The sequence below is a fragment of the Micromonospora sp. NPDC002389 genome (assembly GCF_040296095.1).
Lineage (GTDB): Bacteria > Actinomycetota > Actinomycetes > Mycobacteriales > Micromonosporaceae > Micromonospora.
Genome location: NZ_JBEOWP010000005.1, coordinates 192529 through 307871, shown reverse-complemented (window position 1 = coordinate 307871; position 115343 = coordinate 192529). Strand labels below are relative to the sequence as shown.

Annotated in this window: 91 protein-coding genes, 1 tRNA gene and 1 pseudogene (1 of these 93 running past the window's edge); 49 read left to right on the top strand and 44 right to left on the bottom strand. The window is 72.2% G+C overall.

The window, feature by feature from the left end:
- Positions 1–34029: the 3' portion of a hypothetical protein gene (locus ABT008_RS12450; protein WP_350696000.1), read on the top strand. The gene continues 1332 nt to the left of window position 1, outside the view; the window shows 34029 of its 35361 coding nt (coding positions 1333–35361); its start codon lies off the left edge, out of view; the stop codon is at positions 34027–34029.
- On the opposite strand, the gene ABT008_RS12445 is transcribed toward ABT008_RS12450, so the two are convergent.
- Together ABT008_RS12445 and ABT008_RS12440 are read right to left on the bottom strand one after the other, a co-directional pair.
- Positions 34005–34454 carry a hypothetical protein gene (locus ABT008_RS12445; protein WP_350695999.1) on the bottom strand — a complete coding sequence of 150 codons (450 nt, stop codon included), beginning with the start codon at positions 34452–34454 and terminating at the stop codon, positions 34005–34007. The two genes, ABT008_RS12450 and ABT008_RS12445, sit on opposite strands and share 25 nt — an antisense overlap.
- A 130-nt stretch (positions 34455–34584) precedes the next feature.
- Positions 34585–35433, bottom strand: a complete 849-nt coding sequence (locus ABT008_RS12440; protein WP_350695997.1) for an SDR family oxidoreductase — start codon at positions 35431–35433, stop codon at positions 34585–34587.
- Between the two features lie 105 nt (positions 35434–35538).
- On the opposite strand from ABT008_RS12440, the gene ABT008_RS12435 reads away from it, so the two are divergent.
- On the top strand, positions 35539–35916 hold the full coding sequence (locus ABT008_RS12435; protein WP_502890409.1) for a winged helix-turn-helix transcriptional regulator: 378 nt from the start codon (positions 35539–35541) through the stop codon (positions 35914–35916).
- 28 nt (positions 35917–35944) lie between these two features.
- On the opposite strand, the gene ABT008_RS12430 is transcribed toward ABT008_RS12435, so the two are convergent.
- Positions 35945–36544: a ClpP family protease gene (locus tag ABT008_RS12430; RefSeq protein WP_350695994.1), complete on the bottom strand. Its 600-nt coding sequence runs from the start codon at positions 36542–36544 to the stop codon at positions 35945–35947.
- A 263-nt stretch (positions 36545–36807) separates the two neighbouring features.
- Positions 36808–37506 (bottom strand): helix-turn-helix domain-containing protein, encoded by a 699-nt coding sequence (locus ABT008_RS12425; protein ID WP_350695992.1) that lies wholly within the window; start codon positions 37504–37506, stop codon positions 36808–36810.
- 157 nt (positions 37507–37663) lie between these two features.
- Here ABT008_RS12425 and ABT008_RS12420 point away from each other — a divergent pair, with 157 nt between their 5' ends.
- Entirely contained in the window at positions 37664–38677 is a 1014-nt protein-coding gene (locus ABT008_RS12420; RefSeq protein WP_350695990.1) for a potassium channel family protein, read from the top strand.
- A gap of 13 nt (positions 38678–38690) precedes the next feature.
- On the opposite strand, the gene ABT008_RS12415 is transcribed toward ABT008_RS12420, so the two are convergent.
- Positions 38691–39173: a MarR family winged helix-turn-helix transcriptional regulator gene (locus ABT008_RS12415; protein WP_131052011.1), complete on the bottom strand. Its 483-nt coding sequence runs from the start codon at positions 39171–39173 to the stop codon at positions 38691–38693.
- A gap of 84 nt (positions 39174–39257) precedes the next feature.
- Here ABT008_RS12415 and ABT008_RS12410 point away from each other — a divergent pair, with 84 nt between their 5' ends.
- A complete protein-coding gene (locus ABT008_RS12410; protein WP_176092465.1) occupies positions 39258–39899 on the top strand; it encodes an FMN-dependent NADH-azoreductase in 642 nt (213 codons plus the stop codon).
- 68 nt (positions 39900–39967) lie between these two features.
- Here ABT008_RS12410 and ABT008_RS12405 read toward each other — a convergent pair whose 3' ends face one another.
- Both ABT008_RS12405 and ABT008_RS12400 read right to left on the bottom strand, forming a co-directional pair.
- Complete coding sequence (locus ABT008_RS12405) at positions 39968–41002, bottom strand: 2-oxoacid:ferredoxin oxidoreductase subunit beta (RefSeq protein WP_131052013.1); 1035 nt, start codon at positions 41000–41002, stop codon at positions 39968–39970.
- Positions 40995–42842, bottom strand: a complete 1848-nt coding sequence (locus ABT008_RS12400) for a 2-oxoacid:acceptor oxidoreductase subunit alpha (RefSeq protein WP_350695988.1) — start codon at positions 42840–42842, stop codon at positions 40995–40997. Before ABT008_RS12400 ends, ABT008_RS12405 begins: the two co-directional genes overlap by 8 nt.
- 329 nt (positions 42843–43171) lie before the next feature.
- Here ABT008_RS12400 and ABT008_RS12395 point away from each other — a divergent pair, with 329 nt between their 5' ends.
- On the top strand, positions 43172–43549 hold the full coding sequence (locus ABT008_RS12395; RefSeq protein WP_131052015.1) for an NADH-quinone oxidoreductase subunit A: 378 nt from the start codon (positions 43172–43174) through the stop codon (positions 43547–43549).
- A 6-nt stretch (positions 43550–43555) separates the two neighbouring features.
- Here ABT008_RS12395 and folP read toward each other — a convergent pair whose 3' ends face one another.
- Positions 43556–44425, bottom strand: coding sequence for a dihydropteroate synthase (folP, locus tag ABT008_RS12390; RefSeq protein ID WP_350695986.1), 870 nt, complete (start codon positions 44423–44425; stop codon positions 43556–43558).
- A 144-nt stretch (positions 44426–44569) separates the two neighbouring features.
- Here folP and ABT008_RS12385 point away from each other — a divergent pair.
- From ABT008_RS12385 to ABT008_RS12370, 4 genes and pseudogenes are all read left to right on the top strand, one after another.
- A pseudogene (locus ABT008_RS12385) lies at positions 44570–44924 on the top strand (DivIVA domain-containing protein); the annotation flags it as partial.
- 463 nt (positions 44925–45387) lie between these two features.
- Complete coding sequence (locus tag ABT008_RS12380) at positions 45388–45885, top strand: SRPBCC family protein (protein WP_350695985.1); 498 nt, start codon at positions 45388–45390, stop codon at positions 45883–45885.
- Positions 45886–46098: 213 nt separating this feature from the next.
- Complete coding sequence (locus tag ABT008_RS12375; protein WP_350695983.1) at positions 46099–46689, top strand: DNA-3-methyladenine glycosylase I; 591 nt, start codon at positions 46099–46101, stop codon at positions 46687–46689.
- Between the two features lie 4 nt (positions 46690–46693).
- Positions 46694–47317, top strand: coding sequence for a hypothetical protein (locus tag ABT008_RS12370; RefSeq protein WP_350695981.1), 624 nt, complete (start codon positions 46694–46696; stop codon positions 47315–47317).
- 10 nt (positions 47318–47327) lie between these two features.
- Here the strand turns inward: ABT008_RS12370 and ABT008_RS12365 are convergent, their stop codons facing one another.
- Complete coding sequence (locus ABT008_RS12365) at positions 47328–48119, bottom strand: enoyl-CoA hydratase-related protein (protein ID WP_350695979.1); 792 nt, start codon at positions 48117–48119, stop codon at positions 47328–47330.
- A complete protein-coding gene (locus ABT008_RS12360) occupies positions 48116–48940 on the bottom strand; it encodes a PaaX family transcriptional regulator (protein ID WP_350695977.1) in 825 nt (274 codons plus the stop codon). The genes ABT008_RS12365 and ABT008_RS12360 overlap by 4 nt, the downstream gene beginning before the upstream one ends.
- 191 nt (positions 48941–49131) lie before the next feature.
- Here ABT008_RS12360 and ABT008_RS12355 point away from each other — a divergent pair, with 191 nt between their 5' ends.
- A complete protein-coding gene (locus ABT008_RS12355; RefSeq protein WP_013283866.1) occupies positions 49132–49299 on the top strand; it encodes a DUF3117 domain-containing protein in 168 nt (55 codons plus the stop codon).
- 142 nt (positions 49300–49441) lie between these two features.
- Positions 49442–50908 (top strand): leucyl aminopeptidase family protein, encoded by a 1467-nt coding sequence (locus ABT008_RS12350; protein ID WP_350695975.1) that lies wholly within the window; start codon positions 49442–49444, stop codon positions 50906–50908.
- Between the two features lie 28 nt (positions 50909–50936).
- Here the strand turns inward: ABT008_RS12350 and ABT008_RS12345 are convergent, their stop codons facing one another.
- On the bottom strand, positions 50937–51509 hold the full coding sequence (locus tag ABT008_RS12345) for an O-methyltransferase (protein ID WP_502890419.1): 573 nt from the start codon (positions 51507–51509) through the stop codon (positions 50937–50939).
- A 359-nt stretch (positions 51510–51868) separates the two neighbouring features.
- On the opposite strand from ABT008_RS12345, the gene ABT008_RS12340 reads away from it, so the two are divergent.
- Positions 51869–53125, top strand: coding sequence for a S1C family serine protease (locus tag ABT008_RS12340; RefSeq protein WP_350696178.1), 1257 nt, complete (start codon positions 51869–51871; stop codon positions 53123–53125).
- 73 nt (positions 53126–53198) lie between these two features.
- A complete protein-coding gene (locus tag ABT008_RS12335) occupies positions 53199–53633 on the top strand; it encodes a twin-arginine translocase TatA/TatE family subunit (RefSeq protein ID WP_350695972.1) in 435 nt (144 codons plus the stop codon).
- A 15-nt stretch (positions 53634–53648) separates the two neighbouring features.
- Here the strand turns inward: ABT008_RS12335 and ABT008_RS12330 are convergent, their stop codons facing one another.
- The 3 genes from ABT008_RS12330 to ABT008_RS12320 form a co-directional block, all read right to left on the bottom strand.
- A complete protein-coding gene (locus ABT008_RS12330) occupies positions 53649–54797 on the bottom strand; it encodes an Mrp/NBP35 family ATP-binding protein (protein WP_350695970.1) in 1149 nt (382 codons plus the stop codon).
- A gap of 74 nt (positions 54798–54871) precedes the next feature.
- Positions 54872–55498 carry a DUF1003 domain-containing protein gene (locus ABT008_RS12325; protein ID WP_350695969.1) on the bottom strand — a complete coding sequence of 209 codons (627 nt, stop codon included), beginning with the start codon at positions 55496–55498 and terminating at the stop codon, positions 54872–54874.
- Positions 55491–56801, bottom strand: coding sequence for a magnesium transporter MgtE N-terminal domain-containing protein (locus ABT008_RS12320; protein ID WP_350695967.1), 1311 nt, complete (start codon positions 56799–56801; stop codon positions 55491–55493). Before ABT008_RS12320 ends, ABT008_RS12325 begins: the two co-directional genes overlap by 8 nt.
- Positions 56802–56882: 81 nt before the next feature.
- Here ABT008_RS12320 and ABT008_RS12315 point away from each other — a divergent pair, with 81 nt between their 5' ends.
- Both ABT008_RS12315 and ABT008_RS12310 read left to right on the top strand, forming a co-directional pair.
- Positions 56883–57752 carry a PhzF family phenazine biosynthesis protein gene (locus ABT008_RS12315; protein ID WP_350695965.1) on the top strand — a complete coding sequence of 290 codons (870 nt, stop codon included), beginning with the start codon at positions 56883–56885 and terminating at the stop codon, positions 57750–57752.
- A 75-nt stretch (positions 57753–57827) separates the two neighbouring features.
- Positions 57828–58292, top strand: coding sequence for a hypothetical protein (locus tag ABT008_RS12310; protein WP_502890418.1), 465 nt, complete (start codon positions 57828–57830; stop codon positions 58290–58292).
- Between the two features lie 21 nt (positions 58293–58313).
- Here the strand turns inward: ABT008_RS12310 and ABT008_RS12305 are convergent, their stop codons facing one another.
- On the bottom strand, positions 58314–59057 hold the full coding sequence (locus ABT008_RS12305; RefSeq protein ID WP_350695962.1) for an HAD family hydrolase: 744 nt from the start codon (positions 59055–59057) through the stop codon (positions 58314–58316).
- Positions 59058–59164: 107 nt separating this feature from the next.
- On the opposite strand from ABT008_RS12305, the gene ABT008_RS12300 reads away from it, so the two are divergent.
- Positions 59165–60085: a DMT family transporter gene (locus ABT008_RS12300; protein ID WP_350695960.1), complete on the top strand. Its 921-nt coding sequence runs from the start codon at positions 59165–59167 to the stop codon at positions 60083–60085.
- On the opposite strand, the gene ABT008_RS12295 is transcribed toward ABT008_RS12300, so the two are convergent.
- Entirely contained in the window at positions 60082–60927 is an 846-nt protein-coding gene (locus ABT008_RS12295) for an SDR family NAD(P)-dependent oxidoreductase (protein WP_350695958.1), read from the bottom strand. The two genes, ABT008_RS12300 and ABT008_RS12295, sit on opposite strands and share 4 nt — an antisense overlap.
- Positions 60928–61039: 112 nt before the next feature.
- Positions 61040–61546 (bottom strand): DUF4190 domain-containing protein, encoded by a 507-nt coding sequence (locus ABT008_RS12290; protein ID WP_350695956.1) that lies wholly within the window; start codon positions 61544–61546, stop codon positions 61040–61042.
- Between the two features lie 187 nt (positions 61547–61733).
- Here ABT008_RS12290 and ABT008_RS12285 point away from each other — a divergent pair, with 187 nt between their 5' ends.
- The gene (locus tag ABT008_RS12285) at positions 61734–62570 is read left to right on the top strand and encodes an SDR family NAD(P)-dependent oxidoreductase (protein ID WP_502890417.1); all 837 of its coding nucleotides are present in this window, start codon (positions 61734–61736) and stop codon (positions 62568–62570) included.
- A 28-nt stretch (positions 62571–62598) separates the two neighbouring features.
- Here ABT008_RS12285 and ABT008_RS12280 read toward each other — a convergent pair whose 3' ends face one another.
- The 3 genes from ABT008_RS12280 to ABT008_RS12270 all read right to left on the bottom strand — a co-directional run bounded on the left by ABT008_RS12280 (position 62599) and on the right by ABT008_RS12270 (position 65575).
- On the bottom strand, positions 62599–63165 hold the full coding sequence (locus ABT008_RS12280; protein WP_350695953.1) for a DUF4190 domain-containing protein: 567 nt from the start codon (positions 63163–63165) through the stop codon (positions 62599–62601).
- 928 nt (positions 63166–64093) lie between these two features.
- Entirely contained in the window at positions 64094–64501 is a 408-nt protein-coding gene (locus ABT008_RS12275) for a CoA-binding protein (RefSeq protein WP_350695952.1), read from the bottom strand.
- A gap of 30 nt (positions 64502–64531) precedes the next feature.
- Positions 64532–65575: an Rv2578c family radical SAM protein gene (locus ABT008_RS12270; protein ID WP_350695950.1), complete on the bottom strand. Its 1044-nt coding sequence runs from the start codon at positions 65573–65575 to the stop codon at positions 64532–64534.
- Between the two features lie 92 nt (positions 65576–65667).
- On the opposite strand from ABT008_RS12270, the gene ABT008_RS12265 reads away from it, so the two are divergent.
- Positions 65668–66072 carry a thiol-disulfide oxidoreductase DCC family protein gene (locus tag ABT008_RS12265; protein ID WP_350695949.1) on the top strand — a complete coding sequence of 135 codons (405 nt, stop codon included), beginning with the start codon at positions 65668–65670 and terminating at the stop codon, positions 66070–66072.
- 22 nt (positions 66073–66094) lie between these two features.
- Here ABT008_RS12265 and ABT008_RS12260 read toward each other — a convergent pair whose 3' ends face one another.
- The 3 genes from ABT008_RS12260 to trxA form a co-directional block, all read right to left on the bottom strand.
- Positions 66095–67027: an HTTM domain-containing protein gene (locus ABT008_RS12260; protein ID WP_350695947.1), complete on the bottom strand. Its 933-nt coding sequence runs from the start codon at positions 67025–67027 to the stop codon at positions 66095–66097.
- Positions 67024–67464, bottom strand: coding sequence for a hypothetical protein (locus ABT008_RS12255; protein ID WP_350695945.1), 441 nt, complete (start codon positions 67462–67464; stop codon positions 67024–67026). The genes ABT008_RS12260 and ABT008_RS12255 overlap by 4 nt, the downstream gene beginning before the upstream one ends.
- Positions 67465–67612: 148 nt before the next feature.
- On the bottom strand, positions 67613–67975 hold the full coding sequence (gene trxA / locus ABT008_RS12250) for a thioredoxin (RefSeq protein WP_117228612.1): 363 nt from the start codon (positions 67973–67975) through the stop codon (positions 67613–67615).
- Positions 67976–68518: 543 nt separating this feature from the next.
- Between trxA and ABT008_RS12245 the strand changes: the two genes are divergently transcribed.
- From ABT008_RS12245 to ABT008_RS12205, 9 genes are all read left to right on the top strand, one after another.
- Entirely contained in the window at positions 68519–68998 is a 480-nt protein-coding gene (locus tag ABT008_RS12245) for a hypothetical protein (RefSeq protein WP_350695944.1), read from the top strand.
- 70 nt (positions 68999–69068) lie between these two features.
- Complete coding sequence (locus tag ABT008_RS12240) at positions 69069–69692, top strand: TrmH family RNA methyltransferase (protein WP_350695942.1); 624 nt, start codon at positions 69069–69071, stop codon at positions 69690–69692.
- 127 nt (positions 69693–69819) lie between these two features.
- On the top strand, positions 69820–70518 hold the full coding sequence (locus ABT008_RS12235; RefSeq protein ID WP_350695941.1) for a DUF6758 family protein: 699 nt from the start codon (positions 69820–69822) through the stop codon (positions 70516–70518).
- Positions 70519–70634: 116 nt separating this feature from the next.
- Entirely contained in the window at positions 70635–70793 is a 159-nt protein-coding gene (locus ABT008_RS12230) for a hypothetical protein (protein ID WP_007455302.1), read from the top strand.
- A gap of 6 nt (positions 70794–70799) precedes the next feature.
- Positions 70800–71675: a PH domain-containing protein gene (locus ABT008_RS12225; protein WP_350695939.1), complete on the top strand. Its 876-nt coding sequence runs from the start codon at positions 70800–70802 to the stop codon at positions 71673–71675.
- A gap of 102 nt (positions 71676–71777) precedes the next feature.
- A complete protein-coding gene (locus tag ABT008_RS12220; RefSeq protein WP_350695938.1) occupies positions 71778–72581 on the top strand; it encodes a SigE family RNA polymerase sigma factor in 804 nt (267 codons plus the stop codon).
- Positions 72582–72637: 56 nt separating this feature from the next.
- Entirely contained in the window at positions 72638–73843 is a 1206-nt protein-coding gene (locus ABT008_RS12215; protein ID WP_350695936.1) for a hypothetical protein, read from the top strand.
- 24 nt (positions 73844–73867) lie between these two features.
- Positions 73868–74728 (top strand): PHP domain-containing protein, encoded by an 861-nt coding sequence (locus ABT008_RS12210; protein WP_350695934.1) that lies wholly within the window; start codon positions 73868–73870, stop codon positions 74726–74728.
- 170 nt (positions 74729–74898) lie between these two features.
- On the top strand, positions 74899–75741 hold the full coding sequence (locus ABT008_RS12205; RefSeq protein WP_502890416.1) for a RecB family exonuclease: 843 nt from the start codon (positions 74899–74901) through the stop codon (positions 75739–75741).
- Positions 75742–75867: 126 nt separating this feature from the next.
- On the opposite strand, the gene ABT008_RS12200 is transcribed toward ABT008_RS12205, so the two are convergent.
- A complete protein-coding gene (locus ABT008_RS12200) occupies positions 75868–76725 on the bottom strand; it encodes an oxygenase MpaB family protein (RefSeq protein ID WP_350695931.1) in 858 nt (285 codons plus the stop codon).
- Positions 76726–76756: 31 nt separating this feature from the next.
- Complete coding sequence (locus ABT008_RS12195) at positions 76757–77185, bottom strand: Fur family transcriptional regulator (protein ID WP_350695929.1); 429 nt, start codon at positions 77183–77185, stop codon at positions 76757–76759.
- Between the two features lie 197 nt (positions 77186–77382).
- On the opposite strand from ABT008_RS12195, the gene ABT008_RS12190 reads away from it, so the two are divergent.
- Positions 77383–77868, top strand: a complete 486-nt coding sequence (locus tag ABT008_RS12190; protein WP_350695928.1) for a DUF2231 domain-containing protein — start codon at positions 77383–77385, stop codon at positions 77866–77868.
- 13 nt (positions 77869–77881) lie between these two features.
- Here the strand turns inward: ABT008_RS12190 and ABT008_RS12185 are convergent, their stop codons facing one another.
- The gene (locus ABT008_RS12185) at positions 77882–78391 is read right to left on the bottom strand and encodes a hypothetical protein (protein WP_350695927.1); all 510 of its coding nucleotides are present in this window, start codon (positions 78389–78391) and stop codon (positions 77882–77884) included.
- A 136-nt stretch (positions 78392–78527) separates the two neighbouring features.
- On the opposite strand from ABT008_RS12185, the gene ABT008_RS12180 reads away from it, so the two are divergent.
- Entirely contained in the window at positions 78528–78704 is a 177-nt protein-coding gene (locus ABT008_RS12180) for a hypothetical protein (protein ID WP_350695926.1), read from the top strand.
- A 98-nt stretch (positions 78705–78802) separates the two neighbouring features.
- Here the strand turns inward: ABT008_RS12180 and ABT008_RS12175 are convergent, their stop codons facing one another.
- On the bottom strand, positions 78803–79174 hold the full coding sequence (locus ABT008_RS12175; protein ID WP_502890407.1) for an FmdB family zinc ribbon protein: 372 nt from the start codon (positions 79172–79174) through the stop codon (positions 78803–78805).
- Positions 79175–79214: 40 nt separating this feature from the next.
- Positions 79215–79853: a 5-formyltetrahydrofolate cyclo-ligase gene (locus tag ABT008_RS12170; protein WP_502890406.1), complete on the bottom strand. Its 639-nt coding sequence runs from the start codon at positions 79851–79853 to the stop codon at positions 79215–79217.
- A gap of 118 nt (positions 79854–79971) precedes the next feature.
- Between ABT008_RS12170 and ABT008_RS12165 the strand changes: the two genes are divergently transcribed.
- The 6 genes from ABT008_RS12165 (at position 79972) to ABT008_RS12140 (ending at position 86770) form a co-directional block, all read left to right on the top strand.
- Positions 79972–82224: a GGDEF domain-containing protein gene (locus ABT008_RS12165; RefSeq protein WP_350695922.1), complete on the top strand. Its 2253-nt coding sequence runs from the start codon at positions 79972–79974 to the stop codon at positions 82222–82224.
- A gap of 9 nt (positions 82225–82233) precedes the next feature.
- Positions 82234–83187 (top strand): UTP--glucose-1-phosphate uridylyltransferase, encoded by a 954-nt coding sequence (locus ABT008_RS12160; protein ID WP_350695920.1) that lies wholly within the window; start codon positions 82234–82236, stop codon positions 83185–83187.
- Positions 83184–84497, top strand: a complete 1314-nt coding sequence (locus tag ABT008_RS12155; protein ID WP_350695919.1) for a molybdopterin molybdotransferase MoeA — start codon at positions 83184–83186, stop codon at positions 84495–84497. The genes ABT008_RS12160 and ABT008_RS12155 overlap by 4 nt, the downstream gene beginning before the upstream one ends.
- Before the next feature lie 30 nt (positions 84498–84527).
- The gene (locus ABT008_RS12150; protein ID WP_350695917.1) at positions 84528–85169 is read left to right on the top strand and encodes a GNAT family N-acetyltransferase; all 642 of its coding nucleotides are present in this window, start codon (positions 84528–84530) and stop codon (positions 85167–85169) included.
- A 179-nt stretch (positions 85170–85348) separates the two neighbouring features.
- A complete protein-coding gene (sepX, locus tag ABT008_RS12145) occupies positions 85349–86242 on the top strand; it encodes a divisome protein SepX/GlpR (RefSeq protein WP_350695915.1) in 894 nt (297 codons plus the stop codon).
- A gap of 451 nt (positions 86243–86693) precedes the next feature.
- Positions 86694–86770: transfer RNA gene (locus ABT008_RS12140), tRNA-Ala, on the top strand.
- Between the two features lie 228 nt (positions 86771–86998).
- On the opposite strand, the gene ABT008_RS12135 is transcribed toward ABT008_RS12140, so the two are convergent.
- Genes ABT008_RS12135 through ABT008_RS12125 form a run of 3 tightly spaced genes read right to left on the bottom strand, consistent with a single transcriptional unit; the run spans position 86999 to position 88505 of the window.
- On the bottom strand, positions 86999–87406 hold the full coding sequence (locus tag ABT008_RS12135) for an arsenate reductase ArsC (protein WP_350695913.1): 408 nt from the start codon (positions 87404–87406) through the stop codon (positions 86999–87001).
- Positions 87403–88140, bottom strand: a complete 738-nt coding sequence (locus ABT008_RS12130) for an aquaporin (protein WP_350695911.1) — start codon at positions 88138–88140, stop codon at positions 87403–87405. The genes ABT008_RS12135 and ABT008_RS12130 overlap by 4 nt, the downstream gene beginning before the upstream one ends.
- A complete protein-coding gene (locus ABT008_RS12125; RefSeq protein ID WP_350695910.1) occupies positions 88137–88505 on the bottom strand; it encodes an ArsR/SmtB family transcription factor in 369 nt (122 codons plus the stop codon). Before ABT008_RS12125 ends, ABT008_RS12130 begins: the two co-directional genes overlap by 4 nt.
- A gap of 106 nt (positions 88506–88611) precedes the next feature.
- Here ABT008_RS12125 and ABT008_RS12120 point away from each other — a divergent pair, with 106 nt between their 5' ends.
- Positions 88612–89070, top strand: a complete 459-nt coding sequence (locus ABT008_RS12120; RefSeq protein WP_350695908.1) for an ArsI/CadI family heavy metal resistance metalloenzyme — start codon at positions 88612–88614, stop codon at positions 89068–89070.
- A gap of 100 nt (positions 89071–89170) precedes the next feature.
- Here ABT008_RS12120 and ABT008_RS12115 read toward each other — a convergent pair whose 3' ends face one another.
- Positions 89171–89866 (bottom strand): proteasome protein, encoded by a 696-nt coding sequence (locus ABT008_RS12115; RefSeq protein WP_350695906.1) that lies wholly within the window; start codon positions 89864–89866, stop codon positions 89171–89173.
- Positions 89867–89960: 94 nt separating this feature from the next.
- Positions 89961–90542, bottom strand: coding sequence for a DM13 domain-containing protein (locus ABT008_RS12110; RefSeq protein ID WP_350695905.1), 582 nt, complete (start codon positions 90540–90542; stop codon positions 89961–89963).
- Positions 90543–90797: 255 nt separating this feature from the next.
- Between ABT008_RS12110 and ABT008_RS12105 the strand changes: the two genes are divergently transcribed.
- On the top strand, positions 90798–91541 hold the full coding sequence (locus ABT008_RS12105; RefSeq protein ID WP_350695903.1) for an SDR family NAD(P)-dependent oxidoreductase: 744 nt from the start codon (positions 90798–90800) through the stop codon (positions 91539–91541).
- A gap of 150 nt (positions 91542–91691) precedes the next feature.
- On the opposite strand, the gene ABT008_RS12100 is transcribed toward ABT008_RS12105, so the two are convergent.
- Positions 91692–92723, bottom strand: coding sequence for a MerR family transcriptional regulator (locus ABT008_RS12100; protein WP_350695902.1), 1032 nt, complete (start codon positions 92721–92723; stop codon positions 91692–91694).
- Positions 92710–93402: a HEAT repeat domain-containing protein gene (locus ABT008_RS12095; protein ID WP_350695900.1), complete on the bottom strand. Its 693-nt coding sequence runs from the start codon at positions 93400–93402 to the stop codon at positions 92710–92712. The genes ABT008_RS12100 and ABT008_RS12095 overlap by 14 nt, the downstream gene beginning before the upstream one ends.
- Before the next feature lie 69 nt (positions 93403–93471).
- Here ABT008_RS12095 and ABT008_RS12090 point away from each other — a divergent pair, with 69 nt between their 5' ends.
- Both ABT008_RS12090 and ABT008_RS12085 read left to right on the top strand, forming a co-directional pair.
- The gene (locus ABT008_RS12090; protein WP_350695899.1) at positions 93472–93951 is read left to right on the top strand and encodes a hypothetical protein; all 480 of its coding nucleotides are present in this window, start codon (positions 93472–93474) and stop codon (positions 93949–93951) included.
- 25 nt (positions 93952–93976) lie between these two features.
- On the top strand, positions 93977–94411 hold the full coding sequence (locus ABT008_RS12085; protein ID WP_350695897.1) for a VOC family protein: 435 nt from the start codon (positions 93977–93979) through the stop codon (positions 94409–94411).
- Between the two features lie 250 nt (positions 94412–94661).
- Here ABT008_RS12085 and ABT008_RS12080 read toward each other — a convergent pair whose 3' ends face one another.
- Positions 94662–94868, bottom strand: a complete 207-nt coding sequence (locus ABT008_RS12080; RefSeq protein ID WP_350695895.1) for a hypothetical protein — start codon at positions 94866–94868, stop codon at positions 94662–94664.
- A gap of 302 nt (positions 94869–95170) precedes the next feature.
- On the opposite strand from ABT008_RS12080, the gene ABT008_RS12075 reads away from it, so the two are divergent.
- The 4 genes from ABT008_RS12075 (at position 95171) to ABT008_RS12060 (ending at position 100167) form a co-directional block, all read left to right on the top strand.
- A complete protein-coding gene (locus ABT008_RS12075) occupies positions 95171–95620 on the top strand; it encodes an SgcJ/EcaC family oxidoreductase (RefSeq protein ID WP_350695893.1) in 450 nt (149 codons plus the stop codon).
- A gap of 192 nt (positions 95621–95812) precedes the next feature.
- Positions 95813–97318: a family 43 glycosylhydrolase gene (locus ABT008_RS12070; protein WP_350695891.1), complete on the top strand. Its 1506-nt coding sequence runs from the start codon at positions 95813–95815 to the stop codon at positions 97316–97318.
- Between the two features lie 36 nt (positions 97319–97354).
- Entirely contained in the window at positions 97355–97750 is a 396-nt protein-coding gene (locus tag ABT008_RS12065; RefSeq protein WP_350695890.1) for a hypothetical protein, read from the top strand.
- The gene (locus ABT008_RS12060; protein ID WP_350695888.1) at positions 97750–100167 is read left to right on the top strand and encodes a DUF4132 domain-containing protein; all 2418 of its coding nucleotides are present in this window, start codon (positions 97750–97752) and stop codon (positions 100165–100167) included. Before ABT008_RS12065 ends, ABT008_RS12060 begins: the two co-directional genes overlap by 1 nt.
- Before the next feature lie 71 nt (positions 100168–100238).
- On the opposite strand, the gene ABT008_RS12055 is transcribed toward ABT008_RS12060, so the two are convergent.
- The 4 genes from ABT008_RS12055 to ABT008_RS12040 form a co-directional block, all read right to left on the bottom strand.
- Positions 100239–101042, bottom strand: coding sequence for a peptidase (locus tag ABT008_RS12055; protein ID WP_350695886.1), 804 nt, complete (start codon positions 101040–101042; stop codon positions 100239–100241).
- Positions 101042–102349, bottom strand: a complete 1308-nt coding sequence (locus tag ABT008_RS12050) for a VWA domain-containing protein (RefSeq protein WP_350695884.1) — start codon at positions 102347–102349, stop codon at positions 101042–101044. The genes ABT008_RS12055 and ABT008_RS12050 overlap by 1 nt, the downstream gene beginning before the upstream one ends.
- Positions 102350–102446: 97 nt before the next feature.
- Positions 102447–103619, bottom strand: coding sequence for a DUF4352 domain-containing protein (locus tag ABT008_RS12045; RefSeq protein WP_350695883.1), 1173 nt, complete (start codon positions 103617–103619; stop codon positions 102447–102449).
- Between the two features lie 169 nt (positions 103620–103788).
- Positions 103789–104445: a 4'-phosphopantetheinyl transferase family protein gene (locus ABT008_RS12040; protein WP_350695882.1), complete on the bottom strand. Its 657-nt coding sequence runs from the start codon at positions 104443–104445 to the stop codon at positions 103789–103791.
- 262 nt (positions 104446–104707) lie between these two features.
- On the opposite strand from ABT008_RS12040, the gene ABT008_RS12035 reads away from it, so the two are divergent.
- Positions 104708–104998: a hypothetical protein gene (locus ABT008_RS12035; RefSeq protein WP_350695880.1), complete on the top strand. Its 291-nt coding sequence runs from the start codon at positions 104708–104710 to the stop codon at positions 104996–104998.
- A 325-nt stretch (positions 104999–105323) separates the two neighbouring features.
- Here ABT008_RS12035 and ABT008_RS12030 read toward each other — a convergent pair whose 3' ends face one another.
- Positions 105324–107003: a dolichyl-phosphate-mannose--protein mannosyltransferase gene (locus tag ABT008_RS12030; RefSeq protein ID WP_350695878.1), complete on the bottom strand. Its 1680-nt coding sequence runs from the start codon at positions 107001–107003 to the stop codon at positions 105324–105326.
- A gap of 66 nt (positions 107004–107069) precedes the next feature.
- Between ABT008_RS12030 and rsmI the strand changes: the two genes are divergently transcribed.
- Positions 107070–107939 (top strand): 16S rRNA (cytidine(1402)-2'-O)-methyltransferase, encoded by an 870-nt coding sequence (gene rsmI / locus ABT008_RS12025; protein ID WP_502890405.1) that lies wholly within the window; start codon positions 107070–107072, stop codon positions 107937–107939.
- A 52-nt stretch (positions 107940–107991) separates the two neighbouring features.
- Here rsmI and ABT008_RS12020 read toward each other — a convergent pair whose 3' ends face one another.
- The gene (locus ABT008_RS12020; RefSeq protein ID WP_350695875.1) at positions 107992–108936 is read right to left on the bottom strand and encodes a hypothetical protein; all 945 of its coding nucleotides are present in this window, start codon (positions 108934–108936) and stop codon (positions 107992–107994) included.
- A 149-nt stretch (positions 108937–109085) separates the two neighbouring features.
- Between ABT008_RS12020 and metG the strand changes: the two genes are divergently transcribed.
- Positions 109086–110900 (top strand): methionine--tRNA ligase, encoded by a 1815-nt coding sequence (gene metG, locus ABT008_RS12015; protein ID WP_350695873.1) that lies wholly within the window; start codon positions 109086–109088, stop codon positions 110898–110900.
- A gap of 115 nt (positions 110901–111015) precedes the next feature.
- Here metG and ABT008_RS12010 read toward each other — a convergent pair whose 3' ends face one another.
- A complete protein-coding gene (locus ABT008_RS12010) occupies positions 111016–111867 on the bottom strand; it encodes an alpha/beta fold hydrolase (protein WP_350695872.1) in 852 nt (283 codons plus the stop codon).
- A gap of 79 nt (positions 111868–111946) precedes the next feature.
- Positions 111947–112144: a hypothetical protein gene (locus ABT008_RS12005; RefSeq protein WP_350695870.1), complete on the bottom strand. Its 198-nt coding sequence runs from the start codon at positions 112142–112144 to the stop codon at positions 111947–111949.
- Between the two features lie 172 nt (positions 112145–112316).
- Here ABT008_RS12005 and ABT008_RS12000 point away from each other — a divergent pair, with 172 nt between their 5' ends.
- The 3 genes from ABT008_RS12000 (at position 112317) to ABT008_RS11990 (ending at position 115127) form a co-directional block, all read left to right on the top strand.
- Complete coding sequence (locus tag ABT008_RS12000; protein ID WP_350695869.1) at positions 112317–113207, top strand: TatD family hydrolase; 891 nt, start codon at positions 112317–112319, stop codon at positions 113205–113207.
- A 2-nt stretch (positions 113208–113209) separates the two neighbouring features.
- On the top strand, positions 113210–114082 hold the full coding sequence (gene rsmA / locus ABT008_RS11995; RefSeq protein WP_350696176.1) for a 16S rRNA (adenine(1518)-N(6)/adenine(1519)-N(6))-dimethyltransferase RsmA: 873 nt from the start codon (positions 113210–113212) through the stop codon (positions 114080–114082).
- A gap of 97 nt (positions 114083–114179) precedes the next feature.
- The gene (locus tag ABT008_RS11990) at positions 114180–115127 is read left to right on the top strand and encodes a 4-(cytidine 5'-diphospho)-2-C-methyl-D-erythritol kinase (protein ID WP_350695868.1); all 948 of its coding nucleotides are present in this window, start codon (positions 114180–114182) and stop codon (positions 115125–115127) included.
- Positions 115128–115343: the final 216 nt, after the last annotated feature.

Here is a 115343-nt window from a genome sequence, read left to right as displayed (position 1 = left end):
TACGTCCGAATCCCAGTGCGCGTCGACGAGGCGGGCGTGCGTAGCACCCACCCGGAGACAGGCGAGATCACCGGTGACCTTCGCCTGGTCGACGGTGAGTGGACGCCCCGCCTCCTAGGCGGCGCGCCCGGCTCGTCGCAGCGACGGGTGGGTTCGTCGTCAGCTCGGCGGAGCGGGCCCGGATCATCGTCGGCGGCTAGGACGGCCGTGCCCGGTGCGACACCGAGTGCTCCCGCCATCGTGGTGCCTGCCGGTTACACCGAGCAGAACCTGCGGCGGACCTTGCCCGACCGGTATGTCGAGAGCCGGCGGCCGGACTGGGCGACGAGACCGCTCTGGGCCTCCGTACCGATTCCGCCGGAGCTTGCCTTCACCACCGGCCTGCAGCAGCGCGTGACCCGCCACGATGATCCGGGCGGTGTCCAGCCGGTGTTCGGCGGCACCGCAGGCATGGCGAACGGGCTGGTGGGCTTCGGAGTCGGCCGGTTGCACCGGATGCCCGCCGACGGCGAGATGGTCTATGCCGTCGTGGCGTCCGGCGGGATCGACGTGTGGGGAAGCCCGGCCACGGCGGCGGCACCGCGCACCGCACCCGACGTCCTGGGCCAGTTCACCGGGACCAGCGTCGTCGCCGGATGGCCGGTGTCGGTGGACCCGCACACCGGTCAGATCATCCTGGGCCAGGCGGCGGCGAACCCCAACCTGGCGGTGCACCGGGAAGGCTCACCCGCAGCCACGTTGACGGCTCTGGACGGTGAGCTCGCCGCCATGCTTACCCGCCTCGCGGGAAAGCATGACACGACGCTCACTCGCGGGGACGCGGTGTGGACGCCGAGCAGGGTGATCGAGGACTACGGGTTGCTGGAGGCGACGAACCCGGCCTACTGGGCGGAGCTGCGGCGTCTGGCCCGGCGTGACCAGGGTGCTCTGGGCAGCGGACGCGAGCAGCACCGTGCCTGGCAGAAGGCCAGCGACCTGCTCTTCCGGTACCTCAACGCCGGTTCCAACGGCATTCCCGCGGCCAGAACCGTCGTCACCGATCTGGCGGGGACGGGCTCCTCAGCCATGTTCGACGGAACGGGCTGGACGGTGGAGGTCGGGGAGTCGGACTCCATCGACGACCGGCTCGCGTTCTTTGCGCACGAGGGACTCCACGCTGAGCAGTATGCGCTGATGGGGCGGCTCGTCGCCGGTGCCAGCAACGACCCCGAGACGCTGGACCTGGTCACTGGGGTCCCCATTGCGCGTGAGGCGCTGTGGGCACGGCCACTCGACCGCGGCGATCCACGCTATTCGTTGGCGCTGCGCCTCTGGTGGCACCACCACTCAGAACTGGATGGGCGCATCCATGACGTACGCCGGGACGCGGCGCTGCTGCGCAGACGGACCCATGCCCAACTGGTCAAGGCCCTGGAGATCGGGCAGTTCAGCGCACCCGTACGCCAGCTGCTGACAGCGCGGCTGGTCGGCCGGACGGCACACCACTTCGAACTGGGCATTCTGCTGGTCCGGCTCGGGCTGGAAGGCCCGGCGTACCGTGCGGCTCTGGACTTCTCGACCGGCGGCTCGGTGCGGGACTGGCAGAAGGTCGCTGCTGCCGAGGTGCCGTCGCTCGCCGGCTATCAGGTCGAGAGAAACGAGGCCGGGAGCCACCTGTGGCCGGCGTCGGTCGGGCGGCAGGATTCGTCCTCGCGACTGGTGCACCACTCTCGCCCCACCGTCGTGGTGGAGTTGGGTCGAGCCGGGAACGCGCTGTCGCGTCTTGCCGACGTCGTGCCGCATCTGCCGGCGGACGCTCTGGTGGCGGTGGTGACCTCCGATCCACTGACGCCGACCCAGGCGGTGGAGCTGGCCTCGACAGTCGGTGAGGGACAGACGGTGGCTGTCTCCGTCTCGTCCGGTCCTCGGATCGATCCGGCCGATCCACTGTTCGACCACTTCGTGCCGTACTCGCGGTGGCACGCACAGTCGATGAGCCTCTTCGCCGACTACTTCACCGTGCACACCGAACCGCAACGGCCCTTGCTCCGACTCAACTACGCGCTGAAGCCGCTGTACAACGTCGGAGGCGGGGTCTTCATCCGGCAGGACCTGAGCGACTGGCAGATCAGGCCGGTGGGACAGACGCTCTGGGTGCGTGCCTCCGACGAGCCGGCCGGGGCGTTGCCGGTGCCGGCGGAGCCCGACAACGGAATGCCGAGGATCGTCGTCGGCGCTCCCGGTCGGGACACCCCGTGGGCGATCGTCCAGCTCGGGCTGCTGCTGGCCGAGCAGCTCACCGGTGTTCCGGACAGTCGCGGTATGCCGGACCTGGTGCAGATTCACCGGCCTGTCCTAGAGCCACCCGAGCTGCACGACCTGACCCCTGTCGAGACCGCCGCTCCATTCACCCGGCAGCTCCTGGTCAGTGCCTTCGGTGAGCACGGCGTCGACGATCCGAGGCTCACCCACACGTCGAAGATCGAGGACTTCGACATCGACCCGTACGTGTTGACGGCTGCTCTGGTGGGTGCGGTGGACCCGGCACCGCAGGCGATGTCGGAGTCCCACCTGGTCGAGGTGTTGACCGGCCTGGCCGCCAGGCTCGGCGTGACCCGCGAGGAACTTCTTCCGGTGGGTTTTGTCACGGCGTTCGCTCACGGCATCGGTCATGTCACCGTGCCACGTCTGACCGTGGTGACGCGGGCGTTGCAGGCCCTGCCCGACCGGGGGAGGGAACAGCCGGACGAGAGCCGGATCCTGAACAGTTTCCGCAGCCTGGTGCCGGACGACAACGAGCGTAGTGCCAAGCACGAACTCTTGCGGCTGCTGGAGTGGCTCGGACATCCGGGCACGACCTGGCCCGCCGAGGGACTGTCCTCCGAGTACCTACAGCAGGTGGTCGGCAGGGACAGGAGCTGGACCGACCAGGTGCTGTCGCAGCGGACGCCGGACGGCAGTGGGGTCTGGTGGTTGGGGCCGGTGGTGCAGCGGCACCTCGTCGCTCCCGTCGAGGACACCCTCGTGCTCGCGTACGCGGCTGGTGCTGATCTTCTGCCGGTGGGGATGCCGGTCCCCGGGGGTGCCGCCCTGCTGATGCGGGTGGGCCAACTGGTGCGGCGACAGCTACCGGAGGAGGAGTGGGGCACTCCGGTGCTGCTGGTCCCGGTGATCTCTGCCCCGGCCGACAGCGATCGGCTGCGGGCCGAGTTGACAGAGACGGAGAACCGGCTCAGCCTCGGGGTGACGATGGCCGATCCGGTCGTTGTCGCCGTGGAGGACGATGCGGTCGCCGACCCGATGGACCTCGACGAGAGCGTGGTCGGGTCGGCGATGGGGCAGCAGCCCGAGGACGCCGGTCGGGTGCGCCTGGCCACGATGCGGGAGCATCTCACCAGGTGGGCGGAGCATCTGGTGCGCCTGCGTGCGGACGGTGCCGGCGCTGACACGTCGACGGAGGTGGCGCGGGCCCAGTCGGAGATCGACCGGTTGCGGGAGCGCATCACCGAGCTGACCGAGGTCGTGGCGTACGGTCCGGTCACGGCGACGGGGCGGGGCCTTGTCGGTCGCGTCTCCGTGCGGCAGTGGATGGAGGGCCGCTTCCAGCGGGTCGAGATCCCGGTGTTCATCGACGATGCCGGGGTGCACGGTCTGCACCCGGAGACCAGCGAGCTGACGGTCGACCTTCGCCTGGTCAACGGCGAGTGGATGCCCCGGGTGCTGGGCGGCGCGCCCGGCTCGTCGTCGTCACGGCGGGGCGGCTCCGGGTCGTCCTCAGCGCGGCGGGGGGGCTCCGGGTCGTCCTCGGCGGGGACGGCTGCGGCCGCCTCGGCACCGAGCGTTCCCGCCATCGTGGTGCCTCCGGGGTACACCGAGAAACAACTACGGCGGAACTTTCCCGACTGGTTTGCCAAGAGCCGGCGGCCGGGCTGGGAGGCGGAGACGCTCTGGGCCTCCGTGCCGATCCCGCCGGAGCTTGCCTTCACCACCGGTCTGCAGCAGCGCGTGCACGACGGCCCGGACGGCGTCATGCCGGTGTTCGACGGTCTTGCGGGCATGGCCAACGGGCTGGTGGGCTTCGGGGTCGACCGGTTGCACCGGATGCCCGCCGACGGCGAGATGGTGTACGCGGTCGTGGCGCGCGGTGGTATCGACGTGTGGGGGAGCCCAGCCACGAAAGCGGCGCCACCGACGGCCCCCGACGTCCTGGGGCAGTTCCCCGGGAGCACCGTCGTCGCCGGGTGGCTGGTCTCGGTGGACCCGGACACCGGTGAGGTCACCTTGCACAAGGTGGCGGAGAACCCCAACTTCTCGGTACGCCGCAAGGACGACCACTTCCAGCGGGTCACCCCACCGGACCCGGTTGACCTGGATGATGCGCTCGTCGCCATGCTCGCTGCGATGCTCGCCGACCCGGCCGGAAATCGTGGCACGACGCTCGTTCGCGGCGTCGAGGTCTGGCAACCGCGCAAGGCCGCCGATGAGTACGGTTCGCTGTGGGCGAGGGACCCGGCCCTGTGGGCGGAACTCCGAGTTCGGGCACGGAAGGAGTACCGCACCCTGGGCGGCGGGGACCGGCAGCGCCGCGCCTGGCAGGAGAAGACCGACCTGATCTTCCGGCACGTCCGGCGGGGGGCCGACGTCGACCTCACTCCGGCCAGATCCATCATCACCGACGTGTCGGATGAGCACCATGCGGCCAGGTTCGACGGCACGACCTGGGAGTTGGAGGTCGGGCAGTCGGATTCGGTCGACTACATGCTGGAGGGTCTCGCGCACGAGGGGGTCCATGCCGAGCAGTACACGTTGATGGGCCGGCTCGTCGCGGGTGCCACCAACGACCGTGAGGCCATGGACCGGGTGACCCGCGCCGGGCACGTGCAGGACGCCCTGTGGGCACAGCCACTGCGTCTCGACGACGAGCGCTATCCATTGGCACTGAACCTGTGGTGGAACCACTACACGAGAATCGATCTAGACCACAGCAACCTGCACATCAGGGCAGAGGAGCTGTCTTTCCGCAATGCGGCGCAGGTGCTCAAGGTCAGAGGGATCGAGCAGTTCAGTCCGCCCGTACGTCAACTGCTGGAAGCGCGGATGATCGGCCGGGCGGCCCGTGACTTCGACACCGGCGCCATGATGTTCCGGCTCGGTCTGGAAGGTGCGGCGTACCGCGCAGGCCTGGAGTTCTCGACCGGCGGTTCGGTGCGGGACTGGCAGAAGGTCTCTGCCGCGAAGGTGCCGTCGCTCTCCAGGTACCGGGCCGAGACGAGCGAGGCCGGGACCCACCTGTGGCGGGCGTCGGCCGAGCGGCAGGACTTCTCCCCGCGGCTGGTGCACCGCTCTCGCCCGACGGTGGTGGTGGAGCTGGGGCGGGCCGAGAACGCACTGTCACGTCTTGCCGGCATCGTGCCCAGACTGCCGGCGAACGCCCTGGTGGAGGTGGTGACCACCGATCCACCGACGCCGACTCAGGCGGTGGAGCTGGCATCGGCGGTCGGCGCGGGACAGGTGCTGGCCGTCTCCGCCTCGGCCGGCCTCCGGATCGACCCGGCCGATGAGCTGTTCGACCACTTCGTCCCGTACTCGCGGTGGCATGCCCAGTCGATGAGTCTCTTCGCCGACTACTTCACCGTGCACCCGGAACCGCAATGGCCCGATTTCCACCTCACCAACACCCTTGCCTCGCTGATCAATCTCGGGGGCGGCCTCTTCACGCGGACAAACCAGGTGGACTGGCAGATCAGGCCGGTGGGGCAGACGCTCTGGGTGCACACCACCGACGTGCCCTCGACCGCGCTGCCGGCGCCGGTGGAGCCCGGTCTCGGCATGCCGAGGATCGTGGTCGGTGCGCCCGACCAGGACACCCCATGGACGATCGTCCAGCTCGGACTGTTGCTGGCCGAGCGGCTCACCGGCATCGCGGACAGTCGGGGTGACCTGGGCCTGGTACAGGTCCATCGGCCCGTCCTCGACCCCCCCGAGTGGGACGATCTGCCCCCTGGTGAGACTGCGGCACCCTGGACCAGGCAGCTCCTGACCAGCGCCTTCGTTTCCGAGGGCGACATCGATGATCCGCAGCTCGAACACATATCGGACGTGGGCGACTTCGACATCGACCCGTTCCTGCTGACGGCCGCCCTGGTGGGAGCGGTGGAGCCGGCACCACAGTCGCTGTCGGAGTCTCAACTGGTCGACGTGCTGACCGGCCTGGCCGCCACGCTCGGCATCACTCGTGAGGAACTGCTCCCGGTGGGCTTCGCCACGGCGTACGCCTTCGGCATCGGTCACGTCACCGTGCCACGCCTGGCCCTGGTGACGCGGGCTCTGCTGGCCCTGACCGACTATCGGCCCGACCTCGATTTCGGCGACGGATACGAGTCGAACGTGCCCAGGGACACCGGTGAGCCGATCAGAAGCTGGCTCCTCACCGATTTCCGCCGGCTGGTCCCGCAGGACGACGAGCGTCACGCCAAGCAGGAACTCGCCCGACTCCTGGAGTGGCTTGCCCAGCCGGACACGACCTGGCCGTCCGACGGACTGACCTCCGAGTACGTGCAGCAGGTCCTCGGACAGGACCGGAGCTGGATCGACGGGTCGTTGGCGCGGCGCACCAGGGACGGCAGAGGTGTCTGGTGGCTGGGGCCGGTGGCGCAGCGGCACCTCGTCGCGCCGGTCGAGGGCGCGCACGTGCTCGCGTACCAGGCGGATGCCGATCTTCTTCCGGTGGGCTTGCCGATCCCCGGTGGCGCGGCGCTGCTGGCGCGGGTGGGCCAACGGTTGCGGCGGGACCTACCCAAGGGCGAGCGGGGCAAGCCGGTGCCGGTGCTGCTGGTGCCGGTGACGAGCGGGCCAGTCGAGAACCACTGGCTGCGGTCGGACCTGACGGACTTCGAGAACCGGCTGGCTCTCGGGGTGACGATGGCCGAGCCGGTCGTCCTGATGTCGAGCGACGACGTCGACGCGGCACTCGCGCAGATGAGCCTGGACGAGGTGGCGGCCACGATGGGGCAGCCTTCCGGTTGGCCGGCCTCTGACGAATCGATCGACCCCGAGAGCCCGCTCTGGTGGACCGGCAGTCCGGTGGATCCCGTTGAGGAGCCGGTGTCGATCGGCGGAGCCACGCAGGAGTCCCAGTCATCCCCGCCGCCCGTTCCCATCGGTACGAACGGGGTCGAGGACGAGCTGGTCGTGACCCGGGCGCAGGCACGGCTGGCCAGTTGGGCGGTGCCGGACCGGCTCGTCGAGCTGCGGCGGTTGGCCGACGAGGGCCGTCCGGGCGCTGGCGACGCGCTGGCCGCCGTCGAGGCGTACCGGAGCGCGTTGGCGCGGGCCGAGAAGGGATCGCTGAACGAGGCCGGAGAGGTGGCTACCGCCTACCGGAGCATGCACGACCGGTTGGCGGCGTTGAACCTGGCGCATCTCGCTCCGCCGACCTCGCCGACCGAGACGGACGTCGCGCCTGGCGTACCGGTGCCGGCGGCCACCTTCCCGGTGGAGCTGACTCCCCCTGCCGCACCGGCCCGGCCCCGACTCGCCGATCTGATGGCGGATCCGCAGGAGGTGCGGTGGGCCGAGCGCGTGGGGGTTCCGGCTGCCCAGGCCGCCCGACTGCTGACCGACGGACGCCTGCGGTTCGACCCGACCGAGGTCGACCGACTGTCCACCGCTCTGCGATTCGACGAGGACGAGGTCCGTGACCTGGTCGATCTGGTCGAGGTGCTCGGCATGGTGCCGCTCGACCTGCCCGCCAGGTCTCGGGCCATGGGGCTCGCCGGGCTGGGGCCACTCTTCGGTGTGATCCAGGAGTTGGCGGTGTCACCCGACGACGTCGCTGCGATCGGCGACGTGCTGGTGCGGGCTGCGGCGGGCTCCCGGGACGTCGAGCCCGACGAGGGGACCTGGGCCGACCGGTTGCGGTCGGAACTTGCCGACGCCGGGGTACGCACCAACAGCGATCTCGTGTGGTTCATGCGGTTGTCCCGGCGGCTGGAGTTGGCGCCCGCCGACCGGACGAGGTTGGGGGAACTGCGAGAGCTCGGGGTGTCCCTGGAACTGCTGCACGAGTTGCCCGACGAACACGTGCGGGCGGCGCTGGAGGGCCGGCGCCTGGCCGCGACGGGTGTGGCCACCTTGGCCGCTGCCGCCGGCCTGGGCGGTCCCGTCGCGTTGGAGGCGGCGGCCGAGCGGCTGGACGTATCTCCGATCGACCTGGCGGTGGCGCTCGGCGGCCAGCTCCGGGAGGCTGCGGGCGGGGTGCCGCCCACCGGCGCGAGGGACCAACTGCGGCTCCAGGGGCAGCAGGTGGCGGACCGGCTGTTGGACCGGTTCGAACCGGGCGGGCCCACGCTGAGCGACTGGGTGCGGTGGAGCGCCCGACTGGGCTTCCCGGTGGACCAGCTCCGCCCGCTGGCCTCCGCCCCGGTCATGTCCGGGCTGATCTGGGAGGCGCTCGGGGACGTGCCGAGGGGGCGGGTAGCCGACGCGCTGGTGCCGGTGTTCCCCGCGACGGCCGCGTCGGAACGACTTGCCGCAGCGCTGGCCCGGCAGCGGAGTGCGGCGGTACCTCGTCCGGGTGAGCTGGCCGCCTGGGCGGCCCGGCTCGGCGTTCCCGGCCCGTACCTGCGTCGGGTCCTGGTGCGGTCAGACGTCGACGGAAGTGACGTGGTCGCGTTGGCCGACCATCTCGGACTCTCCCCTGACCAGGCGGCGGCCCTGGTCCGGCTGACCGAGGTGACCGGCCGGGTGCCGGGCGACGCGCTGGCTCTCGCCTACAGACTGGGTCTGCCGCACTTCCCCTATCTGCTGATCTGGCTGGCCGCGTACTGGGAGACCGACCCGCGCCGGTTGATGCCACTGCGTCCGCTGTTCGCGAGGATCAAGGAGCTGCCTCCGGACAAGCGACCCGATCCACGGCAGGTGGAGGAACTGGTTCGCACGTGGGCGGCATCGCATGCTCAGGACGAGGCTCTGCCCCGTTCGGCCCCGGACGACCTGGACTTCGACCTGTCGAACATCCTCGTCACCAGCGCCGACTTCGCCGACTTTCCGGACATCTCACACTTTACGCCGGCCTTTCCGGAATTTGGGGACCTCCCTCCGCGGCAGGTTCCGAGCGCGGACGCCAGCAGCGCGAGAAGCGTGCAGGGTGACCGACCGGCCGGTGCGCCCGTGGCCGACTCCGATAGTGACTCGACATCGGGATCAGAGAGCCTCCCGAGCATCTACCGGGGCTCTCTGCCCGGCAACTCGTCGGTGCGGAGCCCTTGGGGAGAGCGGAGGGCAACGGCAGAGCAGCGCGGATTGCTCGCCGCGCTGGACCACGGCAACGGATCGATTCTGATCGACTCCGATGACACCGCCCCGGACCGCCGGGATGTCGCTGCGCTGCTCTGGTTCGCGAGCAATGGCGTGGGCCCGGATGGAGTCGGGCTGCGGGTGGTGAGTCCGCTTCGCCAGAAACGGATGGCGGCCATCACCGAGCGGTACGAGGCGCTGCAGCGGTGGCAGGGCGTCCCCGGTCAGGCAATGACTGAGTTGTGGCGAGACGCCGACTTTGTCGCCAAAGATCCTGACCTGGGGTACCTGATCGGCCGGGTGGCGGTGGTCGCTGCGGCGGCCAGAGCGGCCGTTTCCGCCGTGACACTCGAGACCACCGCCTCGAACCGAGGCGAGGCCGTCCGCGCCGCCAGCCGTGCCGTCGATGCGTTGATCGATGGTGTGCGGTGGTGGACACAGCACCGAGCTGGCCGGTCGATACCTCCGGTCGATGCCGAGACGGTGGCGTCCGGAGACATCCCCGCGCTTATGGCTGACCTGCGCCACAGAGCAGGGCGGAGCCCGGCGTCACGAGGTGACGACTTCGGCCCGATGGTGGCGAAGCTTCGTGGACTACTCGACACGTTGCACGGTGCTGACTCGCCCCGGGACACCTATCAGGTGCTGACCGGACTTCTTCACACCGTGGTGGCGCAGTTCGCCCGCTTGGTCGTGGCAGCCGCCGCCGACAAGCCGGCATCGACGACGCTGGCCGCGTACGGCCTGGTGGCCCAGACGATCGGAAGCGTTCGCAACGTCGCCTTCGCGCTGGCGGACTGGGACCGGCTGGCCGGTGGCCTGACGGCGGTGCAGGTGAGCGGGGCCGCCGCCGACGTCGTCACCAGGGCCGAGGCCATCCGGGACACCTGGGACCAGGACGGGGACGTTCTGCTCACGTCCTGGTGGTCGGAGCGGATCGGTGTGTCCAGGGAGCAGGTCGAATGGAATTATCACGACCGACCCTGGTTGGATCACTCGGCGGTTCTTGAGACGGCCGAAGAGTTGCGGCTTGAGCCGGATCTCGTCTACGAGCACGCCATCCGGCATCAACACCTCTCCCGTCGGACTCCGGAACTGATCAGGCAGTGGAATCCGCACCACGCGAGCCGGACAGCGTACAAGTTGGCGGACGAACTGCAGGTCCCGGTACGGCTGCTGGAGCCGCTGATGAACGGGCAGCCTCCGGCCCGGACGCGTGAACTCCGCCGCCCGTTGGACAAACTGTCCGGCATCCCGCAGGCGTTCAGCGGGCACTCGGCTCGACGGCTCGCCTTCCTGACCGACCTCGGGGCCGGCATTCCCCAGACCATCGATCCGGATCAACTCCGTGTTCTGGGCGAGCAGTGGCTCACCGAGGTCCTGGCAATCGACCCGGTCGATCTGGAGTTCCTCGACCGCTACTGGTTCGACCGGCTGTACTCGGTGGTGGAACTGCTGCGTGAGCACTACGAGGAGCGCGAGCCCAGCGGCGGCTGGAGCGTGCACGACATCGAACTGCTCGCTGACGACCTGGGTCTCAGTAGCCTGTTGGTGACGGGCCTCAGCGTACGGATCGGCCGGGTGCCTCGAGAGTTGGTAGGCCAGGCAGGCGGCAGGATCGCCCTGTTGGTGGCCAGCCGGCTCCAGTCCGACCCGCGCGACCTGGCATCGATCCACGATCTGGTGGCGTCCGTGGATTCCGATGGGCCGCGGCACCTCATGGTGGATGCTCTGGTGGCCGAGCTTCGCCGCGCCGGCCGGGCACCCGCTCCCCGGCCGTCCCTCGCCAGTCGGCTGTTGCGTCTCGGTGTCGAGGCCAAGCGCCTCCCGCCCTCCCTCGGCGAGGTGACACGAGACGCCGGTATGTCCGTCGACGAACTGGTCGAGACGGCTGAACTGGCCGGCAACGTCGACCTTCGGACGGTGTCGGAGTTCGTCAGATTCGCGTTCGGCGGCGACCCCGGGAAGGCCGGTCCGAGCCGTTCGCCGGGCACCGGCGGTACGGCCACCTCCCGTGCTGATCTGTCGCCTCAGGTCGTGGCCGGTCAGCTGCGCGACTGGATCGGCCGACTCCACGACGAGTTCCAGGTCGAGCGGCACGACATGCCGACGGTGTTGCGGACCGCCAACCAAGGGCGGTGGACCTCGGCGACACTGACGACGCTGCCGGCCGACTCGGCCGACCGGGTTCTCAGGGCCCTGTCGAGCTTCTCCGTCGAGAAAGTGGTCGGCGAACTCCTCGACATCTCCTACGACGAGGCCGACGTCGCGCAGATGCTCGACCGACTCGTTCCGATGGTGAACGGAGCGGTCGACGCCCGCATCGACGAGCTACTGCCGCTGTGGCTGGAGGCGGGCGAAACCCCTCCCATGCACCTGGAGCTGATGCTGCCGGCGACCGAGCCGGCGCAGTCGCCAGCGGCCTCCCCTGGGTCGTCGACAGGCTATCGGGCGCTGCGTCTGTGGGAGTACTCGCGCGTTGAGGACCTGGAGACGGCGGCGGACGAACTACGTCGACTGTGGCAGGCGGGTCACCGATCCGTGCCTGCCCTCCTGTCCGCCAGCCCCGAGGGCGGCTCCCGGGGAGAGGTCTGGATCAGCGAACTGGACCCACACCCGCTGTTGGTTGGCGCCCTGATCGCCGTGAACAGTCTGCCCGGCGGGCTGGCGGGGTATCCCGATCTCCTGGCGTACCTGGGCTACGAGGTCTCTCCGTACGACGTGAAGCGCTTGGACCGCCGAGTCAGCTGGGTCCGACCGTTGCACCCAGAGGCGTTCGAGCCGTTGACGGCCGGAGCGGCTCGGACCATGGTGATGACGGCGGCCGTCTGGCACCGACGACAGTCACCACAGCCTGATCCGGTGGCCCGACTGGAACCATCGACGACCTGGCTGCTCGGCGATTCCGAGCCCGGCCCCGGCCCGGCAGCGGCCTACCGGCTCGGCCCGCAGGATGTGGGAATCGGGGCGGGCAGCCTGCTCCGGTCGATCCTCGACGGCGCTCGTGCACAGGGCGTCGACCTTCCCGCCGGCGTACGCGACGAGGCGACGCTGATCGCGCGCGCGGTGCAGACCGTGCACGGCGATCCGCATCGGTTCGTGCTCCGCAGCATCGGCACGGTCCTCAGCGCCGACCTCGACGAACGGACGATGGTCCGACTCGCCGAAGTGCTCTGGCCCACCGAGCAGATCGGCCCGCGACGGGAGCTGCTGCGCTCCCGGATCGCGCTTGCCGCCGACCACGACGACCCGCGCCTCAACCGCCTCCTCGCCCTCTCGCCACCGCCGTCCGGCACCGGCCCGGAATGGATCGTGCGCCGCGCGACGACGAGAGAGAGCACCCGGACCCGCGAGGTGTCCCGTCTCCTGCAGGATGTGATCCGTGATCCGCGGCTCTGGGACTCGACGCTGCGCGAAGAAGTCACTGCGGTCCTCGCTGTCGCACTCGGCGTCGACCTGGTGGTCGTGGAGGACGACACTGCTCGTACCTATCCGGGTGGAGGCTCGACCCTCTATCTGCACCGGGTCGAGCGGGATCGTTTCCAGCCCTATCTTCCGGCCAGCGTTGCCGGCGGAGCGGTCGACCTGGGGGCCGCGCAGGGAATATTCGGCCACTACGACCCCGCCTCGGACGTGGTACGCCTTCCCGTCGTCCTGGCCGGTGCCGGTGGCCAGCAACAAGGTGGCCTGACCGCGCGCCTCCGCAGCGAGGAGCTGATCGGTCTCTGGGCGAGGCGACAAAACGGCCCCGTGGGTCCCGTGGTGTTGGTCATGGGCGGAGCAGCTCAGCAGGCCGGTGCAGGCGATGCGCTCGCCGCCCGATTCCGGGACCGACTCGGCCAGGGCGTCATCGCCAGTGCGGACGACATCGTGCTCGACACCGACGGGCGGGTGTCCGCGGTCGCGCTCCGCCACCTGCCCGACGGCACGGTCGACGTGGACAGTCCGAAGCGAAGCGAGTTCCGGTACTTCCCTCCCGACGGCGGCGCTCCCGTTCCGCTCGGCGACGACCTGGTCTCAGGGGCGGCGTCGGTCGGCCTACGGCTCGTGGTGGACCTTCCGCCGGCCGAGGACACACCGACCGTCCTGGCCGTCCGGCCCGCCCCGGCAGCCGAGGTCGAGGCACTGGGGCCCCGCCTGTTCACGGACGGTGAAGGCGTCTTCCACATCGGTCGGCACGCCACACCGCCGGACGGGTGGCTGCCGCTTGGTGACGCCAGCCCGTACCTTGCCCTCCGCTGGCTGCGGAACGACGGGTCGGCGCGCGTGCCCGACGCAGCCGTCGAGCAACGGGACCTCCAGACCGTCGCGTCGGACGCCGTCGGACTCCGACTGGGTCAACGGTCGGTACGTGATCTGCCGCACCAGATGGCTTCGGCGCTCACGGAGCGGCCCAGGGGCGGAGTGCGGATGCACCGGCGGCTCCCCGCAGTGTTCTCTGGGGACGAGGTCGTCTTCGTCAGCCGTGCGGGTTGGGCACATGCCGCCACCGTGCGACCCAACGGCGAGTTGCTGGTCTACCGGCCCACGCATGACGACGTCTCGGTCGAGCGGATGTCCCATGCCCGGTTCGTCGACGAGTCCGGCCCCGGGTGGTACCTGGTCCGCAGTCGGCTCCGCAGTGACTGGACTCCGGTGTATCCCGCCGACCGCCCGGCGGTTCCGACCGACTCGGGGTGGTCTGCGCGGCCGCCGGATGTGCTACCCACCCGGGTGCTGGAGATCGAGCAGGAGCCCTGGAATGAGGAGGTGCGCGGGGCTGACACCCGTGGCGCCGAGGTGCGGCTGAATCCGCTGTGGATGCCCCTGGCCGAGTTCACCCCGGAGGTGTGGGCGGGACGGCCGGGGCACAAGTGGCTGTACCTGGTGCTGGAGCGTCGGGCGTACACCGGCGGGTCGGAGCCGGAGGTCCCCACCGAACGCCCCGACGACCTGTTGGTCTTCGTCGGCTCGGAAGCGGCCTCCCAGGCGCTCTCCGATAGTCAGTTCAACGACCTGCTGGCGTCGATCCGGCAGGTGGATCCGGACATCACGCCGGGACTGGTCAGAGACATGGTCGACGGTCCCGGGCATCCTTCGCTGGGGGTGCGGTTCACTGCGGCGTCGCCGGGGCAGGGGACCGCAGTGGTGACGTCGGCAGGTGTCGCGGGCGAACTCCGCAGAGTCCCGGCAAACGGGACCTGGGAGATGAACGACTCCTCCGGTAGGTACATGCGAGGAGAACAGCGCTCGGCCGACGCGACACAACGATGGATGCGGGTCGCCGCGCAACTCGTCGCAGATCAGGTGGGCGAGCCGGTCCTACCGCGGACGGTGCGGCTGGACGGCGGGATGACGGCGAGCATGAGCCGTCAGCAGATCCACTCCGGACTGTATTTCGCGCATCCCGACGACACCCAGGACACCGTCGCAGCGGTGCGGCGGATGCCTGCGTACGCCGGCTTCAAGTCCGTGTACGCCACCCTGGATCCGCGAACGCTCGAAGTGGTGACGAGGGCGGGACGGTTCGGTCCGAGGAATTTCAACAGCCAGATCGACCACGTCGAGGTGGAGACCCACACGAAGCTGTTGCTGGTGCTGTTCCTACCCGCCGATGCGGACGGGTCGGCGTCGGAGCGCGAGGCGGTGGTGCGGTTCGCAGGGCAGCTCCACGAGGTCCGCTCCAGCGACATCGTGACCAACTACGGGGTTGCCCGAATTCTGCCTGACTTCGACGATGTGCAGTTGGGGATCCTGGCGACGGATGATCGCGGTGCACCGGTGGTGGCGCCGGATGGCTTTTTCGTATTGCTCAGCTCGGGTATGCACACCAGTGAGTTGGGACCGTCGGCGTCCATGTCCATGGAAGCGCTCGGTTCCTACCCGGATGCCCACGGTGGTGGGGAAACGGGGCAGCAGTACCCGGTTCCGTTCAGCGCACCTGGCATCGAGCCGCCGCCGGGCGCCGACTACGACCGCGGTGTGCTGGTGGTGGGCGACCTGGCCAGGTGGCGGGAGCGGCCAGAGGCCGGCGCGGTGGTGGAGGCTGCGCGAGTGTCGGCCCGACCGATCGTCGTCGCCGAGGTCGGCGCTGTCCCCGCTGCACGGGCTGCCGAGATGGCCACTTTCGCCGAGACGATGCAGCGGTTCGTGCAGTGGCGCCTTCGGCCCCTGGTGGTCACGACCGCGATTGTCGCCGAGCTGAGGGTGGAGGCGACGCTTCACCACGTACCGGTGGTGTTCGCAGAGACCTCCGGCGATGGCACGCGGTGGCACGCGGTCGACTCCGACGGCGTGGTCCGGTGGTCCACGTCAGTGTTCACGCCGGCACTCTTCGTGGCGGCCGGTGAATCCACGTCCGGGCCGGCGGTCGCGTCGCGGCCTGCCGATGTCGGTCAGGTGCGCCTGGCGGAGATGCGGGAGCATCTGGCCAGATGGGAGGGGCATCTGGGGTGGTTGCAGGCGGACGACCGGAGCGGTCGCGCGGGCGGGTCGGCGGATCGGCTCCAGGCTGAGTCGGAGATCGGCCGGTTGACGGCGCGTATCACCGAGTTGAGCGCGATCACCGCCCACTACCCGGTTGAGGAGACCGAACGAGGTCTGATGAGCTACATCAGGGTTCGTCGGCAGCCGGGTGGTGATCGGGGGTTCGACGAATATCGGGTGCTGATCGATGACTACTCGGGGGTGCGGAGCATCCACCCGGAGACGGGCGAGGTGACCGCTTCCTTCTGGTTGTCGAACGGCCAGTGGATGCCCCGCCTTCTGGGTGGCTCGCCCGATTCGACGGTGGTGCAGGACGTCCGGCGGACGCCGCCCATCCCGCCACCGGTTCCCGCCAGCAGGAACGGGGTCGAGGACGAGCTGGTCGTGACCCGGGCGCAGGCGCGGCTGGCCAGTTGGGCGGTGCCGGACCGGCTCGTCGAGCTGCGGCGGTTGGCCGACGAGGGCCGTCCGGGTGCCGTCGAGGCGTTGGCCGACCTGGAGAAGTACCGGGAGGTTCTGGCGCAGACCACCGCACCGAACCGGCAACAGCCCGGCAACGCGCGGCGGAACGTCGCTGCGGTGGCGACCGCCTATCGCGTCGTGCACGACCGGCTGACGGCGTTGGCGTCGGCGCTGGACCTGCCGCATCTGGCACCGCCCGGCCCACCGGCGGTCTCCCTCGACGACAGCGTCGTGCCGGTGCACGCGGTGCCGGTGCCGGCCTTCCCGGTGCAGCTGGTGCCACCCGGGTCCAAGGCGGCAAAGGAGGCACCCGGTTCCAAGACGGCACCCGGGTCCCCAAAGCCACCCGCGATCGCCGACCTGGTGGCCGACCCGGCGACGCGGGCGTGGCTGACCTCGAACACCATCCCACCCCACCAGGTCGCGCGACTGGTGACCGGTGGACGTCTGCGCTTCGACCCGGGACAGGTCGACCAGGTGGTGCGGATGCTGGGCGGGGAGGGAGACGCCCGGGAACTGGTCGCGCTGACCGAGGTCCTCGGCGCGGTGCCGCTGGACCTGCGGGAACGGTCCGAGGCTGCGGGGCTCGCCGGGCCCGGTCCGCTGTTCGGTGTGGTCCGTGAACTGGCGGTGTCCCCCGCAGACGTGGCAGCGCTCGGCGATGTGCTGGCCCGGGTCGCTGACGGCTCGTCAAAGTTCGAACCGGACAAGGGCCGCTGGGTCGACCGGCTCCGGACGGCACTGGCCGACGCCGGTGTCCGCACCGACAGCGACCTGGTGTGGCTGATACGGCTGACCCGCCGGATGGACCTGGCCCCCGCCGACCGCAGGTGGTTGGGCGAGCTGCGCGACCTCGGGGTACCGCTGGAACTGCTGCACGAACTGCCCGACGAGTACGTCCGGGCGGCGCTGGACGGCCGGCGTCGGGCCGACACCGGTCTGGCGGCGCTGGCCGCCGATGCCGGCTTCGCCGGCCCGGCCGCGTTGGAGGCGGCGGCCGAGCGACTCGGCGTACCCCCGGTCGACCTGGCCCTGGCCCTCGGCGACCGGCTGCGGGCGGCCGTGTCCGATGCTCCACCGCTGTCCGACGCGGGGCCGGACGGCCTCCGGGAGCAGGGGCAGCGGGTCGCCGATCGCCTCCTGGCCCAGGTCGCGTCGACCGGACCCGGACTCGACCGCTGGGTGCGCTGGAGTGCGCGGCTCGGATTCCCGGTGGACCGGCTCCGCCCGCTGGCCGAGATTCCGATGCTCGAAGGTCTCATCTGGGAGGCCCTGGGTGACGTGCACGGGGGCCGGGTCGCCGAGGTGCTCGTGCCGTTGGTGCCGGAGGCGGCGGCCCCGGCGCCGATCGCTGCTCGGCACGTCGCCGTGCCCACCCCGGAGGAGTTGGCCGCGTGGTCGCAAAGACTCGGTGTGCCCGACTACTACCTGCGGCGGGTGCTGGTCATGCCCGGCGTCGACGGGCGAGCGCTGCCGGCGATGGCCGACCGCCTCGCGTTGCCCCCAGAGCAAGCCGCCGCACTGGTCCGGCTGGTCGAGGTCACCGGTCGGGTGTCGGCTGACGACTTGCTCATGTTCGCCTACCGGCTGGGCATGCCAGCGGGTCCCTATCTGCTGGTCTGGCTCGCCAGCTACTGGGAGATCCATCCGCGCAGGCTGATGCCGCTGCGTCCGCTGTTCGCACGGATCGCGGAGCTGCCCACTCGGAGTCGACCGTCGATGCAGGAGATCGAGGAGCTGGTCGGTCGCTGGGCGGACCCGGGCCGCGCGGGCGCGGGGTATCACGCAGAGCCCGCCGCCGACCTCACGGACGGACTGCTGCTCGACCGGCACGACACCTTCGACGACGACCAGTTCCGGATGTGGCCCACTGCCGAGGAAACGGCGGCGAGCGTCCGCACCCCTCAGCCTGCCCCCCAGAGGGCCAGTGGTCGCGACGACGACTCGGACCGAAGCTCGGCGTCGGAGTCGCACCGCTCACACAGCCTCTTGTCCATCCCGGACGATGACGAGCAACAGGCACAGCACACGAGCCTGGCCGCGCTCGTCTACAGCGGTCGCTCGACCTGGACCAGGGCGGACGGTGCCGGCCGGAGCCGCCGGAACGCCTCGGCACTGTTCTGGGCAGCCGGTCTCGGATCAGGCCCGGAGGGAGCCGGGCTGGAGGTCCTGGACCGCCTCCGGACGTTCGTGCCGACGGCGGTCCGCGATCGGCGCGACAGGCTGCGTCGGTGGGCGGAGATCAGTTCCGTCGAGGCCGAGGAACTGTGGCAGGACACCGAGAAGGTCGCCGCCGACCCCGACCTGGGAACGCTGACCCGGCAGGCGGCGATCGTCGCCTCGGCGGCGACCGCAGCGGTACCCGCGCTGACCCGCGACATCACCTCACCCGACGTGACGGAGGTGGTTCGGGGAGCCGTCCAGGCTGCCGACGCCGTGGTCGACGCCGTACGCGCCTGGACCGATCGGCACGCCGACCGGCCGATACCGTCAGCCGGAGACGATCCGGCCCGGCCGGTGCGCGTTCCCGACCTGCTGCGGTCGCTGCCAGCGGGCGAGAGGCTGGCCTCGGCGCAGGCCGGTCGTGACGACCTGGCCGCGATGTTGACCGGGGTACGCACGCTGCTCCACACGTTGACCCGGACGACCGAGGCGGGCAGCGTCTATCGGACGGCTGCCATGGTGATCGAGGCGGCCGCCACGCACATCGCCCGTCTGGTGGTGGGGGCGGGCACACCCGCTCGGCCCGGGACGGCGTTGATCGCGAACGCGGTCGCCGCCCAGGCGATCGAGGCCGCTCAGCGGCTCACCGCGACCGTGGCGGCCTGGGACCGGCTGGCCGGTGGCCTGTCCGCAGCCGAACTCGCCGCAGCCGTGACCGACGGTCAGGCAGAGGCCCGGAACAGAAGGGAGACCGACGACCAGAGCGCGGACGTCATCCTGGCCCCGTCGTGGGCGAAGCTCATCGACGTACCCGAGTCCGAGATCGAGGAGGACCGCTACCTCCGCCCCTGGTTGGATCACCTGGCGATCGTGGCGACGGCCGGCAGACTCAAGGTCCCGCCCGGCGTGGTCTACGAGTACGCCCGACGCAACGGGTACCACTCCGAGCGCGCATCTGGTCTGCGGGCGACCTGGAGCCTGGGACCGCCGCACGAGGACCTCTACCGCCTGGCGAACGATCTGTCGGTGCCGGTGCGGTTGCTGTCGCCGCTGCGGGCCCTGCTGAGTGCGAGGGCGGGCACCGCACCCGACCTGGAGCAGGTGAGGGATTCCCTGCTGCGGGTACAACTGCCGGACCGGATCGCGAAGTGGCCCCGGCGTCGGCTCGCTTTCCTGGCCGACGTCGGCCTGCGGACCACCCAGGCCACGCGCCCCGGCGAACTCGAGGATTGGCCGCACCGGTGGGTGGCCGACATCCTCGGCCTGGACCCGGAGGATCTGGACGGCGCCGACGGGGTCTCCCTCCGGTCGCTTCTCGAACTCGTCGATCTGGTGCGTCGCGAGTACGCCGTCCGCGAACCCGACGGAAACTGGGCACGGCACGACCTCGAGTCGCTGGCCGACGCGCTGGGCCTCAGCAGCTACCTGGTCACCGGCCACAGCGTCCGGATGGGCCGAGTGCCGATGGAACTGGCGGACAAAATGTACGGCGCGTACCTGTTCCTGCTCGCCACCGCGCTCCGGATGGACTCTCGGGAGGTGACGAAACAGTTCGGGACGGTACTCACCGAGGTGATGGATCGGGCACTGCCCCGGCAGGTCGTGGTGGAACGGGCGCTCGCGCGAATCCGGGCGAAGGGGAAGGCCCCGGCGCCGAGGGAGAGCCTCACCGGCAAACTGCTCCGGATCGGTGTGGCCTCGAACGACCGCGTACCGCGACACCTGGGACTCCTCGCACAACAGGCCGGCGTCTCCGCGACGGAACTGGTCGAGACGGCCTACCAGGCAGGTGAGGTCGACCTCTGGCTGACCGCCGACGCCATCGGACTGGCGGTCGGCTCCCGTCCCGTACCCCAGGGCGGCCCGGAGGCCGAGGCGCCCGTCCACACCGTGGACCCCGCGGCGCTGCCACGCATGGTCAACGAGTGGGTCGACTGGCTCGGCGGAATCGCCGCAGCGGCGCCACGCCTGCATCCGGCGATGACCGCGCAGGCGCTGCGGGTCGGTTGGACGTTCGACGAGCTGTCGGCGCTGCCCGGAGACGAGCGGAAGAAGGTCCTTGCGGCCCTCGCGGCGTCCGCCTCGGAGGCGGGGCTCAACCGCGTCTACCACAACACCGTCTTCTGGTACGGCCGCAACGTCGAGAAGCTCCTCCGTGCGCTGACCACATTCGTCGCCGATGTCGCCGGTGCCCGCCTCGAACTCCCGATGCCCCGGTGGGCCGAGCCCGATTCACGGTTTCGCGTCAACGTTCACGTGCCGCACTCGGTCGACGCTGACTTCGCGACGTTCGCAGCGGTCGAGACCCGGCGGGAATGGATCCTCACGAACGACCCGGCCACCTGGGAGGAGATGGAGCGGGGCCTGCGTGAGCTCCGACAGGACGGAACACGTGTCGCTGCCGCGACCGTCTCCCTCGCTGCCTCCCCCGATCCGGCCACACGGATCGCGGAACTGGACCTGACGCCGCTGACCGTCAGCGCGTTGATCGTGGTGATCGCCCTCCCGGGCGGCCTCACGATGCACCCCGAACTGCTGGGATACCTGGGGTACGAGGTCGACCCGTATGACTCGACGCGCCTGGATCGTCGGGTCAGCCGACCCGAGCGGCTGCGCGTCGACCCGTTCCTGCCCATCGAACATCCGCCGGCCCGGGCGGCCGTCATGGCGGCGGCGATCGTACGCCAGCGGAAGCCCGCACCCCTGGTCGTAGCCGACCGCCCGAGTACGACCACCACCTGGTTCCTGGACGACGGGGATCCCGCCCGCGTCGGGGCCGACGAGCACCACCTGGTGCCGCACGACGTGGGTGACGCACCCGGCAGCCTGGTCCGGGCCGTCCTCGACGGCGCCCGCGCCCAGGGGCTGCGGCTGCCGTCGCAGGTGCGCGACGAGGACGGCCTGATCCGGCACGCGCGGCAGGCGGTCCAGGACGACCCGACCAGGTTCCCGTTGCGGACCATCGGTGACCTGGTCGCCGGAGATCTCGACGATCAGGCACTCCTCGGCCTGGCGCAGGCGCTGCCGATCAGGGTCGAGTCACTAGATGACCTGGCGACCCTGCGGTGGACGATCATGACAATGATCAGCGAGGGCAATCCGCGCCTGCGCAGACTTCTCGGCACCGCCGTCGCTTCGCCGAGCCGGGGCGCGGCATGGACACTGAGTCGCGTCGGCGCTGGCGGTGCCACCGCTGCCAGCCATGTCGCACACCTGTTGCCGGACGCGATCGGGGATCCGACGCTGTGGGACTCCGCGCTGGTCGACGAGATCCTCGGTGTGCTCGCCGTCGTGCTGGAAGTGGACCTGGTCGTGGTGGAGACCGAGGCTGCCCGCCGGTTCTCGGGCGGGGGAGGCTCGACCCTCCACCTGCTCAGGGGCGAGCGGGGCCGATTCCAGTCCTACCGCCCCGCACCGGTGCCGGCCCAACTCATCGCGATCGAACCCGCACAGGTGATCTTCGGCGAGTACGACCCGGCCACCGACGTGACACGGCTGCCTCTCGTGGTGACCGGTATGGACGGTCGGCGCCTGCGGGACCTGACCGCCGACCTCACCGGCCAGGAGCTGATCGACCAGTGGGCGGTCCACCCCGGCCGGGGACCGCAGCCGTTGGTCCTGGTGATGGGCGGGGCCGCCGACGAGTCCGGTCCGTACGGTGCGCTCGCCCGCCGTTTCCGGGACCGTTTCGCCACCCCGGTCATCGCCAGCACCGTCGACATCGTCCTGGGCGCCGACGGGAAGGTCTCGGCCGCCTCCGTGGTCCGTGCCCCGGACGGAACCGTCGACCATACCCGGACGGAGCCTGGCGAGTTCCGCTACTTCCCACCGGCCGGAGGCGGGTCGGAGTCGGTCGGGAACGACCTCGCGGCGGGTGCGGAACCCCTCGGGCTGCCGATCGTGGTGAACCTCCCGATCCCCGACACCGGGGCGACCGTCCTGGCGGCCCGACCGGCCCGGCCGGCGGTCGAGGAAGCGCCGGTGCCGCGCCTCTTCGTGGACGGCGACGGTACGGCGCGAATCGGTAGTGCCGCCGCACCACCGCCGGGCTGGCTGTCGCTCGGCGACGCCACGCCGTACCTCGCCCTGCGATGGCTGCTCGACGGCGGCCCGGATGAGGGGCTCGACCTGGGCGCACTGGGACAGGAGGAGTTGGAGTTCGCCGCTGCGCAGGCCGTCAAGCTGCGCGGGGGGCGGATGGTGCCGGTGGACCTTACGGAACTGGTGCTGGCCGCGTTCGCCGAGCAGCCCGAAGGAAATGCTCGGGCGGATGACAGGCTGACCGACGTCTGGCCCAGTGACTCCATCCTCTTCCTCAGCCCGACCGGGACGGCCCGCGCGGCCGTCGTACAGCCCAACGGGGAACTGCTCGCCTACCGGCCGGTCCACGGCGGCGTCGGTGTCACCCGGCTGTCCCAGAGGCAGTTCGTCGAGGAGACCGGACCGGGCTGGTACGTGGTGCGCGAAGGACTTCGGGGCGTTCAGCAGCCGGTGCTGCCGTCCCCGGAGAGCGTGGATCCCCGCGAGTCCCGGCGGTACGACCGGCCGGCCGGAGTGCTGCCGCACCTCGTCCAGTCGATCGAGCAGATCCCTGCCGTCGACGAGATGACCGTCGTGGACGAGATGACCGACGTGGACGGACTGGAGGTGCGACTCAATCCGCTCTGGATACCGCTGGCCGAGTTCACGCCGCAGGTGTGGGGTAGGCGGCCCGGCCACACCTGGATGTTCGTGGTGCTGGAGCGTCGGGCGCACACCGGGTCGGAGCAGGAGGATCCCGAGGCCGGGACGCATCCCGACGACCTGTTGGTCTTCGTCGGCTCGGAGGCCGCGTCCGCCGCGATGTCGAGCTGGCAGTTCGACGAGCTGTTGGCGACGCTGCGGCGGACCGACCCGGAGGCCACGCCGGGTCACGTCAGAGACCTCGTCGACGGCCCGGGCCATCCCTCCCTGGCAGTGAGGTTCTCCACCGACCCGGCGACACGTGACGCGGCCCTCGTGGCACCTGCCGGTGTCGCGGGCGAACTGCGCTGGAACCCCGGCACCGACATCTGGTATATGAACGACAAATCGGGCAGGTTCAACGACACGGAGGAACGTCACCAGCACAGCCCCCGATCGATGCATGACTGGTTGATCGTCGCGGCGCGGCTCGTGGCCGACCAGGTGCGGGCACCGGTGCTCCCGCTGAGCGTCCGGATCGGGTCCGGCACGGGAAGGCCTGGCGCCCGACACGACATCCCTGCCGGGGTCCACTTCGTCCATCCCGCCGACAACGAGGACACATTCGCCGCCGTCCGGCGAATGCCCAGGTACTCGACCTACACCTCGGTCTTCGCCACCCTGGAGCCGGCGACCGGCGAGGTGGTGACCCGAGAAGGTCGATACGGCCCACAGACCTTCGTCCACCAGCTCCACCGTGCGGGCCTCGACGAGGAGGTCTCCCTGCTGCTGGTGTTCTTCCTGCCCGGCGGCGCCGAGGGATCCGCAACGGATCGGCAGGCCCTGATGCGGTTCGCGCAGGCCGTTCACCGCCACGGGAATTTCGAGGATGTCGTCGTCAACGACGGTCCGGCCCGCATCCTGCCCGGGGACACCGACGTGCGGCTGGGGACGCTGACCGTCGACGTTCACGGCGGTCCGCTGATCCAGGAGGAAGGCCAGTTCGTCAAACTGACCTTGTTCGGCGAGCAGAGGCGACTCGGATCCTCGGCCGATGCGGCGATGACGTGGCACCTGCACCAGCGTCGGGAGGCGTCCGATGCGGAGGTAGCACCTCAGCGGTATCCGGTTCCGTTCGGCGCACCCCGCGTCGAGGCGCCTCCGGGCACGGCTTACGACGGCGGCGTGCTGGTCGTGGGGGACCTGACCCGGTGGCGGGAATGGCCGTTCGCGGAGAGGGTGGCCGAGGCGGCAGCCTCCTGGGCGCGTCCGGTGGTGGTGGTCGGCCCGGAGCCCGAGCCGAAACACGCGGCGTTGACCGCACTCGGCGCGACGCTGACGCTGTTCGGCGCTCGACGTCAGCTACCGCTGGTGCTCGCGGCCACGCACAGTGCCGAACTGACGGCCCTGGTACGCCGGCACGGCCTGCCCGTGATCGGCGCGGACGAGGCGGGTCCCGCCGCACCGTGGCGGGTGATCGGTCCGGACGGTCGGGTGCACTGGTCCACCACCGGTTTCACGCCCGCCCTGTTCGTGGCCGCGCGCGAGGTCACCCCGGCAGAAGCGGCGAGCGTCGACCGCGTCCGCCTCAGTGAGATGACGCGTGCCCTGATCGACAGGGCGAAGGCTCTCACGGATCTGACTGCCGACCGGACAGCCGTCGAGGAGGGCCGCAACCGCGACGAGCTCGAAGCGACGGCAGCCGCTGCGCGGATCGCCGATCTGTCGGACGAGATCCTGTCCGTGCAGACGGAGATCCACCGCCTACGGGAACGTAAGGCCGAGCTGACCGAGATCGCCCGGCACCAGCCGGTCGAGGCGACGCCGGAGGGCTTGACCAGCCACATCCGGGTCGAGCAGTCGGTGCCGGGCGCCGATCGGTGGCTGCTCGTGCCGGTGCTGATCGACGACACCGGCGTGCACGGCCGGCACCCGGAGACCGGTGAACGGACCGCCGACTACTTCCTGACCGCGAGCCGGCAGTGGCTGCCCCGCCTGCGCGGTGGCGCACCCGGTGCGATCCGTGATGCGTCCGTCGAGGCGCCGACCGCGAGCCGGACCGACACGGCACCGGCCGGGACGAGCGCATCCCCGGCGGCGGCCGGCGTGGTGCCACCCCGTGGGGCGGCTGGTGCCGCCTCGCCGTCGCCGTCCGATCTGCCAGGCGCACTCGCCACGACCGAGGCCCAGGTGCGATTCGTCGCCTGGGCGGTGCCGGATCGGCTGGCGGCCCTGCGGCGGCTGGCTGCCGAGGGCCATCCCGGAGCCGGTGCGGCCTCGGCAGCCGTGGACGCACACCGGCGCGTGCTGTTCGGAGCTGCCCACGGCCCGGCCCCGCAGGTCTCCGAGGCGGATCGCACCACCAGCTACCAGCGCATGCACGAGCGGTTGGTGGCACTGGACCTGCCCTACCTGGCGCCGCCGACGACCGACCCGTCGGGGGGTGACGACGCCGTCGCGTCGCTGCCCGTCGTGCCCGAGACGGACTTCCCGGTCGTACTGGTCGCCCCCGGAGCGGACGCCGGCCCCGACGGCCGCACGACGGACACCGAGGACGCGCGATGGTTGCGGGGTGTCGGGATCACCGGCCCGCAGGCGGCTCGCCTGCTGGATGACGGGGAACTGCCGTTCGACCGGACCGAGGTCGACCGGCTGGCCCAGCGCCTGGCCATGGCGGGCGACGAGGTCGCCGAACTGGTGAACCTGGTCGAGGTGCTCGGCACGGTGCCGCTCGACGTGGGCACCCACGCGCGAGAGATCGGGCTCGCCGGACCCGGACCGCTGTTCGGTGTGGTCCGCGACCTGGGGGTGCTGCCGGAACTCGTGGTGACGGTGGGGGACGTGCTGGCGCGCGTCGCGGCGGGCTCCCGCGAGATCGAGCCGGACGAGGGCCCCTGGGTCGATCTGCTGCGCACGGAGCTGGCCGGGGAGGGCGTCCGCACCGACAGCGACCTGGTGTGGTTGATGCGACTGGTCCGCCGGTCGAAGCTGTCGCCCGCCGACCGGTCCGCGCTGGGGGAGCTGCGCGAACTCGGCGTACCGCTGGAACTGCTGCACGAGCTGCCCACCGCCCACGTGCGCGCGGCGCTGAACGGCCGAAGCCGGGCGGCCGGGAGCCTGGCGACGTTGGCCACGGAGTCGGGCCTCGCCGGCCCGGCGGCTCTGGAAGCGGCGGCCGAGCGGTTCGGCGTACCCCCCGTCGACCTGGCGCTGGCCCTGGGGGACCAGCTCCGGGCGGCCGCCGCATCGGTGCCCGTCACCAGCCCGGACGACCCGGAGGAGCTGCGCCGCCAGGGGCAGCGGGTCGCCGAAGCGGTGTCGGCGCTGCTGCCGGCGGACGCCGACGTCGTCAGATGGGTGCGGTGGACCGCGCGCCTCGGGTTCCCCGTCGAGCACCTCCGTCCGCTGGTGGACTCCCCGACGATCGCGGAGTCGGTCTGGGCCGTCCTGGGCGATGTGCCGAGCGAGCGGGTGGCCGATGCCCTCGTGCCGGTGGCACCCGAGCCGGCGACCACGGCCGAGCTGACCCGGGCGCTCGCCCGGAAGCGGGACGTTCCCGCGTCCGCCCCGACCGACCTGGCGCAGTGGGCGGAACAACTCGGTGTGCGGGTCGCCTATCTCCGTCGGGTGACGGCACTGCCGGGAGTCGACGGCGCGCGCCTGTCGGAGTTGGCCGACCGTCTCGGGCTGTCGGCCACGCAGGCACCGGCGTTGGTACGACTGGTGGAGGTGACCGGTCGGGTACCGGTCGAGCTGCCCTGGATCGCCTACCGGCTCGGCCTGATGCGGCTCCCGTACGTGCTGGTCTGGCTGGCGGCCACCTGGGAGACGGACCCGCGCACGCTGCTGTCGTTGCGCCCGCTGTTCGACCGGATCCGGGAGATGCCCCCCGAGGTGCGGCCCGCTCCGGGACAGATCGAGGAACTCGTCACCCGGTGGGCCGCGCTCGGCCGGCCGGCACCGCGTGGCGACGGCGAAGGTGACGCGCAGGAGTGGCCGGTCCGGAGCGACGCGTCCATCATCAGCGAGTCCGCCTCCGATGATCAGCGGCCACGGTACGTCCGGGAACTCCTGCGGTTCGCCGAGGTCGGCACCGGTCCGCAGGGCGGGGGACTGCACCTCGCCGATCGCCTCCGGGCCGTACACGTCGCGGAACTGACCCGCAATGTCGAGCAGTTGCGCCGGTCGCGGGATGTCGCCGTGGCCGACCCGAGCGCGGTGTGGCAGGAGGTCGACGCGGTCGCGGACGATCCGTTCGTCGGAGCGTTGACCCGGCAGGCGGCGATCATCGTCGGTACGGCCCGCTCCGTGACCCTGACGCTCCACCACCCCGTCGCCGATCCGGGCGACGTGATCCAGGCAGCCACCCGTGCGGCCGGTGCCCTGACCGCCGCCGTCCGGTGGTGGACGGAGCACCACGCCGACCGATCGGTACCCGGCGTGGACGAGACGACCACGCCGGCTGGTCTCGCCGAGCTGGCGGCTGCGCTACCCGGGCCGAAGCCGGGCGGGCGACGGGACGCGGCCGGGCAGATGCTGGCCGAGATGCACACCCGACTCGAACCGCTGAGCCGACCCGGCTCCACCTGGCACATCCACCGCAACGCCGACCTGGTGATCCGTACGGCGGCGGTGCACGTCACCCAACTGCTGGTGGCGGCCGGTGCCGCCGCGTCGCCGTCGGCGTCGCTGATCACGGCCGCGGTGGCAGACCAGGTGGTCGAGGCGACTGAGCAACTCGCCACGGCGATGGGCACCTGGGATCGACTGACCGGTGGCATGTCGGCGGCGGAGGTGTCGGCGACGGCGAAAGCTCCGCTCGGTGCCGACGATCTCCCACCCGCGCAGTTCGTGGACAACCTGCTGGCCGCGTTCTGGGCTCGGCGACTCGGTGTGTACCAGCGCGAGATCGAGGAGGACCGACGCGAGCGTCCGTGGCTGGACCCGAAAGTGGTGCACTCGGTGGCAGCCCAGGCACAGGTGTCGCCGGGGCTCGTCTACCAGCAGGCCAAGGCGCAGGGGCAGCTGTCCGAGCGGACGCCGGAGCGGCTCCGGGCATGGGGTGCCCAGCCGCCGTACGAGGCGGTGTACCAGTCGGCCCTGGATCTGCAGGTGCCGGTGCGGCTGTTGCAACCCTTCCTGCGGGCAGGTGGGGTGGCGGCGCATTCCGATGCGGCCTGGATCCGGGGCGTTCTCAGTGACATGGCGCAACGGGCAGGAACGGTCATCGAGGAGCCGAGCCGGCACCTGGCCTTCATGACCGACCTCGGTTTCGACGCCAACCAGCCGGTGACCGGGCGCGAACTGGACTCTGCGGACCGGCAGTGGACCGCCGACGTGCTGGGCATGGACCCGTCGGACCTGGACGGGATCGGCACGGCGAGGTTCGACGACCTCGCGCGGGTCGTCGAGAAGATCCGTGAATACCACGACGGGAGGACGCCCGGCGGTTCCTGGGGCCGACACGAGATCGAATCCCTGGCGGACGCGCTCGACCTGAGCTACCTGCTGGTGCTGGGACACAGCGTACGGGTCGGCCGGGTGCCGGTGGAGCTGTCGGACGACCCGTACGGGTCCTGGGTGTTCCTGCTCGCGAACCGGGGTCGGGTGGACGCGCGCGACCTGGCACCGATCCGTGGCGAGATCGCGGTCCACGTCGACCGTGGTGGTCCTCGGCACGTGGTGCTGAACGAACTGGCCGCCCTGCTGCGTGAGCACGTGGGCGGGGTGCCGCCGCGCGACTCGCTCACCCGTCGTCTGCTGGGCGTCAGCGACGCGGAGGAACTCAAGTTGCTCCACCTCAGGGAGCAGTACCAGCTCGTGGGTACGCCCATTGAGGACGCCCTCACGGTCGCGGAACTGGCCGAGGTCACGCTGGACGTGGCGCTGGAGTTCATCACCATGGCGGCGGGCCACCTCCAGTCCGGCGCGGACGGTGCGGCGGCACGCGGTACCGCCGAGCTACCGTCGGCCCCTGAAACGCCCGAGGTGACGGCGACCCGGCTCCGGGAGTGGGTCGCCCGGTTGGACGGCATCCAGGACTTCGACGGCGACGTCGCTGAGGTCCTCTGGGGCGCGCGGGACGCCGGCTGGACCCTCGAAGACCTCTCGGCGCTGTCGGTCGACGACGCGGAGCGGGTGCTCACGGCCCTGTCGATGGCCCTCAAACTGGACGTCGAGTTCCGGAGCATCACCGTCGGGTACGGCCGCGACGTCGGGGCGATGTTCAGTCGGCTGAAAGAACTCGTCGAGTACGCCGCCGACAGCCGGTTCGACCAGCGGAACCTCATGTGGACGGACGTCGCACTGACCGGGGTCCGGATCGACGTCGACCTGCCCGGGGCCACCGGTGCGGAGCCGGAGTCCCGCGGCTGGGATCTGGAACGCGAGCCCGACCGGCGGTCCGTCAACGCCGAACTGAGCCGACTGCACGGCGCCGGGACCACGATGGTCTCCGTGGCCTTCCAGAACCCGGCCGGCGACGTCGTCCGGGTGGCGGAGGTGGACACCGCAGGACCGGTCTTCGGCGCGTTGGCCGCGATCCACGGGCTGCCGGGCGGGCTGGCTCGTCATCCCGATCTGCTGGCCCACCTCGGGTACGAGTTCGCCCCCTACGACCGCAGCCGGCTGGACCGCCGGGTCAGCGCGGTGCCACCGCTGCCCCTCGCTTCCTTCGCGCGGGTGGCGGATCCGTCGCTACGCGCCGTGATCATGATGGCGGTCATCTGGCGGGAACGGCAGTCCGCGTCTCTCGTGCCCGCGAGTCGCGTGGAGCCGCTCACGACCAGGCTGCTGGCCGACGGCGAACCCACCGTCGTCGACGAGTGGGAATACCACCTGGGTGCCCGGGACCTGGGCACCGAGCCCGGCAGTCTGACCCGGGCGGTGCTCGACAGCGCCCGCGCCCAGGGCCTGGAGCTGCCGGCGCACGTACGGGACGAAGCCACCCTGCTCCAGCACGCCGGACAGGTCGTCCGCGCCGATCCGCACCGGTTCACGATCCGGTCCATCGGCGAGCTGATCATCGGCAGCCTGGCGGACGAGGCGGTCGCGCTGCTCGCCGGGGCACTGGGCCTGAACGAGCCGTCCCTCGGCGAGCCGTCGCTGCGCACCCGGTTGGTCGCGATGGCCGACGAGGACACGGCCCGCCTGTACCGGTTCCTCACCCTGCTCACCCCGGACTCCGACGCGGCGGGGGCGCTGGTGCGCGCGGGCTCGCCCGGGGCGAACCCGGCCCGGGATGCCGCCGCGCTGCTGGTCGCGGCGATCGGTGCGCCCCGGATGTGGAACTCCGCCATCCTCGACGAGGTCGTCGCGGTATTCGCCGTCGCACTGGGAGTCGACCTGGTCGTGCTGGGCGACGAGGACGCCCGCACGTACCCGGGCGGCGGCGCGACGCTGTTCGTACGCCGGGTGGGCGGAGACGTCTTCCAGTCGTACCGTCCGACCGGCTCGTGGGGTCAGCCGGCGGCCTTCGGCTCGTCGCCGGCCCTGCTCGCCGAGCACGACCCGACCACGGACGTGGCGCGTGTCCCGGTGGTGCTCGACGGTCGGCGTCACCGGGACGTGACCGCCCGGTTCACCGGAACCGACCTGATCGACCGCTGGGCGTCGCAGGCCGCCGACACCTCGGCACCGCTGGTCCTGCTGGTGGGGGGAGCCGCCCGTGGCGACGGCACGCACGGCCTGCTGGCCGCTCGCGTCCGCGACCGGTTGCGGCAGCCGGTGATCGCGCCCCTCGACGACATCGCACTCAACCCGCAGGGACGGGTGTCGGCGGTGCGGGCGGATCGACGCCCCGACGGCACGGTCGATCTCCACGAGGCGCAGCCCTCGGAGTTCTGGTACTTCCCCGCCACCGGCGGCACTGCGGTACCGCTCGGCGCTGACCTGGTGTCGGGTGCGGCCACGGTCGGCCTGCGGCTCGTGGCGGACCTGCCGCCCTCGGGCGGGGGACGCACCGCGCTGGCGCTGCGGCCCGTACCTTTTCCTGGCGACGACCTGCCGCCCCCGAGCCTGTTCGTGGACGGCGACGGCGCGGTCCGGCTCGGTCGTTTCGCCTCGCCTCCGGAGGGCTGGTGGCCGCTCGGCGACGCGTCGCCGCTGCTCGCCCTGCGCTGGCTGATGGCCGGCGGACCGGTCGACGGGATCGATCCGTCGGCCCTGGGGCAGCCGGACCTCCAGGTCGCTGCCGAACACGCCACCCAGCTGCACGAGCATCAGATGGTGATGATGGACGTGCCCTACCGGCTGCGCTCGCTGCTCGCCGCCGATTCGCCACGGGCGACCACGGTGGACGACAGACTTCGCGCGTTGCAACGAGGCGACGGCGTCATCTTCGTCGGTGTCTCCGGGCAGGCGCAGGCAGCCACCCGACTACGCAACGGTGACCTGCTCGTCTATCGGCCTGCTCGCGGCGACACGTCGACCGAGCGACTGTCCTGGGCCCGGTTCGTCGAGGAGGCGGGCGACGGCTGGTTCCTCGTGCAGCACCGCGCGGCGGACCCGGCGCCGGTGGTGCTTCCCACCGACGGACCCGTCGATCCGACCGCCTCACGGTGGTACGACCGGCCGGAGAACGTCGGAGCCGGCGTGGTGCCGGAGATCGAGCAGGCGCCGCAGAGCGGTGTGGTGCGGGGCGAGAAAACGGACGGGCTCGACGTCCGGCTCAACCCGTTGTGGATGCCGCTGGCCGACTTCACACCCGAGGTCTGGGCCGGGCGTCCGGACCACGACTGGCTCTTCCTCGTCCTGGAACGCGGGTCGTACGCCGAGGCCCAGGAGGGTGAGGACGCCCGCGACCTCCTGGTGTTCGTCGGCTCGGAGACCGCGACCGACGCGATGTCGCCGGCGCAGCTCGACGACCTGCTCACGTCGATGCGGAAGGTCGACCCGACCGTCACCCTGGCCGATGTCCGGGACATGCTCGACGGTCCCGGACATCCCTCGCTGGCCGCGCGGTTCGAGGGCGACGGCACCGCGAGACTGACCCGGGCCGGGGTGGCCGGGAACCTGCGTCGGGATCCGCAGACCGGCACCTGGGCGTTGGACGGTCTCTCCGGCCGGTACTCGTCAGGCCGTCTCGGCCCGCTTGATCATCTGGACCGGTGGTTGCGCGATGTGGCCCGGCTCATCGCCGACCAGGTGCGCGAACCGGTCAGGTCGAGCGTGTACAGCAGCCGGGGACGGATCGAGTCACGGTACGAGTTCGACTCGAAGATCTACTACCCGCACCCTGCGGACACCCTGGACACGTACCACGCGGTGCGGCGGATGCCCGACTTCCGGCCAGGGGTGTGGTCGGTCTACGCCACGCTGGATCCACAGACGGGCGAGGTGGTCACCCGCAACGGACGGTACGGCCCCCGGAACTTCACCCGCGAGTTGGCGCGCAGCAACGCCAGGTACGAGGGCGCGTTGCTGTTGGTGCTCTTCCTGCCCGGCGATGCGGAGGGCACCGAAGCAGAGCTCAAGGCCCTGTCCCGCTTCGGGGAGCGAGTGCAGGAGGCGCGCCGCACCGACGTGACGGTGTCGGTCGGGACCGCCCACATCCTGCCCGGAGACGGGGACGTGCGGTTGGGCACGCTCACCGCCGACGTCGTCGGTGCTCCCATGGTCGAGCCTGCGGGTGCGTTCGTCCGGTTCCGGCAGCCGGAGCCGGGGAGGGAGTCGGAACCCAAGCCTCCGCCGGAGTTGCTCGACGCGTCGGCCGACGCGTCGATGATGGCGCTGCTGGTGATCGGCTACCCGTCGGGCGTGCACGATGCGCCACAGCGGCACCCGGTGCCGTTCGGACCGCCCCGGATCGACGCACCCCGGGGTGCCGCGTACGACGGTGGGTTGCTGGTCGTGGGCGACGTCGACAGGTGGCGGCAGCGACCGGTCGCCGAGGCGGTGGCGCGGGCGGCCCGCACGGTGCGGCGTCCGGTGGTGGTGGTCGAGGTCGGTGCCCGAGTCGACGAACGAAGCGCCGTGCTGACCGTGCTCGGCATGACGCTGATCAAGCTCGGCGAACGGCACCTCCAGCCGATCGTGGTCGCCACCGCGCCCGCCGCGGCCCTGACCGCACTGGTGAACCGCTACGACCTTGCGCTGATCAGTCCAGAGAGCACCGCCGCGGACGCCGGTTGGCAGGTCACCGGGCCGGACGGTGCGCAACCCTGGTCGACGTCGGCGTTCGTCCCGACGCTTCTCACCACCGCCGGTCAGATCACCACAGGCCCGGTCGCGCGGTCCGGATCGGTGATCCTCTCCAAGTGGCTGGGGCAGCCCGACTGGCCCACCGCCGAGGAGTACCTCCGCGAGAACGTCGCAGACCTGCGGCACCCGTACGTCGCCGACGAGCTCGCTCACCTCCAGGCGCGGGACCCGGACAACCGACTGCTCTCCGCCCACAAGGCGGTGCTCGAACTGGTCGAGGCGTCGAACGGGGCGATCGACCCGGCTGGGTCTCGCTACCAGCCGACCGAGCCGATCCAGGCGACCGTCATGGAACCCCGCACCAGCGTGCAGGGTCCGATGACGGTCACCTTCGCCCTCGACTACCTCGAACCGAAGCCGGATGCGCTGTCCCGCAAACCCTGGGACGACCGCCTGCTCCGCCTCATGTACACCGACGACCGGGCCCGCGCGCTGGCAGCCGCCCTGGCCGCCGGGGTCGTCGGCGAACAACCGGATCGCGTCGACGACGGACGCTGGAACGCCACCGTGTTCGGTGCGGTGGCCATCGTGCTGCGGATGACCCGCGAGGAAGCCCACCCAACCAGCTCCGTCGAAGCCTGGGACAAGGCACTGGAGGACGTGGCCTGCTGCGAGGCGAACCCCTACCACCGCTGGTACTGGGTGGATCGCCTGGACGAACTCCGCGACGAGGTCCGCGCCCACGGCATCCCGGGCCACGTGGACGGGCCGGCACCGCACCACGCGGACCTGCTGGGGGTGCTCACCGAAACTGCGGCCAGCTGCGCACCCGGCCGTCAGGCGCCGGGCAGGGTGCCGTAGCTGTTGCGGTAGACCTTGCCCGGCTTGGGGTGGGTGAACTTCAGGCCGGCCCACACCTCGTCCACCCGCAGGCAGGTGCTCTCGACCAGCCCGAAGTCGTAGCCGATCCGGATCACGCTCTTGAGCTCCAGGTCGGAGCCGAGTCGGCCGCCCTTCGGCCAGGAGAGCCAGAGCATCCCGCCCCTGCGCAGGTGCTCCCGCAGCACCGGGAAACGGTGCCGCATCTCCTCCTGCGTGGTGACGAAGAGGTGCAGGTAGTCGAACTCCCCGGTCAGCGTGTCGGCGACCACCAGCTCGGGCAGCCGCAGCGCCTCGACCGCTGAGGTGGGTGCCGCGTCCAGATAGGCCCGGCTGCCCGGCTTGACGCCCATCTTCTGCGCCACCGTCCGACCCGCCGTCACTCGTTCCCCCGTTGTCTGCGTCATACCGCGACGCTAGCCCGCCCCTGTGACAACCCCCGTCCGCCACCGGCGACGAGCCCACGTCACCGTGGACGGAGGCCCGCCACCCAGGACAACGGCCCGCCGCCACCGAGGGCGACGGGCCGTCCGTGGGTCAGAGCGCGGTGCGGATCGCCTCGGCGAGGCTCACCGGCGGTCGGCCGATCAGCGTGGCCAGGTCGTCGCCCTCGACGTACAGCTCACCCTCGGCGGCACCCCGGTCGGCGTCGGCCAGCACCTCCGCGTACCCCTGCGGCAGCCCGGCACCGACCAGCACCTCTACGTACTTCTCCACTGGCAGGTCCAGGTAACCCACCTCCCGGCCGCTCTGCCGGGACACCTCGGCGGCCAGCTCGCCCAGGGTGAACGCCGCGCCACCCAGCTCGTACACCCGGTTGGTGTGCCCCTCGCCGGTCAGCACCACGGCGGCGGCGTCCGCGAAGTCCGCGCGGGCGGCGGCGCTGATCCGGCCGTCCCCCGCCGCACCCGCCACCCCAAGCTCCAGGTACGTCGGGAGCTGCGGGAGATAGTTCTCCAGGTACCAGCCGTTGCGCATGAAGACGTACGGCAGCCCGGAGGCGACGATCTCCTGCTCGGTGGCGCGGTGCTCAGTGGCGAGGATCAGGCTGGACGTGTCGGCCTTCGGGATGCTGGTGTAGACGACCAGCCCGATCCCGGACTCCGTGGCGGCGGCGACCACGTTGCGGTGCTGCGCCACCCGCCGGCCCACCTCGCTGCCGGAGACGAACATCAGCTTCTCGGCACCGGCGAACGCGGTCCGGAGCGACTCGGGGTCGTCGTAGTCGGCCTGCCGGACGGTGACGCCGCGCCCGGCCAGGTCGGCGAGGCGGCCGGTGTCCCGGCCGAGCGCCACGATCTGCCCGGCCGGTACGCCCCGCTCCAGCAGCGAGGTGACGATGAGCCGGCCGAGGTGCCCGGTGGCACCGGTGACGACGATGGACATGGGTACTGCTCCCTCCACGGAAACTGCCTGACGTCGGAGGCAACCGGAAGATCGCGCCGCCACTTCCCGTTGGAGAGTAGGCACCTTGAAGTGCGCCACATCCTGATGGAGAGTAATAGCGTGGAACCCGACCTGTACGACCGGAAGTGCGGCAGCCGACAGGTCCTCGACCGGATCGGGGACCGGTGGAGCGTCCTGGTGGTGCTGACCCTCGCGAACGGCCCCAAACGGTACGGCGAGCTGGCCCAGCGGATCGACGGCGTGAGTCAGAAGATGCTCACCCAGACCCTGCGTGGCCTGGAACGCGACGGCCTGGCCACCCGCACCGTGCACGCCACCGTCCCGCCCCGGGTCGACTACGAGCTCACCGACCTGGGGCACGACCTGCGGTCACTGGTCGCCGGCCTGGAATCCTGGGCGACGGACCACCTCGCCGAGGTGGAGGCCGCCCGCGCCCGCTACGACGCCCGCCAGCAGGCGTAGTCACGCTTTCCGCCGGTCGGCGTGGCCGCTAGCCGGCGGTCAGCGGCGTCGGGAGGTCGGTGGCGGCGCGGACCACCTGGTCGATCAGGCCGTACTCGCGGGCCTCGTCGGCGGTGAACCAGCGGTCCCGGTCCCAGTCGCGTTGGACCTCGTCCAGCGGGCGCCCGCTGTGCTGGGCGATCAACTCCAGCATGGTGCGCTTGACGTGCAGCATGTTCTCCGCCTGGATGGTGATGTCGCTGACCGTGCCGCCGAAGCCGCCGTGCGGCTGGTGCATCACCACCCGGGTGTGCGGCAGCGCGTACCGCTTGCCAGCGGCACCCGCGCAGAGCAGGAACTGGCCCATCGAGGCGGCCAGGCCCAGCGCCAGCGTCGCCACGTCGTTGCGGACGAAGCGCATCGTGTCGTAGATCGCCAGTCCCGCGCTCACCGAGCCGCCCGGCGAGTTGATGTACAGCTGGATGTCCCGATCCGGGTCCTCCGCCGCGAGCAGCAGGATCTGGGCGTTGATCCGGTTGGCGACCTCGTCGGTCACCTCGCTGCCGAGAAAGACGATCCGCTCCCGCAGCAGCCGCTCGTACACCTGGTCGCCGAAGGTCCGCTGACCGTCGTCCAGCATCGTGACCATCTCGTCCACCTCCACCCGCCGGTGGCGACCTCCGCCGCTCGGGAACCGGCCCGTCCAGCGTGCGCCGCCCGGGTGGCCGTTCCCCAGCACTTCTGCCCGGGGCAGATCCGCCCACGGCAGAACGGGTCCGGCGGTCACCGTCCTGCTGGTCGGCCCGGCCGTGACCACGCCCCGGCCGCCACCAGGTCCCCGGCGAGCAGCCGGGGCGGGACAGACGGCGACCTCGTCGGTGCCGCGCCGACGAGCCTGAGGGCGTGGGCGGATCAGCTCGACAGTGGTTGCAGGTGACGTCCTGCCGGTTCGGCCGTGGCCTGGTCAGGGCCGTCGGCTCCCGCGTCGGCCTCGGCGGTGTCGCCGAAGACGATGATGCGAAGACCGCCATTGAAGCCGAATCCGCCGGCCGGTCCGGCAGCGACACCACCGGCGACGACACCGCCAGCAACGACACCGCCACCGGCGGCGCCACCGGGGGCGAAGTCGCCGCCCAGCCGCGTGTACCCGCCGACCGTCGCCGACCCGCCGCTGCCCTGGAACCCGCCGGCCAGGCCGGTGCCGAGGGACGCGGTGTCGATCAGGGTGCTGCCGAACCCGATGCCGCCGAACTGCGCGACCGGGTGGGCGAAGCCGTCCGTGCCGCGCGGGACGGAGGCGGTGGGGCCGGAGGCGGTGGGGCCGCCACCACGGACGGCCGGGACGTAACTGCCCTGGGGTGTGGTCGGGGCGGGTCGCTCGACCCGACGCAGCTCGTCGCGTACCTCTCCGAGCAGGTCGGAGAGCGGAAGGCCGAGCGCCCGGGAGACGGCGCCGAGCACCTCGGAGGAGGCTTCCTTGCGCCCCCGCTCGACCTCGGAGAGATAGGGCACCGACACGCCGGCGGCCTCGGCCACCTCGCGCAGCGTGCGGCGCTGTCGTTGGCGCTGGCGGCGCAGGACCGCACCGATCACCCGTCGCAGCAACGTCATGCCGGGACCTCACTCTCGCCGGTCTGCGCTGACCGTTCCCATCATGCCGGGCCGCCGCCCGCCGCGCCGCCCCTCGCTACGCCACTCCGCCGTGCGAATCGGCGGGCAGGGGCTATCTTGTGGGCGTGCAGTCGACCGAGTCTGGCCAGGCCCCGCGGTGATCCACTTTCCCGCGCAGCGGCGGGGCCCGCTCAGCGCGTTGAGTATGCGGCTGGCCGCCGCCGTCGGACTGGTGCTCGCCGTGGTCGCGGTGGTCTACCTCGGCCGGGACGGCTACCGCGACGTCAACGAGGACGGCCTGACGCTGCTCGACTGCTTTTACTACGTGGTCGTCTCGCTCTCCACCACCGGGTACGGCGACATCGTGCCGGTCAGCGAGCAGGCACGCCTGATCAACGTCGTGTTCGTCACGCCGGCCCGGGTGCTGTTCCTGATCATCCTGGTCGGCACCACCCTGGAAGTCCTGACCGAGCAGTACCGGACCGGCCGCCGTCTGCACCGGTGGGAGAGAAAAGTGAAGGATCACGTCATCATCTGCGGCTACGGCACCAAGGGCCGTAGTGCGGTCTCGGCGCTGCTGGAGAACGGGTTCGAGAAGTCCCGGATCGTCGTGGTGGAACGCAACGGCGCGGCGCTGCGGCAGGCCACCACGAACGGGCTGGTCGCCATCGAGGGCTCCGCCACCCGATCCTCGGTGCTCAACCAGGCGCATGTGCGGACCGCCAAGGCGGTGATCATCGCGACCGACAGCGACGACGCCTCGGTGCTGGTGGCCCTGACCGTACGGCAGCTCACCGCCGGTCAGGTCCGGATCATCGCCGCCGCGCGGGAGGCGGAGAACGCGCCGCTGCTCAAGCAGAGCGGGGCGCACCACGTCATCGTCTCGTCGGCGACCGCCGGGCGTCTGCTGGGCCTGTCGACCTCCGCGCCACCGTTGATCGACGTGGTCGAGGACCTGCTGACGCCCGGTCAGGGGATGGCGCTGGCCATGCGGTCGGCGGAGCGCAACGAGGTGGGCCGGAACCCGCGCGAACTGGAGTCCCTGGTGATCGCCCTGGTGCGGCGCGGCAAGGTGGTCACCCTGGCCGACCAGGCGGGTGCGGTGGTGGAGACCGGCGACATGCTGGTCCACGTACGCGACGACCGTCCCACCGCCAACACCCTGCCCTGATCGCCGACCCGGGTCAGCAGAGGACGTCGGGGTTGTCCCGGATGGCCTCCGTGCAGGTCGCCGGCCCGCCGCTGCTGGCCCGCCGCAGCAGGTCGTAGAGCGTGTCCCGCTCGGCGGGGTCGAGTGCGGCGAGCACGTCGTCCTCGGCTCCGGCCAGGGCGCACTCGGCCTCGTTGAGCCGCCTGGTCCCGTGCTCGGTGAGGCTGACCACGTGTCGACGGCGGTCCTCGGGGGAGCGGCGACGCTCGACGAGCTCCGCCGTTTCCAGGTCGTTGAGCAGCCCCACCACGTTCGTGCCGTCGAGTTGCAGGCTGCCCGCCAACGCCTGCTGACTCATCTCGCCGGCCTCCCGCAGCACGGTGAGCGCGACCAGGTGCCGGGGGCGCAGACCGAGCGGTGCCAGCACCGACTCCGAGCGCAGCCGCATCCGGCGGGCCAGGAATTCGAGCAGGGCGCCGGAACGGCGCTCCCTGTGCTCGGCCGGCCCGGCAGTCATGTGACCGAGTTTACCCCCCACGGCGAAACATTGGCCTGCTATAAATAGTTGGTGCTACACAAACCATCTGTGAGGGGTTAGCCAATGCCGCACCTGTTGCACATCGACTCGAGCATCCGGGGAGAGCAGTCGGTCAGCCGCCGGCTCACCGCCCGCGCCGCCGCCGCGTGGCAGGCCGCGCACCCCGGCGGCACGATCACCTATCGCAACCTCGGCAAGGAGCCGCTGCCACACCTCGACGAGGCCGCCGAGACGGCCCGGCACACGCCGCCCGACCAGCGCACCCCGGAGCAGCACCGGATCTGGGAGCTGACCGAGCAGGTGGTCGCCGAGGTGCAGGCCGCCGACACCGTGCTGCTCGGCCTGCCGCTCTACAACTACGGCGCGCCGAGCAGCGTGAAGAGCTGGGTGGACCTGCTGATCGCGCCCGGCCTGTCGTACGATCCGGCCACCGGCGCCGGGCTGCTCGGCGGCCGGGAGTTCATCGTGCTGGCCTCCCGGGGCGGCGGCTACGGCTCCGGCACCCCGCGCGAGGGCTGGGACCACGCCGCGCCCTGGCTGCCGCACGGCCTGTCGATGACCGGCCTGGAGCCGAGGTTCATCGGCTGCGAGCTGACCCTGGCGTCCAGCGTCCCGGCCATGTCCGAGCTGATCCCGCTGCACGAGGAGAGCCTCGCGGTGGCGCAGCGGAGCATCGACGAGCTCTGGGTACCGGCCACGGTCTGACCCGGTACGGAAAACTGCCGGGCCGCCCCCTCAGGGAGCGGCCCGGCAGTTTCGACTGAAGCGGTGGGTCAGAGGATCGTCCAGGTGTCGCCGCTGCCCAGCAGGCCGGCGAGCTGCTGCTCCGGAGTCTCGGTGACCGAGGCACGGGCCTCGTCCAGTTGCGCCTGGACCACGCTGTCGTACGACGGCCGGCGCACCGACCGGAACACGCCGATCGGGGTGTTGCGCAGGTCGAAGCCGGGAAGCCGGGACAGCGCGAAGGCGTACGCCGGGTCGTCGACCGTGGCGTCGTGCACCACGATGTCCTCCGCCGGGGTGGACGCCGTCTCGCGGACCTCCAGGCCGAAGCCGCGCGGCGGGTGCACCACGCAGAACTGCCCGTCCTTGCCGAACGTGATCGGCTGACCGTGCTCCAGCCGGATCAGGTGGTCGTCCCGGACGCCCGGGTCCTTGAGCTGCTCGAACGCGCCGTCGTTGAAGATGTTGCAGTTCTGGTAGATCTCCACGAAGGCCGAACCCTCGTGCTCGGCCGCAGCCCGCAGCACCGACTGGAGGTGCTTGCGGTCCGAGTCGATGGTGCGGCCGACGAAGGTCGCCTCCGCGCCGAGCGCCAGCGACAGCGGGTTGAACGGCGCGTCCGCCGACCCGACCGGCGTCGACTTCGTGATCTTGCCGACCTCGGAGGTCGGCGAGTACTGCCCCTTGGTCAGACCGTAGATCCGGTTGTTGAACAGCAGGATCTTGAGGTTGACGTTGCGGCGCAGCGCGTGGATCAGGTGGTTGCCGCCGATGGAGAGCGCGTCACCGTCACCGGTGACCACCCAGACCGACAGGTCCGGACGGGAGACCGACAGGCCACTGGCGATCGCCGGGGCGCGCCCGTGGATCGAGTGCATCCCGTAGGTGTTCATGTAGTACGGGAAGCGCGACGAGCAGCCGATGCCCGAGACGAAGACGATGTTCTCCCGGGGGATGTTCAGCTCCGGCATGAACTGCTGGACGGCCGCGAGGATCGCGTAGTCACCGCAGCCGGGGCACCAGCGCACCTCCTGGTCGGACTTGAAGTCCTTGGCGGTGAGCTTCAGCGCGACGGGCTCAGACATTCTTCAGGACCTCTTCCAGCATCGACTCCAGCTCGGCGGCGGTGAACGGCAGGCCGCGGACCTGGTTGTAGCCGATCGCGTCGACCAGGTAGCGGGCCCGGATCACGTGGGCGAGCTGGCCGAGATTCATCTCGGGGATGACCACCCGGTCGTACGCGCCGAGCACCGTGCCCAGGTTCGCCGGCATCGGCGCGAGGTGGCGCAGGTGCGCCTGGGCCACCGGCAGCCCGCGCTGACGCAGCGCGCGGCAGGCGGCACCGATCGGGCCGTACGTGGAGCCCCAACCGAGCACCAGCACCCGGGCGTCGCCGTCCGGGTCCTCGACCTCGACGTCCGGCACCGGGATGGTCTCGATCCGCGCCGCCCGGGTCCGCACCATGAAGTCGTGGTTCGTCGGGTCGTACGAGATGTCGCCGGTCTTGTCGGCCTTCTCCAGCCCGCCGATCCGGTGCTCCAGGCCCGGGGTGCCGGGCACCGCCCACGGGCGGGCCAGCGTCTGCGGATCGCGGAGGTAGGGCAGGAAGGTGGTGCCGTCCTCACCGTTCGGCGCGGTGGCGAACTCGACCCGCAGGTCGGGCAGGGAATCCACCTCGGGCAGCAGCCACGGCTCGGAGCCGTTGGCGACGTAGTTGTCCGACAACAGGATCACCGGCGTGCGGTAGGTCAACGCGATTCGCGCCGCCTCCAGGGCCGCGTGGAAGCAGTCCGACGGGGACTTCGGCGCGATCACCGCGACCGGCGCCTCGCCGTGCCGCCCGAACAGCGCCATGTTCAGGTCGGCCTGCTCGGTCTTGGTCGGCATACCGGTGGACGGCCCGGCCCGCTGCACGTCGACGATGACCAGCGGCAGCTCCAGTGCCACCGCGAGCGAGATCGTCTCGCCCTTCAGCGCGACACCGGGACCGCTGGTGGTGGTCACCCCGAGCGCGCCGCCGTACGAGGCGCCCAGCGCCGCGCCGATCGCCGCGATCTCGTCCTCGGCCTGCATGGTGGTGACGCCGAACCGCTTGTGCTTGCTCAGCTCGTGCAGGATGTCCGAGGCCGGGGTGATCGGATACGCCCCGAGGAACACCGGCAGGCCGGAGCGGACCCCGGCGGCGACGAGACCGAGCGAGAGCGCGGCGTTGCCGGTGATGTTGCGGTACGTCCCGGCCGGCATCTTGGCCGGCTTGACCTCGTACCGGACAGCGAAGTCCTCGGTGGTCTCGCCGAAGTTCCAGCCCGCCTTGAAGGCGGCGATGTTGGCGGCGACCAGCTCGGGGCGCTTGGCGAACTTGCGCTCCAGGAACCGCAGCGTCGAGGAGTACGGGCGGGAGTACATCCAGCTCAGCAGCCCGAGAGCGAACATGTTCTTGGCCCGCTCGGCGTCCTTCTTGGACACGTCCTGCTCGGCCAGCGCGCCGATCGTCATCGAGGTCAGCGCCACCGGGTGCACCGCGTACCCGTCGAGACTGTCGTCGTCGAGCGGGTTGCTGGCATACCCGACCTTGGCCAGGTTGCGTTTGGTGAACTCGTCGGTGTTGACGATGATGTCGGCCCCGCGCGGCAGGTCGGCGAGGTTGGCCTTGAGGGCCGCCGGATTCATCGCCACCAGCACGTTCGGCGCGTCGCCGGGCGTGAGGATGTCGTACTCGGCGAAGTGCACCTGGAAGCTCGACACACCCGGCAGGGTGCCGGCGGGTGCCCGGATCTCGGCCGGGAAGTTGGGCAGCGTGGAGATGTCGTTGCCCAGTTGCGCGGTCTCGGAGGTGAACCGGTCGCCGGTCAGCTGCATGCCGTCGCCGGAGTCACCGGCGAACCGGATGACCACCCGCTCCAGTTGGCGGATCTGCTTGCTCACGGCCGCACCCCGCTCCGTCGTGCGTGGCCCGCTCGGCTGAACTGGATGGTGACCTCGCCTTGCCCGGCCACGAGACCTCCTTGACGCGCCGCTGCACCGGCCGTCCGCGAAAGGTCCGGCCCGCCTGTCATTCCTCACCCAGAGCCTACGTCGGATCGAGGCTCCGCCTGCCCCGGAGGTCCGCCGACTGGGACTGGATTGTGGGGGTCTATGCGGCCCCTTGGGGGGTTTCGCCCGGCACGCCGTAATCCAGATCACCGCCCAATCCGGGCGGACCGTCAGGGATTGACCCGACCCGCCGACGGTTCCCGCCGGTAGGCTGACCGATCGTGACCGGTTACCTGGGCTCGTACGCGACGCTCGGGCTGTTGCTGCTCGCCGGCGTCCTCTTCCTCGTCGTCGCCTTCTCGGCCAACCGGGTGCTGCGCCCGGCCCGCCCGGCGGACCCGCCCGGCAAGCGGGCCAACTACGAGTGCGGTGTCGACCCCGTCGGCGGCGACTGGGCGCAGATGCAGATCCGCTACTACGTCTACGCCTACCTGTACGTGCTGTTCGCGGTCGAGGCGGTGTTCCTCTTCCCCTGGGCGGTGGTCTTCGACCGGCCCGGCTTCGGCCTGGTCACGGTCGTGGAGATGGCGATCTTCGTGGCCGTCCTCGCGCTCGGCCTGCTGTACGCCTGGCGTCGCCGGATCCTCGACTGGACCTGACCCCGGTCAGGCCAGCCCGCGCCGGGTCACCGTGGGCGGGCGGGTGCCCCGGATGGACGCCACCATGTCCAGCACCCGGCGGGTCTGGCGGACCTGATGGGCCCGGAAGACCCGGGCGCCCAGCCAGGCGGAGACCGTGGTGGCGGCGAGCGTCCCCTCCAGCCGCTCGGCGACCGGCAGGTCCAACGTCTCGCCGACGAAGTCCTTGTTCGACAGGGCCACCAGCAACGGCCAGCCGGTGTCGGCCAGCTCACCGAGCCGCCTGGTGATCTCCAACGAGTGCCGGGTGTTCTTGCCGAAGTCGTGCGCCGGGTCGATGAGGATCCCGTCGGGGCGTACCCCGAGGGACACCGCCCGCTCGGCGAGCCCGGTCACCGTCGTCACCACGTCGGCCACCACGTCGTCGAAGGCCGCCCGGTGCGGCCTGGTTCGTGGGCTCAGCCCTCCGGCGTGCGAGCAGACCAGCCCGGCCCCGGTCCGCGCGGCGACCCGGGCCAGCGCCGGGTCCGCACCCGACCAGGTGTCGTTGAGCAGGTCCGCACCGGCGGCCACCGCCTCCACCGCCACCTCGGCCCGCCAGGTGTCGATGGAGATCACCACGTTCGGGAAGGCGGCCCGGACGGCGGCGATGGTGTCCACCGTCCGTCGGATCTCCTCGGCCACGTCCACCTCGGCACCCGGCCCGGCCTTCACCCCACCGATGTCGACGATCTGCGCGCCCTCGTCCACGGCGCGGGCCACCGCCCGCAGCGCACTGTCCGCCTCGTACGTCGCGCCCCGGTCGAAGAAGGAGTCCGGAGTGCGGTTGACGATCGCCATCACCACCAGCTCGTCGGGACCGAACGTCCGTCCACCGAGCCGCAGCTCCCCGGCCACGCCGCCTCCTCCATCGCCGTACGCCGCCGGACGCTCACCCGGCCGCCGACCACGACGCTATCCCGTGCCAGGTCACGGGCACCGTCCGGTACGGCGCGCCGGGTGGGGTCGCTCCGGGGCCGTCGACATGCCACGATCAGTGGTATGGGTCAGCTTCTGCTCCTGCTGGTCGTGGCGGTCGCCGTCGCGGCTGTGGTGTTCGGGGTCACGGTGCTGGTCACCGGCCGGGATCCCGGCCTGGTGCCGGTCGAGGCGGACGGGCGGGCGGTGCCGCTGCCCGGCGACCGTCCGCTGCGCGAGTCGGACGTGGGCGAAGTGCGTTTCGACACCGCCCTGCGCGGATATCGAATGGCCCAGGTCGACCAGGCGCTGCGCCGGGCGGCGTACGACATCGGCTACAAGACCGAGTTGATCGGGGTGCTGGAGGCAGAGGTGACCGCGCTGCGCGACGGGCGGACGGCCGAGGCCGACGCCCTGCAGCGCGCCCGCGAGCAGTCCGTGGGCCTGGCCACCGGCCCGGCCGCCGACGTCACCCCGCCCGCACCCGACCCCTCCACCCCGTCGGTCTCCGACATCACCGTCACCGCGGCACCGTCCGACATCGCCGTCACCCCGGCGAACGCCTCCTCGCCCGCTGGCACCGCCGCCCCGTCCGGTACGGCCACGTCCGGTACCGCCGCGTCTGCCGCGACGCCCGCCAAGGGCGCGCCGACCGCCAAGGACGCGCCGACTGTCAAGGACGCGCCGACGACCGCCCCGGCGACGACCGCGCCGACGGGTGGCCAGGGCGACGCCGCGACCAGTGGTGGCCAGAGCGCGGCGACCGCGCCGACCGGCGGCCAAGGCGCTACGGCGACCGATGATCGGCAGGGTGCCGGACCCGCCGAGGCAGAAGACCGCACGTCGGACGACGACCCGTCGGGGGCCGAGCCGCGCGGGCCGGTGGTCCGCTCGGAGTCGGCGTGAGTGACCCGGAGGGGCAGGACGATCTGCGCCAGGCGGCCCAGCCGGGCGCCGGTGAGGTCACCGCGACCGTGATCGTCGACGCCCCCGCCGAGAAGGTGTTCGCGGGCCTGCTCGCCTGGGAACGGCAGTCCGACTGGATCCCGTTCACCAGAGTGCGGGTGGTCGAGGGTGACGGCGGCGAGGGCAGCCTGGTCGAGGCGGTCACCGCGCTCGGCCCGGCGGTGCTGCGGGACAAGATGCGGGTCGTCCGGGTGGACGCGCCGTACGAGATCGGTGTGGTGCACTGCGGCACCCTGCTGCGCGGTCCCGGCGTGCTGCGCTGTACCCCGTTGGCGGGCGGGCGTACCCAGGTGGTCTGGCACGAGTGGTTCCACCTGCCCGGCGGCACCGCCGGTCGGGCGGCCTGGCCGGTGCTCTGGCCCGGCTCGAAGTTCAGCCTCACCCAGGCGCTGCGCCGGTTCGCCCGCCAGGTCGAGCAGGGCCGCCTACCCTGACCCGGTGCACCCCCGATCGCTGAACCGCCTCACGATGTCTGGCGGCGGGGTGGGCGCTCGATCTGTTCCGAAGTGACCAGACCCGCGAGCACCACGAGCTTCCTTGTCAGTGGGCGGTGTGTAGATCAGACCCGCCCCCGAGGGTCATCAGTGCCTCGCTGCGGCCGATCCTTCGGGCCGCGACGGTCACACCCGCGACGTAGCCTCGGGGCCGTGACTGAACTGGTGATCGGTGCCGACGGGCTGGCCCGCTGCGCCTGGGGGGCGAGTACGCCCGACTACGCGGTCTACCACGACATGGAGTGGGGCCGCCCGCTGCACGGCGACGACGCGCTCTACGAGCGGATGACGCTGGAGGCGTTCCAGTCCGGGCTGTCCTGGTTGACGATTCTGCGCAAGCGTCCGGCGTTCCGGGCGGCCTTCGCCGACTTCCGGATCGAGGCGGTGGCCGGCTACGGCGAGGCCGACGTGGCGCGGCTGTTGGCCGACGCGGGCATCGTCCGCAACCGCGCCAAGATCGAGGCGGCGATCGCGAACGCGCGGGCCGCGCTGGAACTGCCGGAGGGGCTGTCGGCGCTGCTCTGGTCGTTCGCGCCGGCCGCCGACCGAGACCGCCCCACCGCGCTGACCGGGGTGCCGGCGTCGACCGACGCCTCCGCCGCGATGGCCAAGGCGCTCAAGCGGCGCGGCTTCCGGTTCGTCGGCCCGACCACGGCGTACGCGCTGATGCAGGCGACCGGGATGGTCGACGATCACCTGGCGGGCTGCCACGTCGTGGCGACCCGGGCGAACGTGATGAGATGAGGACATGACGACCGACACCGCGCACCGGCGCAACGGCGCGAGCCATGCGGAGGGCACCGGAGCCTGGGCGGTGCTGCTGCCGCCCGGCAGGTACGACGCCGAGCGGCTCGTGCACCACGACACGCTGGAGCTGACCGGCCTGGACGATCGCCTCCTGCCCGGCCCCGGCGACCAGATCGCGGTGCTGGCCGACGAGCCGCCCCGGCTGGTGGCGCTGGGCCGGGTCGCCGTGCCGACCGGGCACGCTCCCGACGACCCGGAGGACCCGCAGTCCGACCGGGGGCCCGAGGCGCTGGTGGTCACGTACACCCGGCGGGCCTTCGACGAGCCGGTGCCGGCGGAGACGCTGACCCTCGACGGGCCGGTCACCGCGCTCGACCCGGTGACCTTCCGCGAGCTGGCCGACCGGCTCGGCCCGCCGCCGCAACGGCGGACCTGGCTGGTCAGCCTGGACCTGCCGATCGAGGCCGACTCGCCGGCCGAGGCGGTCCGGCTGTTCTGGGCGTACGTGCAGGAGCTGGGCCCCCGGGAGCTGCCCGCCTTCGTCTCGCCCTCCGGCGACGAGTTGGCCATGCAGGCCTTCGTGCTGGGTGCCGAGGCGAACCAGGACCCGGAGGAGGACGACTGACCCGTCCGGGTCAGCGTCCCTCGAAGACCGGCTTCTGCTTGTTGACGAAAGCCAGCGTGGCCGCCCGGTGGTCGGCGGTGCCACCGCAGATCGCCTGCGCCTTCGCCTCGGCGGCCAACGCGTCGGCCAGCGTGCCGGCGTCGGCCACGGAGAGCTGACGCTTGATCGCCCCGTAGGCCACGGTCGGGCCGGCGGCGAGTCGGGTGGCGAGTTCCTGGGCGGTGGCGAGCACCTGCTCGTCGTTGTCCAGCAGCCGGTTGAGCAGGCCCAGCCGGGCAGCCTCGTCGGCGCGTACCGGCTCGGCCAGCATCAGCAGTTCGACGGCCTTGGCGTGGCCGACCAGTCGGGGCAGCGTCCAGGACGCGCCGGTGTCGGCGGCGAGCCCGACCTTGGCGAATGCCATCAGGAAGCTGGTCGACGGTCCGCCGATCCGGATGTCGGCGAGGAACGCCAGCGAGGCGCCCGCGCCGGCGGCCATCCCGCGTACCGCCGCCACCACCGGCTTGGCCAGGTTGGCCAGCCGGGCGGCGATCGGGTTGTAGTGCAGCGCCACGGTGTCCAGCGGCCGACCCGCGCCCTCCTGGAGGGTGGCCACGTGTTCGCGCAGGTCCTGGCCGGCGCAGAAGTTCCCGCCGGCACCGGCGAGCACCACCGCCCGGACGCCGCGGTCGGCCTCCAGCTCGGCGAGGGTGTCCCGGAGCGCCTCCTTGAGCGCCACGTCGAGCGCGTTCATCGCCGTCGGGCGGTTCAGGGTGAGCGTGGCGACGGCGTCCGTGCGGTCGACGAGTAGCGGCTCTGTCACGTGTGGCGACCCTTCTGTCGGGCGATCCGGTGTCCTCCGTCGAGGCACTGTTCGACGTACCGGTCGGCGGCCGGCCGGAGCCGGGCCGCGTGCCGGTCGAAGAAGCCGGCCGCGGCGGTGCCGGGCCAGCGTTCGGGGAGCAGCGCAGGTGGTAGCTGCGGGTCCCGGAACAGGAAGGTACGCCACGCGTGCACCAGCCGGAACCGGGCCGCGTACGCCTCCTCGTCGCCACTACGTGCGGAGACTCCGCTCAGCAGCGTGCGCTGCTCGGTGACGAACTGCTCGTACGCCCGGCCGATCTCGGCGAGGTCCCAGGCGCGGCGGACCAGGCCCATCGCGCCCGGTGTGCCGGCGGCGTGCGCCGCGCTGAACCGCTCGAACCGGACGCCCGCCTCGCTGAGCAGCAGGTCGACGTCCTCGGCCGGGCGGGTGGCCACCCAGGTCTGTTCGTCGAGCGTGCCGTAGCCGAGGTACCGCAGGTTGGCGGCGAGGCGCTGGCGGTCACGTCGCGCCGTCGGCGCGTCGAGCACCAACAGATCGAACCGCCCGTCCCAGGTGACCCGACCGGTGCGATAGATCCGGGAGGCCGCCTCGTCGAGTCGTCGGGCCGCCTTGGGTGTGATCGAATAGCCCGGTCCGGAGGTCAGTTTGACCGGTTCGAGCCACCCCTGACGGACCATGCGGGAGACCGCCGTCCGTACGGCGGGTGGGGCGATCCCGAGCGGCGCCAGCAGCTTCACCAGGGCGGCAACGGGTGCGCGGCCACCCCGGGGTCGAAGGTGGTCGCCGTACAGGTCGAAGAGTGCCGACCGTGCCTGCATGACCGCACATTGTGACAGGCCATCTCGCGATAAGCTAGATGCTGTTACATCAATGCTGCTTCGGTTTGGGTCCGGCGGTGTTCATCAGGGAAAATCGTTGGTCGACACCTCCCGTGCGCATTGCGGGTGGTCATGGCGAAGTGGCTGTGGGGCAACCCACCGACCCTGGTGTAGGTCTGAGGGGAGACAACATGGCGGCGATGAAGCCGCGGACGGGCGACGGTCCGCTGGAAGTCACCAAGGAGGGCCGGGGCATCGTCATGCGGGTCCCGCTGGAGGGCGGTGGCCGGCTCGTCGTCGAGATGACTCCCGACGAGGCGACGGCGCTCGGTGACGCGTTGAAGGCGGCCGCCGGCTGAACAAGGCCGGTTCGTCGGCGACGCTCGCCGCCGCGGACGGTTCGTCAAACCCTGAGCCACCGGCTGAGCCGGTGGCTCAGGGCCTTCACACCATCTCGCCGGGCAGCCGCCCCGCGATCGTCCTCAGGAGGTACGGCTCCGCGTGCTCGCCATCCGTCTGACCGCCGAGCCGGACCGGCTCGACGTCCTGGCCCTGCCCGTCCGATCCGCTGTCGGCGACGACTCGTCGGCCGAGCCGGTGCCCACCGGGGCGACGCTGCCCACGGGGATCGCCGACGAGGCTGCCTCGCTGGTCGCGCCGGCTCGGGTCACCGGCCGACCCGGTCAGGTCCACACCCAGGTACGGCCGGGTGGCACCCCCGCCCGGCTGCTGCTGCTCGGTGTGGGTGAGGCGGACGAGGCGGCCTGGCGTGCGGCGGGTGCCGGACTGGTCCGGGCGGCCCGAGATGAGACTCATGTCACAGTGGCGTTGCCGGCAGAGGTCTCGCCCGAGGCGGTACGCGGGCTGGTCGAGGGCCTGCTGCTCGGCTCGTACCGCTTCCGCCTCGGCGACGACCGGGACGCCCCGACGCTGACCGGGGTCGACCTGGCGGTCACCGACCCCGACGCGTACGCGCAGGCCGTCGCGACGGCCCGGACCACCGCCGAGATGACCCGGCTGGCCCGGGACCTGACCAACATGCCCTCCTCGATCAAGAACCCGGAATGGTTCGCCGCCCAGGTCACCGAAGCCGCCGCCGACCTGCCCGGGCTCCGAGTCCGGGTACGCGAGCCGGAGCAGTTGGCCGCCGAGGGGTTCGGCGGGATCCTCGCGGTGGGCGGCGGCTCGGCCAGCGGCCCCCGCCTGGTCGAGATGGACTGGCACCCGGCCGACGCCCGGACCCACGTGGTGCTGGTCGGCAAGGGCATCACCTTCGACACCGGCGGCATCTCGATCAAGCCCGTGCCGGCGATGAAGCTGATGCGCAAGGACATGGCCGGGGCGGCGGCCGTCGTCGCGGCCACCCTGGGCGCGGCGGCCCTGCGGCTGCCGGTCCGGATCACCACGCTCACCCCGCTGGCCGAGAACATGGTCAGCGGCTCGGCGTTCCGCCCCGGCGACGTCATCCGGCACTACGGCGGCCTGACCAGCGAGACCACCAACTCCGACGCCGAGGGACGGCTGGTCCTCGCCGACGCCCTGGCGTACGCCGTGCAGGAGCTCAAGCCCGACCTGCTGATCGACCTGGCCACGCTGACCGGGGCGAACGCGGTCGCGCTCGGCACCCGCATCGGCGCGCTCTACAGCGACAACGACCAGTTGGCCGCAGACCTGCTGGCGGCCATCGACACGGCCGGTGAATCCGCCTGGCGGATGCCGCTGGCCGCCGACTACGTCGAGCACCTCGGCAGCGACGTGGCCGACCTGCACAGCGCACCGACGCAGGGGGCCGGATCCGTGCTGGCCGCGCTCTACCTGCGCGAGTTCACCGGCGAGCTGCGTCAGCAGTGGCTGCACATCGACATGTCGGCGCCGTCGTGGTGCGACCGCGACGACGCGGAGCTGACCCGGGGCGCGACCGGCTGGGGCGTACGCGGCCTGCTGCGCTGGCTGGCGACCCTCTCCTGACCGACGGCTCGGCGGCGGTGCGCTCGAATCAGCAGCGCACCGCAGCCAGCAGCCCGTGCCCCACCGGCAGCATCGCCGGGATCCAGTGCTCCGACTCGCGGATGGCCTTGATCGTCTCGCGTACCGTCACCGTCTCCGCGTCCCGGGCGGCCGGGTCACCGATCCGGCCTCCGGCCAGCGTGCCGTTGAGGACCAGCACCCCGCCCGGCCGCAGCAGCCGCAGGGCGGCCTCCACGCAGGCGGTGAAGCCGGTCGCCTCGGCGTCGACGAAGACCAGGTCGTACGCGCCGTCGGCGAGCCGGGGCAGCACGTCCAGCGCGCGTCCGGTGATGATGCGGGTCCGACCGGCGACGAAGCCGGCCTCGGTGAAGATCCGGCGGGCGATCCGCTGGTGTTCCACCTCGACGTCGATGGTCGTGAGTACCCCGTCGGCCCGCATCCCGCGCAGCAACCAGACGCCGCTGACCCCGGTGCCGGTGCCGATCTCGACCACCGCCCGCGCGTTGCCGGCGGCGGCGAGCAGGCGCAACGCGGCGCCCGCACCCGGGGTGACCGCGTCGAGTCCGACCTCCCGGGCGAGGCTGCGCGCGGTACGCAGCACGAGGTCCTCGGTGACGTACGACTCGGCGAACTGGAGAGCCGGGTTCGTCGGACTACCGGAACCGGCGACGGTGGCGATGGGACACCTCCGGGCGGCGAGCATGATGCGCAGGGCGGGTGGGCACTGTGACTCTAGAGGCGGCCCGCCACCGGCGCAGCCGGGCGTCCACCCGCAGTGACAACCGCTGACCCCACGCGGCACATCCGTGCAATCCTGGAAGCGGTATCCCGTCGACGGCATCGGAGCGGCGTCCGATCGCCGGATCGCGGGACACCGGGGGACGGACTGGGAGGCACCGAGTGACCGACGGCTGGGACTGGCGCCAGCCCGGCGCGAGCGGCGTACCGGCGGGACAGCCGGTGCCCGGAACTCCGCCGGCAGGCTCGTCGGCGCGCGAGGGAGGCCCACCGGGTGCCTCGCCGTGGTGGTCCGACGCGCTGAGCGACCCGTGGCGGGACCCGTACGCTCCGACGGCGGTGGTGGTGCCGGCGGCACCGGTCGTCGGCGCCGAGCCGGAACGGGTCACCGACCCGGACGCGCCCGGACGCTCGAAACTGCACCAGATGCTGCTGGTTCCCCTGCTCGCCGCGTTGCTCGCCGGCACGCTCGGCGGTGCCCTCGGGTACGCCTTCGCGGTCCGTGGCGGCGCGGCCGGGCCGGTGCTCGGCGCCGCCCCCGGGACCGCCCCCACGCTCGCCCAACGCCCGCCGGAGTCGCTGGCCGGGGTGGCCGAGCGGGTCCTGCCCAGCGTGGTCACCGTCCGGGTGGCCGGGTTGGGCGGCACCAGCGAGGGCTCCGGGTTCATCGTCAGCACCGACGGCCACGTGATCACCAACGATCACGTCGTGGCCGGCGGCAGCGGCAAGGCGTCGGTGGTCTTCAATGACGGCAGCACCGACTCGGCGACCGTGGTGGGTCAGGACCCGGAGTCCGACATCGCCGTGATCAAGGTCTCACGTACCGGACTGCGCCCGGTCGAGTTCGGCGACTCCGACGCCCTGGCGGTCGGCGACCCGGTGCTGGCCTTCGGGTCGCCCCTGTCGCTGGCGAACACGGTCACCTCGGGCATCGTCAGCGCGCTGGACCGGACCATGCAGGCCGGCGAGCCGGGCGGCCCGACGCGCTACTACGCCGCGATCCAGACCGACGCCGCAGTCAACCACGGCAACTCGGGCGGCCCGCTGGTCGACGCGGCGGGGCGGGTGATCGGCGTCAACTCGACCATCAAGTCCCTGGTCGCGGACGGCCAGGAGGCCGGCAACATCGGTCTCGCCTTCGCCATCCCGATCAACCAGGCCAAGCGGATCACCCAGGAGATCATCGGCACCGGCAAGGCCCGGCGTACGGTGATCGGCGCCCAGGTGGGCGGACCGGGTGCCAACGCCGGCGGATCGGGTGTCCGCCTCGCCGCGGTGGAACCGGCGGGGCCGGCGGCCGGTGCCGGGCTCCGGGCCGGTGACGTGATCCTGCGGCTCGACGGCCGACCGATGACCGAGCCGACCGACCTGATCGCCCTGGTCCGCAAGTACGCCCCCGGCTCGGTGGTGACCGTCGAGTACCGGCGGGGCAGCGACCGGCAGAACGCCTCCGTCACGCTGGCGGCGGATGCGAAGTGACCTCGCAGAACCCCTTCTGGCCGGGCCCCCGACGTGCGTACTCTGGCTGCGGTAGCCGGGGGAGGAGGACGGGGTGTTCGAGAACCTGAACGTGTGGGAGGTCGGCGCGCTGCTGCTGCTGGCGCTGCTGATCTTCGGCGACCGGCTGCCGCAGGTGATCAGCGACGGCCTGCGGATGGTGCGCAACCTGCGGAACATGGCGCGTAACGCCACCACCGACCTCAGCAAGGAACTGGGCACCGACATCCAGCTCGAGGATCTGCACCCCAAGGCGTTCATCCGCAAGCATCTGCTCAGCGAAGAGGACGAGCAGGCGATCCGCAAACCGTTGCAGGGCGTCTACGACAACCTCCGGGCGGACGTCACCGGCGTGCACAACGACCTCAAGGACGTCGCCAGCGCCGCCGACCCGCGTACCCCCGCCGCCACGTCGTCGACGGCGCGCACCACCGCACCGGCGGCGTCCCCGCCGGCCCCGCGCGCCGCCAGCTACGACGAGATCACCTGACGGCGCGCCTGGCGGTCAGCGACCGGCCGGCGTGAGACCGAGCGGCTTGCCCAGCAGCGACTCCCGGCGCAGTGCGAGCCGGTCGGCGACCTGGCCCAGCGCCTTCGCCGCCGGAGAGTCCGGCGCGGCCAGCACGATCGGGTTCCCCTCGTCGCCGGCCTCGCGCACCCGGGTGTCCAGCGGCACCTGACCCAGCAGCGGCACCTGCGCGCCGATGGTCTGCGTCAGCGAGTCGGCGACGGTCTGGCCGCCACCGGCACCGAAGACCTCCATCCGGGAACCGTCCGGCAGTTCCAGCCAGGACATGTTCTCGATCACACCGACCACCCGCTGGTGGGTCTGCAACGCGATCGCGCCGGCCCGCTCGGCCACCTCGGCGGCAGCGGCCTGCGGCGTGGTGACCACCAGGATCTCGGCGTTGGGCAGCAACTGGGCCAGCGAGATGGCCACGTCACCGGTGCCCGGAGGCAGGTCGAGCAGGAGCACGTCCAGGTCGCCCCAGTACACGTCCGCGAGGAACTGCTGCAACGCGCGGTGCAGCATCGGCCCGCGCCACACGACCGCGGCGTTGCCGGCGGTGAACATGCCGATCGAGATGACCTTCACACCGTGCGACTCCGGCGGCATGATCATGTCCTCGACCCGGGTGGGCCGGCCGTCCGCGCCGAGCATCCGGGGCACCGAGTGTCCATAGATGTCCGCGTCCACCACGCCGACGGAGAGCCCCCGGGCGGCCAGCGCCGCCGCCAGGTTCACCGTCACGCTGGACTTGCCCACGCCACCCTTGCCGCTGGCCACCGCGTACACCCGGGTGCGGGAGCCGGGCTGCGCGAACGGGATGACCGGCTCCTCGGACGCCCCGCCGCCGCGCAGCGTGGCCTGGAGCTGCTGGCGCTGCTCGGCGCTCATCACCCCGAAGTCGATCTCGACGCCGGTGACCCCGCTCACCGCGCCCACTGCGGCGGTGATGTCCGCCCGCAGCTTGTCCTTCAACGGGCAGCCCGCCACGGTGAGCAGCAGCGCGACCCGGACCACACCGTCGTCGCCGATGTCGGCGGACTTGACCATGCCGAGTTCGGTGATCGGCCGGCGGATCTCCGGGTCGTTGACGGTGGCCAGGGCGGCCTGGACGGCGTCGTGGACGGTGCTGACGGGAGCTGACATGCCCGCAATGCTACGTCGGTCGTGATCCGCCACCGGTGGCAGCGGCGACGGTGTGAGCCAGTCGATGACCAGGGTCAGGAGTGGCGGGGGGTGTCGCTGTCCCGCCGACCGTCTCCGAGCAGATCCCCGTCCATCTCGTCGCGCGGCTCGTCCAGCGGGTCGGCGTCGTCGCCCCGCGCCGCCGACTCCTCCCGGAGCCGCCGCTCCAACCGCTGACGACGCTGCGCCGCCTCGTCCAGCTCCTCGGCCATCCGGGCCAGCTCGGAACGGAGGAAGTCCCGGGTCGCCACCTCACCCATCGCGATCCGCAACGCCGCGATCTCCCGGGCCAGATACTCCGTGTCGGCCTTCTGCATGCCCGCCCGCCGCCGGTCCTCGTCCAGCGCCACCCGGTCCCGGTCGGCCTGCCGGTTCTGCGCCAACAGGATCAGCGGCGCCGCGTACGACGCCTGGATCGACAGGACCAGGGTGAGGAAGGTGAAGGTGTACGGGTCGAAGCGCAGAGTCGCCGGGGCGAGCGTGTTCCAGACGAACCACAGGGTGATGAACAACGTCATGTAGACGATGAAGTTCGCCGTGCCCATGCCCCGGGCGATCGCCTCCGACCAGCGCCCGAAGGTCTCCTGGTCGACCCGGGGCAACTTCAGGCCACGCGGTTCCCGGGGCAGGTCCAGCCGCTCTGTGCGCCGCTGCTCAGTCATCGACTCGCTCCGTGCTCACGTCGGCGGACTCCGCGCCGTTCGCGGCCTCCGGTGGGGTGCTCGGCACGGCGTCGCGGTCCCGCCAGTCCGGGGGCAGCAGATGGTCCAGCACGTCGTCGACGGTGACGGCGCCCACCAGCCGGTTGTTGCGGTCGATCACCGGCATGGCGACCAGGTCGTAGGTGGCCATCCGGCGGGTGATCTCCGGCAGCGGCGTGGTCGGCCGCAACGGGTCGATGTCGTTGACCACCACCCCGCCGAGCAGGTCCGCCGGTGGCTCCCGGAGCAACCGCTGGAAGTGCACCATGCCCAGGTAGCGGCCGGTCGGCGTGGCCATCGGCGTACGGGACACGAAGACCTGCGCGGCTACCGCCGGGGAGAGCTGCGGTTCCCGGATCCGGGCCAGGGCCTCCGCCACCGTCGCGTCCGGGGGCAGGATCACCGGCTCCGAGGTCATCACGCTGCCGGCCGTACCCGGGGTGTACTTCAGCAACTGCCGGACCGGATCGGCCTCGTCCGGCTCCATCAGGTCGAGCAGCACGTCCTGCTCCGGCGGCGGCAGCTCGCCCAGCAGGTCGGCGGCGTCGTCCGGGTCCATCTCCTCCAGCACGTCGGCGGCCCGCTCCCGGCCCAGCGCGGTGAGGATCTCCACCTGGTCCCGCTCGGGCAACTCGCTCAACACGTCGGCCAGCCGGGTGTCGTCCAGTGCCGCCGCTACCTCGTTGCGGCGGGCGTCCGGCAGGTCCTGCAACGCGTTGGCCAGGTCCGCCGGGCGCATATCCTCCAGCACGGCCAGCAGGTTGGCGGTCCCCCCGGGCTCGGCGAGGCCGCTGAGCCCGCGTACCTTCTCCCACTCGACCTGCTGGAGGTTGCCCCGGCGGGCCAGCCGACCGGCCTGCTCCCGGGCCGCGACCCGGGCGAGTGACCAGTCCCCGGCCCGGCTGCACTCCATCGCCACGTCCACCACCGTCGCCGCCCGGTTCTCCGGGTCGAGTTGCACCCGACGGTCGAGCAGTTCCTGGAGCACCAACAGCTCGTTCGGGCGCTTCTCGAAACGCCGCAGGTTCAACGTGCCACTGCCGAGCACCACCGCGTCCGCGTCGATCGAGATGATCCGGTTGATGGAGAGGAAGATCCGTCGCCGCATCGGGATCTCGGCGACCAGGCCCACCACCTCGGGCGGCCGTTGGCCGGCGCGGAGCCGGGCCACCGCGTCGCGTACCCGGCCCACCTGGTCGCCGTTGGGATCGAAAACGGCGACTCCGGCGAGACGGGCGAGGTAGACCCGGGTCGGCGTGCTCACGGGCACCAGCCTAGGGCGTACGCGGAACTCAGCGCCCGGCTGTCACTTCCGGACAGCCCGGAGGGCCTAGTCTTTACCAACATGTCGACCTTGGCTTACGAGATCGTGGACGTCTTCACCGATCGTCCGTACGCGGGGAACCCGCTCGCGGTGGTCTTCGGTGCCGACGGGCTGGCCACCGAACAGATGCAGGCCCTGGCCCGGGAGTTCAACCTCTCCGAGACGGTCTTCGTGCTGCCCGCGACCCAGGTCGGCGCCACCTACCGGGCCCGGATCTTCACCCCGACCGAGGAGCTGCCGTTCGCCGGCCACCCCAGCGTGGGTGCGGCGGTGACCGCCAGCCGTCGGGGCATGTTCGGGACGGGACAGGTCAGCCAGGAGTGCGGCGCCGGGGTCCTGCCGATCGAGGTGACCGACGGCGGTGCCACGCTGACCGGCGGCACCCCCACCCTCGGGCCCGAGTTCGACCCGGAGCCGCTGCTGGAGGTGGCCGGACTGGCCGCCGACGACCACCTCGGCCCGGCACCCCGGGTGGCCGGCTGCGGGCTGGAGTTCCCGTTCCTGCCGGTACGCCCCGACGCGCTGGCGCGGGCCGAGGTCAATCCGGTGGCGGCCCGGCGGTACGGAATCGAACACGTGAGCGTCTTCTCCTGGAACGCCGACGCGCAAACCGCACAGGCCCGGGTCTTCGTCCCCGGCCTCGGCGTACCGGAGGACCCGGCGACCGGTTCGGCCGCCCTCGGTCTCGGCGTGTGGCTGGTCGCCACCGGCCTGCTGCCCGGCGAGGGCCGGTCGTCGTACACCGTCCGGCAGGGCGTCGAGATGGGCCGACCGTCGACGCTGAGCTGCACGGTGACCGCCGCCGGTGGCACGGCGCTGGGCGCCAGCGTGGCCGGCTACGTCATGCCGGTGGCCCGGGGCGAGATCCTGGTGCCGCCGTTCGTCGGCTGACCGACCGGGGCACACGTACGGGAGGATGTGGTGGTGACCGACGAGCGTGACAGCACCCCCCTGGTCGACGAGGCGATGAAGAAGGCCTCGGTGGCCTGGGTCGCGGTGGCGGACGGGCCGTCGCTGGCCCTGTGGTGCGTGCCTCTGGAGAGTGCCCTGTTCGTGGTCAGCGGCCCGGGGGAGCAGACCGCGCCCGGACTGGCCGAGGCCGGCGAGGCGCGGGTGACGCTCCGGGGCGACCACGGCGGCGCGATCGTCACCTGGCCTGCCCGGGTGACCCGGGTACGGCCCGGCACCGACGAGTGGGACACCCTGGCCCCGCTGGTCGGCGCCAAGCGACTGAACGCCCCGGGCACCACCGCCGACCTGGTCGCCCGCTGGGCCGCCGACGACTGCGCACTGATCCGGCTGACCCCCGGCGGCACACCCGTCCACGGCGCCGCCCTGCCCGCCGACTCGCTCGCCGAGCCGCCCCGCCCCTCACCGGCCATCCGCGCCGTCCGCAAGCCGTTCCGGCTGCACCGCGTCCGACGGCGCTGACCGGCCGCCCCGGCCGGACCGCTACGGCACCGTCACCGGTGCGGCCCGCCCGGCCGGCACCCGCTGCCGCCGGTCCACCTCCGCCGACTCGACCAAGTCGATCACCTCGCCGAGGGCGCCCAGCACCCGACCGTTCCACTCGGTGTCGACGTTGAAGACCAGATGGTCGACCAGGTCCGGGGCGGCCAACCGGGCCGCGCTCAGCCCGGCACGCCGCGCGCCGCTCAGCTCCTGACTGCCGCCGTCGCCCACGTACAGGCAGTCCTCCGGACGCAGGCCCAGCCGCGCGCACGCCGCCAGGTACAACGCCGCGTCCGGCTTGCAGCGCCCCACCTGCACCGAGTAGATCCGCACGTCGAGCAGCGGCGCCACGGCCAACTCCGGCAGGAGCACCGGCAGCTCGTGCGTGCAGTCGCTGATCACACCGGTCCGCATGCCCCGGTCCCGCAACGCGCGAAGCGTCGGGACGGCCTCGTCCCGCAACCGGGTGTCGCTACGCACGGCGTCCAGCCGGGCCGCAGCCGCCGCCCGCAACGCCTCCTCGGTCGGCCGTACGCCGGCCTGCTCGCACAACCAGCGCAGGGTCGCCTCCGCACTGCCGAACCGCCCACCGGCGCGCTCGTAGAACGTGCGGTCGAGCAGCTCGACGAAGGTCTCCGGCGGACAACCGAGCAACTGGGCGGTGACGCGGTGACCGGGACCGCGCTGGACCGGACGGGTCAGCGTGCCGAAGAAGTCGAACAGCACCGCCTGGAACCTGGGCATGGGGAAGCGCCTCCGGGCGGGGTGAGGGGGGTCCCGACGGGCTGCGCATGATCGTAACGGAACGTTGACGGAAAGTGGTCATCGCGGTCGTGTGAGGATTGCGTCTCGTGCCACCCGAACCACACCGTCCCCCGGTCGACCTGCTGACCACCGGCGCACTCGCCATCGCCGTGGTGGCGGTCTCCTCGTCCGCGCCGTTGATCGCCTTCGCCGCCGCGCCCGCACTGGCCATCGCCTTCTGGCGCAACGTGCTATCGGTCGCCGTGCTGAGCCCGTACGCGCTCACCCGTCGACGGACCGAGTTCCGCTCCCTGCTGACCGGCGCGAACCGGCGTCAGGGCGTCTTCTGCGTACTCTCCGGGGTCGCGCTGGCCGCACACTTCGCCACCTGGATGCCGAGCGCGAAGCTCACCACCGTCGCCGCCGCGACCGCCCTGGTCGCCACCCAGCCGGTCTGGCAGGGGCTGATCGCCCGCCTCCAGGGCCGCCGACTGCCGCTGGGCGTGTGGGCCGGCATCGGGGTGGCGGTACTCGGCGCGGTCCTGGCCACCGGCGCCGACTTCACCGTCTCCGGCGCCGCCTTCGCCGGTGACCTGCTCGCCCTGGCCGGTGGCCTGTTCGGGGCGATCTACACCGCGCTCGGCGAGCGGGCCCGGGCCACCGTCAGCACCGCCACCTACACCACCATCTGCTACGCGGTGTGCGGACTCGTCCTGCTGGTGATCTGCCTGGTCGGCCGGGTGCCGTTGGGCGGCTTCGACACCGGCACCTGGCTCGCCGTGATCGCGCTGGTCGCCGGGGCCCAACTGCTCGGCCACTCGATGTTCAGCTACGCGCTGCGACGGATCCCGGCCACCACGGTCAGCGTGCTGATCCTGCTGGAGGCTCCCGGCGCAGCCCTGCTCGGCTGGGCCTGGCTGGGGCAACTGCCCGCCGCGTCCAGCGTTCCCGGCCTGCTCCTGCTGCTGGTCGGGGTCGCCGTGGTGGTGCTCGCCAGCGCCCGGTCCGCCCGCCGGGTCAGCCGCTAGGCGGGCAGGCCGACCGCTGCCGCGCTGGCCGCCCAGAGCCGCGCCGCGAGCTGCGGATCGGACGCCTTGCGCAGCGGACGGCGCGGTCGGCAGTCGAAGTAGTAGCCGCCGCCGATCAGGCGGGACCGATCCTGGTTGGCCAGCCACACCAGCGTCTGCGCCCCCTTGACCGGACCGCGCAGCGGCAACAACCGCATCCCCAACGCGACCAGCCGGCTGTCGCTGCCGAACCGGGTCCGCACCACACCGGGATGGAAGGAGTACGAGTCGACCGCCGGCCACCGCCGGGCCGCCTCGGCCGTGAACAGGATGTTGGCCTGCTTGCTGGTGCCGTACGCGCCCATCGGGCGGTACCGCCGCAGCGGCCGGTTCAGGTCGTCCGGGTCCAGCGAACCGCTGCGGTGCGCGCCGGAGGCGGTCACCACCATCCGCCCGACCCGGTCGGCCAACAGGTTGCTGAGCAGGAACGGCGCCAGATGATTGGCCTGGATGGACAGCTCGAAACCGTCGACCGTGGTGATCGGCTGGAGCACGATCGCACCCGCGTTGTTGGCCAACACGTCGATCCGGTCGTACGCGGCCCGCACCTGCTCGGCCAACCGCCGTACGTCGTCCAGGGCAGCGAAGTCGGCACGGAACGTCTCGGGACGCTCACCGGAGGCCTCGCGTACCTCGTCGGCGGCCGTCCGCAGCCGGGACGGATCCCGCCCGACGAGCACCAACTGGTCACCACGGCGCGCCAGGTCGATCGCCGCGGCCAGCCCGATGCCGGAGCTAGCCCCGGTCACCAGCACGAGTCGACGGCCGGTGAGATCATCCGCAGGTCCATCCACCCCGGTCACGGCATGAGATTACCGTGATCGCCGATCTCGCTGAACCTCGACTTTCCCGCCGACACGCCGTCCCGTCGCCCCGGCCGCCCGCCCCGAGCCCGGTCGGGACGGGCCGACCCGTTCAGACGGTGGTCACGGCGGTGGCCCAGAGAATGAAGATCGCCACATAGACGAGCACCGCCAGCGCGAAGAAGCCGGTGAGGATCCAACCGACGATGATGGCCGCCTTCGCCATCCCCGCGCCCTCCTCGCCGGTCTCCCGGATTTGGCGCATGGCCACGTGCCCCATGATCGCGCCGATCGGAGCGGTGATGCACGAGCCGATCCCGATCAACGAGAGGATCAGGGCCACCAGTGCCATCGAGTTGGTGCTCCGGGGCGGATAGCCGTAGCCGTATCCGGGCTGTACCGGCGGCGGGTACCCGGCGGGCGGGTACTGCGCCGGAGCCGGCGGGAGGTCGGACTTCGCGGCGTACTGGTCGATCAGCGGGTAGGGATCGGCCGGCCGGTACGGGTCGTACCCGGCGGGCTGCGCGGGGACCGGCAGGAGAGGATCGGCCGGCGGACTGGAAGGCTGACCGGCCGACGCGGGGTCGGGCCAGCCACTGGCCGGTGGGGGCTGTGTCATCGGGCTCACTTCCGTCGCGATGTGGTGGCAGTCAGGGTAGCCACCGTCGGGTAGGGCGCGACGCGCCCGACAGCGGGTGCGCGTTGCCCGGCACGGCGGCAGCAGGCAGGATCGCGGCATGGGGATTGACGCGCGCGCGGCGGACCGTTCCGGCAGCAGACCGAGGCGGGACGTCAGCCGGCCGGGTGTGGCCCGACGCCCCCGCCCGGTGGCCACACCGAGCGCGGCGGACGACGACGCGCCGGCACCGCTGCCCGAGCCGGTGACCATGCGGCTGGACGGCAAGGTCGCCCTGGTGACGGGGGCCGGCAGCCCGGACGGCATCGGGTACGCCACCGCCCGTCGGCTGACCGACCTCGGTGCCCGGGTGGCGATCGTCTCCACCACACGGCGCATCCACGAGCGGGCCGGCGAACTCGGGGTGACCGGCTTCGTCGCCGACCTCACCGACGAGTCGGAGGTCGGCGCGCTGGCCGACGCCGTCGCCGAGCAGCTCGGCGACGTGGAGGTCCTGGTCAACAACGCCGGGCTGGCCAGCCGGGCGAGCCCGGAGGTGCTGCGGCCGGTCGCCCAGCTCAGCTACGAGGAGTGGCGGGCCGAGATCGACCGGAACCTGACCACCGCGTTCCTGTGCAGCCGGGCCTTCATCGGCGGGATGGCCGAACGCGGCTGGGGTCGCATCGTCAACCTGGCGGCCACCGCCGGGCCGGTCAACGCCCTGCCCACCGAGGCGGCGTACGCGGCGGCCAAGGCCGGCGTGGTGGGCCTGACCCGGGCCCTGGCCATGGAGATGATCGCCGACGGGGTGACCGTCAACGCGGTCGCACCCGGCACCATCTACACCGCCGCCTCCACGATGGCCGAGATCAAACAGGGCCTGGGGACCCCGGTCGGGCGTCCCGGCACCCCCGACGAGGTGGCCGCCGCGATCACCTTCCTCTGCTCACCGGCGGCGTCGTACATCACCGGGCAGATGCTGGTGGTCGACGGCGGCAACAGCGTGCGGGAGTCGCAGTTCCGCTGACCGCGCCCAGGTGTTCGGGTGGCCGTGGTCAGGTGTTCGTGCCGCTCGATCCGGCCCAGACGACCAGAGCCAACCAGCCGCAGCAGGCCACCAGGTAGAGGCCAGTGAAAATGTAGCTGAGCACCAGCCCCCAGGTGGCGAGCTGGTCGCCGTCCTCGCCGCTGGTGCGGAGTTGACGCTTGGCCAGATGACCGAGGGCGATGCCGGCCGGGGCGAAGACGAACGCGAAGACCAGCGACAGGATGGCGAGCACGTTGGTGCCGCCACCGCCACCGCCATAGCCACCTCCGCCCGGATGCGGTGACGGCGGTCCGTACTGCCCGTAGGGGCCCTGCGGCGCGTACGGCGGCTGCTGCCCCCACTGCGGCCCGTGCGGCGGCTGCCCCGGATGCTCGTACGACGGCTGCCCGTAGGCCGGCTGACCGTACTGCTCACCCGAGGGCGGGCCGTACGGGTCGCCCTGACGCTGCCCGTATTGATCACCTGTCGGCTGTCCGTACTGATCGCCTGTCGGCTGGCCGTACGGCGGCTGTTGGCCGCCCGGCGGCGGCTCGTAGGGCGACGGTGGCTGGTCCGGCTCCGGTGGCTGGCTCACGTTCCTCGACGTTACCCGCAGTGATGAACCCTGTCCTCACGGTTGTCAGGAAGGGGTCGCTGTCGCGCAGTCGCCGAATGCTCCGACGACACCTCGGCGGCCCCGCCCAGCCGCCCCGATCGTCCCCGGGATCACTGTCGAGCGGGATCGTTCGTGCCGTCGCCGTTCCTGGCCAGCCGTCTCATGGGTGTCCTCCGGGCTCGCTGTCGAGCTGAGCCGTCCGTGCGGTCGCGGCTCCGGGCTGGTTGTCCGGACGGTGTCCTGCGGGTTGGCTGTCGAGCTGAGTCGTCTGTGCGGTCGCCGTTTCGGGCCGGCTGGCTCGGCGGTCCTCCGGGTTCGCTGTCGAGCTGAGCCGTTCGTGCCGTCGCCGTTCCGGTTGGTTGTCCCGACGGTGTCCTCCGGTCTTGCTGTCGAGCTGAGCCGTTCGTGCCGTCGCCGTTCCGGTTGGTTGTCCCGACGGTGTCCTCCGGTCTTGCTGTCGAGCTGAGCCGTTTGTGCGGTCACCGCTCTGGCCGACCAGCGGCCTGGACAGCGCGATCCGTCTTCGCTCTCAGCTCGATAGTGCCCGTACCCGTACCCGTACCCGGCACAGCAGTCGTCGGGGGCCACCACCCGCATCCGACGGCGGCCAGCCCGATCGCATCTGACGTCCCAGCCGTCTCAACCGGCCGTATCGGCTGAGCGGGTCAGCGCAGCCCAGTTCCGCTCAGTTCGGATCAGCCCCTCAGTCAGCCCCGTCCGGATCAGCCTGCAGAGCCGGCCACCCCGGTCAGGCCACCCGGTCAGGCCACCCGGGTCAGCCCAGCGGGGGTCGCCCCAATCGGGTCAGCCCAGCGGGGGTTAGGCCAGTCGGGTCAGCCCAGCCGGGGTCAGCCCAGCGGGGGGTCAGGCCAGCGGGGGTCAGCCCAGCCAGGTCAGCCCAGCCAGGTCAGGCGAGTCGGGTCAGGCCGGCGGCGGCGCGCTCGACGATCAGGCAGCGGTCCTCGACGTAGTCGATGCCGGCCTGCTCCGCGATCTCCCGTGCCTGCGCGGAGACGATGCCGAGCTGCAACCAGACCGCCGGGGCGCCGATCGTCACCGCCTGGCGGACCACCTCGACGGCGTCCTCCGCCGGGCGGAACACGTCGACCAGGTCGACCGGGTGCGGGATGTCGGCCAGGGAGCGGTACACCGGCTCGCCGAACAACTCGTCGGCGGTCGGGTTGACCGGAATGATCCGCCATCCGTGCCGCTGCATCTCGGCCGGTACGGCGTGCGCGGCCTTGCTCGGGTCGCGGGACGCGCCCACGACGGCGATCACGGCGGAGTCGGCGAGGATCTGCTGAGCGGTACGCACCAGCCGACTCTAACCGTGCCCGGAGGGCCGTCAGAGCAGGCTGAGCTGTTCGGGGGCGGGTGGGGCCGGCGTGGCCACCTGACGGTGCTCACCGGGATCGGGGCGGTGCAGCCCGTGCCGGCGGGCGGCGATGCGGACCCGTGCGGTCAGCTCCCGCTGGTACGACTGCGGGGCGTAGGCGCCCGCCCGGTACAGCTCCCGGTAGCGGGGAACCAGATCGGGATGCTCCCGGGCGAGCCAGTGCGCGTACCACTCGCGGGCGCCGGGACGCAGGTGCAGCGGGAGCGGCGTCACGCTGGCCGCACCGGCGGCGGCGATCGCGGCCACGGTGGCGTCGATCGACTCGTCGGAGTCGCTGAGGCCGGGCAGGATCGGCGCCATCAGCACCCCCACCGCGAAGCCGGCGTCGGCGAGTTGGCGTACGGCGTCGAGTCGCCGCCGGGGGCTCGGGGTGCCGGGCTCGACCGACCGCCACAGCCGCTCGTCGACGAAGCCCACCGAGAACGACACGCCGACCCGGGTGACCTCGGCCGCCTGCCGCAGCAGCGGCAGGTCACGCAGGATCAGCGTGCCCTTGGTGAGGATCGAGAACGGGTTCGCGAAGTCGCGCAGCGCCTCGATGATCGGTGGCATGAGGCGGTAGCGGCCCTCGGCCCGCTGGTAGCAGTCGACGTTGGTGCCCATCGCCAGGTGCGCGCCCCGCCAGCGCGGCGCGGCCAGCTCCCGCCGGACCAGCTCACCGGCGTTGACCTTGACGACCACCTGCCGGTCGAAGTCCGCCCCGGCATCGAAGTCCAGATAGGTGTGAGTATTTCGTGCAAAACAGTATAAACAGGCATGGCTGCATCCCCGGTACGGGTTGATCGTCCACTCGAACGGGACGCGGGAGGTGCCGGGGACCTTGTTCAGGATGGACTTGGCGCGTACCTCGTAGAAGGTCATGCCGGCGAAGCCGGGGGTGTCGAAGGTGCGCACGACCGCGTCGGGCAGCGCCAGCGGCAGGGGTGGCGTCGCTGGCGCTGCCCTTCCGGGATCTCCCTCGTCCGGGGGAGCGGCGAGGTTCTCCCAGCGCATGACCGCCATTCGAACACACGTACGACGCCGGTGCAAGTGGCGCGCCGGACACCGTGGTGTGCACGGGCCGGTGGCGGGGCAGGATGGCAGGTATGGAGAGGTCGACCTTCGTCTACGACGGGGACTGCGCGTTCTGCACCCGCTGTGCCGAGTTCATCGAGCGTCGGATTCCGACCGGTGCGACAGTGCTGCCGTGGCAGTTCGCCGACCTGGACCGGCTCGGGTTGACCGAGGCCGAGTGCGAGGAGGCGGTGCAGTGGGTCGGCGCCGACGGGCACCGGGCCGCCGGCCCGGACGCCATCGCCGCGCTGCTGGCCGGGAGCGGCCGACTCTGGCGGGTCGCCGGGGCCGGGCTGCGGTTCCCTCCGGTACGCGCCGCCGCCTGGCCGGTCTACCGCTGGGTGGCCCGCAACCGGCACCGGATGCCCGGCGGTACGGCCGCCTGCTCCCTGCCCCAGGAGACGCGCGACCGCCTCTACGGTCCGTCGGCGGGCTGAGCCGCAGGGCGCGTGACCGCCGCTACGGGCCGTCGGCCGGCTGAGTCCCGGGCACCGTCGGCGATGTGCCGGCGCGCGGCTGCGGTGGCGTGCTGATCCCGACGTCCGGTGTGGCGGGGTCGGTCGTGGTCCGCCGGGTCAGCAGTCGTCGTGCCAGGAGTATCGGACGGACCTTCTCCAGCGGCAGGAAGCTGGTCATGGCGACCAGGTGCGGCGCGAACGAGATGGTGATGGTGGCGATGGTGATCAGGTGGAACGAGTAGAAGAAGCCGACCGTGGCGTGCCGCCAGCGCGCCGGTAGCACGAAGATCGCCGGGCTGAGCAGCTCGAAGGCGAGGATGCCGAACTGGGCCACGAGCAGCAGGTGGGGCACCTGTGCGAGCAGGTCGGCCAGGTCGGTGCCCCGGCGGATGATCGCCTTCGCCAGTACCGAGCCGGTCGCCCAGTCCAGGCCGCCGAAGCGGAACTTGGCCAGGGCGGCGAGGAAGTAGGTGCAGATCACGGCGATCTGGGTGACCCGCAGGGCCCAGCCGCCGGCCTCGGTGGGCGTGGCGTCCCCGTGCCGGGCGCGGCCTGCGGTCGGTAGCACCGCGAGCGCGACGAGCAGGGCGAACCGGTCATGGTCCACCTTCCCGTAGCTCATCGCGATGATCATCCACTGGAAGTAGAGGGCGAAGACCGTCCAACCGAGCAGTCGGGGCGCCCGTCCGCTGGCGGCGACCAGGGCGAGCACCAGCAGGGCCCAGAAGACGACGCCGACCAGTGCCGGGTTGGGCGTGGGCAGCGGCAGGAGGCGGCCGACGAACAACGGTTGGTACATGTCGCCGGGCACGTCCACCTTGGCGCGTACCCAGGGGGTGAAGACGACCAGGTCGGCGGCGACGAAGAGGTAGACCAGGGTGCGGAAGGCGGCCACCCGGCCGCAGGGCACCGCCTCGGTCAGCCAGCGGATCACGGGTTCACCTGCCAGCGCACGACCGTCTCGTCGGACCACAGTCCGGTGGGGCGGCGGTCGGTGATGTCGTGCCACCGGATCACGATTCGGACCTCGGTCAGCCGGGGCGCGTCGGGTTGACGCCGGGCGTACGCGTCGGCGACCTCGCGCAGTCGGCTCGGGTCGGCGGCGTACTGGGCCTGCTGGCCCTCGATCTCGGCGCGGCGGATGCCGGTCGCCCGCTCGCCGAGGTCGACCACGGTGCCGGTGGTGTCCACGCCCTCCACCCGGGTGTCCGGGGCGTCGGCGTCGGCCGGGTCCGAGGTGGAGTACATCCGGAAGGGCCCGAACGGGAAGTGGTCGTCGTCGCCCCAGGCCGTGCCGGCGAGCAGGAGGGTCAGGCCGAGTGCGGTCGCCGCCACCCGGATCGCGCGGCCGTGGTTCGTCAACGCATCCATCGGGTGCCGAAGATACGGCACGGACGCCCTGGTACGGCTCCCGTCGACCGGCCTGTGTCGCAGATGTGACGAGCGGGCCGGTGGCGGTGGGCAGAAGCACCGACGGCCGGGCCCCGGTGTCCGGGGGCCCGGCCGTCAGCGGGGGAGGTCAGTGGTTGTGCTCGGCGAGCTTCTTGCGGACGTCGTCCATGTCGAGCGCCTGGACCTGCTCGATGAGGTTCTCCAGGGCCGACTCGGGCAGCGCGCCGGGCTGCGCGAAGACGATCACGCCGTCGCGGATGGCCATGATCGTCGGGATGGAGCGGATGTCGAACTTGGCGGCGAGGCTCTGCTGTGCCTCGGTGTCCACCTTGCCGAAGGTGATCTCCGGGTGCTTGTCCGAGGAGCGCTCGTAGACCGGGGCGAACCGCTTGCACGGACCGCACCACTCGGCCCAGAAGTCGACCAGCACGATGCCGTCGCTCTCGGTCACCTGGTCGAAGTTAGCCGTGGTCAGCTCGACGGTTGCCATGTCTATCTCTCCGATCACGCGGAACGTCTACCCCTGGTGGAACCCGACCGTACCCCGACGCATTCCCGCCGGGGTGCCACCAAAACCCGGTCCTGGCCGCCTTGGGAGCCTTTGTCCGCATCGATCGTCATCGGTCTTGTCGTGCGTCCGCAGATCGCAAATGCACGTCGCAATTGCGTGACCGGGTGTGATGGGAGCGGTTCCAAGGAGATCAAGCCCAGTTACTGCTACGACACGGTAACTTTGGCGTTGACAAGGACCGATTCGACCTGCGGAGATCCCTTCTGGGCGGATGTTTGGTCACGTTGCGTAATGTAACGAAAAGATAAATGTGACCCCGGTCTCTGTGCAGTCGGAGGGTCGTACGGCAGAATCTTGAAGCATCAGAGCGTGGGCGGCGGGTGCCGGGGAGGGCCCCGCCGCTCATTGCGTCCGGCCCCGGTTTTGACCGCTGAGTCCGACCCGGCGCGGCCACCACAGAACGACTCTTCTTCCTGACTCCGGACCGGCCCGGCGCATATGCTCGAGCCGGAGGTCCCGCAGATGAGTGAGCGCAGCGCGCAGGTCACGATCGCCGCGGGCTATTCCGCCACCGAGTGGGAGTTGCTCACCGGGCTGCCCGGCCGGGTGATCGTGGTCGCCGCCCGGTCCGGCCCGGGGGGTGCGTACCCGCCGGTGGCCGCCGGGCTCGCCGGTCTGGACGCGGTGGCGGCCGGCCGGGTCTTCGACAGCGATCTCATCCGGGCGGTGGTGGCTGCCATCTACGCGCGCCACGACGGCGCGCCGGAGACCGGTGCGGGCCCCGGCGGCGGCGTGGACCTGCTCGCGGCGTGCCGGACGGCGGTGCGGGTGCTCCAACGGCGGGCCGACCCGGCGGATTCGGCGGCGTACCGGCAGTGGGTGCAGTCGGTGGGTGCCCGGGTGTGCCGTACCGCGTCGGCGGTGGTGGTGCCGGACGCGGCGTTGGCTCCGGCCGACCGCCGCTTCCTCGACCGGCTCGGCGGCGCGCTCGCCCTGCGGTGAACCCCGCGCCTCGCCCGGGTGCCAGGGCCCGGCCGGGACCGGCGCGGCGGCGCGCGTACCCTGCGTGGTCGTGACCGGTGAGCAACTCGACGTCGGCGTGGGCCCGTGGCCCGGCGACCCGCCGGACGACCCCCGCTACGACCCGGAGCTGCTCGCCGAGGGTGACCGGCGCAACGTGGTCGACCGCTACCGGTACTGGCGGCGCGAGGCGGTCGTCGCCGACCTGGACCGGCGGCGGCACGACTTCCACGTGGCGATCGAGAACTGGCAGCACGACTTCAACATCGGCACGGTGGTCCGCAACGCCAACGCCTTCCTCGCCGCCGAGGTGCACATCGTCGGCCGCCGCCGGTGGAACCGGCGCGGCGCCATGGTGACGGACCGCTACCAGCACGTACGGCACCACGAGACGATCGAGCAGTTCGCCGGCTGGGCGGCCGGGCAGGACCTGTCGCTGGTCGGCATCGACAATCTGCCCGGCTCGCGTCCGATGGAGACCGCCACGCTGCCCCGGCGCTGCGTCCTGCTGTTCGGTCAGGAGGGTCCCGGCCTCTCCGACGCCGCACGGGCCGCCTGCGACCAGCTCTTCTCCATCGCCCAGTACGGCTCGACGCGATCCATCAACGCGGGCGTGGCGAGCGGGATCGCCATGCACGCCTGGATCCGCGCCCACGCCGGTCCGCCGCCGGGCTGAGCCACTGCCAGGTTGAACCGCCGTCACGGCGCACTCCGGCGGCCCGCCGGCGGTGGTGCGACGACGCGCCACGCCGGGCAAAGGCGTCGCTCCGCTTGACGGCTCGGCCGTACAGGACGACGGTGGAGTGGTGACTGTTGCGGTGAGTTGTCCCAGATGTGGGGGGTCCGTGCGGGCACCGGACCTGATGCACGCCGAGTCGCGCTGCCCGGACTGCGGACCGGTGGCGCCGTTACACGTACCCGAGAACATCGGCGCCGAGATCGTGGCCAGCGTGGTGGAGCGGATCCAGTCGGTGGCGCAACCGGAGCAACCGCCGGTCCCGCTGTGGTGCCCGTGGCCGCTGCCTCCGGGCTGGACAACCACCGGCGTGGCGTGGGCCGGCGACGATCGGATCGGGGTACGCGCCACCGCCGTCGCCTGTGCCGGCCCGGCGCCGCTCGGTGGTGGACCGGCCGATCTGGTCTTCGTGGCCGAGGAGCCGGGCGTCGGGCTGGGCACCAGGTACGCGGGTGTTCCCGGTCCGGACGCCGGGCCCGAGTTGGCGGAGGCGTTGACCGAGCCCGGTCCCGGGCATCCCGGTCATGTCGGGCGCGCGGGAATCCGGGTGGGCGGTCATCCCACTCCACTGTGGCTCGTGAGTTCACTGACAGATCGAAGCGCGTACGCCGGCGAGGCTCGGGGAATGTGGCTGTATGCGATAGCCTGGCCGGCGAGTGCGGGGCATCTGCTCGCCGAGGACGTGGTCTTGCACGACCTGGTCGAGTGGACGCCGCCCGAACTCGTGTACGGCGCACCATCTCCGTACCTGCACGGGAAGGCCTGACAGCCCCCCGGAATGTCGGAGAACGGACGCAGATATTCACGGTAAGACACCACGCTGATACTCTGGGTGCCGCTGCGGTAACTGGAACCCGGCGCCGTGCGAGAGGATGGCCCGCCATGGTCAAGAAGGTCCTCACCTGGGCCGGTATCGCTTTCTTGATCTTCTTCGTCGCCTACCGGCCGAATTCTGCCGCGGACGTGTTCAAGTCTTTGGGCGGCGGGATCATGGATATCGCTCAAGGCTTCGGCGACTTCTTCACCAGCCTGGTCGCCTAGCCTCCGATGGGAAGCCCCTCCGGCCCACCCTTCGACCCCGACGACCCGGACCGGGCGCGCCGGGAACGCGACACCGAGCCGATACCCCGGATCGATCCTGACGACGGTCCGGGCTTCGGGTCTGGTGCGCGGCTCTCCGACGGGCCCGCCTTCTCCGACGACGCCGGCTACGGCGACGGCCCGGCCTACGCCGGGGAGGCACGCTCCGAGCGAGCCTGGGTACGAGATCCCGAGGGCGGCTACCAGCCCCCGCAGATCTCCGAGGAGGAACTGGCCGGGCTGCGCTCCGACGCCAGTGGCATGACACCCCGACGGGTGCTGCCGCTGGAGGACGAACCCAGCTCGCTGGTCGCCCGCTATCTCTTCCCGACCGAGCGTTACCGGGGCGAGTGGAAGCGGCACTGGATCCACCTCGTCACCCCGATCCTGGTCGGGATCGCCGCCACCTTCGTGCTCGGCTACCTCTCCGGCTTCCTCGCCGGGCAGAACGTCGGCGCGCTCACCACGATCGCCGTACTCCTCTGGTTCGGTGTGATGGGCTGGGTGGCCTGGAAGGTCGCCGACTGGTGGTACGACCGGTTCATCCTGACCAACAAGCGGGTGATGGTCGTCAACGGCATCATCACCCGGCGCGTCGCGATGATGCCGCTGGTCCGGGTCACCGACATGAAGTACGAGCAGACGCCGGCCGGGCGGGCGCTCAACTACGGCACCTTCGTGCTGGAGTCGGCCGGTCAGGAGCAGGCGCTGCGCGAGGTCAAGAACCTGCCCAACCCCAACGAGCTCTACCTGCGTGTGGTCGAGGAGATGTACGAGCCGCAGGCGGTCGAGGCGCGGTTGGGCAAGGAGCAGGACGAGGCCAAGGCCGACGACGGCGCCTGAAACTTTCCGACCGAACATCGGAGTCACCGCGCACCTTTCGCCCTCGACCCGCTACCCCGGGTCGTGGCAGGCTGCCGAGCAGGATCAGTTCGGGGGTGGCGCGTGGGCGGCAGCAATCCGTTGGAGGACGAGTTCCGTGACTTCGTCACGGCCCGTTCCGCCGCGCTGCTGCGCACCGCGTACCTGCTCACCGGCGACTGGGGCACCGCCGAGGACCTGCTCCAGACCGCGCTGACCAAGACGTACCTGGCCTGGAAGCGCCTCGGCGGCATCGAGGCCATCGAGCCGTACGCCCGGCGCGTCATGGTCAACACGTCCACGAGCTGGTGGCGGCGCCGCTGGCACGGCGAACGACCGACCGAGGTGCTGCCGGAGCGTGCCGCCGCCGACGCGATCGAGCAGCAACTCGACCGCGACGTGCTCTGGCGGCACCTCCGCGCGCTGCCCGCCCGGCAGCGCGCGGTGCTGGTGCTGCGCTACTACGAGGACATGTCGGAGGCGCAGACCGCCGCCCTGCTGGAGATCTCACCGGGCACCGTAAAGAGCCAGACCTCGCGGGCCCTGGCCACTCTGCGACGGCGGCTCGGTGCGGAGGAGGCGGTCACCCTCCCCGGCGCACCGGCGACCCCTCTCGCACCAGCAGCCACGCCGACGCCGGCCGCCCGCCGGACCGGTCGCCCGGCCGCCCGGTCCACGTCGACCGCCCGCCCCCGCCCGGCCACCGGAGTCGACGCACCGCGTCCGGCCGCCCGAGCCGACGCACCGCCTCCGGCCGCCCGAGCCGACATACTGCCTCCGGCCGGCCGACCCGACACTCAGGCCCCGGCCCTGCGACCCGGGGCACCACCCGAGGCGGCGGAGCGACTGCGGCAACCGGACGACGCCCTGGTCGGTGAGCACCGGTGAACACCGTTTCCGGAGGTCGTGACAACCAGAGCGGGACTCCGGATCGTCTCGTCAGCATGTCGCAGGACGAGTTGGAGCGCGCCGTCCGGGAGACGTTCTCCCGGCAGGTGGCGACCCCACGCGCCCCGCACGACCCGGCGAGTGCGGTGCTCCGCCGGGCCGCCCGCGTTCAGCGTCGCCGTGCGGTGGCCGGGATGAGCCTGGCCGCGTCGGCGATCGTGCTGGTCAGCGCCGGTGCGATGCAACTGGGTGACGACCGTCCGCCGCCCGGCGCAGACACGGTGGTGATCGCGGACCCGTACCCGGCGCCGGACACGTTCCGCACCAGCCTCCCGCCGCCCGGCCCGAGCACCGAGACTCCGCTGGCCGAGGTCGATCTGCTGGTCAACCGGACGATCGCCACCGCGCAGGGTCGCCGGGTGACCCTCGTCGGGATCGGTGCGGTGGAGCGCGTACACCGTCTCACCGACGGGCGGGGCTGGCTGGCCGTCGGCGAACCGTCGCTGTCCGGTCGGTCGCTGTGGGCGGTGGCGGCCGACGGGACCGCCCGGGCGCTGCTGGCGGGCGCCGACGAGATCGTCCTCGACCGGTCCGGCCGGCAGGTCGCCTGGAAGCAGGACCGGGTGTTGGCCGCCGCCGGCATCGTGGACGGCGAACTGACCGGCACCGTACGCGCCGACGCGCCGGCCACGGCCGTACCACTGCGCTTCGTCGACGGCGCGGTGCTGGTACGACTCGACCCCGCCCTCCCCGGACACGTGCTCTGGCCGCTGCGTCCGGGCCCGCTCGACGAGGGCACCGACCGGACCAGCCAGCGGATCTTCGGCGCGCTGCCGGACGGACGCCTGGTCGGCGAGGTGCCCGCCGAGCCGACCGAGGACGCCTGCCTGACCCTGCTCGACCCGGTGGACCTTCGCCCACCCGACCCCCCGGCCTGCGGCCCCACGATCGAGGGCGACGGCCTCGGTGCGGTCTCCCCGGACGGGCGGTGGCTGCTGGTCAACGGGCGCGTCGGCGAACAGGACCGGGCGCTGCTGGTCGACCTGACCCGACTCGATCCGACCGTCCCGGCCCGGACCGCCGGACCGGCGATGACCGGCACGGTGTCCTGGAGCCAGCCGGACGTGGCGCACTACGCCGACACGACCGGGGCGCTGGTCCGGGTGGACGTCGAGCGGGTCCGTGCCGGTCGGTCCGCCATCCGGGTCACCGTCGCCGGCCTGCACGACGACCAACCGCTGGTGGTGGTGACCGGTGGCTGACCGCCGGCCCGGTAGCGTCGGGCGATGACCCCCCGGATCGACCTGCACACCCACTCCACGGCCAGCGACGGCACGCTCGGTCCCGCCGAGCTGGTCCGGGCCGCCGCCGAGGCCGGGCTGGACGTGGTGGCGATCACCGACCACGACACCACCGCCGGCTGGGCGCCGGCCCTGCGGGCGCTGCCGCCCGGGCTGCGTCTGGTACGCGGCGCGGAACTGTCCTGCCGCTGGTATGGCGAGCAGCCGCCGATGTCGCTGCACCTGCTGGCGTACCTCTTCGACCCGGACCATCCGGAGCTGGTCGCCGAGCTGGCCCGGATGCGGGCCGCCCGGCTGACCCGTGGCGAACGCACCGTGGAGCTGCTGCGTGCCGACGGTGTCGACGTGCGATGGCCGGAGATCCTCGCCACGGCGGGCGGTGGGACGGTCGGGCGACCGCACATCGCGCAGGCGCTGATCCGGGCCGGGCTGGTCGCCACCACCAGCGCGGCGTTCGGCCCGGAGTGGCTGGGGGAGCGGTACCGCCTGCCGAAGGAGGACATCGACGTCTTCCAGGCGGTCCGGTTGGTCCGGGCGGCCGGCGGGGTGCCGGTGTTCGCCCATCCCCGGGCCAGCCGACGTGGCCCGGTCGTGCCGGACACGCTGATCGCCGAGCTGGCGGCGGTCGGCCTGGCCGGTCTGGAGGCCGACCACGAGGACCACTCGCCCGCTGAGCGGGCCCACGTCCGCGGACTCGCCGCCGACCTGGACCTGCTGGTGACCGGGTCGTCGGACTTCCACGGCACGCACAAGACCGTCCGACTCGGTGCCTTCACCACCGCGCCCGAGGCGTACGAGCGGCTCGTCGCCGCGTCGTCCGGGGTGACCGAGGTCGCCTCGGCCTGACCTCGCGTTCCGTCCCGGCGGCATCGAGGTGCTCACCGCCGATGCGACTGTCGGGGGTGGATGGCAGGATCGGGGCCGTGCGACGAGCATCCCCAGCAGGACGACCCGCCGCCGGTGGCCGCGCGCCCCGGCCCCGCGACGGGCAGCCCGAGCAGCTCGGCTTCGAGGGCATGCCGGAGCGGCTGTTCGTCTGCACCCCGAGCAAACTGGGTGCGTACGCGGACTGCCCCCGGCGTTACCGCTACTCCTACGTCGACCGGCCCGCCCCACCGAAGGGGCCGCCCTGGGCACACAACTCGCTCGGCGCCAGCGTGCACACCGCCCTGAAGAACTGGTATGCGCTGCCCGTCGACCGGCGTCGCCCGGAGGTGCTGCCCACCCTGCTCAAGGGCACCTGGGTGCGGGACGGCTACCGCGACGACGCGCAGGAACGGGACGTCTACCGACGGGCACTGGGCTGGCTGGAGACGTACGTCGGCGGGCTGGACCCGGCCGACGAGCCGGTCGGCGTGGAGCGGGTGGTGGCGACCAAGACCGGGGTGCTGGCGTTCAACGGGCGCACCGACCGGATCGACTCCCGACCCGGGCCCGACGGCCCCGAGCTGGTCATCGTCGACTACAAGACCGGCCGCACCGGGCTGGACGGGGACGACGCGCGGGGCTCCCAGGCGCTGGCGCTCTACGCGTACGCGGCAGAGCGGGTGTTCCGCCGCCCGTGTCGCCGGGTCGAACTGCACCACCTGCCCAGCGGCACGGTCGCTGCGCACGAGCACACCGTCGACTCACTGGCCCGGCAGGTGACCCGGGCCGAGCAGACCGCCCAGGACATCATGGCCGCCGAGCGGTCGATCGCCGATGGCGGTGATCCGGACGCCGCCTTCCCGACCACGCCCGGCCCGCGCTGCGCCTGGTGCGACTTCCGGCGTGCCTGCCCGGCCGGAGCCGAGCAGCCGGGCAAGGACCCCTGGGCGGCCGTCGACCGCCCCGCCGCGCCCCCGGCCGAGCCGGGCTGAACGGCCGCGCCCCCGGCCGAGCCGGGCTGAACGGCCGTGCCCTCAGCCGAGTCGGGCTGAACGGCCGCCGGGGCCGGCGTCGACCCGGCCGCGCATCCGGTCTGCCAGGTCGCAGCAGCCGTCCGGTCAGCCGGACAGGGCCGCCGCCCGGGCCGCCCGCTCCTCGGCGGCACGCCGCATCGGACCCTCCCGCCAGTCGCGCGGCAGCGCGGTGAGGGCGAGCCGCAGCGCGCGTACCGACACGTCCGCTGACAGGGCGGTGGTCGGCAGGCCCAGCCCGCCGTACAGTCGCCGGGCCCATCCCGGCAGCAGCGCCAGCGCGGTGCCGGCCACGCCCAGGTACGCCCACCTCAGCGGCCCCAGGTTGAGCCCGACCCGGGCGGGCAGGCTGAGCTTCCACGGCAACGGCGGCGCGGTCAGGAACAGGGCCTGCTCGGCGGCCTCCTTGGTCATGCGCAGTTCCGGGCGCACCCGGCGGTAGTACTCGGCCACCTCGGCAGCGGTGCCCGGGACCGTCTCCGGGTCCAGTCCGACCAGTGCGGCGGACCGGCGCTGCTCGGTGTAGTAGCCGTCCACCTCGGCGTCGTCCAGCGGCACGCCGGCCCGGCGCGCGGTGTCGAGGAACGACTCCACCTCAGTGACGTGCACCCAGCCCAGCAGGTCCGGCTCGTCGATCCGGAACCGCTCCCCGGTGGCCGGGTCGACGGCCGTCAACCGGGCGTGCAGCCGGCGCAGCCGCAGCCCGGCCTCCTCCGCCTCGGTGGTGGTGCCGTAGACGGTGGTGCCCACGTAGTCGGCGGTGCGGATCAGCCGGCCCCAGGCGTCCCGGCGGTAGTTGCTGTTCTGGGCGACCCCGGCGACGATCCGAGGGTGCAGCGCCTGGAGATAGAGCGAGCGCAGACCGGCGAGAAGCAGGATCGGTTCCGCGTGCAGTTTCCAGGTGACCGAGTCGGGACCGTACAGGCCGGTGTCAGTGGAATCCACCCACCAAGCGTGCCACGGCCGGCCGGAGTGATCAGGAGTCGGCGGCGCGACGGGCCTGGCAACCGGGGCAGAGCCCCCAGAAGGTGACCTCGGCCTCGTCCACGTGGAAGCCGGCCGCAGTGCGCGGATCCAGGCAGGGTGCCTCACCGACGGCGCAGTCCACGTCGGCGATCTCGCCGCAGCCCCGGCACACCACGTGGTGGTGGTTGTCACCCACCCGGGCCTCGTAGCGGGCGGGGCTTCCGGCCGGTTCGATCCGACGGGACAGCCCGGCGCGGGAGAGCGCCCCGAGCACGTCGTAGACCGCCTGGGTGGAGACCGAGTCGATCCGCTCGCGTACCCGTCGGGTGATCTCGTCGACGTCCAGGTGACCGCCGTCCGCCAACACGTCGAGTACGGCGAGGCGTGGCCGGGTGACCCGCAGGCCGTGCGACCGCAGCAGATCCGCACCGCTGGACATGTGTCAATGACAGCACGGTCGCCCCGACCGGACAACAGACCGGCGAGTTCGGTGGCTCGGGCCACAGCCAGCCCTCCCGGGTGACGTCTCGGTGAACCCTGGGCCCCTGTGGAGCGTGTCAAGCAGGAGCGCACTGGGCGGGGCCATCCCCGGCCCGTACGCTGACATGTCACGATCACCTATCGCCGGAGGTGCCGATGTTCGAGAAGGCGCTGGGCCTGCCCATGCACGTGCTCGTCGTGCATGCGGTCGTGGTCTTCGTACCACTGCTGGTGTTGCTCGCCGCCGCGTACATCGCGCTGCCGAGATTCCGCCCCCGCCTGGACTGGGCGGTGGCGATCCTCGCGGTCGTCGCGCCGATCACGGCGTTCGTCAGCGTGCAGTCCGGCGAGGCCCTGCAGGAGCGGCAGATCGCCCGGGGCTTCTCCGGCGAGATCATCGACCAGATGGAGGAGCACGCCGGGTACGGCGACACGCTGTTCCTGATCACGCTGGGGCTCTCTCTGGTGACGATCCTGCTGTTGGTGGCGACCAGCAGCCACCCGCGCGCACCGAAGCTGCCGACCTGGCTCACCCCGGTGCTGTCGGTGCTGGTGATCGGTGCGGGTGTGGCCGCGCTCGTCTACGTCTGGCTCACCGGTCACTCGGGGTCCGAGATGGTCTGGGGCAACACCTTCGACTGACGGCCCGCCGCCGTCAGAGAAAGGCTCGCGAGCAGAGCAGGCAGACCACCACCACGAGTACGGCGCTCGCCACCCCGCCGATCACCCAGGTCAGCCGCTGCGCCCGCTGCTCCTGCGCGTCCAGCGCCGCCATGTCCTGTGCCGGTAGCCGCCGTGGCGGTGCCGCCTGGAGGTGTACGGGCGGACGCCAACCGGGCGGCGGCGCGGTGGTGGGCGGCGGTCCGCCGTACCCGGCCGGTCCGTGACCGCCCGGTGCGACGCCGCCCGGGCCGGTCGTGGCGCTCGGGCCGGTCGTGGCGCTCGGGCCGGTCGTGGCGCTCGGGCCGGTCGTGGCGCCTGGGGCGGGAGTCGTCGGCGGACGCCAGGGGTCGTCGGACGCGGGTCGGCGTGGTGCGGGGCCGGGCGTGAACTCCGGCCGGGCGGCGGCGGTGGACTCCGCACCGGTGCCGGGCGTGGGCCCGTCCCCGGTGTCGGGCCGGCGCCAGGGATCGTCGGAGGCCGGGCCGGGGTGGGGCGTCGTCACGTCGTCCGACGCTACCAATGACCGGTGCGCCACGCCGTCGGGCCGCGCCGTGCCCCGCACACCGCGATCGGTCCGCCCGCACACCGCGTGGTCGACGGCTCGGGAGCGGTCCGGAGGTGCGTTAGCCTTGGCGCTCGTGACGAGTGGGGATCCGGGCGGGCGGCGCGACGACGATCGCGCGGTCGACCTGAGCGAGGACGACTTCGTGGTGCTGCCCGAGCAGAGCACCGACGACACCGATCGCGGCTGGGGCGAGCGGGTCGGCGGCAACGACGACTGGCTGCTGGCCGAGCGCCCGCCGCACTGGGACTGAGCGCCGGGTCGAGCCTGGAACGAACGCCCCGCCGGGCCGTCGCCCGGCGACCGTCGCGATCGACGACGCGGGGCGACGGGTGCCCGGTCAGGTCACCGTCAGGGGGTACTCGCCGCCGCCGGGGCCTTGCTCGTGCCGCCGCCGGACGAGCTGCCCGAGGAGCCGGTGCTGCCGCCGGACGAGCTGCTCGACGAGGAGGTCGAGCCGGTCGACGACTCGGACGAGGTCGACTTGCTCGGGCTCGACGCGGTGTCGGTGCTCGCCGAGCCGTTGGAGCGGGAGTCGGTGCGGTAGAAACCGGAGCCCTTGAAGACGATGCCGACGGAGTTGAAGAGCTTCCGCAGCCGCCCCTCGCACGCGGGGCAGTCGGTCAGCGGCTCGTCGGAGAAGGACTGCACCGCCTCGAGCTGGTGACCGCACGCGGTGCAGGCGTACTGGTACGTGGGCACGTTCTCCTCCGGGTCTGACACGGCCGGTTGGCACTCGACGTATTCGAGTGCCAATGGTGCGTCATCGGGGGCCGGTTCGTCCAGCGGAAGTGTGTGGCGCGACACCCGAGGAGGTCGGCAGCGGGTGCAGGCCGCCGCTCGGGGTGAGCGCCGCGCGTACCGGACGGTCGTGCGGCTCGGCCGGGACCTCGTCGAGCAGTTCGCCGTCGTACAGGGGCGTCACCGTGAGGGTGCTCGCGGGCACCCGGGCCAGCGCCCGGTCGTACGATCCGCCACCCCGGCCCAGCCGTACGCCCCGGCGGTCGACGGCCAGCGCGGGCACCACGACCACCTCGGCCGTGGCGATCGCGTCGACACCCAGCCGAGGGGTGTCCGGCTCGCGGATGCCGCGACCGGCGGCGACCATCGCGCCGGCTCCCGCCCAGCGGGCCCAGTCCAGGTCCAGGTCGTCACGGAGCACCGGCAGCAGCAGATCGGCGCCGGGCGGCAGCGCGTCGGCGAGCACCGCAGGCAGGTCCGGGCCGCCCGGCTCACCGCCCACCGGCGCGTACGCGGCCACCCGGGTCGGCCGCAGCCTGCGTACCAGGGCCACCAGTGTGGCCTGGACGGCTTCGGTCGCGGCCTCGCGCTCGGCGGCGGTGAACGCCCGACGGCGGGCCAGCAACGTCACCCGTGTCGCCCGCTTCGCGTCATGCGTCACTTCCGCTCCTTCCGCAAATTCCGGCACGCAACACTCCTCACGCAACGCGTGTCGCACCGTTGCTCTGTGTCAGCATCGCAGGCGACGGTCGCGCAACTTCCGGGGGGAAGGGGAAGCGTTGACGCTACGGGGGCGGTTGACCGCAGCGTTCCTGGCCGTGGCGTTCGGCCCGGTCCTGCTCGGCGCCGTCTTCGTCGCCTCCACCGTGGCGACGATGGACCGCAGCCGCGCCACCGAGCGACTGGCGGTGGCGGCCACCGCCGTGCGTACCTCGATCGACGCGCTCTGCCAGCAGCTCCGTGCCGCGGCGGACGCCGTCGCGCTCACCGCCGACCGGCCGGGTGCCGCCGGCCAGGTGGTCAGCCGGGGCCTGGCCTCGGCGGTGCTGGTCACCGACGTGACCGGTGGGGTCAGCTACGCCACCCCGGACGCCCCACCGGCCCCCTGGCGGGACTGCGGCCCACCGATGCCACCTGCGGTCGGTCTCGGCCCGGCCTCCGCCGGGCCGGTCGGTGCGCTCGCCGTCCGGGTGGAACTGCGCGACCCGGCCGGCGCGGCGCTCGGTACGGTCTCCGCCGCCCAACCGGTCGACCCCCGGTTCGTGGCGCGTCTCGCGGCGGTGACCGGCGTCGCGGTGACGCTGCTCGACGGTGGCGGTGCGCCGCACGTCGCGCACACCACGGAGTCGGCGAACGGCCGGGACGAGGTGCTCGCCGCAGCCGCGTCACTGCGCGGCGAGCGGGTGACCGGCACGCCGGACGGCCGGTACCTGCGGAGGGCCGGTCCGACGCCCGGCCAGCCGCTGCACCTGGTGCTCTCGGTCCCCAGCGACCAGCCGCCCGGACTGCACGCCGTGCTGGTCGGCGTGGTGCTGCTGGCCGCCCTGGTGGGAGTGGCCGCCGCGTGGCGACTGGCCCGGATGACCACCCGCCCGCTGGTGGAGCTGGCCGGCGCGGTCGACCGGGTGGCGGCCGGCGACCTGACCGCCCGGGTGCCGGTACGCAGCGACGACGAGGTCGGCCGGCTGGCCGCCGCGTTCAACCGGATGGCCCAGGAGACCGGTGGCTACCTGGCGGCGCTGGCCAGCAGCCGCGACCAGCTACGCGGACACCTCGCGGTGCTGGGCGACACCCTGGCCAGCACCCACGACCTGCAACGGATCCTGCGGGTGATCCTGCGCAGCGCGCTCGCCGCGACCGGCGCCCGGGCCGGTGCGGTGCTGCTCACCGAGCCGGGTGGCGTGCTGGTCGCCCAGTGCTCCGAGGGGCTCGACGGACGTTGGCCCGGCACCGGGTCGGTGCCGGTCGGCAGCGGGTTGCTGGGCGAGGTCGCGGCGACCGGCCGACCCTGCCGGGGACGGGTGGACCCGGCCGACGACGCCTCCGGCGAACCGCCCTGCCGGACGTACGTCGCGGTGCCGTTCACCGCGCCCGAGGCGCTTGTCCGCGCCGAGCCCGGCCCGGGGTCCGACCCCACGCCCGCCGGGACCCGGCCGACCCCGCCGGAGACCGTGCTCGGAGTGCTCGCCCTCTACGACCGGCCGGGCGGGGCCGAGTTCGACGACGACGACCTGGCGACGCTGCGCACCTTCGCCGGTCACGCGGCGGTGGCGGTGGAGAACGTCCGCGTCCACGAGGAGGCGCAGCGGCTCTCGCTCACCGATCCGCTGACCGGGCTCTGGAACTACCGCTACCTGCGCGAGTCGGTACGCCGGGAGGTGGAGCGGGCCAGCCGGTTCGGCCGGACGGTCAGCGTCCTCGTGCTGGACCTGGACCGGTTCAAGCGGATCAACGACACGTACGGGCACCCGGCCGGGGACACCGTGCTGGCCGAGTTCGCCCGGCGCGTCCGGGGTGAGATCCGCGAGGTGGACCTCGCCTTCCGGCAGGGCGGGGAGGAGTTCGTGGTGCTGCTGCCGGAGACCGACGCCCGGGGCGCGACGATCGTCGCCGAGCGGCTCGCCTTGGCCGTCCGGGACAGTCCGGTCCACGTGGCACGGCACTCCGGGGCACCGGACAGCGTCTCGATGACGGTATCGATCGGGATCGCCGTCTTCCCGGACCACGCCGACACCGGACCGCAGGTGCTCCAGGCAGCGGACGAGGCGCTGTACGCCGCCAAGACGGGTGGCCGGGACACCTGGCGGCTGGCTCCCGCCCGGGAGGCGTCGGCCACCCGGGAACTACCGGTGCTGGTGGCGACCCGTAGCCCGCAGGACGGGCTGCCCAGGGCCGGACCGGAGGGCGATCCGGGCGAACCGACCACCGACGACGAACCGGCCCCGGCCGGTTCCGCCACGACCGGCAGAACTGCTCCGGCGGGCGGCGCGTCTTCCGGTCCTCACCCGCCGCGTCACGGCCTCGGCCGATAGTCTCGCGACATGTCGGAGCACTCAGCGAACCCCTCAGCGACCGCCGCCACCGGTCGTCCCCGTGCCGTCAAGGCCGTCATCCCGGCCGCCGGCCTGGCCACCCGGTTCCTGCCGGCGACCAAGGCGGTACCCAAGGAGCTGCTGCCGGTCGTCGACCGCCCCGTGTTGCAGTACATCGTCGAGGAGGCCGCCCAGGCCGGCATCGGCGACGTGCTACTGATCACCGGGCGCGGCAAGACATCGATGGTCGACCACTTCGACCGCCGCCCCGATCTGGAGGAACGGCTCGCCGAGAAGCCCGAGCTGCTGGCCGCCGTCAAGCGCACCGAGGAACTGGCCGCCATCTACACCTGCCGCCAGCCCGAGCAGCTCGGCCTCGGCCACGCCGTCGGGTACGCCGAGTCGCACGTCGGCGACCAGCCCTTCGCCGTGCTGCTCGGCGACGAGTTCGTCAACCTCTCCGAGCCGCTGCTGCCGGCCATGTTGGAGCTGCAGGCGCGGACGGGTGGCGTGGTGCTCGCCTTCTTCGAGGTCGACCCGGCCGAGACCACGCGCTACGGCATCGCCTCGGTCGAGCCCGCCGAGTCCGAGCTGACCGACATCGGCGAGGTCGTCCGGGTCACCGGCATGGTGGAGAAGCCCAAGCCGGAGGAGGCGCCGAGCAACCTGGCCGTGCTCGGCCGGTACGTGCTGCCGGGCAAGATCTTCGACGCGATCCGCCGTACCAAGCCCGGTAGCGGCGGCGAGATCCAGCTCACCGACGCGATGGAACTGCTGCGGACCGAGGGCACCCCGGTGCACGCGATCGTCTATCGCGGCATCCGCTACGACACCGGCATGCCGCTGGGCTACCTGCAGACCGTGGTCCAGATCGCCAGCGAGCGCGAGGACCTGGGCAGCGAGTTCCGCAAGTGGCTGGCCGAGTTCGTCAACTCCGACGCGTCGGGCGGTCCGAATACATGACCGCGACGGCCGACGCCGAGGCGGCCGAAAACGGGTTGACGCCGCTCGCCGACTACCTGGGCAGCGTGCTGCGCAGGTTGCGCGCGCTGCCTCCGCTCGACCTCGACCTCACCCAGGCGCACGGCAACGTCCTCGCCGAGGACGTCGTCGCACCGCACTCGTTCCCGGCCTTCGACCAGGCGGCCGTGGACGGGTACGCCGCGCGCTGGGAGGACATCGCCGGCGGGGCCCGGGGCGTGGGATACGTCCCGGCCCAGTCCGGCCGTCCGGGTGGCCGCACGGTACGCCTCAACGTGGTCGGTGACCTCGGCGCGGCGAGCTGGCGGCCGGTCCGACTCACCCCCGGCTCGTGCTTCTCGGTGGCCGCCGGAGCACCACTGCCGGTCGCCGCCGACGTGGTCGTCCCGGTCGAGTGGACCGACCAGGGCATGGCGGCGGTGGAGATCTTCCGCGCCCCGAAGCGGGGCTACGGCGTACGCCGGGCCGGCGAGGAGGTGGCCGCCGGCACCCTGCTCGCCCGCGCCGGCACGTACGTCTCGCCGGCACTGGTCGCGGTCTTCGCCGCCACCGGCATCGGGCACGTGGTGGTCCGCCCCAGCCCCCGGGTGGTGATCGTGGCCACCGGCGACGAACTGGTGGACGTGGGCCGGGGCAGCCAGCCCGGTCAGGTGGTCGACGCCAACTCGCACGCGCTGACCGCCGCGGCGGCGGAGGCGGGCGCCCTGGCGTACCGGGTGGGCATCTGCGACGACGACCCGGAGGGGCTGCGTGGCCTGCTGGAGGACCAGACCCTGCGGGCCGACCTCATCATCACCACCGGCGGCACCGGCACCGGGCCGGGCGACATGGTCCGCCGCATCCTGTCCCGGCGCGAGGGCAGCCGCGCGGGACCGGTCACCTTCACCGACGTGGCGCTCTATCCGGGCACCGCGCTCGGGTTCGGCACCGTCGGCGCCGAGGAGGTGCCGGTGGTGTGCCTGCCCGGCGATCCGGGCGCCGCGATGATCGGATTCGAGGTGCTGGCCCGCCCCGCGATCAACCTGCTGGCCGGTGCCGAACCGGTGTTCCGGCCCAGCGTGCGGGCACACCTGCTGGAGACGGTCTCCTCACCCGTGGGCCTGCGCGAGTTCCGGCCCGCGCACGTCGCGGAGCGTCGAGGTGGGGGTTACACTGTCCAACCGCTCAGCGGTGGTCCGTTCACCCTCGCCGGCCTGGCCGAGGCGAACGGGCTTCTCGTTCTCGGCGAGCGGGTCACCGCCGCCGCTGCCGGCTCCACCGTGGACGTGCTGCTGCTCGACCGTCGACGGTGAATCCGGGTGACGCTCGGGAGTGGAGGAGTGGTGCGGTTCCGACGGGCGCCCGGCTGGCCGGTGGTGCTCTCCGACGGGCCGGTGCTGCTGCGGCCGTACCGACGCTCCGACGCGGCGGCCTGGTCCGAGGTGCGCTGCGCCAACCGGGAGTGGCTGGCCCCGTGGGAGTCCACGCCGGCCGGTGACTGGGCCGATCTGAACTCGCCGGCCACCTTCCGCTGGGTCCACCGCGACCAGCGGCGCTCGGCGCGTACCGGTGAGGGCATGCCGTTCGCGGTCTGCCTGTACGCCGACGGCGCGGAACGCCTGGTCGGGCACATCAACATCGGCAGCATCGTGCGTCGGGCGTTCTGCTCCGGCTATGTCGGCTACTGGGTGGACCGTCGGGTCGCCGGCCAGGGTGTGATCCCCACCGCGATGGCGCTCGCCGTCGACCACGCCTTCGGCCCCGGTGGACTGCACCGGGTGGAGGTCAACATCCGGCCGGAGAACGGGCCGTCCCGCCGCGTGGTGGAGAAGCTGGGCTTCCGCGAGGAGGCGTACCACGCGCGCTACATGCACATCGACGGTGCGTGGCGGGACCACATCGGGTACGCGATGACGAGCGAGGAGATCGCCGCCGAGGGCGGGCTGCTGGCCCGTTGGCACCGGCTGCGCGCCCGTACGCCGTGAGCCGTCCCACGTGCGGAATCGGCGCGGCGCGGTTGTTCCGGCCAGCCTGACCCGTAACCTCAGGTAACTGCAAGCTGCGGCAGGCGCTGCCCGCTCCGCATGATTCACGTCGCCGACGCCGATCGGTGAAAGATCCTGCGGCCGGTCGGCGGTTGCTCCGAATCTTGGTGACGGGAGGGGTGAGGGTGCCGACCTCGGTGCTCCTCGCCGTCCTCGCCGCCGCCGGTCTGCTCGCTCTCGCTCCGGCGCTGGTTCGCCGGTACGACGCCGCCGAGCGGTTGGTGGCGGAGCGGGCGCAGTCGACGGCGCGGGTGCTCCAGCGCCGCCGACGACGCCGCACTGTCCCCGGCCGCAGACCGGTCAACCCGTCCCGTGCTCTCGTCGTCACCCTCAGCGAGGATCCCAGCTCGGGGCAGCTCGCCGCCCCCGTCTCCGGCCCGCCCGCACCCCGCACCGGCGACTCCCCGGACGCATCTGCTCGCTCCGGTGGTGCGGCCGGCGATCCGGCCTCCGCAGGCTCGGTCGACAGCGCTCCCGCATCGCGCCGGTCCGGGCGGCCGAGCCGGCTGCGCTCCGTCGCGCCGACCGGGAACCGTCCACGCCGCCGGCCCGACCGCCGCCGCCCGCACACCCCCGCCGTCTACCGCCGCCGCCGGGTCCTCGCCGCCCTGGTGCTGCTCAACGCCGTCGAACTGGTCGGCGTCCTGGTGGTCGGCCCCGGCTTCTGGATCAGCTTCGCGGTCACCGGCACCCTGCTCGTCGTGTACGTCGTCCACCTGCGCGCCCGCGCACTCGCCGACCGCCGTCGACGGCGTGCCCGGGCCCGCGAGGCCGCCTGGCTGGCCGCCCGGCAGGCCGAGGTGCGCCGCGAACAGGCACGCCGCGCCGCAGCCCGTCGGGAGGCCCAGCGTCGCCTGGCCGCCCAGCGGGAGTCCGTCCGGCGGTCCGCCATGGGCCTGGACCGCCCCGCAGACCTGCCACAGGCCGCCAACGGCGGCTCGGTCTCCTACCGCCGCGCCGGTGGCCTGCGTGGCCGTCCGTACGAGGCCGGGCGCGGCTCGCACAGCGCCTGATCCGTCCCGCCCTGCCGGCGACTCTCACCACGCACCTTCCGCACCGTGGCGGGCCGCCGTGCACTCGCCCGTCCCGCCTGTCGGCCCGTCCCGCCTGTCGGCCCGTCCCGCCTGTCGGCCCGTCCCGCCTGTCGGCCCGTCCCGCCTGTCGGCCCGTCCCGCCAGTCGGCCCGGCCTCTTCGATGCATGGTCGCGGACGGGGACGTGCGACCCGTGGCGGGTCGAGGCAGCAGTTTCAGGGATATTGCTACCTCGACGGTGGTGGGAGGCAGCAGTATCGGGGATGTTGCTGCCTCGTGGGGTCCGAAGGTGCTGGCGTCCGGGGAGATTGGGTGGATCTTGGGGTGTCGGGCGGGCGGGGCGGTTCGCGGCGAAGGCGGCCGACCTGTTAGCCTTGTCGCCGGCCCGCCCGGTGAAAGCCGGACGGGACCAACGCCGGTGAATCGGCGGAGGGGCTGTGGCGCAGACTGGTAGCGCACCTCGTTCGCATCGAGGGGGTCAGGGGTTCAAATCCCCTCAGCTCCACCAGCAACACCAATGGCCAGCGGAAACGCTGGCCATTGATCATTTGGCACAGATCCGGCACAACTCAGCCCGGAAGCGCCGACCCCGAGCGGTTCCCCGCAACCTCCCCAAGGGCCGTGCTGACGATGTTGCGGCGACGGTTCTTCTTCGGCCACCGGTGCAGGTACGTCTCCAACCCGAGTCCGACCGCGGGCATCCTGAGGGATGCCGGGAGATGCGGGCGGGTGGTTGTCAGTTCTCCGGCTTGATGCTGGCGAGCAGCTCGATGACGTGAGTCTTGATGTCGTCGCGCACGTGGCGGACGACGTCGAGGGATTGACCGGCGGGGTCGGTGAGCTTCCAGTCTTCGTAGCGTTTGCCGGGGAAGACGGGGCAGGCGTCGCCGCAGCCCATGGTGACGATGATGTCGCTGGTTTCGGCGGTGTCTGAGGTGAGTCGGGTCGGGGTCTGGTCGGTGATGTCGATGCCGACTTCCCGCATGGCTTCGACGGCGGTGGGATTGATCTGGTCGGTGGGCGCGCTGCCCGCGGAGCGGACCTCGACGGTGTCCCCGGCGAGGTGGCGTAGCCAGGCAGCGGCCATCTGGGAGCGACCGGCGTTGTGAACGCAGACGAACAGGACGCTGGGCTTGTCGGTCATCGAGCTTCGCTTTCTCGGGTGGGGTGGGGCACGACCACCGCGTCAGCGGCGTGTCCGGCGTGGGGGTACCAGGCGGCGAGGGCGGCGACGGCCACCAGGCCGCCGACGAGCTGGGCGGCGACGAAGCCGGGCACGGAGGCGGGGGCGATGCCAGCGAAGGTGTCGGTGAAGGCGCGGCCGATGGTGACCGCCGGGTTGGCGAAGGAGGTCGAGGAGGTGAACCAGTAGGCCGCTCCGATGTAGGCGGCGACGGCGGCCGGGGCCACGGTGGTGCGGCCGGAGCGGGCGAGAGCGAAGACCAGGAGGACCAGCCCGGCGGTGGCGACCACCTCGGCCAGCCACAGATTCCCGCCGGTGCGGTCGGTGTGGGACCAGGTGACCGGCGGGAGCCCGAACATGAGGGCGGCCAGAACTGCCCCGGTGACGGCCCCGGTGACCTGCGCGCAGACGTAGCCGGCCAGGTCCCGGAGGGTCAGACCGGTCCTGGACCGGCGGCCGAGCCACCAGTCGACGGCCGAGACGACCGGATTGAAGTGCGCGCCCGACACGGGGCCGAACATCAGGATCAACGCGCCCAGCGCGAGGGCGGTGGCAACCGCGTTCTCCAGGAGCTGGAGCCCCACATCCGTCGGGGAGAGCCGGGTGGCGGCGATCCCGGAGCCGACGACGGCGGTGACCAGCAGGGCCGTACCGGTGAACTCTGCGCTTGCCCGCCGGGCCAGCGCGAGGCTCACCCGGTGGTCGCAGTGGCCGTGGGGATGTCCAGCAGTGCGCCGAGCTGCCGGAAGGCTTCCGGGCGGACCCGGTACCAGACCCAGGTGCCCCGCCGCTCGGAGTCCACCAGGCCCGCGTCTCGTAGCACCCGGAGGTGGTGGGAGATGGTGGGCCCGGACAGGTCGAACGCCGGGGTCAGGTCACAGACGCAGATCTCCGGTACCGAGGCGATCATCGACATCAGCCGGAGCCGGACCGGGTCGCCCAGGGCCTTGAACATCGGGGCGACCACCGCCGCCTGGTCGTCGTCCATCGGACGGGCCGCGATCGGGGCGCAGCAGGCCACGGCGTTCAGGTCGACCACCGGTACGGCTTGTTTCGACATGCGTCTAGGTTGACAGATCTCAAAACAAGAGGCAACGTGGGGGCTGATTCGAAATTCATCTAGGCAGGACGGGTCGGTGACGGCGGTCCTGTCGAGAGGAGAGCCCATGTCCCGCGTTCAACTTGCCCTGCGCGTGTCCGACCTCGAAGGCTCCGTGGCCTTCTACTCGAAGCTGTTCGGCGTCGAACCGACCAAGCGTCGCCCCGGCTACGCCAACTTCGCCGTCCAGAACCCGCCGTTGAAGCTCGTGCTCCTCGAGGGCGAGCCCGGCCAGCCGACCGTGATGGACCACCTGGGCGTCGAGGTCACCACCACCGAAGAGGTCAACGCCGCCACCCGGCGCCTCACCGAATCCGGCCTGATCACCCTGGAGGAGAACAGCACCGAATGCTGCTACGCCCTCCAGGACAAGGTCTGGGTGCGTGGCCCCGGTGACGAGCCCTGGGAGGTCTACACCGTCAAGGCCGACTCCGACCACCTGGAGAAGGCCACCGTGAGCGCCTGCGACACCCCCGCCACCGACAAGCAGCCCGCCACCACCGCAGCCGCCGGTACCTGCTGCTGACCTGCACACGACCGCAGCAGCAAACGTCCCGCCCGTGACGCCTCGGCCCTCGTGGGAGAGTGCGAGCCGAGCGGCGGGCGGGACGGCGGCAAGCCCGGTGTCAGTCGAACAGCCCGTCGAGCGCCTTCTGTTCGAGGTCGCGCCAGCGCTGGGAGTCCTTCAGTGCCTTGGCGATCTCCTTCTCGTCGAGGTGGTGGGCGCCCTCCTCGCGGATGCACGCGACGCTGAACGGCCCGCCGACCGACGGCGAGGTCCGCTCCAGCGCCTCCAGCACCCGTACCACGCCCACCACGCCGTACTCGACGGTGCGCGTGGTCATCCGGAAATGGGACAGCAGCGCGCCGGCCTGCTGGGCCATGGGCGCGCCGGAGCCGATGGCGTGGAAGCCCACGTCCTCGTAGCGGCCGATGAGGCCGTTGGGGTTGATCTCCACGATCCACGGCCCGCCCTGGCTGTAGCCGACCGCGAGCAGGTACGCCGACACCCCGCCGCCGCCGTCCTCGCCGGGCACGTCCGCGATGTAGTTCTCGTAGTGCTTCTTGAAGACGGGCAGGACGCGCTCCTGCAACTCGCCGCCGATGTCGGGTGCTTCGAGGATGGCGGTGGCCGAGTCCTGGAGGAGGGGGCGCAGGTCGTTGAGTACGCCCCGCGCGCCGCTGCCGCCCCAGGCGGCGCAGGAGCCCAACGGGTGCAGCTTCTGAGCGGGGAAGCTCAGACCGCGGTCGCTCTCGGTGATCTGGGAGTCCGCGCCGATCACCACCCCGTCGCTGCAGACAATGGCGAGTACGACGGTCATGGGTCCTCCTGGGCAGGGGTGCGGGGTTGGGCCGGAGGTACCCGGCATCCCGTCCGCCTACACCCGCCAGGTGCCGGGCCAGGCGCAGCGGGGGTCAGGACGGTTTCCGCAGTTCGGCTGCGCCGAAGGACACCGAGAACCGCTTGCACCAGATCGAGACGCTGCGGAGGTCATCGAGATTCGCGTCTGCGGGAATGTCGTAGACCTGGTCGCCCCGGTTCCCCTTGAGCCGGTCGAGGTCGAGCCATCGCCCGTCGTCGAAGACGTGCCAGCCGGCCCGGCCCGGGAGCACCGGCTGGTCGGTGAGCCAGACTCGCAGGTCGGGGCCGTTGGAGGTGGCGAGGTCCTGTAGTACCAACTGGTGACTGCCGTCGGAGAGCCGGACCAGTCGGGCGGTGCCGGTGGTCTCGTGCTCATGCGTGATGAACTCTCCGCTGGCCAGCAGCACGTTCCTCGGACTCGGCGCGACGGATGCCTCGGCGGAGGGTGACGCCTCGGACGAGGGGCCCGCCTCTGCTGACGGTGATCCCTCAGGTGCGGTTGCGTCGGTGATCGGCAGTATCTCGGCGACCACCTGGTTGGTGAACAGCTTCCATGGTTGGAACCAGAAGAGACCGAACGCCGCACCTGCGCCCAGCAGGACGGCCAGGAGCCAGGTCAGGGGTTTGCGCGTCATCGCCGGAGCCTACGTCGGGTGGACACTCCGGCAGGCGACTCCAGTCCATTTCGGATCTTCAGGGTCACGTTGCGTACGGCAGCCCGTGGACGCAGCGTCCGCACGGGGGTCTCGCCGGGGGTGCGAGGCCGCCTGGATCCGGGGCCGGGACGCGTTCGACACCCATCGCCGGATGTGGATGAGGGCCGCGTAACAGCTTGTGGTGACGGGTGACCCGGATGATCGCAATCCTGAGTGAACTGTCAGGATTGCGGTATGACGGTCAGAACTGCCGGCAGGGTTGCCCTGGTCACGGGTGGAAGTCGGGGCATCGGCGCTGCTGTCGCGCGCCGGCTCGCCGAGGACGGGATCGACGTGGCGTTCACCTACCGCACGGCGGGGGACAACGCGAAGTCCGTCCTGGCCGACATCGAAGCGTACGGGCGCACGGGCTTGTCGATCAGCGCGGACAGCGCGGATTCGGGGGCGGTCGTCGGCGCGGTGGAGCAGACCGTGGCCGAGCTGGGGCGGCTGGACATCCTGGTCAACAACGCGGGGGTGTTCGCGGGTGGGCCCATCGAGTCGGTCAGCCTCGACGCGCTGGACCGGGCGGTCGCGGTGAACGTACGCGGGGTGTACCTGGCCACGCAGGCGGCGGTGCGGCACATGGGCGAGGGCGGGCGGATCGTCAACATCGGCAGCAGCTTCGCCAGTCGCGTCCCCGCACCCGGAGTCAGCGCGTACGCGATGACCAAGAGCGCGGTGAACGGGCTGACCCGGGCGCTCGCCCGTGAGCTCGGCCCGCGCGGCATCACCGTCAACCTGATCCTGCCCGGCTCGACCGATACCGACATGAACCCGGCCGACAGCGCCGGTGCCGACGTACAGCGGACGCAGATCGCCCTCGGGCGGTACGCATCGCCGGCCGACGTGGCCGCGACGGTCAGTCACCTGGTGGGCGACGGCGGCCGACACATCACCGGTGCGTCGATCGCGATCGACGGCGGCGCGACCGCGTGACCGGTGGCGTCCCGACTGCACGGTGATCTAGACTCCAAACCCCGCTCGATCGAAGATCGTCGTTTCGCTCGGCGGTGTCGACGGACGTGTCCCGGCTTCCGGCGGGAGCGGTTGTGGACGAAGGTCACCTGGTCGATCGTCGGCGCCGCGTCAGGTCGCGCCGCGCCGGTCACCGGCGTCACCCACGCGCCCGTCGAGGACGGCCAGCAGGGCCGACGCGACGAGCGCCAGCGGTCGGTCGTCGTCGCGGGTCAACCGGCGCAGCGTGTCCGCCGCGAGGGTCCCCGGCATCTCGGCGAGTGCCTGGGTCAGTCGCATCCGCGCCGCCGAGTCCGCGCCCGGATCGGCGAGTGCGTCGGCCAACGCCGCCATGATCCGTTCCGCCCACGTCGGGTCCACGGCCAGCGTGCCCAGCAACTCGGCCGCCTCGACGTCGTTGGGGCCGTCGACCACGAGGCCGACCAGCGTCGGTACCGCCCGGGTGTCGCCCCGGGCACCGAGCGCGAGCGCGGCCGGCCCCCGTACCGTCGGCTCGGCGTCGGCGAGCGCGTCGACGAGGGCGCTGCTCGCCTCGTCTCCGGGCAACTCGGCGAGCGCCTGGACCGCGCGCCGCCGGACCTCGGCGTCACCCGAGGTCAGGCCGGACGCCACCCGGGCCGCGCCGCCGCCGGACGCCCGCGCGAGAGCCCAGCGCAACGCACCGGCGACGTGCGGATCCGTCTCGCCGAGCACCGCCTCGGCCAGCAGTTCGGCGGGTGCAGACGCGTGCTCGGCCAGGACGGCCTGCTGGCGCCGCGCCGCACTGCCGGAACCGAGACCGTGCAGCAGCTCGATCAGGCGCGCCACCTCCGGCCAGTCGGCGGGCTCGGCGGCATCGACCGTGCGGAGCCGGTCGAGCAGCTCGCGCTCCCGGTGCAGCCGCTCCTCGGTCCGGCGGATGAGGTCGCCGACCAGCGCCGCCGGGGTGAAGCCGGGATCGTCGAGGGTGCGACCGATCTCGCGCAGCGACAGTCCCAGCGAGCGCAGCCCCTCCACGTGGAAGATCCGCCGGATGTTCTCCGGGGTGTACTCCCGGAAGCCGCCCACCGTGCGGCCGGTGGGGCGGACCAGCCCGAGCGTGTCGTAGTGCCGGAGCATCCGGGCACTGACCCCCGAGCGGCGCGCCACCTCACCGATCAGCACCGGGCGACTCCTCCCGGTCCGGTCCGAGGACCGCGACCCGTCTCGCCTCGTGCACGGCGAGGTCGAATCCGGCGTCCGGGTCGTACAGCAGCCGTTCCGTGGCGCGGGCGTGCACCCGTACCGCCGGGTTCCGGTGGGCGGCCGCCGCCTCCAGGACCGGCTCGACCACGTCGGCCAGCGCGACGAGGGCCTGGCTCAGACTGAGCTGGACCTCCCGGTCGCCGCGACCGAACTGCATGGCCAGCTCCGTGGCCAGCGCCGACCGCTCAGCGTCGGGCACCAGGACGACGGCCGCCCGCCAGGCGGTCCGGGCCACCGTGTCGTCGGCGTCGCGAAGCAGCGCCGTGGTGATCGCCGGCCAGGCGCTCCGGTCCCCGATCTTGGACAGGGTGTGCAGTGCCTGACTGCGGGCCTGGGCGTGGGCGGAGTCGAGTTCCGCCAGCAGCCTCGGCATCGTGATCTCCGACGGCAACCGGGTCAGCGCCCAGGTGAGCATGTCGCGCACGAAGAAGTCCGGCTCGACCCCGCCACGGGCCACGAGCGCGTCCACCAGGCCGGGGTCCGGGTGTGTGCCGACGGCCAGGGCCGCGTTGAGTCGTGTCGACGAGTTGTCGGCGGCCAACGCGGCGACCACTCGCGCGGCGGGCGTGGGCTTGCCTGTCGAGTCGATGGGAACCACCTCCGACCACCAGTGAAGACCTTGACACTGTGACAGGGTCAAGTCTCACGTGTTCCCTAGACTGCGGTGGTGCGATACGACCAGCTCGAAACAGCGATCCGTCGGCTCGTGGACACGGCCGGGGACGACGAGCTCCGGGTGTTCGGCACCGAGACGGTGGCCCGTCTCGTACGCGACGAGCGGCTGGTCGACATCGCCGCCGACGGGGAACTGGACGAGGACGCGGTAGCGGCGTTCACGCTCGCCCGGGAGTCCGCCGGGGCGGCCGACGCGACCGCGTCACGGGCGCTGATGACGCGGATCGACGAGGGCGTCCTCACCGACGGCGACATGGACCCGGAACTGCTCATCGTCCTCGCCGCGCTGGAACACTGGACGACGTACCTGGAGGCCGGGCAGCGGGGCGAACTCTACGAGCTGGCGATCCGCTCCGTCGAGCAGGTCGACTACCAGGTCTCCGCCCAGCTCGACGACTTCCTGGCCACACCCGAGATGGCCGCCGAGTACGCGCGGATCGCGCGGCTGCTGAAGGGCGAGCCTGCGGCCTGAGGAGTCGCCCCCGTATGGTGGGTCGATGGCGTCCGTGAAGCAGGTCCAGGTGACCTTCGACTGTGCAGAACCCGAGCGCGTCGCCCGTTTCTGGTGCGAGGTGTTGGGATACGTCGTGCCGCCTCCACCGGAGGGATTCGCCGACTGGGCGGAGTTCGACCGCGCGCTGCCGCCCGAGCGACAGGGCTCGGCGTTCGCCTGCGTCGACCCGACCGGCGCGGGCCCGCGGCTGTTCTTCCAGCGCGTACCCGAGGGCAAGGTGGTCAAGAACCGGCTGCACCTCGACGTACGGGCCGCCACCGGGCTCGTCGGCGCGGAACGTGTGGCCGCGCTCGAAGCCGAGGGTGCGCGGCTGGTCGCGCTCGGCGGAGCCCGGGTACGGCTGCTGGAGTCCGACGGCTTCAACGAGTCCTGCCTGGTGATGCAGGACGTCGAGGGCAACGAGTTCTGTCTCGACTGACCGGCGCCAACCGCCGGATCCGAATGGCCGGCATGGAGCCCATCGTACGACCGGCTGAACGTCCTGATGACCGCCTGACCCGCCAACATGATGGACGCTTACCGACCGCCTAGCGACACGCGCATCCGATGAGCGTACGTCGTGCGGTCGGTGATGCTCTCCGTGTCAAGGTCGCGAGCGAGTGAGCCGGCGGGACGTTGATCCGAGGCACGGACATGCCGCGAGTCGCGCGTTACCCGAAGGTCCGAAGTCAGCCGCTTCGACGGTTGCCGTACTGGCGAGGACTCTGCACCGTGCCGGAACGGCCGTGGGCGCGGCTCGCGGCACTCCTGGTGTGGTTGGCGGTGGCCTTGCCCTTGGACCGGCGTGCCGCCCGGTTCTCGAAGGGCTGCGGCTGCTCCTCGGTTTCCGCTTCGGCGTCAGCGGTGGGGTCGGCGTCGCTGGTGGCGTCGGCCATCGGTGTCTCCTCGTGCTGTTCAGGACTGGGCTATTCGCTGCGGGTCTGGAAGCGTGGCCGCCGCGATACGCAGACGGTAGCGGGCAGGCCGACCCGAGTCGGGACCGGGTAAACCATCCAGCCGTGCCAGGGTCATCCAACCACGACACCGTCCGAGCGCCCGGATTTGCCGCGAGGTGCACGCGAGGAGGCAAGACCGACCATCTAGGGTCGTCCGCCGGGACTCCGGCTGTGCGCTCGGCGCGAGAAGCCGGTTCTCCCGCGTTGACCTCAAGTGAGGTTCAACTCCTAGCGTGGTCGACATGAGTGACGTCGATCAGTCGAACCCTGAGGCCGAGATCGAAGCGATCAAGCAGGTGATCGCCACGGTCGAGCACGCCCAGAACACCGAATCTCCGGACGAGTTTCTCGGCCTGTTTCGCGCCGATGCGATCTACACGACGGCTGGGGGAACCCGCCTCTTCGGCCTCGATGCGATCTCGGCGTTCACCCGCCAGGTGCTGCCCGGTGGGATGCAGGGCCTGACCGTGACCTTCGAGCTGGAGCACGTGCTGTTCGTCCGGCCCGATGTCGCTGCCGTCAAGGTGCGTCAGGTCTATCGGTCGTCGGAGGGCCCCGACGTCGGATCTCCTCTGTGGATCATGTCGAAGGAGGGCGGGCGGTGGCTCCTGGCGGCATGCCAGAACACCGCAGCGCCCGCCGACGAGGTGCCCTCGACATCGAACAACCGCCCCATCTTCGACCCCCACTGACACCCCACCCACCCACCCACCCCACCCCACCGCCGGGTTGATCAAGAGGTTTGGTCGTTCCGGGACGCCGTCGTGGGCGCAAACTTCTTGATCACCGCGGCGCCCGGCGGTGGCGGCGCCCGGCGGTGGGGGTGGGTGGGGAGCCGGTGTGCTGCGGCGGGGTTTCGCATAGATGACGTTCTCTTGACGGTGGTGGTTGTTAACGCTATCAATGCGGTGGCGGTGTTCCTGTCGTGGTGGAAGGGCGGGGCTATGGGGTGGCGCAGGGTTCGCAGGGCGGTGGTGGCGACGGCGGCGACGGTCGTGGTGTTGGCGGCAGGCGCCGTGGTGGTGGGGGCGGTGCCGGCGCAGGCCGCTGCGGTCACCTTCACCAACCCGCTGGCCGAGCAGCGTGCCGACCCGCACGTCTACCGGCACACCGACGGGTACTACTACCTCACCGCCACGGTCCCGGAGTACGACCGGATCGTGCTGCGCCGCGCCACCACGCTCCAGGGGCTGGCCACCGCCACCGAACGGGTGATCTGGCGTAAGCACGGCAGTGGCGAGATGGGCGCGCACATCTGGGCGCCCGAGATCCACTTCATCGACGGCAGGTGGTACGTCTACTTCGCCGCCGGACGTACCGACGACATCTGGGCCATCCGGCCGTACGTGCTGGAGAGCAGTGCGGTCAACCCGCTGGACGGGCCGTGGGTGGAACGTGGCCAGCTCCAACCGGCACGCAGCAGCTTCTCGCTCGACGCCACCACGTTCGTCCACAACGGAGTGCGCTATCTGGCCTGGGCCGAGTACGCCGGCAGCAACTCGAACATCTATCTGGCCCGCGCGGTCAACCCGTGGACGTACGCGGGCACTCCGGCCCTGATCGCCACCCCCACGTACGCCTGGGAGACCCGGGGGTACCGGGTGAACGAGGGTCCGGCGGTGCTGATCCGCAACGGGCGGGTGTTCATGACGTACTCGGCCAGCGCCACCGACGCCAGTTACGCGGTCGGGCTGCTCACCGCCTCGGCCACCAGCGACCTGCTCAACCCGGCGTCGTGGAGCAAGCGGTCCACACCGATGCTGGCCAGCGACGCCCGCACGGGCCAGTGGGGGCCGGGGCACAACTCGTTCACCGTCGCCGAGGACGGCAGCGACGTGATCGTCTATCACTCCCGCAACTACGAGCGGTACCTCGGCAACGGCTACGACCCGCTGACCGACCCGAACCGGCGTACCCGACTCCAGCGGGTCTACTGGAACGCCGACGGTACGCCGAACTTCGGCGTACCGGTGCCGGACGGCCTCAGCCCGGTGCGGCTGCGCGCGCACGACCTGCCGGACCGCTACATCCGGCACTGGGAGTTCCGGGCGCGGCTGGAGCCGAACGTCACCGCCCTGGCCGACTCGCAGTTCCGGATCGTCGCCGGCCTGTCGAACTCGTCGGCCATCTCGTTGGAGTCGACCAACTATCCCGGCTACTACCTGCGGCACCGTAACCACCAGCTCTGGGTGGAGCGCAGCGACGGCTCCACATTGTTCCGGCAGGACGCCACGTTCACCCGCCGGGCCGGGCTCGCCGACGCGGCGAAGGTGTCGCTGGAGTCGGTCAACTTCCCCGGTCAGTACGTCCGGCACCGCGACGGGCTGCTCCACCTGGAAGCCGTGTCGGACGCCCCCGGGAGGGCGTCGGCCACCTTCGCCCTGGACTGAGCACTCTGTCGGGGGCCGTACCTAGACTCCCGCGGCATGGCGACGGTGACATTCGTAGACGAGAGCACGGCCGGTGCTCGTACGCCCGCGTGGGCGCTGCAGATCTTCGAGGAGCGGCTGACGCTGCGGGAGCTGATCCGACGGCGGATCCACCAGGAGGTGGCCGAGTACAACGCCGCCGCCCCGCAGCCGCGCCGGTTGCTCGTCACGCCCCACGCGACGGAGCAGGCCCTCAACGGTGACCGGGCCGAGCGTGCGCGCCGCCGGGTCGACGCCGAGCGGCAGGTTGCCCTGGCTGAGGAGGCGTTCGGACGCAACGGTTTCGTGGTGCTGGTCGACGACCGTCAGGTCACCGAGCTCGACGACGAGGTCGACCTGCGCCGCGACACCGAGGTCACCTTCCTCAAGCTCGTCCCGCTGGTGGGTGGCTGATGACCACCGCCACCGACACCGCCTGGTTCGCCGCGCGGGTCCGCGACCTGATCGCCGCCGACGACCTCACCGAGCTGGCCAGCCACCTCTACACACACGCCCGGCACTGCGGCAACGATCCGGCGGTACGCGACGCGCTGCGTCCACTGTCCCGCCCGGACGTGGCCCGGCTGGTGCACGCCATGGTCGTCCTCGCGCTCGCCAGCCGCCGCCAAGACTGGACCGCCCGCGAAATGATCAACCAGGTCTGCCGCCGGCTCCCCACCGAGCTGACCTCGGCGCAGCTCAGGGACCTGAGCAGGTACGCGGTCCGGGGCTGGCGCCCGCTCACGCCCGCCACGCTGGAGATCGTCGCCCGAGGGGTGGCCGCGACCGGTCCGCTCCCGGCCGACCTACTCAAGGTACTGACCGAACGGTCCGGGGAGAGCCAGCGTCTGCGGCAGTTGGTGGCCGAGCTGAGCGGTCCGCAACTCGACCCGGCCGACCCGTGGGCCGAGCAGGTCAGCACCGAGCTGGCCACCCTCGGTCCGGCCTGGCAGCGGCTGGTGGCCCACGCCAGCACCGCGGTCGCGGCCCGTCCCACGGCGGGCTGGTCGACCGAGGCGTCCCGGCTGCTCGCCGAGGTCGACCCGGCCGAGGTGACGCGGGTGCTGGACCGGTGGCTGGCCGCCGCCTCCCGTACCCCGCAGTCGCCGCCCGCCCCGGCCAACGCGGACGTGCTGCGCGGCCTGCTCTGGCTGGTCGAGCGGTCCGCACCGACCCCCGAGCAGGTACGCCGCGTCGGCGGCCTGGTCGAGACGATGCTGCGGCGGCTGCCCGGGATCGGGCCGGCCTGCCCGAAGGTGGCCAACGCGGCGGTCGGGGTGCTCGGTCGGGCCGACGGCGAGGCGGCGCTGGCGCAACTCGCCCGGCTGTCGGCCCGGGTCACCTACAAGGGCACCCGCAACGAGATCGACAAGGCGCTCGACGCCCGCGCCACGGCGATGGGCATCGGGCGGGACGAGATCGAGGAGTTGGCCGTCCCGGACTACGGCCTGACCGAGGTGGGCAGGCATCGGACGGACCTCGGCGGCTGCCGGGCCGAGCTGCTGATCGGTTCCACCGGCACCACCCTGGCCTGGTTCACCGAGTCCGGTCGGCAGGTGAAGAGTCCACCGGCGGCGGTACGCCGTGACCACGCCACGGAACTCGCCGAGTTGAAGGGCCTGGCCAAGGAGATCACCGGGATGCTCGCCGCCCAGGCGGCCCGGCTGGACCGGCTGTTCCTGGCCCAGCGCGTCTGGACCCTGACCGCCTGGCGGCAGCGCTATCTCGACCATCCGTTGGTCGGCGCGCTGGCCCGCCGGCTGCTCTGGCTGGTCGACGGGGTGCCCTGCGGCTGGGCCGACGGTGAACTGCGCACCCTGGACGACACCCCGGTCAGCGCCGCCGACGACGCCGAGGTGCGGATCTGGCACCCGATCGGTCGACCGGTGCCGGAGGTGGTGGGCTGGCGCGAGTGGCTGGAGCGGCACCAGGTCGTCCAGCCGTTCAAGCAGGCCCACCGCGAGGTGTACCTGCTCACCCCGGCCGAGGAGACCACCGGCACCTACTCCAACCGGTTCGCCGGCCACATCCTGCGCCAACATCAATATCACGCACTGGCGGCGGTCCGGGGCTGGTCCGACCGGCTGCGGCTGATGGTCGACGACACCTACCCGCCGACCGCCCGCGAGCTGCCCGGGTGGGGCCTGCGCGCCGAGTACTGGGTGGAGGGTGCCGGCGACGACTACGATGCCGACTGCACCGAGAGCGGGTCGTACCTGCGGCTCGTCACCGACCAGGTGCGCTTCTATCCGATCGCCGCCGCGCAGAACTGGTCGCACGCCTCCGGTGGCGGCTACTCCACGGGCGCCTGGATGAACGGCCGCCCCGCCGACGCGCTGCCGTTGGACCAGGTTCCGCCGCTGGTGTTCAGCGAGGTGATGCGGGACGTCGACCTGTTCGTCGGGGTGTCCAGCGTCGGCAACGACCCGACCTGGTCGGACGGCGGACCGCAGGGCCGGTTCCGGGACTACTGGACGTCGTACAGCTTCGGGGAGTTGTCCGCGACCGCCCAGACCCGCCGCGACCTGCTGACCCGGCTGCTGCCCCGGTTGGCGGTGGGGCAGCGCGCCCACGTCGACGGTCGGTTCCTGGTGGTCCGGGGTGACCTGCGGACTTACCGCATCCACCTCGGCTCGGGCAACATCCTGATGAGCCCGAACGACGAGTACCTCTGCATCGTGCCGGCGCGTGGCGCCACCAACCCCGGGGAGCGGCACTTCCTGCCTTTCGAGGGGGACGGCATGCTCGCGGTCATCCTCAGCAAGGCGATGCTGCTGGCCAAGGACGTGGAGATCACCGACCCGACGATCACCCACCAGATCAGGCCCTGAGAGCGATCCTGGTTCGAGACGGCCCCGGAAAGGGCCGTCTCGAACCAGGATCTTCGGCGGTCAGGTGGGTGCTAGGCGCGGACCCGCCGGGCGGACGGGCGGCGGGTCAGGGCGAAACCGACCACGCCGGCCACCGCGGCGAGGACACCACCGGCGGTGGTCCAGATCCAGCGGGAGCCGGCCTCGGGCAGCCACCCGGTGAGGTCGATGTTCCAGCCGTCGTCGTCCTCGTCGACCGGTGCGACCGTCGGCTCCGTGGTCAGCACGGCACCGGCGTTGGTCGGTGCCACCAGCGGGGCTTCCAGCCGGCCGTCCTCGGGGGCGCTGCCGGCGTCCCCGCTGGCGGAGATCAGCAGGTCCACGTCGATCGGACGACCCAGGTCGGGCTCGGGCACGTCGACCACCGACAGGCGCACGTAGTACGTGCCGGGCAGCGGGTCCGCGGACCACGGCTCCGCCCAGGGCCGGACGCGCCGCAGGGTGCAGCCGATGGCCACGGTACGCACCGAGGCGTCGGCGGTCGGGGCCTGCGCGCCGGCCGTACACGCCTGGCGGCGGCGCAGACCGTCGAAGACCTCGACGGTCCACGTCGACGTGCCGGTGCGCTGCTCGGCGAGGGAGACCGTCGCGGTGATCTCGTGGGTCTCGCCCGCCGCCGCCGGGAACGACCAGTAGAGGTACTCACCGGTGGAGGCACCCACCCGGACCGGTTGGCCCGCCGCGATCGGGGTGGCGCTGAGGAACGTGGTGCCGGCCTTGGTCACGGTGGCGGCACCGGGCGACGGGGTGGGGGTGGGTGCGGCCAGCGCCGCACCCGGGGCCAGCGCGATGCCGGCGGCCAGCAGCGTGGCCACGGTTGCCGATCGGGTACGCATCAGTTCTCCCTCCAGGTGGCGACCCACCAGCGGGTGAGCAGGCCGGTGACGAGCCCGGTGAGCAGACCGGCCAGGGTCAGCAGGAGCAGCAGCACCCAGCCGCGACCCAGGTCCGGCCCGTCCGGGGCAGGGGAGGCGGCGACCACGTCGACGGTCAGTTCGACCGGCATGCCGGGGTCCTTGGCGGTGCCCGCCTGGGGCGAGAACATGTTGCTGACGACCAGACAGACGGTGGTCACGGCCGGGGTGGCGCTCGCCGTCGGGCTGGGGGTGGCGTCCTCGTCGCGCTCGGCGTCGTCGCCGTCCTCGGTGGCCGACCAGCGCAGGCCGGCCGAGACGACGTCGGTACGTCCGCTGCCGGCGTCCACACCCCGGACCAGCTCCCGGCCGTCGGTCGCGGTGGCCCGCAGCAGCACGCCGTGGTCCGGGTTGATCGGACGGTCGAGCGCGATGCTGACCGAGGCCCGCAGTTCCTGTCCCGGGCGGACCGGCACCCGGTACCAGCGGTGCTCGGAGAAGGTCTCCCGGTCGGTGTAGACGCCGGGGGAGAGCAGTGGCGCGCCGTCGCAGACGTCGGTCCCGTCGACCTTGGCCGGCGTGGTGGCGTACGTGTCACGGGCCCGGTCGACGAGTTGCTTGAGCCGGTCGGTGAGGTCGTCGGCGCTGTTCGCGGCCGTGTACGTGCCACCCGTGGCGGCGGCGATGCAGAGAAGCTGCTTGCGGACCTTCTCGTCGGGTGCCAGGCCGAGGGTGTCCACCACCAGCGTGGTGCCCTGTGCGGCCAGTTCCCGGGCCACCTGGCAGGGGTCCGGCGGGGCGCAGGTGTCCTCCCCGTCGGTGATCAGCACGATCCGCCGGGCGGTGGTGCCGGTGCCGAGGTCCTTCGCGGCCTCCCGTAGGGCGAGCCCGACCGGGGTGAAGCCGGTCGGGCGCAGTGTCGCCACCGCGGCCTTGGCCTTCGCCCGGTCCACCGGGCCGACCGGCACGATCTGCTGTGTGTCCCGGCAGCCCTGCTGCTTGTCCTGGCCCTTGTAGGTGGCGCCGAGCACCCGGATGCCGAGCTGGGTCTCGTCGGGCAGGGCGTCCACCACCTCGCCGAACGCCTGTTGCGCCACCGAGATGCGGCTGCGTCCGTCGATGTCGGTGGCCCGCATCGAGCCGCTCACGTCCAGCACGAGCTGGACGCGAGGCGGCTCGGCGACGGGTTCTGCCTGGTCGTCGTCGGCCCGGGCCGACGCGGGGCCGGCCAGTGTGGTCGCCGCCAGCAGCCCCAACAGGGCGGCTGACGACCATCTCTTGTTGATCACCGGGCGGAGTGTAGCGATGTCCACTCAGGACGATCACTCCGGTCGTCGGGCGAGCCGGCCGACTCGCGCGGCTCGCCCGACGTACCACCGGTGTGCGCTACGGCCGCCAGGAGCCGGCGGAGCGGAACAGGGGCTTGTACTCCACCACGCCGTTGGTGTCGGCGACGTCGAAGACGACGGTGCCGGTCCGCTTGGTGCCTTCGGGCAGGTTGTTGCCGGAACCGAGGGACTCACCGCAGCCGGCCAGGATCCCGGCCAGGCCGTTGACCGAGGTCCCGTCGGCCGCCACCCACTCGAAGTAGATCGGGTTGATGGAACCGGTGCCCTTGGTCACCGTGGCCGTCACGTCGGCGATCAGGTAGCGGCCCTTCCGCGGCTCGGGCGCGAACGACCGGCAGCCCTCGTTCACGGTCCGCACCCGGGTCACGGTGATCTCGACGGTGCCGTTGTTGTCGTTCACCACGAGGGTGGTGCCGATGCTCAGGTTGTACGTCTCGCCGCTGGGCGGGGAGTTGGTGGGCGGTGGCGGCGGTGGCGGTGCGGCCTCGGTCGGCGCGGCGCTCGGCGACGGGTCCGGTGCCGGCGAGGCGGCCGACGGTATGGGCCGCGCGCCGGTGTCCCGGTCGTCACCCGACCCGTTGAGCAGCGCGATGACGCCGCCGCCGCAGCAGAGCAGCGCCAGCGCGGCGACCACGGCCACCACGATCAGCGCGGTCTTGTTGCCGGAACCGCCGCTGGGCTGCGGTGGCCCCAACGGGTAGCCGGGCGCAGCCGGCGGGTACCCGGTGCCGCCGGGCGGATAGCCGCCCTGCTGGTAGCCGCCCGACGCGTACGGTCCGGGCTGCTGGTAGGCGCCGGCCGCCTGGTAGGGGTCGTGCGGCGGGTACGCGGCACCGGCCTGCGGCGGGTACGCGGCACCCGCCTGGTACGGGTCGGGCTGCGGGTACCCGCTGGCCTGGTGCGGTGCGTACGGCGATCCCGAGGTGGGCGGCTGGGGGGCACCCGGTGCCGGGTAGTGCGGCGATCCGGAGACCGGCGGCTGGGGCGCACCGGAGACCGGCGGCTGGGGCGCGCCCGAGACCGGTGGGGCGGGCGGTGGCTGCGGGGCGGCCCAGGCGCTGTCGTGGTCGTCGGGCAGGGCGGACCACGTGCCGTCGGGCTGCGCGTCGTTCGGCTGCCCGACCGGCGGCAGGGGTGCCCACGGATCGCTGGGCGGCTGCGGCGGCTGGTAGGGGTCCTGCGGCCCGGATGGGGGCTGGGGGTCGCTCACCTTACTCCTCGGGCACCTGACGTCGAACGCGAACCGCCTGACGCTACCTCGGGCGGGCAACACCGAGCGGCCACCGGTAGGGGTCCGAGCGGAGGAGGACCAGGGACCGTACGGCCCGGTCAGGGGTGGTGACGCTCCGGCGCGTACCGGCGACGGGGGCGTGACGGACTCACTGCGGCAGGAGGACAGCGGCGGTGCGGACCAGCTCCGCGTCGACCGCGTACCGGCCGGTCACGCGGGTCGGCGGGCGGTCGACCGGAGCGGCGTCGACCCGCGCCGGTGCGATGTGCGCCGTGAAGGTTCCGGTCTCCGGGTCGAGTTCCACCACCGCGTCGTGGAAGTCCAGCCAGGTGCCGACGATCGGGTGCCACAGCTTGTAGACCGTCTCCTTGGCGCTGAACGCCACCGTCGGCCAGGAGACGCCGGAGGGCAGGCGCGCGTACCGGTCCTCCTCCTCGGGCAGGCAGATCAGTCGGCGTACGCCCGGGCTCAGTTCCTTGTGCTGCTCGGCGTCCATGCCGACCCCGCGCACCTGGCTGCGGCGCGCGACCGCCGCCGCGCAGTAGCCCCGGGTGTGGGTGATGCTGCCGACCGTGCCCGCCGGCCAGACCGGCGCGCGGTCCTCGGCGGCGGGTACCGCGACCGGCGGCAGGCCCAGCTCCGCCATGGCCCGTCGGGCGCAGACCCGGCCCGCGGTGAAGTCACGACGCCGGCTGTCCACCGCGCGTTCCCCGAGACCGGCCGCCTCCTCGGCGTAGAGCTGCCCGGACCAGTCCTGCTCCCGGGCCACCGCCACCGCCACCTCGGGAGGCAACAGGTCACGCACGCGCGATCACAGGGTGATGCGTTCGGCGGGCCGCCCCGGTACCGTCGACCGACGGCGAGTGCTCTGCGTGAAGGTGGCGCGTACGGTGTGTCGCGGCGGTCATGGTTGGTCAACGTACCGCAACGACGTAACGCCGTGCCGATCCCGGGCGCTGTTCGGGGCGCACGGTGCTTGTGACGCGGCGGCGGGTGCCCACCCGCGGTCCTGTGTGGAGGCGGAAGGGAGCGCGATGACAGGTGTGGCGGATCGCTCGGGGAGTGCGGTGACCGAGACCGGCGGTGAGGTGCCGCCGCAGCGGGTGGCCGAACACGCCCCGGTGACTCCCGACTGGACCTGCGGCACCTGCGGCGCGGACTGGCCCTGCGAGCCGAAGCGTGCCCAGTTGCTGATCGAGTACGGGACGGACCGGCCGATGCTCAGCGTCTACCTGGGCGCGTGCCTGGCCGCCGCCGCCGAGGACCTGCACGCACCCGGATCGACCTCGTTGCAGGACCGGTTCCTCGGCTGGCTGCCCCGTCGCCCGAGGCACGCGGCGAGCCCACCGACGACGTGATCCCGGCCACCACGCCGCCCGGACCGGGTACGCCACTGGCCAGGTGAAATGTGAGGCGACTTCCGGTTCGACGCAACGCTCGTCCGGCGTCGCCCGGGGGTGCTGACCGCCACGGATCGTCCCCGTGACGGGCCCCGGTCGGAAATCTGACCCGAGCCGCCCCGTTGTGCCGCTGGTCATGGGTGGTTAAGCTGCAGATGCGCGCCCCAATCGCCCGCTTCCCCCGTGGCAGGCGATCGGGGCGCGTCCTTTTGTCCGGACTGATCGTCGGGACAGACGTGAAAGGGTCCGTACGCCATGGCGTACGGGCCCTTCGCCGTCGGCGTCAGATCCAGCGACCGTCCAACCACATCCGTGCCGACCACTCCGCGTACGGCAGCGACTGCCCGACGAAGATCGGATAGAAGTACGCGAAGCAGAGGACGACGAGCACCATGTACGCCCCCACGATCACCCCGCCCACCAGGCGGCGGTCCCGGGTGGCCTCGTCGTCGACGACCGGCCGGGTGCCGCTCGGTCCGGCCGGCGAGGCGATCGCGCCGAGCACGTAGACCACCGCCAGCACGAGGAACGGCAGCGCGGGCGCGGTGTAGAAGGAGAACATCGTCCGCCCGTCCAGGGCGATCCAGAACCAGGGCAGCAGGCCGGCGGCCACGCTGAGCAGGATCGCACCGGCCCGCCAGTCCCGGCGGGCCAGGCCGAGCCAGACCAGCGCCACCAGCGCGGGCAGGAACGACCACCACAGCAGCGGGGTGCCGAGCAGCAGGATCTCCTCGGCGCAGCTCGCCGCGCCGCAGGGGCTGTCGCTGGTCCAGTGGAAGGCGACCGGTCGGCCCAGCAGCAGCCACTGCCAGGGCCACGACTGGTACTTGTGCGGGTCGTCGAGCTGGCCGTGGAAGCCGAGCGCGACCTGGTGGTACTGGATCAGGTTCCACAGCGCCCCGATCACCGGCGTGTCGCTGAGCCCGGCGTCCGGGTAGCGCTCGGCGAGCCGGTAGTAGCCCTCCTGGCTGCGCAGCCAACCCGACCAGCTCGCCACGTAGGTGACCGCGAGCAGCAGGCCGGCCAGCGCCATCCACGGCACCCCGTCGAGCAGGGCGGCCCGCCACGGCCGGGGCACCCCTGCCGAGCGGCGGACGCCGACGTCCCAGAGGAACATCAGCAGCGCGAACGCGGGCACGAAGAACAGCGCGCTCCACTTGACCGCGAAGGCACAGCCGAGCAGCACTCCGGCGGCGAGCCGCCACCAGGGCCAGTTCCGCCAGCCGCCGGGCGGGCGGCCGGCGCGGCCCCGGGCGGTCGGGTCCAGCCCCGCCTCCAGCGCCCGGGCCCAGCGCCGACGCTGCGCGTCCCGGTCCAGCACCAGCGCACCGAAGGCGGCCAGCACGAAGAAGAGCAGGAAGAGGTCGAGCAGGGCGGTGCGGGACAGCACCAGGTGGAAGCCGTCGAGCGCGAGCAGCAGGCCGGCGGCGCAACCGAGCACGGTGGAGTGGAACATCCGGCGGCCGATGCGGATCAGCAGCAGCACCGAGAGCGTGCCGAACAGCGCCGCCGAGAAGCGCCAGCCGAACTCCGGCGAGGTGGTCATCAGCGCTCCGGGCACCGAGACGCCGTGTTCGGCGTCGGCGTAGCCGAAGGCCCACTCACCGAGACCGATCAACCACTTGCCCAGCGGCGGATGGACCACGTACGACGGTCCACCCTCCTTGTAGTTCCACTCGACGCCCTTGTCGATCAACCCCCAGGCGTCCCGGGCGTAGTAGGTCTCGTCGAAGATCTTGCCGGGCGGATGGCTGAGGTTGGCGAAGCGCAACACCGCCGCGATCGCCACCACCACGGCGGTGGCCAGCCACGATCTGCGGTCCACGCGGGCCTCGACGGTGGCCAGCCGGCGGCGGATCGTCGCCGGTACGCCACCGCCGCCCGTGTCACCGGTCGAGGCGGCCGGCTGCTCCGGCCCCGGCTGGTCCGTGTTCGCGCTCTGTGCTGTCGACGCACTCGTCACCCGGCGATCGTAGGCTGCGGAGGGGGCCGCTGGCGTACATCGTCTCCGAATCCGGTACGACCGTCGATGAAGGAGTGCCTACTCGTGGGTGAAATGTCCGAAATTGGCCGCCTGGTCCTCCTCGGCGCGCCGCTCGGCAACCCCGCCGACGCCTCCCGCCGACTGCGAGACGTGCTCGGCACCGCCGACGTGGTCGCCGCCGAGGACACCCGGCGACTGAGCCGACTCGCCCGCGACCTGGACGTGAGCATCCCGGGCCGGATCGTCTCCTACTTCGAGGGCAACGAGGAGCGTCGTACCCCCGAACTGGTCGACGTGCTCACCGCCGGGTACCTCGTCGCGCTGGTCACCGACGGCGGCATGCCGAGCGTCTCCGACCCCGGCTACCGGCTGGTCCGCGCCGCCCTGGACGCCGGGGTTCCGGTCACCGCCGCCCCCGGGCCGAGCGCCGTCACCACCGCCCTGGCGCTGTCCGGGCTGCCCTGCGACCGGTTCTGCTTCGAGGGTTTCCTGCCGCGTACGCCCGGCGCCCGCCGGGCCCGACTGCGGGCGCTGGCGACGGAGGAGCGCACCCTGGTCCTGTTCGAATCCCCGCACCGGATCACCGCCGCGCTGACCGACCTGGCCGACGCGTTCGGCGCCGACCGGCCCGCCGCGCTCTGCCGCGAGCTGACCAAGACGTACGAGGAGGTGCTCCGCCGCCCGCTCGGTGACCTCGCCCGATGGGCCGCCGACGGTGATCCGCGCGGCGAGATCACCCTCGTGGTGGCCGGGGCGCCGGCCACGCCGCCGACCCGGCCGGACGACGACGCCCTGCGCGCCGCGGTCGCCGAGCGGGAAGCGACCGGCCAGAGCCGTCGCGACGCGATAACCGAGGTGGCGACCGCCTTCGGACTGCGTCGTCGCGACGTCTATGCCGTCGTGCACCAGGTGTAAGGAAGGGCCCCCTACTAACGCCTCGTGTATAGGAGGGGTCCCCTCCTTGCACCTACCAGGCGGCGATGAGGAAGCCGAGCGTGGTCACCAGCGGGCCGACGAAGGCGGCGGTGACCGCCCAGCGGCGCCCCCGCGGATCGGGCAGTCGGGTCGCGCCGGTCCACCGGGCGATCCCGGCCGCGCAGCCGAGCACCCCCAGCAGGCCGAGCAGCCAGCGCAGGTGAGCACCGATGCCGTGATCGGCGTACGCGACGGCGGCGTCCGGCCCGGTCACCCGGGCGGGTAGCGCCGACCCGGTGGTCGTCCGCTGCTCCGGTACCCCGCTGATCCGTACGCCGTGGGTGCGGAACTGCCCGCCCACGGCGGTGAAGATCCCCCGGCAGCGCTGGGTCAACCCGTCACCGGTGCACGCGGTCACCACCGCGGTTCCCGAGGTGCCGTGCCCGACGGCGAGCAGGAGCGGACCGGCGCTGACCCAGGCGAAGAACGCCGCCACCAGGCTCAGCCCGACCAACGCGGCCATCCCCGGCAGCGGGTCCGGCGGATGACTGCTCCGCTCCCGGCGGCGTACCGGCCGGAGCCGACGCCACCAAGCCCCGCGCTCGCCGGGCGGATCCTGCCGCACCGGCGTGCCGTCCCAGTGCACCTCCTCGATCGGCGCCCAGAACGTGTCCTCGTCGGCGTCGGCCGGATCGGCGTACGGGGCCGTGCCGAGATGCCGTGCGGTGCGCACCGGGACCCGGTGCGGCAGCGTGTCGACCGGGGCGCCGGTGGTCGGCTCCACCGCCACACCCTGCTCGACCGCCACACCCTGCTCCGGCGTTGCCGCCGCGTCGCCGAGGTCGGACCCGGCCGGGGCCACCCCGTCCGGCGCCACCGTCCGGGGGTGCGGAGCCACGGCGTGGGTACGCGTCGACGCGGCCGGTTCCGGCCAGGTCTCGGTGGGGAGGCCGTCCTCGTGGTCGCGGGCGGCGCGGCTGCCAGTCACGCGGTTCATTGGACACCGGCGCGGGTGTTCGGACGCGCAGCTCAGACAGCGTGTCGGCGACAAATCGGGCCAGCCGTTCGCCCGGAATGGCCGGATTGTCGAGCGGGCGGCCCTATTGGTTCGCAGCCGCCCCGGGCGGGTCACTACGCTTGCTGGGCATGAGTCACGTTCTCGCGGCGGTCGCCTGGCCGTACGCCAACGGCCCGCGCCACATCGGCCACGTCTCCGGTTTCGGCGTTCCCTCCGACGTCTTCGCCCGGTACATGCGGATGGCCGGCCACGACGTGCTCATGGTCTCGGGCACCGACGAGCACGGCACCCCGATCCAGGTGCAGGCCGACGCCGAGGGGCTCACCCCCCGCGAGCTGGCCGACCGGTACAACAGGGTGATCGTGGAGGACCTGCACGGCCTGGGCCTCTCCTACGACCTGTTTACCCGCACCACCACGCGAAACCACTACGCCGTGGTGCAGGAGTTGTTCGAGGGGATGTACCGCAACGGGTACATCGTGCCGAAGACCACCATGGGCGCCATCTCCCCGTCGACCGGCCGGACCCTGCCCGACCGCTACATCGAGGGCACCTGCCCGATCTGCGGCTACGACAGCGCCCGCGGCGACCAGTGCGACAACTGCGGCAACCAACTCGACCCGATCGACCTCATCGACCCCAAGTCGAAGATCAACGGCGAGACGCCGAAGTTCGTCGAGACCGAGCACTTCTTCCTCGACCTGCCCGCCCTCGCCGACGTGCTGCGGCAGTGGTTGGACACCCGGGAGGGCTGGCGGCCCAACGTGCTGCGGTTCTCCCGCAACCTGCTGGACGACCTCCAGCCCCGGGCCATCACCCGGGACCTGGAATGGGGCGTACCGATCCCGCTCGACGGCTGGCGCGACCGCACCGACAAGCGGATCTACGTCTGGTTCGACGCCGTGATCGGATACCTCTCCGCCTCCGTGGAGTGGGCCCGCCGCTCCGGCGACCCCGAGGCGTGGCGTCAGTACTGGAACCAGAAGGACGCCGAGGGCGGCGCCGACGGTGACGCCCAGTCCTACTACTTCATGGGCAAGGACAACATCGTCTTCCACTCGGTGATCTGGCCCGCGCTGCTGGCCGGCTACTCCGGCGAGGGCGACAAGGACGGCGAGCCGGGCCGGCTCGGGCGGCTCCACCTGCCCACCGAGGTGGTCTCCAGCGAGTTCCTCACCATGGAGGGCCGCAAGTTCTCCTCCTCCCGCCGGGTGGTCATCTACGTCCGGGACTTCCTTGAGCGCTACGACGCCGACGCGTTGCGCTACTTCATCGCGGTCGCCGGCCCGGAGAACAACGACACCGACTTCACCTGGGCCGAGTTCCTCCGCCGCAACAACGACGAGCTGGTCGCCGGCTGGGGCAACCTGGTCAACCGGTCGGTGTCGATGGCGGCGAAGAACTTCGGCGCGATCCCGCCGGTCGGCCCGGACGGTCTCACCGAGGCCGACGAGGCGCTGCTCGCGGTGGCCCGCACCGGCTTCGCCACGGTCGGCGACCTGATCGCCCGGCACCGGCAGAAGCAGGCCATCGGCGAGGCCATGAAGGTGGTCGCCGAGGCCAACAGGTACCTCTCCGACCAGGCGCCCTGGAAGCTCAAGGACGAGGCGGCCAAGCCACGGATGGGCACGATCCTGCACGTCGCCCTCCAGGTGGTCAGCGACGCCAACACCCTGCTCACCCCGTTCCTGCCGCACTCCGCGCAGAAGGTGCACGAACTGCTCGGCGGCACCGGCGTCCACGCGCCGATGCCGGTGATCGAGGAGGTCGACGACCTCGACGGCGGGCCCGGGTACCCGGTGCTGACCGGGGACTACACGCAGGGCGCGCGCTGGGAGTCGGTGCCGCTCGCGGTCGGCCGGGCGCTCGCCGCGCCCAAGCCGGTGTTCCGCAAGCTCGACCCGTCCATCGTCGACGAGGAACTGGCCCGGCTGGAGAGCTGACCCGGGCCACCGCGCCGACCACCGGTGACGACACGTTCGGCGGGCGCGACCCCGACATCGGGATCGCGCCCGCCGCGCGTCGATCGACGCGGCTACGCCCGCGCCGGGAGCCGGGTCAGGCCCGGACCATCGACGGCGACCCGATGAACTCCATGATCGCGTCGTTGACCTGGTCGGCGTTGGTCCACGGGATGCCGTGCGGGGCGCCCTTGAGGGTGACCAGCCGGCTGTCCGAGATCAGCGGCTGCAACCGCTGACCGGTCTTCGGGTACGGCAGGACCATGTCCTTGTCACCCTGCACGAGCAGGATCGGCACGTCGATCCGCGACACGTCGGCCCGGAAGTCGGTGCCCCAGGCGTCCACGCAGTCGTGCGTGGCCTTGGCCGAGGCCCGCGCGCCGATCTCCCAGTGCGCCCGGTACGCCTCCTCGCTGACCAGCTTGCCCCGGTTCTCGTCGTAGTTGAAGAACGTGTTGCAGAAATCGGTGAGGTACGCGAACCGGTCCTCGATGATGGCCTTCTTGAACCCCTCGAAGAGGCTTCCCTCGACCCCCTCCGGGTTGTCCGGAGCCTGCCGCAGGTACGGCGCCAGCGGTGCCAGCAGCACCGCCCGGTCCACCCGGTCCGAGCCGTACGCACCCAGGTAGCGGGTCACCTCGCCGGTGCCCATCGAGTGCCCGACCAGGATCGCGTTGCGCAAATCCAGCTCGGTCATCAGCACGTCCAGGTCGGCGGCCAGGGTGTCGTAGTCGTACCCGAACGCCGGCTGGGCCGAGCTGCCGAAACCACGCCGGTCGTACGTGATCACCCGGTAACCGGCCGCGAGCAGGGGACTGACCTGCTTCTCCCAGGTCGCCCCGTTGAACGGGAACCCGTGGATCAGCACGATCGGCTGACCGGAGCCGTGGTCCTCGTAGTACAGGTCGATGGGCGCGGAGTTCTCCGTCCCCACGGTGATGAAGGGCATGTCCACTCCTACGATTCGGACAACGCTGTCGCCCACGCATTCCCGCGTGACCTCCCGATATGCCCGAACCGGTCCGGCGTCAGAGGACGTACGGGTGGTCCACCACACGATCGTTGGTGACCTCGGCACCCGGCGCCCAGGTCTCGTAGACACCCCGTTCGTGACACTGTGCCCCGGTGGCCAGCACGGCGTCCGGATTCGGGCGGCGCAGCCGCAACCGCAGCCACCCCGACTCCTCCCGCAACACCAGACACGGCACCCCGCGCCAGGTGGCCACCCGTCCGCCGCGTCGGGCTGCGTCACCCGCAGTCCGGTCCGCTGCCGCGCCGTGCCGTCGTCCGTTCGCGGGCCGATACTCATCGGAGCGACGGTAGGGGTCTCCGGCGTAGCCGAGGTGAACCGCGGGTGGCGGGCGGGTGGACTCGGGCGGTGTGTGATGCTGTCGACTGATGAGCGAGCCCACCGAGTCCCGCCGCCAGCGCGCCTCCCGCCGCGCCGGCGAGTTCCCACCCGCGCCGGAGCCGCTGCCCCGACCGGTGCTGGACAGCCACACCCACCTGGACATCACGGTGAACGAGGTCGGCGTACCCCAGGGCAGCGCCGCCGCCGACCCGGTCGCCGCCGCGATCGACGTCGCCGCCGCCGTCGGCGTGGACCGGCTGGTGCAGGTCGGCGTCGACGTGGAGTCCTCCCGCTGGGGCACCGAGGTGGCCGGCGCGTACCCGGCGGTGGTCGCCACCGTCGCGCTGCACCCCAACGAGGCACCCCGGTGCCGCGACCTCGACGCCTCGCTGCGCGAGATCGAGACGCTGGCCGCCGAGGACCGGGTCCGCGGCATCGGCGAGACGGGCATGGACTTCTATCGCACCGGCGACGAAGGCCGGGCCGCGCAGGAGGAGAGCTTCCGGGCCCACATCGCCATCGCCAAGCGGTACGCCAAGACGCTGGTCATCCACGACCGCGACGCACACGCCGACGTGCTGCGCATCCTCGACGACGAGGGCGCACCGGAGACCGTCGTGCTGCACTGCTTCTCCGGCGACGCCGAGTTCGCCGCCGAGTGCGTCCGCCGGGGCTACCTGCTCAGCTTCGCCGGCACCGTCACCTTCGGCAGCGCCGGGGCACTGCGAGAGGCCGCGGCGCTCACCCCGCTCGACCAGATCCTGGTGGAGACCGACGCGCCGTACCTCACCCCGATGCCGCACCGGGGCCGCCCCAACGCGTCGTACCTGATCCCGCTGACCGTTCGGGCGCTGGCCGACACCACCGGCGCCGACCTGGACGAACTCTGCGCCGCCATCTCCGCCACCGGCGAACGCGCCTTCGGGCCGTGGTCCTGACCGTGCCCGCAGACCTGCTCGGCCCGGCGGAGATCCGGGAACTCGCCGCCCGCCTCGGCGTCGCCCCCACCAAGAAGTTCGGCCAGAACTTCGTGCACGACCCGAACACCGTCCGCCGGATCGTCACCACCGCCGGGCTGACCCCGGACGACGTGGCCCTGGAGGTCGGCCCCGGGCTCGGCTCGCTCACCCTGGCCCTGCTCCGCGCCGCCGCCCACGTGCACGCCGTCGAGATCGACTCGACGCTGGCCGGCGCCCTGCCGGACACCGCCGCCCGGCACGCCGGCCCGGACGCCGTCCGACTCACCGTGCACCACGCCGACGCTCTCCGGACCACCGCCGCCGACCTGGCCGACCCGGCGCCCACCGCGCTGGTCGCGAACCTTCCCTACAACGTCGCCGTACCGGTCGTGCTGCACCTGCTCGCCGAACTGCCCAGCCTCCGGCACGGCCTGGTGATGGTGCAGAAGGAGGTCGCCGACCGGCTCGTCGCCGGACCCGGCTCCAAGGTGTATGGCGTGCCCTCGGTCAAGCTCGCCTGGTACGCCCGTTCCCGGGCCGCCGGCAAGGTGCCCCCGAACGTGTTCTGGCCGGTACCCAACGTCGACTCCGGCCTGGTCGCCTTCACCCGCCGCGAACCACCCCGCTCCGACGTGTCCCGGGCCGCCGTCTTCGCCGTGGTGGACGCCGCCTTCGCCCAGCGTCGCAAGACCCTGCGCGCCGCTCTCGCCGGCTGGGCCGGCGGCGCCGACCGGGCCGCCGCAGCGCTCACCGCCGCCGGAGTCGACCCCGGCGCACGCGGCGAGTCACTCACGGTGGAGCAGTTCGCCGCCGTCGCCGCGTCGGCCCCGAACCACCCGTCGGCCGCGCAGTAGGCTGACGCGGACGCCGGTACGCCGTCGCCGACATCGCCGAGGAGCTGATCGTGGAGAAGCCGTTCGACATCCGGGTGCGTCCACGGGACACCGTCCGGTGACCGAGGCATGGCGACCGGAGGGTGAGGAACGGCGTGGTGCCGGCGGACCGGTCCGCGTACGGGTGCCCGCGAAGATCAACCTGCACCTCGGGGTCGGCCCGCTGCGACGTGACGGCTACCACGAGCTGAACACCATCTACCACGCGATCTCGATCTACGACGAGCTGACCGCGCGGCGGGGCGACACCCTCACCCTCACCATGGAGGGCGAGGGCACCGGTGAACTCGCCCTGGACGACTCCAACCTGGTCATCCGCGCCGCGCACGCCCTCGCCGGCTACGCCGGTGTGATGCCGCACGCCCGGCTGCACCTGCGCAAACAGATCCCGCTCGCCGGCGGTCTCGCCGGTGGCAGCGCCGACGCCGCCGCCGCACTGGTCGCCTGCGACGCCCTCTGGGGCACCGGCCTGGCCCGCGACGAACTGGCCGGCATCGCCGCCGACCTCGGCTCGGACGTCCCCTTCCTGATCCACGGCGGCACCGCGCTCGGCACCGGCCGGGGCGAGGCGGTCAGCCCCGTGCTGGCCCGGCCCACCTCCTGGCACTGGGTCGTCGCCATCGCCGACGGCGGCCTCTCCACCCCACAGGCATACCGGGAACTCGACCGGCTCCGCGACGCCGGCACCGCCGGAGAACCGCTCGGCAGCACCGACGCGTTGCTCGGCGCGCTGCGCCAACGCGACCCCCGGGTGCTCGCCCCCACCCTCGGCAACGACCTGCAGGACGCCGCGCTGGCCATGCGCCCCGCCCTCGCCGACACCCTCAAGGCCGGCGAGGCGGCCGGCGCACTCGCCGGCATCGTCTCCGGGTCCGGCCCGACGTGCGTCTTCCTCACCGCCGGGTCCGCCGACGCCGAACGCGTCGCCGCCGAACTGGAAGCCGCCGGGGTGTGCCGCGAAGCCCGCATCGCCCACGGCCCGGTCCACGGCGCCCGCGTCACCTGACACCGACACCCCGCGCGAGACCGGTCCTGCCGCCAGACCAGGCGCGGGCACGGTTCCTGTCGAGCTGATGGCGGGGACGGTTCGTGTTCGGGGTGTGGCGTGGGGTCGTGGCCGCGCGTGGTTCCTGTCGAGCTGATGGCGGGGACGGTTCGTGTTCGGGGTGTGGCGTGGGGTCGTGGCCGCGCGTGGTTCCTGTCGAGCTGATGGCGGGGACGT

Excerpts from the sequence above, each read along its gene's own strand:
- ABT008_RS12445 (WP_350695999.1), bottom strand. The coding sequence starts at position 34,454 with ATGACGCAGACAACGGGGGAACGAGTGACGGCGGGTCGGACGGTGGCG.
- ABT008_RS12440 (WP_350695997.1), bottom strand. The coding sequence starts at position 35,433 with ATGTCCATCGTCGTCACCGGTGCCACCGGGCACCTCGGCCGGCTCATC.
- ABT008_RS12435 (WP_502890409.1), top strand. The coding sequence starts at position 35,539 with ATGGAGAGTAATAGCGTGGAACCCGACCTGTACGACCGGAAGTGCGGC.
- ABT008_RS12430 (WP_350695994.1), bottom strand. The coding sequence starts at position 36,544 with ATGGTCACGATGCTGGACGACGGTCAGCGGACCTTCGGCGACCAGGTG.
- ABT008_RS12425 (WP_350695992.1), bottom strand. The coding sequence starts at position 37,506 with ATGACGTTGCTGCGACGGGTGATCGGTGCGGTCCTGCGCCGCCAGCGC.
- ABT008_RS12415 (WP_131052011.1), bottom strand. The coding sequence starts at position 39,173 with ATGACTGCCGGGCCGGCCGAGCACAGGGAGCGCCGTTCCGGCGCCCTG.
- ABT008_RS12410 (WP_176092465.1), top strand. The coding sequence starts at position 39,258 with ATGCCGCACCTGTTGCACATCGACTCGAGCATCCGGGGAGAGCAGTCG.
- ABT008_RS12405 (WP_131052013.1), bottom strand. The coding sequence starts at position 41,002 with ATGTCTGAGCCCGTCGCGCTGAAGCTCACCGCCAAGGACTTCAAGTCC.
- ABT008_RS12370 (WP_350695981.1), top strand. The coding sequence starts at position 46,694 with ATGACGACCGACACCGCGCACCGGCGCAACGGCGCGAGCCATGCGGAG.
- ABT008_RS12360 (WP_350695977.1), bottom strand. The coding sequence starts at position 48,940 with ATGCAGGCACGGTCGGCACTCTTCGACCTGTACGGCGACCACCTTCGA.
- ABT008_RS12355 (WP_013283866.1), top strand. The coding sequence starts at position 49,132 with ATGGCGGCGATGAAGCCGCGGACGGGCGACGGTCCGCTGGAAGTCACC.
- ABT008_RS12330 (WP_350695970.1), bottom strand. The coding sequence starts at position 54,797 with ATGTCAGCTCCCGTCAGCACCGTCCACGACGCCGTCCAGGCCGCCCTG.
- ABT008_RS12325 (WP_350695969.1), bottom strand. The coding sequence starts at position 55,498 with ATGACTGAGCAGCGGCGCACAGAGCGGCTGGACCTGCCCCGGGAACCG.
- ABT008_RS12315 (WP_350695965.1), top strand. The coding sequence starts at position 56,883 with ATGTCGACCTTGGCTTACGAGATCGTGGACGTCTTCACCGATCGTCCG.
- ABT008_RS12310 (WP_502890418.1), top strand. The coding sequence starts at position 57,828 with ATGAAGAAGGCCTCGGTGGCCTGGGTCGCGGTGGCGGACGGGCCGTCG.
- ABT008_RS12305 (WP_350695962.1), bottom strand. The coding sequence starts at position 59,057 with ATGCCCAGGTTCCAGGCGGTGCTGTTCGACTTCTTCGGCACGCTGACC.
- ABT008_RS12290 (WP_350695956.1), bottom strand. The coding sequence starts at position 61,546 with ATGACACAGCCCCCACCGGCCAGTGGCTGGCCCGACCCCGCGTCGGCC.
- ABT008_RS12270 (WP_350695950.1), bottom strand. The coding sequence starts at position 65,575 with ATGCGCTGGGAGAACCTCGCCGCTCCCCCGGACGAGGGAGATCCCGGA.
- ABT008_RS12265 (WP_350695949.1), top strand. The coding sequence starts at position 65,668 with ATGGAGAGGTCGACCTTCGTCTACGACGGGGACTGCGCGTTCTGCACC.
- ABT008_RS12255 (WP_350695945.1), bottom strand. The coding sequence starts at position 67,464 with ATGGATGCGTTGACGAACCACGGCCGCGCGATCCGGGTGGCGGCGACC.
- trxA (WP_117228612.1), bottom strand. The coding sequence starts at position 67,975 with ATGGCAACCGTCGAGCTGACCACGGCTAACTTCGACCAGGTGACCGAG.
- ABT008_RS12245 (WP_350695944.1), top strand. The coding sequence starts at position 68,519 with ATGAGTGAGCGCAGCGCGCAGGTCACGATCGCCGCGGGCTATTCCGCC.
- ABT008_RS12230 (WP_007455302.1), top strand. The coding sequence starts at position 70,635 with ATGGTCAAGAAGGTCCTCACCTGGGCCGGTATCGCTTTCTTGATCTTC.
- ABT008_RS12225 (WP_350695939.1), top strand. The coding sequence starts at position 70,800 with ATGGGAAGCCCCTCCGGCCCACCCTTCGACCCCGACGACCCGGACCGG.
- ABT008_RS12215 (WP_350695936.1), top strand. The coding sequence starts at position 72,638 with ATGTCGCAGGACGAGTTGGAGCGCGCCGTCCGGGAGACGTTCTCCCGG.
- ABT008_RS12210 (WP_350695934.1), top strand. The coding sequence starts at position 73,868 with ATGACCCCCCGGATCGACCTGCACACCCACTCCACGGCCAGCGACGGC.
- ABT008_RS12205 (WP_502890416.1), top strand. The coding sequence starts at position 74,899 with ATGCCGGAGCGGCTGTTCGTCTGCACCCCGAGCAAACTGGGTGCGTAC.
- ABT008_RS12195 (WP_350695929.1), bottom strand. The coding sequence starts at position 77,185 with ATGTCCAGCGGTGCGGATCTGCTGCGGTCGCACGGCCTGCGGGTCACC.
- ABT008_RS12190 (WP_350695928.1), top strand. The coding sequence starts at position 77,383 with ATGTTCGAGAAGGCGCTGGGCCTGCCCATGCACGTGCTCGTCGTGCAT.
- ABT008_RS12160 (WP_350695920.1), top strand. The coding sequence starts at position 82,234 with ATGTCGGAGCACTCAGCGAACCCCTCAGCGACCGCCGCCACCGGTCGT.
- ABT008_RS12155 (WP_350695919.1), top strand. The coding sequence starts at position 83,184 with ATGACCGCGACGGCCGACGCCGAGGCGGCCGAAAACGGGTTGACGCCG.
- ABT008_RS12135 (WP_350695913.1), bottom strand. The coding sequence starts at position 87,406 with ATGACCGACAAGCCCAGCGTCCTGTTCGTCTGCGTTCACAACGCCGGT.
- ABT008_RS12125 (WP_350695910.1), bottom strand. The coding sequence starts at position 88,505 with ATGTCGAAACAAGCCGTACCGGTGGTCGACCTGAACGCCGTGGCCTGC.
- ABT008_RS12120 (WP_350695908.1), top strand. The coding sequence starts at position 88,612 with ATGTCCCGCGTTCAACTTGCCCTGCGCGTGTCCGACCTCGAAGGCTCC.
- ABT008_RS12115 (WP_350695906.1), bottom strand. The coding sequence starts at position 89,866 with ATGACCGTCGTACTCGCCATTGTCTGCAGCGACGGGGTGGTGATCGGC.
- ABT008_RS12110 (WP_350695905.1), bottom strand. The coding sequence starts at position 90,542 with ATGACGCGCAAACCCCTGACCTGGCTCCTGGCCGTCCTGCTGGGCGCA.
- ABT008_RS12105 (WP_350695903.1), top strand. The coding sequence starts at position 90,798 with ATGACGGTCAGAACTGCCGGCAGGGTTGCCCTGGTCACGGGTGGAAGT.
- ABT008_RS12085 (WP_350695897.1), top strand. The coding sequence starts at position 93,977 with ATGGCGTCCGTGAAGCAGGTCCAGGTGACCTTCGACTGTGCAGAACCC.
- ABT008_RS12080 (WP_350695895.1), bottom strand. The coding sequence starts at position 94,868 with ATGGCCGACGCCACCAGCGACGCCGACCCCACCGCTGACGCCGAAGCG.
- ABT008_RS12075 (WP_350695893.1), top strand. The coding sequence starts at position 95,171 with ATGAGTGACGTCGATCAGTCGAACCCTGAGGCCGAGATCGAAGCGATC.
- ABT008_RS12065 (WP_350695890.1), top strand. The coding sequence starts at position 97,355 with ATGGCGACGGTGACATTCGTAGACGAGAGCACGGCCGGTGCTCGTACG.
- ABT008_RS12060 (WP_350695888.1), top strand. The coding sequence starts at position 97,750 with ATGACCACCGCCACCGACACCGCCTGGTTCGCCGCGCGGGTCCGCGAC.
- ABT008_RS12055 (WP_350695886.1), bottom strand. The coding sequence starts at position 101,042 with ATGCGTACCCGATCGGCAACCGTGGCCACGCTGCTGGCCGCCGGCATC.
- rsmI (WP_502890405.1), top strand. The coding sequence starts at position 107,070 with ATGAAGGAGTGCCTACTCGTGGGTGAAATGTCCGAAATTGGCCGCCTG.
- ABT008_RS12020 (WP_350695875.1), bottom strand. The coding sequence starts at position 108,936 with ATGAACCGCGTGACTGGCAGCCGCGCCGCCCGCGACCACGAGGACGGC.
- metG (WP_350695873.1), top strand. The coding sequence starts at position 109,086 with ATGAGTCACGTTCTCGCGGCGGTCGCCTGGCCGTACGCCAACGGCCCG.
- ABT008_RS12010 (WP_350695872.1), bottom strand. The coding sequence starts at position 111,867 with ATGCCCTTCATCACCGTGGGGACGGAGAACTCCGCGCCCATCGACCTG.
- ABT008_RS12000 (WP_350695869.1), top strand. The coding sequence starts at position 112,317 with ATGAGCGAGCCCACCGAGTCCCGCCGCCAGCGCGCCTCCCGCCGCGCC.